The organism is Aeromonas sp. 102P, assembly GCF_051920345.1.
Lineage (GTDB): Bacteria > Pseudomonadota > Gammaproteobacteria > Enterobacterales > Aeromonadaceae > Aeromonas > Aeromonas veronii.
Genome location: NZ_JBQBCZ010000001.1, coordinates 3,163,035 through 3,277,668, shown reverse-complemented (window position 1 = coordinate 3,277,668; position 114,634 = coordinate 3,163,035). Strand labels below are relative to the sequence as shown.

Sequence of the window (114,634 nt, the reverse complement as noted above, 5' to 3'; positions counted from 1 at the left end):
CCCTTTTCATTGCTCGCTGATTTGCCCTGCTCGGTACTTAAAAGGCATTCCGTGGTGATACCGGTTAATGCTCCACAGTCAGCGGATCCGGGGCAGGTTCAGATGCTTGGTGATGGCCTGATAGAGCTGGGGGTAGTTATCGTCAAAATGGTGTCCTCCCGGCAGGGTGACGCTGGTGATGTTGGGTTGGTTGAGACGGGGGCAGAGGCGGTCGCCGTCATCGTCATCGGCTCCTTGCAGGCAGAGCATCGGTAGATCCCGGATGGTCTTCACCTGCGGCTCGGTCGGGTAGCTGCGGGCCTTGTGGGCCAGCATGTCGCTGACGTGGATCTCGAAATCCGAGCTGGTAGAGGGGGAGAGCATCACGGCCCCGACTAGTCCCTGACGATAGTGCTCCGGCAACCGGTTGATGACGAAGGGGGCAATCTCTGCACCAAACGAGAAGCCGACCAGCAGCCAGCGGGGGCGCTGCCAGCGAGTCTGGTAATCATCGAGGATCCGCTCCAGATCGGCGGTCACCTGCTCCGGGGTTTTCTTCTTCCAGTAGTAGGTGAGGGAGCTCCAGCCCACGACCGGCATGCCGTGCAGCTGAAACTGGGCGCTCAACCCCTTGTCGAGGGCCGCCCAGCCACCATCCCCGCTGAGAAAGATCACCATGGGGGCGTCGGATGGCTGCTTGACCGGCAGCTCAATCAGGCTCAGGTCATCCTTGACCGGGGCGGCGTGCGCCGCAAATGACGAGATGGGCAGTACGAGACTGAGTAACAGCAAAATCAAGGCTCTCATGGGCCATGCTCCTATTTTTTGATCAGCCCCAGCGGACCGCGGCTAATCAGGGTGATCAGGTGAGTCAGGGTTCTTGGCAGAGCCAGCTTGCTGCTGCAGAGCAGGTAGCGGGGTTCCCAGCGGGGCGAAAATTTCTCCTTGTAGCGTCTGAGCCCCTGGAAGTTGTAAAAGCGGCTGCCACGGACGAACAGGGTATTGCCAAGGCGGGCCCAGTAGCTGTTGAGCGGATGATCGTTGAAGCCGGACATGGGGGCCATCCCCAGATTGAAGCTGGCGTACCCTTGCGCCTTGCCCCACAGCAGCAGTTCGACAAAGAGAAAATCCATGATGGGGGCGGTGCCGGTATCCAGGCTGTAGCGCATCAGATCGATGGAGAGGGTCTCCTTGTTGTCGCTCACCCAGAGGTTGGCAAAGCCGACGATTTGCCCCTCGTGCCACACCAGCGCAGCTGGGCTCAAGGTCAGGTAGTCAGGCTCGAAGCGGCCGACCGAGAAGCCCTTCTCCTTGCCCATCTTGCTCTGCAGCCAGGTATCGGAGACGGTCTGCAATCTGGGCCGCAGGGGGGCCACGGCACCTGCCTCGACCACCTCGAAGGTCAACCCTTCCCGCTTGCCCTTGGCGTGGCTCTGGCGCAGGTTGCGCAGGCGGCTGCCCGCCAGATCGAAGGTAGCCAGATCGACCATCGCCTCTTCACCGAGCTTGAAGGGGATCAGCCCCAACTCCAGATAGAGCGGCAGATAGCGGGCCGAGACCTGATAGAAAACCGGATTGGCGTCGTGCTCGTCGCACCGCTCGCGAAATTGCCAGAGCAGCTCTTCGATCTGCTCGGGGCGACCGACCGGATCCCCCATCACAATCCAGCTGTTGCCCTCGATGCCATACATCAGGAAGGCGTCGCCGGCGGGGTGGAACAGCAGGGACTTGTCCTGCAGTTGGGCCAGATAGCCGTGGATCCCCCCTTCGCGCACCACCAGATCGTGGGCGCGCGCAAGCGTCTCCTTGTCCGGCTTTTCACCGACTACGCGCAGCGGTGCAAGTAATTGGGCAACCCCGGCCACGGCCAGCACGGCCACCACGCTCCCCATGGCGCGCAGGCCGCGGGCAGCCCCGCCGTGGGGGGAGAAGTGGAACCAGAGGGCGTGGTCATACTCCACCTGACGGTAGGAGAAGAGCAGCAGCCACAGCGCTCCCAGCAGCACGGCGCCGACCGAGATGAGCCAGCCTGGGGTGTACTGGGGATAGAGCAGCGACCCCTTGCGATAGAAAAGAGAGCGGCAGGGAGTCATGATGAGCAGGAAGCTGCCGAGCAGCAGGGCTGACTCCCAGTCCCCCCCCTTGAGCAGGGAGAAGGCGATACCCAGAGCCAGCAGCAGCTGGGTGATGCGAAACGCGGCGTCGTGACGGCGATAGAGGCTGCGAGCCAGCAGGATCAGGAGGATACCGCTCACGCTGCCGAGCACGTGGGAGAGCTCGAGCAGGTGGAGCGGCAGCACTTGCAGCCACACCTCGATGTGGCTGCGCATGGTCGGGATCATCCCCGAGCAGAGCAGCAGGCTACCGGCGGCGAAGGTGCCCATGCTGATAAGGGCAGGCAGAAATTCGCGCACTGCGCTCATCAGCCCCTGTAGCCGCTGCCAGCGCGCTTTTTGTTGCAGCATCTCCTGACTCGCAAAGAGCAGCAGGGCACAGAGAAAGGGAAGCAGGTAATAGATGCAGCGATAGAGCAGCAGCGAGGCGAGCAGCTTGTCGGTTGGCAGATAGTTAGCCAGCAACAGGCTCATGCTCGCTTCGAACACCCCAATCCCGCCCGGCACGTGGGCCAGCACCCCGAGGAAGCTGGCCAGCACGAAGGCACTGAGCAGCACGGGGTAGGGGACGCTATCTGCAGGCAACAGCACAAACAGCACGGCAGCGGCGGCCATCCAGTCAGCCAGCGCGACCAACAGTTGCAACAGACGAACCTTGAAGCCGGGCAGGGTCAGCGTGTGTTTCCGCCAGGAGAGACGTGGGGCGGGCCAGCAGAGGTAGCAGGCCACCAACAGCAGAGCCATGACGCCCGCCAGCCTGAGTAGAGTATCTGCCCATTGCGGCCAGTCAGGCAGCAGCTGTGATACATCGCAGGTCAGTAGGGCACCACCTCCCCACGCCAACAGGCCGAGGAAGAAGGTGATGGAGCAGAACAGCACCACGCGGGCCACTTCCCCGGTGGCGAGCCCCAGTGCGGAGTAGAGGCGATAGCGTACCGAGGTGCCGGTCAGCAGGGCAAATCCCAGGGTGTTGGAGAAGGTGTAGGCGATAAAGGAGGTGATGCTGACCTGTTGCCAGGGAAGGCGCTTGCCCAGCGCATGGAGCGCCAGTATGTCATAGCTGCAGAGGCAACCATAACTGAGCAGGGTCAGTAACAGGGCGCCCGCTAGTCGCGGCAGGGGTTGGGACCAGATGGCCACACGAATATCGTGCCAGTGCCATGCCTGAGTCAGGTGATACAGCACGGTCAGTGCGGTGCCGAGCAGCAGCAAGCTGCACAAGGGGCCGAGCCATTTAAGCAGATGACGCCACATGCCATGTTCCTGTGGTCATTGACCGTTTCCCGCAAAGGGGCTGGGTCGTGGATCCGGTTTGGACGAGGGAGGCGCTCGTCAGGATAATTTCGGGAAGAGATGGAAAGGGAGGCGTCAGCCTCCCTCTGTGTTATCCAGTGACCGGTTGGATCACTTGGTTTTCGGCGCGACTTTGACGGTAGGGGTCTTGGCGTGGGTGGCTTTATGGTGTTTTTTCACCACCTTGGTCTGGGTAGTCTGCGGTGTGGCTGTCTTGGTCGGGGTGGCCGCCATGGTGAAACCGGAAGTGAGGGCGAAGACGGCTGCCAGGGTCAGAGGAATGATCTTTTTCATGTTCAATTTCCTTATTCGGGTTGATGGTATGGAGCGTTCTCCATGACAGTCATCCTATGACGGTTGCTACGGCCCTTCAGTGAGCGGTTGGTGACGGTTTGTATCCAAATGTACAGGCAGGGTGAGGCAGAAGCGGGCGCCGTGGTCACTGGCCAGCAGCGCCACATCCCCCCCGTGATGACGGGCAATGCTGCGCACGATGGCCAGCCCCAGTCCGGTGCCGCCGGTGCGACGATCCCGGCTCTGATCAAGGCGCACGAATGGTTCGAAGATCTGGGGCGCCAGCGCCGGATCGATCCCCGGCCCATTGTCGCTCACCTCCAGCAGATAGTTCTCCTGCAGCCGCGAGATGGAGAGGGTAACCTCGCTCTCGGCGTAGCGCAGGGCATTACCGATGAGGTTCTCCACCGCGCGCGTCAGCAGACGCTGATCACCGCACCAGGGCATGTGGCATGGCGGCAGATCGAGGGTGAGCCTCTTTTCGGGTGCCAGCGCTTGCCAGTCGCCGAGATGCGTTTGTGCCCAGTGGCTGAGCTCAAGCTCGTCCTGCTGCAACGGCAGCTCGGGTCTATCCAGCCTGGCATAGGTGAGCATCTCTTCGATCAGGGCGTCCAGCGCCCCCAGATCTCGCTCCAGCGCCTGCTGCTCCTGCTCGGCAGGGGCAGGATCGAGCGTGGCAAGCCGATAGCGCAACCGGACCAGCGGGGTGCGCAACTCGTGGGCGATGGCATCGGTCAGTTGCTTGCGGCTGGCAATCATGGCCTGCAATTGGGTCGCCATTTGATCGAAGGTGCGTCCCACCCGGGCCAGACTGCTGCCCGGTGGCAGATTGGTTCGGCAGGAGAGATCCCCATCGCCTACGCGACGTGCGGTTTGCTCCAACTGCTGCAAGCCGCGCCAGTGGGGACGCAGCCACAGAAGGATGGGCAGGCCGAGAGAGAGGCCTATCACTAGCAGCAGCCCCACATCGACCCAGTGCAGCTCGTGCAGGTAGGAGAGGTAGGGTACAGGGCCGACAATCAGCACCTGATCGGTATCGGGGATGCGCTGCAGGAAGGTGTCATCCTCCTCGACGATGACAATGTTGCCGGCGGCCAGAAAGGCTTGATCCTCGCTGGTCAGGGGCTGGCGCACCAGCTCGCCGATCTTGAGGGGGAGGGTAAACTGACTGCTCTGCTCGGCCAGTCGATCGGGCCAGCGCTCTGGCGGGGTTCTTGCCAACTCGCCGGTCAACAGGCCAAGAGAGCCCTGCATCATGCGTTCGAGATAGCGATCACCCGCCCGTTCGGCGGTCACCTGATAGACCACGCCCACCAGCAGGATGGCCAGGGTGAAGCAGCCGATCAGCAACAGATAGAACTGGATAAAGAGACGGCGCATGGCGGTGCTCCCGAAAGAGGGTTATTCCCAGGCGTGGGGGACGAAGAGGTAGCCTTTCTGGCGCACCGTCTTGATCCGGGTCGGGTTGTCGGGGTTATCACCCAGTTTGCGGCGCAGGCGGGAGATGGCCACATCCATGCTGCGATCCTGACCGTCGTACTCCCGGCCGCGCAAGCTGCGAAAGAGGGCTTCCCGACTCAAGATTTGGCCCGCGTGGCAGGCGAGCTCCCACAGCAGATCAAAGTCGGCGGTCGAGAGAGCAATGCTCTCGCCATCGAGCCGCACATCTCGCCCCGGGCCATCCACCCGCAGCAGACCAAATTGCAGCTGCTGGGGAACGCTGCTGGTGGCTGCCGGTTGGGTTGATGCTTGCTGGTGCTGGCGAAACTGTACCCTCAGTCTGGCCAGTAGCACGGGGGGCGGGGTGGTTTTAAGAATGTAGTCGTTGGCGCCCAGCTCCAGACTCAGGATCTGGTTCATGTCGCTATCCAGCGAGGTGAGCATTACGATGGGGCCGTCGAAGCGTGGCCGAAGATCCCGACAGAGGGACATGCCATCCTGCCCCGGCAACATGATATCGAGCAGCACCAGATCGGGCTGTTCGGCCTCTATTCGGGCCAGCGCCATGTCCCCTCTGGGCTCGAGGAGCACATCCATATCGTGGCGACCGAGCCAACTGCTGATGAGCTGGCCAATCTCGGGATCATCTTCGACAAAAAGAATGCGTTGCATAGAAAAGCTCCAACGGAAAGCAGGAGAGAAGAAGAGCGATCAGCATATCAATGGCGCTTGGGAAATACAGAAAAAGAACCGGGCAGGCTGGTGTGTGGGGGAGTGTGGTTGTGTCATCGATGGGGAGGCGCACATCGTGACAAATGGGCAGAGCCGCGTTTATCGATCTGGAGGATGATGGCCTTGCAGACAAGGCATGGCCCAGTCGAGCGCAAAACAAAAAACCGGCCAAGGCCGGTTTTTCGCGGAGCAGACCAGAAGGTCACTGCACCAAGTCGATGGACATCACCTTACGGCGATTATCGACAGAATAATGGGGTGGCTGATGGGGCTCGAACCCACGACAACCGGAATCACAATCCGGGACTCTACCAACTGAGCTACAGCCACCACTGAAATTTTCATCAACGCTCGCCAATCCAGAAGGATTGGGGAACATCAATGGCGCGCCCTGCAGGATTCGAACCTGCGACCCACGGCTTAGAAGGCCGTTGCTCTATCCAACTGAGCTAAGGGCGCTTTGTATCAACACGTCTTGACGACGAGTCGATGAACATGGTCGGTGATAAAGGATTCGAACCTTTGACCCTCTGGTCCCAAACCAGATGCGCTACCGGACTGCGCTAATCACCGAAAATCCCTGACCAGCATATCGACAAGAGTCGTACTGGGCAACGGGCGGGCATCATAGCCAAGCGTAAGGGCCAGCGTCAACGACTTTTTCCCCCAGTAAATTCAAGTGCCTACTTATTGCCCGCTACAGGTCTGGCGTGCGTCTGCCGCTAACATCCCGGCTAAAAAAATGCGACAATGCGCGGCAGTTGAACACATGGTGAGTGGAGAACGATGTCTGCCAAAATCATAGATGGAAAACAGGTTGCGCAAACGATTCGCAGCCAGGTCGCGGCGCAAGTCCAACAGCGGTTGGCGGCAGGGAAACGGGCTCCAGGGCTGGCAGTCATTCTGGTGGGGGCGGATCCCGCCTCTCAGGTCTATGTCGGCAGCAAACGCCGGGCATGTGAGGAGGTGGGGTTTCTCTCCCGCTCCTATGATCTGAGTGCCACTGCCAGTCAGGAAGAGCTGCTGGCGCTGATCGACCAGTTGAATGCGGATAGCCACGTAGATGGCATTCTGGTTCAGCTGCCGTTGCCGGATCACTTTGATACCACTCAGGTGCTGGAGCGGATCCAGCCTGACAAGGATGTAGATGGATTTCATCCGTATAACGTCGGCCGTCTGGCCCAACGTATTCCGGCGCTGCGCCCCTGCACTCCGAAAGGGATCATGACGCTGATTGAGACCACCGGCGTGAAGACGCATGGTCTGCATGCGGTCGTGGTGGGCGCGTCCAACATAGTGGGGCGTCCCATGACTCTCGAATTGCTGCTGGCGGGCTGCACAACTACGACCTGTCACCGCTTTACCCGGGATCTGGAAGATCAGGTACGCCGTGCCGATCTGCTGGTTGTCGCAGTCGGCAAGCCAAACTTCATCCCTGGCGAGTGGATCAAACCGGGGGCACTGGTGATCGATGTGGGCATCAATCGCCTGGCTGATGGCTCGCTGGTCGGGGATGTGGAGTTTGAGACGGCGCGCAGCCATGCCTCCTTCATTACTCCGGTACCCGGTGGCGTGGGCCCGATGACGGTCGCCAGCCTGATGGAAAATACCCTGATCGCCTGCAGTGAATATCACGACTGATCATCGTTGGTGATAACCTGTGATCCCATGAGGAGGCAGGATTCGCCAGAAATCTGACAATAAAAAACCGGTTGCTCAGAGAGGAACCGGTTTTTTATTTATCCAACGGGTGTTATTTACATATTTTGTGCTTCGTTTGGCACAATCACAGAGGCGTGATTTCCTTTCGGCCCCTGTTGCAGTTCAAAATTGACAGCCTGACCCGCTTTCAGGGTCTTGTAGCCCTCCATTTGAATCGTGGAGTAGTGAGCGAAGATATCCTCACCGCCCCCTTCCGGACAGATAAACCCAAATCCTTTTGCGTTGTTAAACCACTTAACTGTGCCGGTTGCCATACTTCTACATCCTTTTATTGATTACCCAGAAGTCGTTGAGTAACCTGCGCCAGCCCTTTATAACTAGGGACATGGGCCCATAGCAGACGGGCACAGATTAGCAAGTAACCAATCTAGTCTAACTTTTGAGCGAGTCAAGGAGTTGTTAACAACTGATGTGATCTGGTTAACAAGTCTATTGACAAGCTTGTGTGAGACGGTAGTAATCTAGAGGTACCAAAGCGCGATTATGAGCAAGCAGAAAGAACTCTTTGCTAATGAAGAGATTGCAGAAGCAGAGAAAACAAAGCTGCAGCCGCCACCCATGTATAAAGTTGTGTTGAACAACGATGACTACACCCCGATGGAGTTCGTGGTGGAGGTGCTGCAAAAGTTCTTTGGTATGGATTTGGACAAGGCGACTCAGGTCATGCTGAGTGTGCATTATAGTGGTAAGGGTGTCTGCGGCATGTTTACCGCAGAGATCGCCGAAACTAAGGTTGTCCAGGTCAACACCTATGCACGTAACAACGAACATCCACTGCTCTGTACTATGGAAAAGGCTTGAATCTGATGACTTGATGGCGAGTGTGACACCACATTGTAGCTGTACTAGGGGAGGTGCCTATGTTGAATAAAGATCTAGAAAAGACGCTGAACGAGGCTTTCAAACTGGCCCGTGACGAGCGTCATGAATTCATGACCGTCGAGCACCTGTTGTTAGCCCTTCTGGATAACAGTTCAGCCCATGAGGCGCTGAGCTCTTGTGGTGCCGATGTTGAGCAGATGCGCAAGGAGATCCGCGCATTCATCACCCAAACTACTCCGCTCATACCGCGCGATGATGAAGATCGTGAAACCCAGCCGACACTGGGCTTCCAGCGCGTGTTGCAGCGTGCCGTCTTCCATGTGCAATCCTCTGGCAATACCGAAGTAAGCGGCGCCAACGTGCTGGTCGCTATCTTCAGTGAGCAGGAGTCACAAGCTGCCTATTTCCTGAAAAAAGCCGAGATCAGCCGTCTCGACGTCGTCAATTTCCTCTCCCACGGGGTGCGCAAGGACAGCAAGCCGGATCTCGGCAGCAATAACAATCCCGAGTCTGATGATGATGTTTCGGCCGCACAGATCGAGAGCTTTGCCACCAACCTGAACCAGCTGGTGCTGGAAGGGCGCATCGATCCGCTGATTGGCCGTAATCAGGAGCTCAATCGTACCATTCAGGTGCTCTGCCGCCGTCGCAAGAACAACCCGCTGCTGGTGGGTGAAGCCGGCGTGGGGAAAACCGCCATTGCCGAAGGGTTGGCCTATCGCATCGTCAAGGGGGATGTGCCCGAGGTGATTGCGGGCAGTACCATCTATTCGCTGGATATGGGTTCTCTTCTGGCGGGCACCAAATACCGTGGTGATTTCGAGAAGCGCCTCAAAGTACTGCTCAAGCAGATTGAGCGTCAGGAAGGGGCCATCCTCTTTATCGACGAGATCCATACCATCATTGGTGCCGGTGCTGCTTCCGGTGGTCAGCTGGATGCGGCCAACCTGATCAAGCCGCTGCTCTCCAATGGTTTGCTCCGCTGTGTGGGATCCACCACTTATCAGGAGTACGCCCAGATCTTCGAGAAAGACCGTGCGTTGGCCCGTCGCTTCCAGAAGATCGATATTGTTGAGCCGACTATCGATGACACCACGCGCATCCTGATGGGGCTCAAGAGTCGCTACGAAGCCCACCACGGCGTGCGCTATACCGCCAAGGCGATCCGTGCAGCTGCCGAGCTCTCTGCCAAGTACATCAATGATCGTCATTTACCCGACAAGGCGATCGACGTGATCGACGAAGCGGGTGCCGGTCAGCGGTTGCTGCCGGCGAGCAAGCGCAAGAAAGTGATCAATGTGCAAGAAATTGAGTCCATCGTAGCCAAGATCGCCCGCATTCCTGAGAAATCAGTTTCTTCCTCGGATAAAGAGGTGCTAAAGAACCTGGAGCGCAATCTCAAGATGGTGGTTTTTGGTCAGGATAAAGCCATCGAGGTGCTGACCGATGCGATTCGCCTCTCTCGTTCAGGTTTGGGTAACGAGCGTCGCCCGGTAGGGTGCTTCCTCTTCGCTGGTCCGACCGGGGTGGGCAAGACCGAGGTCACCCAGCAGCTTGGTAAGGCGCTGGGTGTCGAGATGCTGCGCTTTGATATGTCCGAGTACATGGAACGCCATACCGTATCTCGTCTGATTGGTGCGCCTCCCGGCTATGTCGGTTTTGAGCAGGGTGGTCTGCTGACTGATGCGGTGATCAAGCATCCTCATTCCGTCGTGTTGCTTGACGAAATTGAGAAAGCTCACCCGGACGTATTCAATCTGCTGTTGCAGGTGATGGACAACGGCACCCTGACCGACAACAACGGGCGCAAGGCGGATTTCCGTAACGTGATTTTGGTCATGACTACCAACGCCGGTGTGCAGGAGACTCAGCGTAAATCGATTGGCTTCCAGCAACAGGATTTGAGCCACGATGCCATGGCGGTGATCAACAAGACCTTCAGTCCGGAGTTTCGCAACCGGCTTGATCACACCATCTGGTTCAACCATCTGGATATGACGGTGATCCATCAGGTGGTCGACAAGTTCATTGTCGAATTGCAGGTTCAACTGGATGCGAAGGGAGTTTCTCTCGAGGTGTCCGAGCGTGCCCGCCACTGGTTGGCGGAGAAGGGGTATGACAGAGCCATGGGCGCCAGACCGATGGGTCGGGTAATCCAGGAGCACCTCAAGAAACCCCTGGCCAACGAGATCCTGTTCGGTTCACTGGTTGACGGGGGAATAGTGAAGGTTGAGTTGGTAAATGACAGCCTCAGCTTTGATTTTCAGGTCAATGTTGAAGCTGTTTCCCACTAAGCGTCAGTGATCAGAAAACGACAAAAAACCCCAACCGAAAGGTTGGGGTTTTTTGCTGAATTCCTGGCTTAGCGAGAGCGGAAAACAATACGTCCCTTGGAGAGATCGTAGGGAGTCAGTGCTACCGTTACTTTGTCTCCAGTCAGGATACGAATGTAGTTTTTGCGCATCTTGCCTGAAATATGAGCGATAACCACGTGACCATTCTCCAGTTCCACACGGAACATGGTATTGGGCAGGGTTTCGAGAATAGTGCCCTGCATCTCAATACTGTCTTCTTTAGCCATTGAATCCTCTTGATAAGCCACAACAAAAAACCGCTGGATCATGCCGGATTTAAGGCTATGTGTAAAGTTTACTCGGGCTTGGTGTCGATATTTTTCCATTCCCCCTGAATTAACCGCTCGTGAGGGAGATAATTGCGCTTGTAATTCATCTTGCGACACGCCTCTACCAGATAGCCAAGATAGAGCCAGCTTCGCCCGGTTCGCTTGGCCAGATCGAGCTGGCAGAGGATGGCAAAGGTGCCCAGGGAGCGATCGGCATAATCCGGATCGAAGAAGGTGTACATGGCGCTCAAGGCGTGGGGCAGCAGGTCTGTGGTGGCGACACCGATCAGGCGGCCCTCTTTGCGCATCTCCAGGTAGAGCGGCGGCATCCAGTCACAATGGAGAAACCCGCGATACTGGCTACGGTTGGGGGGATACATGCTGCCATCGTGATGGCGTTCGCGGATATAACGTTCGTAGAGCAGGTAATACTCGGGCTTGTCGTCGTAGCTCAGGACGATCTCGATATCTCTGTTGAGCTGGCGGATCCGCTTCTGGCCGCGGCTGGGGCGAAAGCGCTCGCTGTGAATTCGAAGGGATTGGCAGGCATGGCACGCCGGGCAGTGGGGGCGATAGATGTCGTTGCCACTGCGGCGAAAACCGGCAGTCAACAATCGCTCGTAACCGTTGGCGTTGAGCAGATTGTGATCCATCAGCACCAGCAACTGCTCCTGTTCATGGTCCAGATAACTGCAGGGATGCTTGGGAGTCAGCCCTACTTTGAGGATCACTTCTTCAGTCATAGGCTGATCTCCCCCTCTTGCCAGCAGGAAGCCAACAGTGGTTGATGGCCAAGGCGCGCCAGCTCGGCCAGAAAACGGGCCCTTGGCCACTCCTCGATACCCAGGGTCGCCAGAAACGGGTTCTGCATCTGGCAATCGATGAGAGCGCCGCGATGGCGGGCGAAGTGGCGACAGAGTGCCACCATGGCAAGTTTGGCGCCGTTATCAATCCGGCTGAACATGGATTCACCGCAAAACAGTCGGCCGATAGAGAGGCCATACAGTCCCGCTTGCAGCTCTCCCTCTTGCCAGATCTCGATAGAGTGGGCATGACCCAGCCGGTGCAACTGCTGGTAGGCCTCGATCATGGGTTGGCTGATCCAGGTGCCATCGGCAGTGCGACGAGGGGCGGCGCAGGCGGTAATGACTTCATTAAAGGCGCGATTGACGGAAATATCGAATGGGGTACGGCGGATAATCTTCTGCAGTGTCCGTCCCACATGGAGTTGGTCTGGGCGGATCACTCCGCGGGGATCCGGTGACCACCACAGGGTCGGTTGGTGGGGTTCATTCCACGGGAAGATCCCCTTGTGGTAAGCTGCCAGCAATCTGGCAGGGGAGAGATCCCCGCCGATCGCCAGCAAGCCGTTGGGCTCTTCCAGCGCATGGCTGGGGTCGGGAAACCAGCAAAGCTCATCATCCAGTTGGGTAAGATAGCGAGACATAAGGCAACGAGGTTCATAGATGAAGGCCATTATCCTGATAGTATCCAGCTTGCTCTGCTTTGTCACGGCGCCCGCCGGGGCGGAGGTCTACCAGCGCAATACCGCGCGGCCGGTCAATCAGGTGGTGTTTGGCCAGGTCGAAACGGTGCGCAATATTACCCAGCGCCAGATCCTGGAGTCCGAGCACTCTGGCTGGAAGACGCTGGGTGGTGCCGTGTTGGGCGGTCTGCTGGGCAACCAGTTTGGTGGCGGTCATGGTCGTGAAATCGCCACCGCCGTCGGGGCGCTGGCGGGAGCTGCGGCTGCGCAGCAATACCAGTCCGGGGGAACCGTGGTGGAAAACAAGCTGGTGGAGCTGCTGATCCGCAACGAACAAAATGCCCTTATCAATGTGATCCAGGATTATGATCCCGCCATGGTCTTTGCCAATGGGGACAAGGTGCGCATTCTCTACTTCGATGATGGGGTGCGGGTCGACAAGACTTACTGACTTTCGATAGTCTCGGTGATGGGGAGACTGTGGCAGGAAAGGAACCCGCAGACTCTCCTGCTGGAAAGTCTGTCGGGCGGTAATACACGGGACTGATGCCCTGAGGATTCAGATAGTTATCTCTTGAGAGACTATCTTGTCGCGACCGGTGTTCTTTGCCTGATAGAGCAGCCGATCCGCTACGCTCAGCGCCTCGTCCATGGATATCCGCCCGACACTGATCACGCCGTAACTGGCGCGAACAAAGAGCGGGGTTTCCGGTGACAAGGGTTGCTGGCGCAGCTGCTGACGCAGCCCTTCAAGACGCTTGATCAACACGGGGACGGTACAGTGAGGCACCATCATGGCAAACTCCTCTCCGCCAAAGCGGGCGATCATGGCATCGGGGAAGAACTGGGTCAGTAGCCGGGTCAGATGGCAGAGCAGTTGATCGCCGATGGCATGGCCCCAGTGATCGTTGACCTGCTTGAAGTGATCCACATCGAGCACACAGAGTGCGAGAGGCGTCTGCTGGCGCTGATGTTCTTCAAACCATTTTTGCCCTTCGTTGAACCAGTAGCGCCGGTTGTAGAGACCGGTCAGGTAATCACGATTGGCTGACTCCTGAATGCTGTTGAACTGCTCGAGGGCTTCCAGATTGTGGCTGACCCGACACTGCAGCTCTTCCGGCTCGAACGGCTGGTTGAGAAAGTCGTTGGCGCCTTGCTTCAGGTAGCGAGCAGAGAGACCGCGCTTGTCCGAGACCGAGATCCCGATAATCGCGAGCTGCTGCTTGCTGTAACGCTCTCTCAGCATCCGCACCAGACTGATGCCATCGATATCCGGCATATAGTAGTCGACCAGTGCCAGCCGGATGTCCGGGTGTTGCTCCAGCATCGCCATCGCTTCACGGGCATGACTGGCCTCATGCACCTGCAACAACTGCTTGCGCAACTGTGCCATGGTGCGGTGACGGGAGGTGCGTGAGTCGTCGACCACCAGCACTTCGATGGACTGGTTAAGATAGAGGCGGTGCACCAGACTAACGGCATATTGCAGCGAGTGGCGCGAATCCTTCATCACATAGTCCAGCACGCCGGTTTCCAGCCAGGCGGCACGTTTATCCTCGCTGATGTCGGCAGTGAGGATCACCACCGGCAAACCTCGAGCCAGCAGCTCGTTGACCGCTTCGCCACGGGGCGCATCCGGCAAGGTCAAGTCCACCAGCGCGACCACATACTCCTCGCCCCGGCAGTGACGGGCGCCTTCTAGGGTATCGAAGGCGTCAATCTCGAGGCCTGTCTGCTGGGCAATGGCCTGAGTCAGCATACGGCGGATGGTCAGGCTATCTTCGACAATCAATATCTTCTGTTTCATTAGACTCCTTTAAATAAAAAAGGCATACCGACTGGTATGCCTTATATCACAACTACGCTTGTTTATTGCGCGTCGAGGTAGCGTTCGGCATCGAGGGCTGCCATGCAGCCGGTACCGGCAGAGGTGATCGCCTGACGGTAGTTGTGGTCGGCCACGTCGCCGGCAGCGAAGACACCTTCAATGCTGGTCTGGGTGGCAAAACCGTCGAGGCCGCCACGTACCTTCAGATAGCCGTTTTGCATCTCCAGCTGGCCATCGAAGATCTGGGTATTGGGCTGATGGCCGATGGCGATGAAGACGCCCATCAGCGCCAGCTCGCTGGTGCTGTTGTCCTGAGTGTTGCGCAGGCGCACACCGGTGACCCCCATCTGATCCCCCAGCACTTCGTCCAGGGTCTGGTGGGTGTGCAACACGATATTGCCGCTTTCGACCTTGTCGTGCAGACGCTTGATCAGGATCTTCTCGGCACGGAACTCGTCGCGGCGGTGGATCAGATGCACCTTCTTGGCGATGTTGGCCAGATACAAGGCCTCTTCCACAGCGGTGTTGCCGCCGCCGATCACGGCCACTTCCTGATTACGGTAGAAGAAACCGTCACAGGTGGCACAGGCGGAGACGCCGCGGCCCTTGAAGGCCTCTTCGGAGGGCAGACCCAGATACTTGGCGGAGGCACCGGTCGCGATGATCAGGGCATCGCAGGTGTATTCGCCGTTGTCCCCTTTGAGGCGGAACGGGCGCTGAGTCAGTTCGACACTGTTGATGTGATCAAACAGGATCCGGGTATCGAACTTCTCTGCATGCTCTTTCATGCGCTCCATCAGGGCAGGGCCGGTCAGGCCTTCCGGATCACCTGGCCAGTTTTCCACTTCGGTGGTGGTGGTCAGCTGACCCCCTTGCTGCATGCCGGTGATGAGCAGGGGATTGAGGTTGGCGCGGGCGGCGTAGACGGCCGCGGTGTAACCGGCCGGGCCTGACCCTAAGATCAGCAATTTGCTGTGAGTGACTTGGCTCATGATGTCATTTCCGGGATGTGATGAGTTTGCGCGATTGTAGGTAATTCGTGATCCGGGGTCAAAGGCTGGTGGGTCGATTGCACTAATCGTGTTCACAAGGGGTGACATGGAAAATAAAAGAATAAAAAAACCGCCCATCGCGGGCGGATTTTCACTCATCTCCAACTGGCGCAGGCCAGCGCAGATCAGTTCAGCAGGGTCAGGGGATCCGTGTAGGCAAGGCCATGTGCCACGGCCACTTCCTTGCAGGTGAGTTTGCCCTCCATCACGTTGAGCCCGTGCAACAGGTTGGGGTCGCTCAGCAGTGCCTGACGATACCCTTGCTGGGCCAGCTTGATGATAAAGGGGAGGGTGGCATTGTTGAGCGCCACGGTCGAGGTGCGGGCCACCGCCCCCGGCATGTTGGCGACACAGTAGTGCACCACCTCATCGACAATATAGGTCGGATCCTGGTGGGTGGTGGCGTGGGAGGTTTCCACACAGCCGCCCTGATCGATGGCCACATCGACGATGGCAGAACCCGGCTTCATGCGCGCAATGTGGTCACGGCGGACAAGTTTTGGCGCAGTGGCACCCGGTACCAGCACGCCGCCGATGACCAGATCGGCCGCCAGCAGATGGCGCTCCAGCGTCTCGCTGTTGGAGTAGACCACCTTGGCCGCTCCCTGGAACTCGTTATCGAGACGACGCAGGGTATCGACGTTGTTGTCGAGGATGGTGACATCCGCGCGCAGGCCAATGGCCATGCGGGCTGCATTGGAGCCGACCACGCCGCCGCCGATGATCACCACCTTGGCCGGTTCGACACCGGGTACGCCGCCGAGCAGCACACCGCTCCCACCGCGCGATTTTTCCAGCGCCTGGGCACCCGCCTGAATAGACATGCGTCCGGCAACTTCCGACATGGGGGCCAGCAGGGGCAGGCCGCCACGGCCGTCGGTGACGGTTTCATAGGCGATACAGATGGCGCCGCTTTTCAGCAGGGCTTCGGTCTGGGGCAAGTCTGGCGCCAGATGCAGATAGGTGAACAGGGTCTGACCCGGACGCAGCATGGCACATTCGACAGGCTGAGGTTCCTTGACCTTGACGATCATCTCGGCTTTGGCGAAAACCTCTGCTGCAGAGGCCAAAATTTCGGCTCCAACAGCGATATAATCTGCATCGCTGAAGCCAATGCCGTTTCCGGCACCGCTTTGGACGAAAACAGTATGGTTTCGTGCTGTCAGTTCACGTACACTGGCCGGAACCATGCCTACGCGGTATTCATGGTTTTTTATCTCTTTAGGTACACCGATAATCATGCTATCCCTCGTCTATAGATTGGTGTTTCATGTTGCCAAAATGTTAACCAACATTTGCGCCTAGTATATTCAGGTATTGACAGGATTTGTGACCATAATTATAAAATGACTGGTGATTCTTACCAAAAAATAGCCAAAGGATGGAATAAAATGATGGAAGCTAAGAGTCGGCTAAAGGATTTGGACAGGATTGACCGCAACATTCTTAATGAACTGCAAAAGGATGGCAGGATTTCGAATGTTGAGTTGTCCAAGCGAGTTGGCCTGAGTCCTACACCGTGTCTGGAACGGGTTCGTCGCCTCGAGCGACAAGGTTATATCGAAGGATATGCCGCTATTCTGAACCCTCATTATCTGGACGCATCTCTGCTGGTGTTTGTAGAGATAACCCTCAATCGCGGGGCGCCTGATGTGTTTGAACAGTTCAACAAGGCTGTTCAGGTGCTCGAAGAGATCCAGGAGTGTCATCTGGTTTCCGGTGACTTCGACTATCTGCTCAAGACCCGAGTCAGCGACATGTCGGCTTACCGCCGTCTGTTGGGGGAAACCCTGCTGCGTCTGCCCGGTGTCAATGACACCCGCACCTACGTGGTGATGGAAGAGGTCAAGCAGAGCAGTCGTCTGGTGATCAGCACCCGATAAAGCAGGTTGTGCCGTGGTATCTTTTCCATATGAGACACCATGACAGTCAGAAACGAGCGGCCGGTCCGCTCGTTTCTTCTTGTAAAGATAATTGCAAATATGGCCCCGTCCCATCAGGCTCTGGCTGACAATCGATGGGCTTTTCGGGGATACTAGGCCCCCTTATTTCCTGCATTACATGTTTTCAGAAAGGAGCCGGAGTTTGGCCGATAAAAAGCTGTTTACTCCTTTATCAGGTACACAACGGATCTTCGAAGCCGTCTTGATCGCCATCACCCTGATGGCTGCTTATCTTCTGCTTGCCCTGTTGTCCTATCATCCCGCTGATCCCGGCTGGTCCCAGACCTCCTGGCAAGGGGAGGTAAAGAACCTCGCCGGTAGTGCCGGTGCCTGGCTCGCCGATATCACCATGTTTACCTTTGGTGCCTTCTCCTATCTGGTGCCGCCGCTGGTGGTGCTGCTGGGCTGGAGTCTGTTCTGGCGCCCGAGCCGTCTGCTCGATGTGGATTACCTCACCCTGGGGGTGCGGATCATCGGCTTTATCCTGACCGTGCTCGGCATGTCGGCCATTGCCAGCATGAACTTCAACGATATGCAAAACTTCTCCGCCGGTGGTCTGGTGGGGGATGTGATCGCTTCTGCAGTGGTGCCGCTGTTTGGCGGCGTCGGGGCCAACCTGATGCTGCTCTGCTTCGTGGCAACCGGCATCACCCTGTTTACCGGCTGGTCCTGGCTCACCATCGTCGAGCAGATCGGTGCGGCCTGTACCGGTTCGGTCAGCGCTGTTTACCACTTCCCGACCACCCTCGGCCGCTGGCTGACCGGTGGCTGGCGTCAACCCCGCAACGAGGGGCCGGATCCCTTGCTGGAAGGCGGGGTAGGGGCCATCGCGTTTGATGATGAGGAAGATGAGCCGCACACCAGCTGGACTCGCAAGCCCAAGGCCAAGAACCAGAAGGCTGCCGCCGAAGAGTGGCTGCCGGAACTCGACGACGATACCTTCGAGTTCGATCCCCAATTTGATGATGAAGAGGACGAGCCGGCTCCGGCTGCCAAGCCTAAACGTGCGGTGGCGGCTGCCAATGGTCGCCGCCAGCCGGTACTGGCTGTGGCCGATGACGATGATGAGGACGATCTGGATCTGCCCTGGGCCGAAGGGGACGACGAGGTCGCTGCGCCGGTAGCCGTCGCACCAACCAAGCCCAAGCGTCGTCCGCAATCTACGCTGCCGCCGTTGCCGAGTATCGAACTGCTCGACCGTCCACCCGCCAAGACCCAGATGATGAGCAAGGATGAGCTGGATCGCATGGGCCGTCTGGTGGAGGCCAAGCTTGCCGACTACAACGTGCAGGCCAAGGTGGTCGGTGTCTATCCGGGCCCGGTTATTACCCGTTTCGAGCTGGATCTGGCGCCGGGTATGAAGGCGAGCAAGATCACCAACCTGTCGCGCGATCTGGCCCGCTCCTTGTCTGCCAGCAGCGTGCGGGTGGTGGAAGTGATCCCGGGTAAAACCTATGTCGGTATCGAGCTGCCCAACCGGGTGCGCCAGACCGTTTACCTGCGCGAAACCCTCGACTGCGATGCTTTCCGCGATAGCCGCAACCCGCTCACCATGGGCCTGGGTCAGGACATCGCAGGGGAGCCGGTGGTGGTGAACCTGGCCAAGATGCCGCACCTGCTGGTGGCCGGTACCACAGGTTCCGGTAAGTCGGTGGGGGTCAACACCATGATCATCTCGATGCTCTACAAGTCCTCCCCCGATGATCTGCGCTTTATCATGATCGACCCCAAGATGCTGGAACTCTCGGTCTACGAAGGGATCCCGCATCTGCTGACCGAGGTGGTGACCGACATGAAGGATGCCGCCAACGCCCTGCGCTGGTGTGTGGGCGAGATGGAACGCCGTTACAAGCTGATGTCGGCGGTCGGGGTGCGCAACCTCAAGGGCTACAACGACAAGGTGCTGGCCGCCATCGAGGAGGGGGAACCCTTGCTGGATCCGTTGTGGCGCCCGGGTGACTCCATGGATCAGATGCCGCCGGAGCTGGAGAAGCTGCCTCATATCGTGGTGGTGGTGGACGAGTTTGCCGACATGATGATGATCGTCGGCAAGAAGGTGGAAGAGCTGATTGCCCGTATCGCCCAAAAAGCGCGTGCGGCTGGTATTCACCTTATCCTTGCGACCCAGCGTCCGTCGGTGGATGTCATCACCGGTCTTATCAAGGCCAACATCCCGACCCGTATCTCGTTCCAGGTGTCGAGCAAGATCGACTCGCGCACCATCATCGATCAGGGTGGCGCCGAATCTCTGCTCGGCATGGGCGACATGCTCTACATGCCGGCCGGTACCTCCAACCCGACCCGGGTACACGGTGCCTTTGTCGATGACCACGAAGTGCACAAGGTAGTGGCGGACTGGAAACTGCGCGGCGAGCCGAACTACATCGAGGAGATCCTCTCCGGTGAGTCGGGTGGCGAAGGTGGCAGCGGCGAATATGGCGGTGGTGGCGATGAAGAGCTCGACCCCCTGTTCGACGAAGCGGTCGCTTTCGTGGTGGAGTCCCGCCGTGGCTCAACCTCCAGCGTCCAGCGCAAGTTCAAGATTGGTTACAACCGGGCAGCCCGTCTCATCGAGCAGATGGAGAATCAGGGCATCGTCAGCTCACCGGGTGGCAATGGTCAGCGCGACGTGCTGGCACCGCCGCCGGTGCGGGACTAAACCTCACCGTTTCATACTATCCCTGGCCATGCCCTCCGCGGGCGTGGCCTTTTATCGAGAGCGTCTTTATGAAGAGCGTGATGAAAAAACAACTGTTGATGGGTACCGTGCTGCTGATGGCCAGCAGCCAGGTGTGGGCCGATGCGGCCAGCGATCTCAAACAGAAGCTGGCGGGGGTGAGCCTCTTCTCCGCCAAGTTTGCCCAGACCGTCTATGACAGCAAGGGCAAGGAGCTGCAAAAGGCCAGCGGCGATCTGCTGGTGCAGCGGCCAAACCGTTTCAACTGGCACACCACCTCGCCGGACGAGAGCCTGATCGTGGCCGATGGTCAGGATGTCTGGGTCTATGATCCCTTCGTCGAGCAGGTGACCGCCCTCAAGCTGAAAGATGCGGTGCTCAACACCCCCTTTATTCTGATCGCTGGCAATGACGACAAGTTCTGGAAGAACTATGACGTGACCCAGCAGGGGGATGTCTATACCGTCACCAGCCGTAACAAGGATGAGCTGATCGCCTCCTTCCGTGTCACCTTCGACAGACAAGACAACATCAGTCGTTTCGATGTGAAAGAGGCGCAAGGGCAGTGGAGTGAATTCACCCTTAGCAACTTCAACCGCAAGCCGGTGCTCAAGGGCAACGAATTTGTTTTCAAGATCCCGAAGGGGGTCGAGCTGGACGATCAGCGCTAATGAGCAAGCGGTCGTTGGATTGCTCGCCACAGCGCCAGTCAAAGGCGAGTGGCGTGACGCTGGGTGGTCAATACAGATGAGCAACTTGTCGCTGGATTTCTCATCGGACTTTCGTCCGCTTGCGGCCCGGATGCGGCCGCAAAACCTCGACCAGTATATCGGTCAGCAACATATCCTGGGGGCTGACAAGCCCCTGCGCAAAGCGATTCTGGCGGGTCACTGCCACTCGATGATCCTGTGGGGGCCGCCCGGTACCGGCAAGACTACGCTGGCGGAGCTGATGGCTCACTACTGCCAGGCGGAAGTGGAGCGACTCTCTGCGGTCACCTCCGGTATCAAGGAGATCCGCGCCGCCATCGACAAGGCGAAGGAGAACAGCTGGCGCGGGGTTCGTACCATCCTGTTTGTGGATGAGGTGCACCGCTTCAACAAGAGCCAGCAGGATGTGTTCCTGCCTCACATCGAGGATGGCACCATCACCTTTATCGGTGCCACCACTGAAAACCCCTCGTTCGAACTCAACAACGCACTGCTCTCACGAGCCAGGGTCTATCTGCTCAAGCGACTGGAGGAGAGCGATATTCTCGCCATGCTCGATCAGGCGATGACCGATCCCCGTGGTCTCAATGATCCGGCACTCACCTTTGCCCCCGGCGTCAAAGAGGCGTTGGCTAAGGCAGTTGATGGGGACGGGCGAAAATCCCTCAACTATCTGGAGCTGTTGGCCGACATGGTCGAAACCGACAGCACAGGGGCGCGGGTGATCGACAGTGCCCTGCTCGCTGCCGTGGTGGGGGAGCACGTGGCCCGCTTCGACAAGGGGGGCGATCACTTCTACGACCTCATCTCGGCGGTGCACAAATCCATTCGCGGCTCGGCGCCGGATGCGGCGCTCTACTGGTATGCCCGTATGGTGAGCGCCGGTTGCGATCCGCTCTATATTGCCCGCCGCTTGCTGGCGATTGCCTCGGAAGATGTGGGCAATGCCGATCCGCGCGCCATGCAGGTCGCCCTGTCGGCCTGGGATTGTTTCCATCGGATCGGGCCGGCGGAAGGGGAGCGGGCCATCGCCCAGGCGATCGTCTATCTCGCCTGTGCCCCGAAAAGCAATGCGGTCTATACCGCCTGGAAGGCAGCCCTCCATGATGCCAAAAACCTGCCTGACTTCGAGGTGCCGGTGCACCTGCGCAATGCGCCGACCAAACTGATGAGCGACTTGGGCTATGGCGCAGAGTACCGTTACGCCCATGACGAGCCGGGCGCCTATGCTGCGGGCGAGCAGTATTTCCCGCCCGAGCTGGCGGGCAAGCAGTACTACCAGCCCACCGATCGCGGCCTTGAAAAGCAGATTGGCCAGAAGCTCGATTACCTCCATGAACTGGACAGGCAAAGTCCGCAGCAACGGGGCAAATAGCCCCTTTGTTACCCCGCGTGGCTGAAAATTGGTCAGGCGTTTGAATATGCAGGACGGTTTGCGTGCCAAAGTCGGTAAAAACGACACAAATAGTCCCTGTTCGGGCGGGGGGGCGGTCTGCTACACTGCCCGTCTGACCCCGCTTGTCTTGGCCTTGCGCCATCTTCTTGATCTCAAAGGCCTGTGATAGTTAAGGCCCGATTCTGAAGACGATTGGGGTGCGCCAACCGATGTTAACTTCCGGATCTGTTTCCCAGCCCGTCATGACGACTCAGGCCCAGATCCCATTTTAAAAAAGTAGGTAAACCATGCTGGATCCCAAATATCTGCGCAGCGATATCGAAGAGGCTGCCGCTCGTCTGGCGACACGTGGCTACGTTCTGGACGTAGCGGCTGTCAACGCTCTGGAAGAGAAACGCAAGGATCTGCAGTCCCGTACCCAGGAGCTGCAGGCCGAGCGCAACGCCCGCTCCAAATCCATCGGTGAAGCTGCCCGTCGTGGTGAAGATGTTGCCCCGCTCAAGGCCGAAGTGACCAAGATCAACGACGAGCTGGAGACCAGCAAGGTCGAGCTGGATGCCCTGCTGGCCCAGCTGAAAGCCATTGCCGACGCCATCCCCAACCTGCCGAGCGAGACCACTCCGGTGGGCCGTGACGAGAACGACAACGTGGAAGTGCGCCGCTGGGGTACCCCGCGCGAGTTCAGCTTCCCGGTACGCGATCACATCGATCTGGGCGAAGCGGCCAAGGGCGTTGACTTCAAGAATGGCGTCAAACTCTCCGGTACCCGTTTCGTGGTGATGAAGGGTCAGATTGCCCGTCTGCACCGTGCCCTGGCTCAGTTCATGCTGGATTTGCACACCCAGCAGCACGGTTACACCGAGTGCTACGTGCCCTATCTGGTGAACCCGGACAGCCTCTATGGCACCGGCCAGTTGCCGAAATTTGCCCAGGACCTGTTCAATACCGGTATCGAAGGTGAAGGGGAAGAAGAGGGCAAGCTGCGCAAGTTCTCCCTGATCCCGACCTCCGAAGTGCCGCTCACCAACATGGCCCGTGACGAGATCTTTGACGCGCAAGAGCTGCCAATCAAGATGACCGCTCACAGCCCCTGCTTCCGCTCTGAAGCCGGTTCCTACGGTCGTGATACCCGTGGCCTCATCCGTATGCACCAGTTCGACAAAGTCGAAATGGTTCAGCTGGTTCACCCGGAGAAATCCTGGGATGCACTGGAAGAGATGGTCGGTCACGCCGAGAAGGTGCTGCAACTGCTGGAGCTGCCGTATCGCGTGATGGCGCTCTCTACCGGTGACATGGGCTTCTGCGCCTCCAAGACCTACGATCTGGAAGTGTGGCTGCCGGCCCAGAACACTTACCGCGAGATCTCCTCTGTCTCCAACTGCACCGACTTCCAGGCGCGCCGCATGCAGGCTCGCGTGCGTATCGACGGCAAGCCGCAGCTGCTGCACACCCTGAACGGCTCCGGTCTGGCAGTGGGTCGTACCCTGGTTGCCGTGATGGAGAACTACCAGCAGGAAGATGGGCGCATCGCCATCCCGGCTGCGCTGCAATCCTACATGGGTGGCCTGACCCACATCGGGTAAGTTCACGCCGCAGACCACAACGCCATGGCATTGCCATGGCGTTGTGCATTCTGGCGCCGATCAACCGTTTTAGTGCTGAAAAAATGCGGCTTTTCGGCGTCGCTTTGAACAGTTAACACATTTTTATCAAGCAATGCGCAATCGTTTTTGTTAGACTGCGCCGCAATTTCGCAGGACATCTTTTTCTATGGTCTGGATTGATTACGCCATCATCGGCATCGTCGGTTTCTCTGCTCTCATCAGCCTGGTGCGCGGCTTCGTCAAGGAGGCCATGTCTCTTGTCACCTGGTTCGTCGCCTTCTTTATTGCCAGCCATTTCTATCCCGATCTCGCCGTCTATTTCACCTCCTTCTCCGACGCGCTGGTTCGCAACGGTCTGGCCATCGCGGCGCTGTTTGTGGCGACCCTGATCCTCGGCAGCGTGGTCAACTATGTGGTGGGCCTGTTGGTGGACAAGACGGGTCTCTCCGGTACCGATCGGGTGCTGGGGGTCTGCTTCGGTGCAATTCGCGGGGTGCTGATCGTCAGTGCCCTGCTTTTTTTCATGGATACCTTCACCAGCCTCTCCCAGAGCGACTGGTGGGTGGCGTCCAAGCTGGTGCCGGAGTTCAAGCCGGTGATCCAGTGGTTTTTCGGGTTCATGTTGAACTCATCCAGTTTTCTTAAACAGGTATAGTGACTTCGAGGTAGCAAAGACATGTGTGGTATTGTCGGTATAGTTGGCACCACCCCCGTCAATCAGGCCCTCTACGACGCCTTGACGGTGTTGCAGCACAGGGGACAGGATGCCGCCGGGATCGTGACCATTGATAGTGGAAACTTCCGGCAACGCAAGGCCAATGGCCTGGTGAAGGACGTGTTTGAAGTGCGCCACATGCAGCGTTTGCAAGGGAACATCGGCATAGGTCATGTCAGATACCCCACCGCAGGTAGCTCAAGTGCCGCTGAAGCCCAACCTTTTTATGTGAACTCGCCCTACGGCATGGTGCTGGCCCATAACGGCAACCTCACCAACGCCAAGGAGCTCAAGGAGCAGCAGTTCAAGGTCGCCCGTCGTCACATCAACACCACCTCCGATTCGGAAGTGTTGCTGAACGTGCTGGCCCACGAGCTGGATCGTTGTGACAAGATGGCCCTGCGCCCCGAAGATATCTTCGCCGCGGTGCGCAGAACCCATCAGCAGATCCGCGGCGCTTATGCGGTGGTTTCGCTGGTGATTGGTCATGGTCTCATCGGTTTTCGCGATCCCAACGGCATTCGCCCGCTGATCCTCGGTCGTCGTCAGGACGAGCAGGGCCAGGTGGAGTACATGCTTGCCTCCGAGAGCGTGGCACTCGACGCCATCGGTTTCGAGACGGTGCGGGATATTGCGCCGGGTGAAGCCATCTACATCACCGAGCAGGGCCAGCTCTTCTCCGAGCAGTGTGCGGAGAACCCGCAGATGAGCTCCTGCATCTTCGAATACGTCTACTTCGCTCGTCCCGATTCGTGCATCGACAAGGTCTCGGTCTACGCCGCCCGCCTCAACATGGGTCGCAAGCTGGGTCAGAAGATTGCCCGCGAGTGGGAAGATCTCGACGTCGATGTGGTCATTCCCATCCCCGAGACCTCCTGTGACGTGGCGCTGGAGATTGCTCACACCCTCGACCTGCCATACCGTCAGGGCTTCGTGAAGAACCGCTACATCGGTCGTACCTTCATCATGCCGGGCCAGACCCAGCGCAAGAAGTCGGTGCGTCGCAAACTCAACGCCATCAGTTCCGAATTCAAGGGCAAGAAGGTGTTGCTGGTGGACGATTCCATCGTGCGTGGTACCACGTCCGAGCAGATCATCCAAATGGCCCGTGAAGCGGGGGCAGCCAAGGTCTACTTCGCCTCGGCGGCGCCGGAAATTCGCTTCCCCAACGTCTATGGCATCGACATGCCCACCGCCAACGAGCTGATCGCCCACGGTCGCGAAGTGGAAGAAGTGTGCAAGCTGATTGGCGCTGACGGCCTGATTTTCCAGGATCTGGAAGATCTGGAAGCCGCCGTGCGGGAGATCAACCCGGATCTGCGTCACTTCGAGACCTCGGTCTTCAATGGCCACTACGTCACCTCCGACGTGGACCAGTCCTATCTGGATCACCTCAACGCCCTGCGCAACGATGACACCAAAGCGGTGCGTGAATGGCAGGAAGGCACCAGCAATCTGGAAATTTTTAACGAAGGCAGTTAAACGTTTGCGGTTTTGCCGGATGGGATAGCGAGATGGGGGCCAGTGGCCCCCATTGTCGTTTCTATCTTGCACGGGCAGAAGGGGTAGGGGGTATCTGTTTGAAAAACATCCGTTTATCTTGCCGGATATGGGCATGGCCAGCGGGATCCGCTAGCATAGGCGGCAACATATATGATCGATACGCTTTTAAGAGACGAGAGTTCAGATGGATGATCTGCTAGCCCCAGTGCGCCAGTTTTTGCAGTGCGAGACCCCGGATGAGTGGGTAGAGATGGCGCGGGATCCGGCCCGTTTACCGACCCTGCTCATCGATCACGCCAACTGCGAGACCAAGGCCGCACTCACTGCCCACAGTCTGGTGCGCCGCTACTGCCTGCCCAAGGGCAAGCGCCATCTGCTGCCCAAGCTGGAGTTCTATCGCGAGCTGGATGCCATCCCGGAGAAGGCCGAGATCCTGGGCAAACGCAGCATGGGGGAGTCTGATCGCACCGTCTTTGCCGAGCTGGAACGCAATCCGCTGCTGTTTCCCATGGTGCGGCTCATTCAGGAGGAGCTGCATCACTTCGAGCTGGTGCTGGAGATCATGCAGGCCCGCGGCATCGAATACGGGCCGGTGACGGCCTCCCGCTATGCCCGTCAGTTGATGCAGCATGTGCGCACCCATGAGCCGGCCACCATAGTAGACAAGATGATCATCGGCGCCTATATCGAGGCCCGCTCCTGCGAGCGCTTTGCCAAGCTGGCGCCCCATCTGGACGAAGAGCTGAGCCGCTTCTATGTCTCTTTGCTGCGCTCCGAAGCGCGCCACTATCAGGATTACCTGAGCCTGGCCGAACAGTACGCAGGGGAGGATATCAGCGAGCGGGTGGCCTTCTTTGGCAAGCTGGAAGCCGAGCTAATCTGCTCGCCGGATCCGCAGTTCCGGTTTCATAGCGGCCTGCCTGTCACATCTGACAGTTGTTGACGCACAGGGGGCAAACTACTATTGCCCTGTTCCTACTACGAGCGACAAGTAGTTACTTTTGAGCGCAATTCCCGGCCCTGAGCCGGGATCTTTTTTTCTGCCGTACCTCCTTCCTGCTTTTGGCGCTCTATGCTGAATCCCTGGCTATTTTTGCGTCTTCACCTTGCGATGAAATCCTGTTCGATCAGCCGGTTGTTGTGGTGATAAAGTGCTCATTCAAGTGGCTCACCCTTGTAGAAACGGGCGAAACCGTGTACTTTTTTGCCTTCGCAAGATTTGAATAACCAATCAATAGGAGCGTGTATGCGCATTGTTCTGTTGGGGGCTCCGGGCGCCGGCAAAGGTACCCAGGCTCAGTTCATCATGGAAAAACACGGTATTCCCCAGATCTCCACCGGCGACATGCTGCGTGCGGCGATCAAAGCGGGCACCGAGCTCGGTCTGAAAGCCAAAGCTGTGATGGACGCAGGTCAGCTGGTCTCTGACGACATCATCATCGGTCTGGTGAAAGAGCGCATCGCTCAGCCGGACTGCGCCAAAGGCTTCCTGTTGGACGGTTTCCCGCGCACCATTCCCCAGGCGCAAGCCATGAAGGACGCCGGTGTCGTGGTTGATTTCGTGCTGGAGTTCGATGTGCCGGACGAAGAGATCGTCAAGCGCATGAGCGGCCGTCGCGTTCACTCCGGCTCCGGCCGTACCTACCACGTGGTGTTCAACCCGCCGAAAGTGGAAGGCAAGGATGACGTGACCGGTGAAGATCTGGTGATCCGCGCCGACGACGAAGAGACCACAGTACGCAAGCGTCTGGATGTATATCATCAGCAGACCGCGCCGCTGATCGGTTTCTACGGCAAAGAGGCGGAAGCGGGCCACACCCGTTACGTCAAGATCGACGGCACCCAGCCGGTTGATCTGGTCAGCAAGCAGCTTGCCACCATTCTGGGCTGATCTTTGCTGCCGGCACTGTTTCCCGTGCCATCAGATAAATAAAGAGAAGGGCCCTGTCGGGCCCTTTTTGCATAATGACAGATAGACAGGAAGCCAACGTGACCACGAAAACCGGAATATTGCTGGTCAATCTGGGTACCCCAGCCGCACCGACCACCGCTGCCGTCAAAGCGTTCCTCAGCCAGTTCCTGCACGATCCCCGTGTGGTGGACCTGCCCCGCTACCTCTGGTGCCCGCTGCTCCACTTCATCATCTTGCCGACGCGCTCGCCCAAAGTGGCCAAGCTCTATCAGCAGGTGTGGACCGAGCAGGGCTCGCCGCTGATGGTGATAAGCAAGCAGCAGCGCGCCGCACTGGAGCAGGAGCTCAAGCGGGAGGGGGTCGAGGTGCCGGTGGAGCTGGCGATGACCTATGGTTCCCCGTCAGTGAATGATGGCTGGCAGGCGCTCAAGGCCAAAGGGGTCAACCGGGTGATCCTGTTGCCGCTTTATCCGCAATATTCGGTCAGTACCACCGCCTCGGTCTTCGATGCCTGGGGCAAGGCAATGAAGAAAGAGCGCAATCTGCCGGTGGTACGGCTCATTCGTGATTATCACGCCCATCCCGAATACATACAGGCGCTGGCCATGAGTGTGCGCCGTCACTGGGAGCAGCACGGTCAGGGTGATCACCTGCTGATGTCGTTCCACGGCATTCCCGAGCGCTACGAGAACGAAGGGGACCCCTATGGTCACCAGTGTCGCCATACCGCCAGCTTGCTGGCCGAGGCGCTCGGGCTGGAGGCCGGGCAGTGGACGGCCAGCTTCCAGTCCCGCTTCGGCAAGGAGGAGTGGCTCAAGCCCTACACTGACGTGACCATCGCCGGTATGCCTGCTGCGGGCATCAAGCGGCTCGATGTAATTTGCCCCGCCTTTGCCGCCGACTGCCTCGAAACCCTTGAGGAAATTCAGGTACAGAACCGGGAGATCTTCATGGAGGCCGGTGGCGAGCGGTTTGAATATATTCCGGCCCTCAACAGCGATCAGGCCCACATCAGGATGATGGTCTCGCTCATCTGCCGCGAATTGGCATGAGTGACCGGCAGTCAGTCAAACAAGGAGTCGAGTCATGGTACATATCACGCTGATTTATGCAGGTCTGCTGGGGCTGCTGTTTCTGGGGCTCTCCTTCTGGGTGGTCAGACGCCGCGCCCAGTTCGGGGTGATGATAGGGCAGGGGGAAGCCCCCGAACTGCTGGCGGCGATCCGGGCCCACGGCAATTTTGCCGAGTATGTGCCGCTGACCCTGCTGCTGATGGCGCTGTGCGAGCTCTCCGGCGCCGGTGCGCTCTGGCTGCATGCCGGTGGCGCCATGCTGCTGGTCGGCCGCATCCTGCATGCCATCGGCATCCAGATCCCCAAAGCCCCCAATGTGCCCCGTTTTCTGGGTACCTTGCTGTTCTGGCTCGCCCTCGGCCTCTTCTCGGTGCTGGCTCTGTTGCAGGGCATGGCGGCCGCCTGAAAACAGGTGCTTTTTTATGCTATGGAACCACCCCGGGTTGGGTGGTTTTTTTATGGTGAAAAGGCAAACGTTTTTCCTTGCAAGCCTTGTCTATACTGACTCCATTATTTAAACAGGGCGACTTTTCGGGGCGGCGGATTGTGTTAAAATCCCGCCCCTCTTTCCCCCAGAGCACAGAACATTGCCATGAAATTTCCCGGTCAGCGCAAGTCCAAACACTACTTCCCTGTCGACAGACGCGATCCCCTGGTTCCGCAAAATCCCCTGTTAACCGAGCTGGGCAAAGCCTACGTGGTCGGGATTGATCAGACCCTGGTTGATATTGAAGCCCATGTGGATGAAGACTTTCTGACCCGTTATGGTCTGAGCAAGGGGCACTCCGTCGTCATCAACGACGACGTGGCCGAACGGATTTATAACGAGCTCAAGGCCAACAACATGGTAGTGAGCGAGTTTGCCGGTGGCACTATTGGCAACACGGTACACAACTACTCGGTACTGGCCGACTCCCACTCCATCCTGCTGGGAGTGATGAGTCAGGACATTCGCATTGGCTGCTACGCCTACCGTTATCTGTGCAACACCTCTTCCCGCGTCAATCTGGACTACCTGCAGCCGGTTGATGGTCCCATCGGCCGTTGCTTCACCTTCATCACCGAGTGCGGCGAGCGCAGCTTCGGCATCAACGCCGGCAAGATGAACCAGCTGGATGTGCAGCACATTCCGGAGGATGTGATCAAAGGGGCATCTGCCCTGGTGATCACCGCCTATCTGGTGCGTGGTGACGATGGTGATCCGATGAAAGAGGCGGCCATGACCGCGGTGCGTTATGCCCGCGAGGCCGATATTCCCGTGGTGCTGACTCTGGGCACCCGTTTCGTCATCGACGAAAATCCCCAGTGGTGGCGCGACTTCATTGCCGAGAACGTGACTGTGCTGGCGATGAACGAAGACGAAGGTGAAGCCCTGACCGGCATCGCAGATCCGCTCGGTGCGGCCGACAAAGCGCTCGACTGGGCCGACATGGTGCTCTGTACTGCAGGCCCCATCGGCCTCTATATGGCGAGCTACACCGACGAGGACTACAAGCGCGAGACCACTCATACCCTGTTGCCGGGTGTTATCCCCGAGTTCAACATGTATGAGTTCAGCCGCCCGATGGCCCGCGCCAAGTGCCGTAAACCGGCCCGCATCTACTCCCACATCTCCCCGTACATGGGTGGCCCGGAGAAGATCAAGAACACCAACGGGGCAGGGGATGGCGCGCTTTCCGCCGTGCTGCACGACATGGTGGCCAACTCCTATCACCGGATGAATGTGCCCAACTCCGCCAAGCACATCTCCGAGTTCCTGACCTACTCCTCACTGGCCCAGGTGTGCAAATACGCCAACCGCGTCAGCTACGAGGTGTTGGCCCAGAGCAGCCCACGTCTCTCCCGCGGTTTGCCGGAGAAAGAGGACAGCCTGGAAGAGGTTTACTGGGAGCGTTGATCTCCTGAATCTGCAAGACGCCTCCATCGGGAGGCGTTTTTGCAGGCAAATGGGGGTTATCCCGGCTTTTTTCCCAGAATAACCCCAATATGCTTGAGTCCATGTCACTTTTGCGACACCATTTGGCCATCGTATTGTCGCCCGACAATGCCGCAGCACCCGAAAGAAAGAGAGAACCCCATGAGCATGCTTAACGACAACCTTGACGCCAATTTCCAACTGTTTATCGAACAAGTCCGCGAGTCGGGTCAGGTATGGGGTCTGCGCTATGGGGAAGACTGGGTCGTCTGCCGCTCCGCCGAATTTGAAGATGCCGACGTGATGCCGCTCTGGTCTGCCGAAGAGGACGCCCGTCTGCACTGTGTTGACGAGTGGGCCGATTACGAGCCGGAAGTGATCGATCTGGAAGAGTTTCTCGATATCTGGATCAACGATCTGGATGAAGACGATGTACTGGTCGGCCCGAACTGGAACGCCGACTTGGAAGGCCAGGAGCTAGAACCCATCGAGCTGGCCAAGGCACTGGTTGAACTGGACGCCTGAAAGCGCCTCCATTGATGGCCTGAACGCACAGGCCATCGGGACACAGACCGGCATCCGTGAGGGTGCCGGTCTTTTTTATGGTCGAATGGCCCGATTGATGAGTTAAAAGCCGATTTGCCTTTGCACCTGTCAGGGGGATGGTCCATCATCAACCTTTTGCCAAGGGAGGAGCGCCATGTTTGTATTCGACGTAACGGGAGCTGCGGGTGAGAAGGCCAGCATTCGGGTGCAGGCGCTGGATTGGGCGCAAGCCGGGCCTGTGACCTTCCAGTGTGATGATGATCAGCTGGCGGTCGTACTCCTGAGTGGTTGTCGTTGCGATGCGGTGGGCTTTTTCAACCTGTTGGCGGGGTGTAAACCGCTCTATATCGAGCAGTGGCTCAGCTATCTGCAAGAGAGCGGTCGCATTGGCAAGTGGAGTCACCAGACCGAGAGTCCCGCCGATGGGGACTATCTGGCCAGAGCCGGTCTGGAGCACGATGAGCTCAATACCCTGCTTGGCCAGGTCTATCAGGTGGCGGGGTTCAACCGGTTGCAGATCAACCGTTACCTCAAAAACCGCCACAATCCTACTACACTGGCGACCCGTTACGATCAGAAGGAGCTGGAGCGCTATCGCCAGCTCAATGACATCATTCTGACCCTTTTGAAGCTGAAGCATCCTCAGTAAAGAGCCCCAGCTGGCTGATATCCGGTCGCAACGGTTGCGGCCGGGCGATCAGATAGCCCTGCAAGCCATCCACGTACATCCCCTGCAGCAGCTGTTTCTGGCCAAGCTGTTCGACCCCCTCTGCAATCACCTGACACCCCATCCGATGCGATACATCGACGATCATCCGCACGAACTGCTGATTGGTCTGATCCTGCTCCAGCCCGGTGATCAGGGCAGGATCGAGCTTGATGTAGTCGGGCTTGAGCTCGCGAAACAGGGTAAAGGAGCCGATCCCCTTGCCGAAATTGGCGATGGCCGAGCGGCTGCCGTTGCGGCGCAGCAATTCAAACACCCGCTTGGCGCCGGTCAGGTTGCGCTCCAGATGCTCTTCATCCAGTTCGAACACCAGATTGGCGCTGGTATTGGGGTCTTTGAGCAGCTGGCGGTCAAGCCAGATCAGGAAGGCGCTGTTTTGCAGCAGGTTGGGGGAGAGGTTGATCCCCCAGCGACTTTGGTTGGCACCAAAGGCCCGGTACTGGCGCATGATGTGGGTAATGACCAGCTGCTCCAGCCGCATCACCATATCCAGCCGCTGGGCCATGGCAAACAGGGTGTCGGTGGGTAGGGCAGTGCCATCATTGCCGCTGAAGCGGGTGTAGATCTCGTTGTAGGCCAGCATGCTGCGGTGCAGGGGCTGGATCGGCTGGTAGGTAAAGCTGAGCCGCTCCTGCGCCAGCACTTCTGTCAGCACGTCGCGCCAGTGGTGTTGGCCCTGCAGATCGGAGGCGCTGTCATCCTGCTGGATGGCCCAGCCGTTGATGGTTTCGGTCTGGGCGCGAGCCAGCGCCAGATCCGCTCTGGCCAGCACGGCTTCAATTTTCTGGCCGCTGCTGAGCTTGGTCAGCCCCGAGTAACCGGTGCTCTCCAGCTCGTGCTGATCCTGATAGTGATCGAAGGCCACCTTCAAATCCTGCCCCAGCAGATGGGGAGGAATATTGGCCACCGGTTGCACCAGCACGGCGAAATCAGCCCCCGAAATGCGGTAGACCTGATTGCCCGGGAAGCGGCTTACCACCCGCTTGATGAGAGCGGCCATGTCCTTGATGTAGGCATCACCAGACTGGAAGCCGCGTTGGGCGTTGATCTTGCCAAGCTCGGTGGCACGGATCAGCACCAGGGTCGCGGTCTGGGTGTCCTGATCCCGCTGCAGCAACTCGGTCATGTCGCGGCGAAACGCGTGGCGGTTGAGTAGCTGGGTCAGCTCGTCGGTGGTGGCCAGGTTGCTGAGCTCGGTCAGCTGGCGATGGGCGCTCTGCTCGGCGCTTTCGAACTGCTCCAGCAGCTGTTGCAGCACCTCCTGGGAGGCGGGTTCATCGAGTTGTGAGGGATCCCGCCCCCTGATCGCCTTGACCCAGGTGAGCTCCTGATGCTGGAGCATGCCATCCATGGTGCGGATGGCCAGCATCAACAGCAGGATCATGCCAAGCAGTGTGGTGGCCAGAATAATGGTCAAAGTGAGCGGTGTGCTCTGAAGGGCCAACCAAACTGCTTGCAGGAGCAGCAGGGGTATGGTCACTATGGTGGCGATCAGAAAGAGGGTACGTCCGAGCTTGTGAACCATCTTGTCATCCTTGAAGTGGCTGCTTTGTGGGGGAATTTTAACCAAGCTGGTGGAGCAAAGCATGCTATTCCTCGCAACTCGGTGAAAAGGGTCAATTGAGATCGGTTAAATGTGAGTGAAACCACTTTCACAGGTGCCGAAACAGGCGAAGATGAGTTGAAAATAGATCAAACAAGGCAGAGGTAAATCATGTTGTTAGAGCCCGAAAATAGTGCCAAAGCACGACAATTATTGAACCAGAGTATGGCACTGGTGCTGGCGGGTGGACGTGGTAGTCGCCTGAAGCAGTTGACTGACAACCGCGCCAAGCCTGCCGTCCATTTCGGTGGCAAATTCCGGATCATTGATTTTGTGCTCTCCAACTGTATCAACTCGGGGATCCGCCGCGTTGGTGTAGTCACCCAATACAAATCCCACAGCCTGCTGCGTCACCTGCAATCGGGCTGGTCCTTCCTGCGTTACCAGATGAACGAATTCATCGACCTGCTCCCTGCCCAGCAACGGGTGGACGAGGTGCACTGGTATCGCGGCACCGCCGATGCCATCTATCAGAACGTCGATATCATCCGTGACTACGGCCCCAAATACCTGGTGGTGCTGGCGGGGGATCACATCTACAAGATGGATTATGCCGCCATGCTGCTCGACCATGTGCGCCTTGGTGCCAAGGTGACGGTCGCCTGTATCGAGGTGCCGCGGGCCGAGGCATCCGCCTTCGGGATCATGGATATCGACGAGCAGCGCAAGATCCGCGCCTTCGTCGAAAAACCGGCCAATCCGCCCGCCATGCCGGGTTGTGAAGATCGCTCGCTGGCCTCCATGGGGATCTATATCTTCGAGGCGGAGTACCTCTACCAACTGCTGGAGGAGGATATTCACAATCAGGACTCCAAACACGACTTCGGGATGGACGTGATCCCCCGCATCGTGGAGGAGGGGATGGCATTTGCTCACCCCTTCAACATGTCCTGTGTCGGAGCGCGCGAGGGGCAAAAGCCCTACTGGCGTGACGTTGGTACGCTGGACTCCTTCTGGGAAGCGAACATGGATCTCGCCTCCGTGCTGCCCGAGCTCGACATCTACGATCAGAACTGGCCCATCTGGACCAGCCAGACCCTGACGCCACCGGCCAAGTTCGTGCAGGATCGCAATGGTCAGCATGGCATGACCATCAACTCCATGTTCTCGGGCGGTACCATTGTCAGCGGGTCGTTTGTGCTCAACTCGGTGCTCTTTACCAATGTGCGGGTGCACTCCTTCTGCACCCTGGACCAGGCCATCATCTTCCCCGGGGTAGAGATCGGCGCCGGTTGCCGTCTGCGCCGGGTGGTGGTGGACAAGGGATGTGTGCTGCCCGATGGGCTGGTGGTGGGCGAGAATGCCGATGAGGATAGCCGCCGCTTCTACCGCTCCGAGCAGGGGATTGTGCTGGTGACCAAGGAGATGCTGGACAAGCTGGTTTGAGGAAAGCCCTTGAACATGTGTCAGACGCTGTAATGCAAAGGGAGCCAAACTGGCTCCCTTTTTCATGCTGGTGAATGGCGAGGATTATTCGCTAACCACCGCTTTGGCGGCCATCACCATGGCGGTGCCGTGCTTGCCACCGGCGGCGGTCACTTGCGGTACGCCATCTTCGTCGGTGTCGCTGCCGGCACCTTCGATGATGTTCTCGCCGGAGTCACCGATCCACTCGGCCATCTGCATGCCACCGTTGACGGTGCCACGGAACCAGCTGACGTACTGACCGGTCAGCTTGGCCAGCTCCAGCTCGGGCGCCTTCTCGGCCCCTTCGTTGCGCAGGTTCAGCATGGCAGAGCGCAGGGCGCCGGAAATGGCAGCCTGGGTCCAGGGGGTGTATTCACCCTGTTTACCCGCCAGCCAGGTGCCCGCCTTGGCATTGAAGTAGGCCTTGTCGGTGGCGATGAACAGCTCGCGGGCGGCAGTGCGGTACTTGGCATCGGAGGTGGCGAGGAACGCCGCGGTCAGACCACGGATGGCTGCGAACTGTGCATCGATGGAGTGGCCGGCATCGAGCTTGCCACCCAGGGTGATGCCGTCATGCATCAGACCATTTTTGCCCTTGAGGTTGGCAAGGATGAAATCGGCCTGTTTGCGGATCAAGTCGAGCGCCTCTTGACCCTGCTTGGTCTTGAGGTTCAGCTCGCCATTGTCACCGGCGGCGTAACCGACCGGCAGCGCGTCCTGAGCGCGCTGGAAGATCTGCAGGGCGACCAGTGTGTAAGCGGCGTCAAAGGTGGTGACGTGCTTACCCTGTTTGCCTGCCTGCCAGCTGTCGACCAGGGTGCTAGCCTTGGTATCAAAGTGCAGGGCAGCCAGGTTCTTGAAGGTGAGGTTGGAGAGATTGATCGCCAGCGAGAAGGCATCGCTGCCCGCAACGGCTTTGCCCAGGTCATTGGTCTTGTTGGCAGCCGGTGTGGCGGCAAACGGCGCGCCGTCAAACACGGCGTGGAAGGCCGGGTTCTGGTTGGTGTTGGCGCTGCGCTGATCGCTGAAGGCATAGAACTCGGAGAGCGGCCACAGCATCATCCAGGCATCGCGCAGTTGGGCGGAGCCATCCACCACCTCCAGCTTGCCAATGGCACCGGCATCGTTGTTGCTGGTTTCGGTCACTTTCACCTGATGGGGGAAGTAGACAACGCCCTTGGCCGGATCGTACTGCGGGGTGATCTTGGCGCCCAGTTGCTTGCCATCGAAGCCAAGCTGGTTCTGCATGATGGCCAGCTTGTCGATGGACTGCTCGGTCAGCATCATGCCGTTGAAGCCATCGGCGGCAGAGACGCCCAGCTTGTGCTTGCCATCCTGATCCATGCTGGCGGAGGCGGCTTCTACCTCTTCATCGGTCTCGGCCACGTGCATGCCGCCGAGGAAGTCCTGGGACCACATCACCTCTTTGAGCAGGATACCGCCCACCGCTGCGGGCACCAGCAGGTTGTCGCTGCCGCTCCAGCGCAGGGTGCTGTAGTCGCGGAAGTAGGCGGGCACCTGGGTCTTGACGGTTTTCTCGGTCCCTTTGGCGGTCTTGATGGTGATCTGGTCGCCATTGACCGGGGTGGCGTTGACGGCCTGGGCAAACTCCGGATTGGCGGAGGCGTAGGGCAGGGAGAGGGGATACATGCCCTGCGGCACTTCATCAGCCGGGAAGCCAACGGCATCGGCCATGGCCAACACCCGTTGTCCCAGAGAGGCCATGGTGCCACCACGAGCCAGGTTTTGCGGCCCGTTCACCAGATGAGGGCCCATGCCGGATTGGTAGTTGAGGGCGTACATCGCCTCTTCGGAGTATTCGTAGGATTCGATGCCAGCGGCGAAGTCGAACGGGGTCGGCTCATCGGCACGGTTGGCATCCAGCACGTCCAGATCCAGCCCCAGCGCTTCGGCCAGCGGCTCACCGGAGAGCTCGAATTCGGTATAGGCCAGCATGTTGGCGGCGGTATTGAATGTCTTGTCTTCGACTTTGACGGCAGCGTATGCGGCGCCGCTGATCAGTGCGCAGGCGATCGCCTGAACCAGTACGGTTTTTCTCATGTCCCTTCTCACCATTGGTTTTATTATTGACGCTTCTCATAACGAATCTAAATGAGAATGGTCTGCATTATGCTGTGTTGGCGGGGACTTGAGAAGTAAAAAACCGCCCTGAGCGGCAGCACGTTAAACCGGATGTGCGCTGTCGAAGAGGACGGTTATCTGTTTATTGCGCTGAAAGTGCCAGTGCGGTGGGGATCAGAGCAGTTTGAACGGGATGACCAGACGGCCAGGCTCCACCTTGAGGGCTTCGACCTTCTCCTTGATCCTGGCTTCGTTCTTGCGGCTGCTGTCAAGGCGGTAGACCGGCGTCTGCGACAGGAACAGGGAGAGCGACTGATTGAAGGTGGGCAGCAGCGGGGTGAGGGCGGCCCCGATATCGGCCGGCTCGGTTTTGACCGAGACCAGCTCAAGGTCGCGCAGATAGATGGCGCCCTGATCGGCCACATAGTCCGGGCGTGCGCTCAGGGCAAAGCGGATCTTCATCTGCTGGCTGCCAAGGGGGCTGCTCACCTGCAGGTCGCCAGCGGCGTCCAGCTCGATGCGATCTGCTTGTTTGCGGCCGATACGGCTCTGCATCTCATCCAGACGGATCTTGCTCGACATGATGCCGGGGATCCCCAGCTGTTTTTCAAAAGAGACCTGATCCTTGAGGTACTGATTGATTTCGGCCTCGCTGACGTTGTATTGGGTCAGGGAGCAGGCTCCCAGCAACAGGCAGAAGGGGAGTAAAAACAGGTGCTTTAACATGATTGGTTCCGTGGTTGGGACTAGGGTCATCAAGATGGCGCCATCTTAGGAGGAAACGGCGAGCGCTGCCAGCGTGAACATCCTCATCCCTTTCTTGTCACAGCCCCGTCTGGGGCCAGATCAATGTCTCCAGACAAGCAATCTTGCGTAGAGAGGCAGGAAGGGCGGGGTCGATTTCCCATAGGCCATCACCACAGCAAGAGCCCCATGTCTGGTGTCATGAAAATCCCATTGACCGAGGGATGAGGTGTCCTGACAAGATCGGACTGTCCCGGATCAAGCAGCCTGAGCAGTTCTCCAATACCTCTTGTTAAACTCCGCCGGGCTGACATTGCCAAGTCGTGAATACCGACGTTGGCGGTTGTAAAAAATCTCTATGTATTCCTGGATCGCTGCCTTGGCCTCTGCTCTCGTCTTGAATCTATGGTGGTGAACCAGTTCATTTTTAAGAGACCCCCAGAAGCTTTCTATCAGGGCATTGTCGAAGCAGTTCCCCTTGCGTGACATGGAGGTCTGCATGCCAAATTGTACCTGGAGAGCCCGGTAAGCCTTGGCACAGTACTGACTGCCCCAGTCTGTGTGATGGATAAGCCCAACGGGCGGCCTCTTCTGCTGCACAGCCCGAATGGCGACCTTGAGGCGTTTATCTTCTTGTTGGCGCTGTGACGGTGAACGCTGGCGCCGGTGGTAGAAGCCCGCACGAGAGACCTCCAGCACACGACAGATAACGGAAATGGGATAGAAGTCCTGCTGCTTGGCTATCCACGCGTACTTGGCAGTGACTCCTGAGCAAAGTACGCGGCGGCCATTTTATGATGTCGCGCTCCATGTTGGCTTGTGCGAGAGCGTTGCGTAGCCGAGCCACTTCAGCCTCCAGCTCGGCGACAGAACGCGCTCCGGGAATGACCGATGTATCCTTTCCTCCTTTGGCTGCGACCACCCAGTTGCTCAGTGTGCCCTTGGCAATACCCAACCTTCTGGCGGCTTCAGCTTGGCCAAGGCCTTGCTCCAACAGCAGTCGAATCGCCTCTGCCCGAAACTCTGGTGAATCGTGTTCTCTCGATTTCATTCAACACCCCCGATCGTCTCATCGTAACAATCGGAACTGTCTGTGAAAATCAGGATACCTCACTCAGCAACCGCCCCAAAGACCGGATATGCCCCAGAGTTGCTCCGGTCTTGCCCACTAACCATTCCTCTTCCCTTGCCCTTCCTGAGCGTCTCCATCTTTCAATCTGTGTTATCTCCACGCCAGTGCAACCAGCTCCGGTCTGAGCATCTCCATGGTCTCCCAGCAGAAAGACCGGAAGCTGTTACCGGAGAGGGGTTCTGGGGGGATTTACGTCAGGGGAGGGGATGACGTCTGGTTTGGGCTAAATAACTGTTCCCAATAGTGCTACACCTTCGCTATGCCATAGCCATTCCCCGGGAAAGGAGACACGGTATACATGAAGTGTTTCACTCGAGCCAGCAGGTTGGCCATTCCTCTGCATTGATGATTGCGTGTGATGGTTTCATGTAACTTGTGCCACAGCCGTTCGATGTGATTAACCCAAGGACTGTAAACTGGCTGGAATACCAGGCAGAACTTGGGATTCTTCTTCAACCATCGCTCGGTCTGTTTGCTTTTGTGAATGATGTAGTTATCGAGGATCAGCGTGATGGTTTTGGCTCGTCGGTAGTGGTGACGCAGCTTTTCCAGCATGGCGATAAACAGCGATGAGTTTTTCTTTATCCCGCTGACGTAAAGCACTCTTCCGTTGCCTGCATGGAGAACGCCTGCCAGGTAATGTTTCGCGTTCTGTCCCGGTGTGACAACCCGCTTTTGCTGCGCTCTGAACATCCAGTCGGCCCCTAATTTGGGATTGAGGTCTATATCGACTTCATCCTCATAAAACACCGGATTATCGGCATCACAGCGGGCCAGCGCAGCGTCGATATTCGCCATTTTCTCCTGATAAGCTGGGTCTTTTATCCGCAAGGTAGGCACGGGCCTGCGCCAGACAATGCCCATACGAGGTAACCATCGGCGGAGCGTGGAGGCTGCCATATTGAGGCCTGCTAACCGATTGATTTTGATGGCCAATAGCTCAGAACACCAACGGCTGCGCTGATAACCAAAATCTTGCGGAGAAAACTGCATGAGCAGCACCAGTAAGGTGACCATCTTGGCGATAGGTAAGACCGGGGCACGGCCAGCCGGTAAGGCTTCTAGCGCATCTATGCCGTCATCTCGATACCACCGAAGCCAACGGCCGATGGTCGAGCGAGCAGCGCCGGTAAGGTGATGAACATCAGTGACCGTGCGTCCTTCATGTAACAGCAAGATGGCCATCAAGCGACGAGCATGCCCTTTATCACGGGTGGCATGGATGATTTTGTGAATACGGCGCCGTTGTGGTCGTGGCAGGGGGGGATAGGATAGGCATCAACTCAGTCCTTTGGGTGTGGCTTGTTTTGTTTGGCGACTAATGAGATCGCACAAACTGGACTGAGTTCCCTTCCTCCAGTGATCTACTATTCGGAACAGCTATTTAGATCGTGACCCATTTGCCAGCTGAGCTGGCCGGATAGGGACCGGAGTAATCGTCAGTCGAATTTGAGTTGAGAGAAAACAGGGAGAGTGGATCGTTCACTGCGAGGGGAATGTGGCAGAGCAAGCGGTGAGGGGGAGCTGGCTCAGCTTGAAACAATGGAGAGATGGATATGAAAAAGCCCAGTTCGAAAAATGGGCTTCAAATGTGGCTCCCTCGACAGGACTTGAACCTGTGACATACGGATTAACAGTCCGCCGTTCTACCGACTGAACTACGAGGGAAAAGTGGCTCCTCCTACTGGACTTGAACCAGTGACATACGGATTAACAGTCCGCCGTTCTACCGACTGAACTAAGGAGGAATTGCCTGTCTCGTTAAGACGGGGCGAATATTAATGATCAGGGCGGCGGGTGTCAACCCGCGAATTTCCCGAAAACCGGATTTTCGGATTGTTTGCCCAAAAGTTGCGCTTTGCGGTTTATTTTCAGCACAATCAGTCCCTTGCCATCGCTCCCCCCAACCGGCGCAGGGGGCATTGGTTCGGTTCGCATCAACCTGATGATGACAGCATGATGTCGCGAACGTGCTGGTAACTAGATGAGGCTCAAATGGTAATCTTTGTGGCAAAAAGGGGGAGAGCAGGAGCCAAGATCGGCGATTTGGCGGCAAATAGGCCAAATAATGGGTGAGCGCGCGTTTCATTGATCCTGCCCATCGAAAAAATGGCCCGTCTGGAGTAAGGTTACGCAGGATACCATCGCCGCGTCGACAGCCCTGCCGGCCCTTGATGATGATCGGGCGCCGGATCTCTCCGGCCTTTATCTCCCTCTTCTGGTATTACGATATACATGCACAAGCAAGCCTCTTTAAATAGCGTGAAGCTCGCCATAGCCTTACGCCAGTCCTGTATTGATGAACCCTATAGCATGGCCCGCTTCGGCCGTGATCTTATTGCCGGTGTGACGGTGGGCATCATCGCCATCCCGCTCGCCATGGCGCTGGCCATTGCCAGCGGTGTACCGCCGCAACACGGTCTCTATACCGCCATCATCGCCGGTATCGTGATCGCCGTGACCGGTGGTTCCCGTTACTCCATCTCCGGCCCGACCGCTGCCTTTGTAGTGATCCTCTATCCGGTCGCCCAGCAGTTCGGGGTCGGTGGTCTGTTGATGGCAACGCTCATCTCCGGCCTCTTTCTGGTGGCGATGGGGATGGCCCGTCTTGGCCGCCTTATCGAGTACATTCCCCCGTCAGTGACGCTGGGCTTTACCGGTGGTATCGCCATCGTGATCGCCACCTTGCAGATCAAGGACTTCTTCGGCCTGAGCGTGCCCGAGATGCCGGAAACCTATCTGGGCAAGGTCGAGGCGCTGGCCGCCGCCCTGCCAAGCTGGCAGTGGGGCGATACCCTGGTGGGGGTCGCAACGCTGGCCGTGCTGCTGCTCTGGCCGCGCCTGCGTCTGCCTGTGCCCGGCCACTTGCCCGCGGTGCTGGTCGGGGTAGGTCTGGGTTTTGGCCTCCATTACTTCGGGGTGGATGTGGCCACCATCGGCAGCAAGTTCAGCTATACCCTGGCCGATGGCACCCAGGGGATGGGGATCCCGCCCATCGCGCCTACCCTGGTGATGCCTTGGGCCTTGCCCGGACCTGATGGCTTGCCAGTTGAATGGAACCTGGCGGCTGTTGAGCGGCTGCTGCCTGCCGCCTTCTCCATGGCAATGCTGGGGGCGATCGAGTCGCTGCTCTGCGCCGTGGTGCTCGATGGCATGACCGGTCGCAAACACAGCTCCAACGCCGAGCTGGTGGGGCAGGGGCTTGGCAACATCTTCGCCCCCTTCTTTGGCGGCATTACCGCTACCGCCGCCATCGCCCGCTCTGCCGCCAACGTGCGTGCCGGCGCTACGTCCCCCATCTCGGGGATCGTTCATGCGCTGGTGGTGCTGGCCGCCATTCTGGTGTTGGCCCCCTGGCTCTCCTGGTTGCCGCTCTCGGCCATGGCTGCCTTGCTGCTCATCGTGGCCTGGAACATGAGTGAAGCGCACAAGGTGGTGGAGCTGATCCGTCGCGCGCCCAAATCCGATGTGCTGGTGCTGCTGGTCTGCCTGTCGCTCACCGTTATCTTCGACATGGTCATCGCCATCACCTTCGGGGTGATTCTGGCGTCCCTGCTCTTTATGCGCGAAATTGCCAAGATGACCAAACTGCACGATTTGGCCGAGCACAAGCGCTATGCCCATGAGGTGCCGGACAACGGCCTGCTCTACAAGATCAACGGCCCGCTTTTCTTCGCCGCAGCCGAACGGGTCTTTGCCGAGCTGGAAGCTCAAGTGAAAGGGCACCAGGTGCTGGTGTTGCAGATGGAGGCGGTTTCCATCCTCGATGCGGGCGGCCTGTCTGCCTTCCTCCACTTTGGCAAGCAGATGGCTAAAGCCGGTGTCGAGTTGCGGGTGGCCGAGTTGCAGTTCCAACCGCTCAAGACCCTGGCCCGTGCCAAGGTGCGGCCGCAGCCCGGCAAGCTGGAATTTTACGGCTCGCTGGAAGAGGCGCTCAAAGGTGAACATTTGCACGAAGCGGCAGTAAATTGATTGAAAGGGATACGAAACGGCATATTTTTGGTCACTTGGTTCGGATATTGAGCAAACGAACGCAAAAAGTAAAAAATTGCATTGACCAAAAGCCATCGTATCCCTTACATTACGCCCCGTTCCAGCGCAACAGCGCAGCGAATGCCGTGTTGGCTGAACACGTTAAACCACAGACCAAAATTTGGTGAGGTGTCCGAGTGGCTGAAGGAGCACGCCTGGAAAGTGTGTATACGGCAACGTATCGAGGGTTCGAATCCCTCCCTCACCGCCAAATTGCAAAAACCGACCTAATGGTCGGTTTTTTTTGTTTTTAAGCGCCATCCTGATGTGGTGCAACCAGTGCGGAGCGAAAAATCTCGCTTGGTTTGTCCGGTGTCGCGGCTCGTCTTAAAAAGTGGCAATGCAGAATAGTCGATGATTTGCTGCTGCGAATTTGACGCTCACAGCACATGCACTGCCAGATTGAAAAGCCCTGATGGAAACATCGGGGCTTTTTGCTATCCGCGTTTTTGCGAGCGCTGTGGGCAAGCCGATGGCGATGGGCGGCGGGCTCGGGTATAGTCCTGCGCCAATGGCGTTATCCTGTTTTGCTGACCCGTCGTGGCCCTGGTGGTGGCGAGGGGCAGGCCCGTGTAAGGAGTGTTATGAAGTTCAGTCCCCTGCTCGATGAGATGATGAAAGCCCTGCAGGTATTGCCGGGGGTGGGGCCCAAGTCTGCCCAGCGGATGGCCTTTACCCTGCTTGAGCGTGAGCGCAGCGGCGGCTTGCGGTTGGCCCAGCTGCTCTCTCGCGCCCTGACCGAGATTGGCCACTGCAGCCACTGCCGCACCTTTACCGAGAACGACCGCTGCGATATCTGCGCCAATCCCAAGCGGGAAGAGAATGGCCTGCTCTGCGTGGTGGAGAGCCCGGCGGACGTGGCGGCCATCGAGCAGACCGGTCAGTTTTCCGGTCGTTACTTTGTGCTGATGGGCCATCTGTCGCCGCTGGACGGCATAGGCCCGGAGGAGCTGGGTCTCGATATTCTCGAGCGTCGGTTGAAAGAAGAGCACATCAACGAGCTGATCCTCGCCACCAATCCCACTATCGAGGGGGATGCTACGGCCTGGTATATCGCCGACATGGCCCGTCATGCCGGGGTAGAGGTGAGCCGCATCGCCCACGGTGTGCCGGTAGGGGGCGAGCTGGAGCTGGTGGATGGCACCACGCTCTCCCACTCCCTAATGGGGCGCCAACGCTTGAAATAGCAAGGCGAAAGCCAGTTTCCCCGCATTAATAGCGGTCGCGCTGGGTAAGAAATAGCCGTTTGAGCGGATTTAAAGGGGCGAGTGAGCGGGATTGCACACTCGCCCCTTGATATTTGATTGGCCGTCCCCATCTAGGTTGGGCATATGTTCAACCCGATGTTTCTGAGGATTGGTCCATGACCCAAAGTGTTCATGCCGAAACCCACGGCTTTCAGACTGAAGTCAAACAACTGCTGAGCCTGATGGCTCACAGCCTCTACTCCAACAAAGAAGTATTCCTGCGCGAGCTGATCTCCAACGCCTCCGATGCGGCGGACAAGCTGCGCTTCAAGGCGCTTTCCGATGCCTCTTTGTTCGAAAACGACGGCCAGTTGCGTGTGCGTCTGGTGGTGGACAAAGAGAAGCGTACCCTGACCATCTCCGATAACGGGATCGGTATGACCCGTGATCAGGTGATTGAGCACCTGGGTACCATCGCCAAGTCCGGCACCGCAGAATTCTTCAAAAACCTCTCCGGCGATCAGGGCAAGGATTCCCAGCTGATCGGCCAGTTCGGGGTCGGTTTCTACTCCGCCTTTATCGTGGCCGACAAGGTGACCGTGGTCTCCCGCGCCGCCGGTACTGCTCCGGAGCAGGGCGTACAATGGGAATCGGAAGGGGAAGGCTCCTTCACCGTCGCTGACGTAACCAAAGCTGGTCGCGGTACCGACGTCATCCTGCACCTGCGTGCCGAAGAGGACGAGTTCCTCGACGACTGGCGTCTGCGCTCCGTGGTGGGCAAATATTCCGACCACATCAGCGTACCGGTCGAGATGTTCAAAGAGGGTACCCCGGATCGGGAAGAGGATGGTGAGACCATCGTCGGCACCCCGGGCGAGTGGGAGCAGGTCAACCGCGCCACGGCACTGTGGACCCGCAACCCGAAAGATATCAAGGACGAGGAGTATCAGGAGTTCTACAAGCACGTCGCCCACGACTTTGAAGATCCGCTGCTGTGGGGTCACAACCGGGTGGAAGGGGCGCAAGAGTACACCAGCCTGCTCTACGTACCGGCCCGCGCACCGTTCGACCTCTACAACCGCGAGCAGAAGCACGGTCTGAAGCTCTACGTGCAGCGCGTCTTCATCATGGACGACGCCGAGCAGTTTATGCCGACCTACCTGCGTTTCGTCAAAGGGGTGCTGGACTCAAACGATCTGCCGCTCAACGTCAGCCGCGAGATCCTGCAGGACAACAAGGTGACCGCCTCCCTGCGCAAGGCTTGCTCCAAGCGGGTTCTGACCATGCTCTCCAAGCTGGCGAAAGACGATGCCGAGAAGTACGCCAAGTTCTGGAGCGAGTTCGGCAATGTGCTCAAAGAGGGCCCGGCCGAGGATTACGCCAACCGCGAAGAGATCGCCAAGCTCCTGCGCTTTGCCAGCACCGCTGGTGAGGGCGAAGCCCAGACCGTCTCTCTCGAGGATTACGTTGGCCGCATGAAGGAAGGTCAGCAGAAGATTTACTACATCACCGCCGACTCTTATGCCGCTGCCAAGAACAGCCCGCATCTCGAGATCTTCCGCAAGAAGGGTGTCGAAGTGCTGCTGATGTGGGAGCGCGTGGACGAGTGGCTGATGAGCCACCTGACCGAGTTCGATGGCAAGCAGCTCATCTCCGTCACCCGTGGCGAACTGGATCTCGGCGATCTGGAAGATGAAGCCTCCAAGCAGGCGCAAGAAGAGGCCGAAAAAGCCAACGCCGGTCTGGTTGAGCGGGTCAAGAAGAGCCTGGGCGATGCAGTGAAAGAGGTGCGTGTCACTCACCGTCTGACCGACTCCCCCTCTTGCATCGTCACCGACGCCTACGGTATGAGCACCCAGATGATCAAGCTGATGCGCGCGGCCGGCCAGCCGGTACCGGAGCAGAAGTACATTCTGGAGCTCAACCCTGACCATGCGCTGGTGAAGAAACTCGACACCATTGAAGACGAGGCACTGTTCGGTGAGTGGGTCACCCTGCTGCACGAACAGGCCCAGCTGGCCGAGCAGGGCGGGCTGAACGATCCGGCGAGCTTCGTCTCCCGCATCAACCGTCTGCTGCTGCAAGCCTAAGCAGCAACGCCGGTAACAGAAAGCCCACTGCATGCAGTGGGCTTTTTTGATCCCGCCGTGTGAGCTCGGCGAAACACAGCGGCAGGGGAGGTGGCCAGCGCCTCTCTATTTGCGGTATTCGTTGTTGTAGTTCTGGATGAGACGGCGAGTCACCTCATGTTGGGGATCGGCAAACACTTTGAGGGTCTTGCCGCGCTCCACCACCCGACCTTCGTGCATTACCAGCACCTCGTCACTGATATGGCTGACGATACCCAAATCGTTGGCTACCAGCACATAACTCAGTCCCATGGTCTCCTGCATCTCCAGCAGCAGGTTTATGATCTGGGAGCGCACCGAGATATCCAGCGTGGAGAGCGCCTCATCGGCCACCACGATCTTGGGGTTGAGGATCAGCGCCCGCGCCAGCGCAACCCGCTGCTGCTGACCGGAGGAGAGCATCTGCGGGTAGAAGAGGGCGTGATCCGGCAGCATCCCCACCATGCGCAGGGTCTGCACCACCTTCTCGCGGCGCTCCTCCTCGGTCATCTCGGTATTGAGGCGCAGTGGGGTTTCCAGGATCTGGCCGACCCGGATCTTGCGGTTCAGCGAGGTGTTGGGATCCTGAAAAATCATCCGCAGCAGTTTGCAGCGAGTCTGGTAATCGCCATGCACCATCAGCTGGCCGTCGATGGCGATGTCGCCGCTGGTGGGTTCGATCATGCCAGCCAGAATGCGGGCGAGGGTACTCTTGCCGGAGCCAGCTTCGCCGACGATGGCGAGGGTCTGACCCACTTCGAGATCGAACGAGAGGGGCTTGATCGCCTCCACCGCCTGACGACGGAATAGACCGGTGCGGTTCTGGTAGGTTTTGCTAAGGCCTCTGACCTGCAACAGGGATGGCTCGATCACAAGCGGGGCTCCTTCATGGGGGCATTAACGGTCATCATTTTTTCGGCTCCTCCATGTTCAGCGGGAAGTGACAGCTGAACTGATGGCCCTTGATCTTGTTCATCAACGGAGTTTGCACGCACTGCTTCTGGGCATAGGGGCAGCGCGGCCCCAGACGGCAGCCGATGGGCAGGTGTTGCAGCGGCGGGATGACGCCGGGCAGGGTCTCTAGGCGCGACTTGTGGCGCACCAGCTTGTCAAAGTCGGGGATCGATTTGAGCAGGGCATCGGTATAGGGGTGATGCGGGGTCTCGAGGATCTGCTCCCGGGTGCCTACCTCCACCATCTGGCCGCAGTACATCACGTTGATGGTATCGGTCAGGTTGGCGATGGCGGCGATATCGTTACTGATGATCAGGATGGTGGTATTGCCCAGCTTGTTCATCTTGTCCAGCAGTCGCAGGATCTGGGAGTGGGTGGTGGACTCCATGGCGCTGGTGGGCTCGTCGGCTACCAGCAGACGCGGCTGGTTGGCAATGGCCATGGCGATCATCACCTTCTGGCACATGCCATCCGACAGCTCGTGGGGATAGGCGCGCATCACCTTGCGGTGATCCTTGACGCCTACCCGGTGCAGCAGGGCGATGGCTTTCTTCTTGCGCCACTGGAAGCGCTGCCAGAATTGTCCCTCGAACGAATCGGTCGGGATCGCCTCTTCCAGCTGGGTGCCGATCTCCTCGGAGGGGTCGAGACAGCTGATGGGGTCCTGGAAGATCATGGCGATCTCGCGGCCCATGATGCGACGGCGCTCCTTGGGGGCCATGGTCAGCAGATCCATGTCGTTGAAACGCATCCGGTCGGCACGTACCGTCCAGTTGTCCTTCTCGATGCCGACGATCACTTTGGCGATCAGACTTTTACCGGAGCCGGATTCACCCACCAGACCGCGGATCTCCCCCTCGGTCAGGGTCAGGCTCACCTTGTCCACCGCCTTGACCTTGCCTTGCGGGGTGTCGATCTCGATGGTGAGATTGCGAATGTCGAGCAGCGGCATCAGTCATTCCCCTCTTTGAGTGCTTCGCGAATGCCTTCACCAACTAAATTGGTCACCAGCACGCTGAACAGGATGGCGATGCCTGGCAGGGTGACGGTCCAGGGGGCGAGATAGATAAGGTCGCTCGAATCGGCCAGCATGGTGCCCCACTCCGGTTGGGGAGATTGGGCGCCGAGGCCAAGAAAACCGACCGCCGAGATATCGAGAATGGCCGCCGACAAGGTGCGGGTGGTCTGGGCCACCAGGGTTTCGACAATGTTGGGCAAAATAGCCAGCCGCATGATCCGGAAGGGAGGCGAGCCATCGAGGCGGCTGGCGGTGATGTACTCCTTCTGCATCTCGGCATGCACTGCGTTATAGGTGGCCCGGATAAAGGGCGGGATCAAAGCGAGCGTAATGGCAATCAGGGTATTGCCAAAACCCGGCCCCATGATGGCGACCATGATGATGGCCATCAGCAGGGAGGGGATGGAGAGCAGGGTATCGAGCAGGTGGTGCAGCACGCTCGATTTAAGCCCCTTGCTCATCCCGCCGAGGATACCGATGGCGGAGCCAACCACCATGGCGATCACCACCACGACCAGCGCATAGCCGAAGGTGAGGCGCGCCCCCACCACCAGCCGGGAGAGCATGTCGCGCCCCAGATCGTCGGTGCCGAGGAAGTAGTCGATGTTGCCGGTTGCCGCCCAGGAGGGGGCGAGCAGCAGCTTGTCGGTGTGCTGTTCATCGATGCCGTAGGGGACGACCAGCGGCCCCACCAGCGTGATGAGCAGCAACAGCAAAAAGCACCAAAGCCCTGCCATCGCCAGCGGATTGCGGCTGTAGGAGGCCCACGTCTGCTCAAGGGGCGAGAGGATCTTGAGCTCGGGATAGATGTTCGATTTATCTTGCATAGGATACCTGGCTCCTGGTCACGCCATGAGCGCGTTCAATCTTGTTTGGCATACAACTCTTTGCGCCGTGCCGGATAGATAAGGGTGGTCAGCAACTCGGTGCTAACGCTGGTCAGGATCACGAAACTGGCGACCACCAGGGTCGCGCCGCGAATGGCGGCGTAATCCTGCAGGGCGATGCTGCTGATGAGCCAGCGGCCGATCCCGTGCCACTCGAACACCACCTCGGTGATCATGGCGGAGGTGAGCACGCTACCCAGTTGCAGACCCAGCAGCGGCAGTACCGGCGGCAGGGCGTTCTTCAGACCATGGCGCCAAACGATCTGCGCCTTGGAAAGGCCCCGGCTCGCTGCCGCCTTGATGTAGTTCTGCTTCATCACGTCGATGAGGGAGCTGCGTACATGGCGGATCACCTCGGTGGTAGGCACTACCGCCAGCACCAGTGACGGAAGGATCAGGTGGCGCAGGGCATCATGCAGCGCCGCTTGCCGCCAAGGCTCGTTGCTGAGCAGCACATCGATCACCGCGATGCCGGTAATGGGGGGCACGTCGTAGAGCAGGCTGATCTGGCCCGATGCCGGCAACCAGCCGAGATCCAGCGAAAAGAGCATCACCACCAGCAGCGCCAGCCAGAACACCGGAACCGCATAGCCGATAAGACCGGCAGTCATGATGGAGAGATCCAGCGTCTTGCCCTGTGACAGGGCAGCCAGGGTGCCGAGGGGAATGCCCACCAGCAGCGAGATGGCGAACGCCGCCAGACAGAGGATCAGGGTCGCCGGGAAGTAGTGGCGGATCTCGTCCAGCACCGGTAGCCCGGAGACGCTGGAGAGCCCCAGGTCGCCTGCAAAAATGCGGCGCAGGAAATCGGGATAGCCGCTCCAGAAGCTGAGCTGATTGCCGATCAGCCGATAGTCCAGCAGATAGGCGACAAAGGTCAGCGCCAGCAGGGTGATAAGCAGCAGGTTGATGCGGCGCAAGGTGTATAGAAGCATGCTTACTCCCTGTGAGCCTGGTTGAAGGAGGTGCCGCCAAAGGGCATCAGCGTCAGCCCCTCGATGTCGCTGCGGCTGACCTGGGTACGCAAGGCGTGCGCCAGCGGGATCAGCGGCAGCTGTTCGTTAAGCAGGGTCTGGGCATAGTAGTAGTTACGCAGCCGGAACGAGAGCTGGGGCGTGGTGACCGCATCATCCAGCAACTGATCGAAGGCCGGGCTACACCAGCGGCTGTAGTTGTTGCCGCGCTCCACTGCCGAGCAGCTCAGCAGCTGGCGGAAGAAGTTGTCCGGGTCGGCGTTGTCGGCAATCCAGCCGGAGAGCAGGCTGTCGTACTGCCCCTTGGTGAGACGGCCTTCGATCACCGGCCACTCCCGTTGCACGATCTTGAGCTTGATCCCGACCTTGGCCAGATCGCTGCGGATCAGCTGGGCGGTCTTGACCGCATCCGGGTTGTAGGGGCGGGCGTCCGGTTGCACCAGCACCTGCATCTCGAATCCTTTCTCCAGCCCCGCCTCCTTGAGCAGCTGGCGCGCCCGTTTCAGGTCGGGTTTGCGCTCGGGCAGGCTGGGGTTGTACCCCCATGAGAGGGTCGGCAGCAGGCTGTTGGCGGGCAGACCAGTATCGAAATAGACCGCCTGCAACAGGTTGTCGATATTGATGGCGCTGGCAATGGCCTGCCGCACCTTGACGTTGTTGAACGGCGGCTTGCGGGTATTGAGGGCCAAAAAGGCCACGTTCATCCCCGACTGGACCGAGAGACTGAGCGCCGGATTTTGCTTGATCACCGAGAGCTGGCTAGCGGAAGGGGTGCTCATAACGTCGCACTCGCCGGTCAGCAGCTTGGCCAGCCGTTTGGCGGATTTGGGGGTAATGTCGTAGACCAGCTGTTCAATCTTGGCATCTCCACCCCAATAGCCGGGGTGGCGCAGATAGCGAATGAACTCGTTGTGGCGATACTCCTTGAAGCTGAACGGCCCGGTGCCGATGGGGCGGCTATCCAGCAGGGCCGGGGTGCCTGCCTGCAACATCTGCTCGGCGTATTCGGCGGAGAGGATCACCGCATAGTCGCTGGCCAGAGTGGCGAGGAAGGAGGCGTTCGGCTGGTTCAGCTCGAACACTACCGTCTGCGGCCCCTTCTTGCTCACCCGCTTGATCAGCAGATCTTGCCCCAGGCTGTAGAAGTAGGGGTAATCGCCGCCGGAGACATTGTGATAGGGGTGCTGCTCGTCAAGCTGGCGGGCATAGGTGAAGACCACGTCATCGGCATTGAAAGTGCGGGTGGGCTTGAACCAGGGGGTATGGTGAAACGTCACCCCCTTGCGCAGGGTCAGGGTATAGGTGAGGCCATCCTCGCTGACATGCCAGTTGGTGGCGAGCGCTGGTTCCAGCGCCAGGGTGTTGGGGTTCACCTCCAGCAGGCGGTCGTAGAGCGGACGGGCACTGGCATCCAGTGTCACCCCGGAGTTGGAAACATGGGGATTGAAGGAGAGGGGGGATCCCTCAGCACAATAGATGAGTCCGGTTTTGGAGGCCTCGGGTTGCTTCTGGCAGCCGGTGACCAGCACCAGCAGACCCAGCAGCAAGGGTGTGAGCATTCTCATTGTTGAACCATGTTCTTATAGGGGTTTTGTACGCACGTTTTGATACAAATGTGCCAGCGCGAAGGCTGGCGTGTTGCTGGAGTCGGCATCAACCGCGCTCCTTCATTCTTGTTCTGCATCGTTATCGCCATCCAGCAGCTGATATTTGCGTAGCATGCCACGGAACTGGTGATAGCTTAAGGCCAGCAGTTGAGCGGCTTTGCGCTGATTATACTGGGATTGCTGCATCGCTTGCTTGAGTAAATTAATCTCGTACTCCGCCACAGCCTGCTTGAGATCGAGCGGCAAGGCGAGGGGGGATGCATATTGTACCTCGCTTCGGGCCTCTTGCGCAGGTTGCGTGACCTGTGGTCGCCAGGGGGAATCAAACGGGTTGAGCACCAGGGTCGAGAGCGGCAGCTGGGGATTGCCCTGACGATAGATGCTGCGCTCCACCACGTTCTTCAGCTCTCTCACATTGCCCGGCCAGTGGTAATCCAGCAGCAACTGGGTCGCCTTGCGCGAGAAACCGGCAAACAGCGGATAGCCCAGCTCCCGGGTCATGCTGTGGGCGAAGTGCTCCGCCAGCATCAGGATATCTTCCCGCCGCTCCCGCAAGGGGGGTAGGGTGATCACATCAAACGCGAGCCGATCGAGCAGATCGTGGCGAAACTGCCCCTTGTCGGCCAGCGCAGGGAGATCTTCGTTGGTGGCGCAGACCAGCCGCACATCCACCTTGAGGGGCTTGGCCCCGCCCACCCGCTCGAACTCGCCATACTCGATGACCCGCAGCAACTTCTCCTGCACCCGGGCGCTGGTGGTGGCCAGCTCGTCGAGGAAGAGGGTGCCGCCATCGGCCCGCTCGAAGCGGCCTTGGTGGCGCTTGGCTGCGCCGGTAAACGATCCCGCTTCGTGACCGAACAGCTCGGTCTCCAGCAGGCTCTCGCTCAGGGTGGCGCAGTTGATGGTGACAAAGCTTTGATCCCAGCGCGCCGAGAGATAATGTAGGCGGTGGGCGATCAGCTCCTTGCCCGTCCCCCGCTCACCGATGATCAGCACGGGTTTGCGCAGCGGGGCGAGCCGTGAGGCCTGCTCAATGATCTCGAGAAATGCGTTGGATTCCCCCAGCAGGCTTTCCGTGGCCGTGGTCATAGTGATCCCTGTCAGTTGTAAAAGCTGGTCAATCTTACCAAAAGTTGGTGATTTTAATCATCACTTGCGCGAGGCATCTTGCAATCCGGCTATTCTGCCCCATATAAATCAACAAGTTAAATTTTGTTCCAGATTGGCACACAAGTTGCCATTGTCAATGGAGAAACAACGCCATGCCAATAACAGGAGTGCAATCATGAGTATTTTTTCCCGTCTGGCCGACATCATCAATTCCAACCTGACGGCCCTGCTCGACAAGGCAGAAGATCCCCAGAAGATGGTGCGCCTGATCATCCAGGAGATGGAGGACGAGCTGGTCAAGGAACGTTCCAATCTGGCCCGCTTCCTCGCCAGCCAGAAAGAGATTGGTCGTCAGGTCGCCCGTCATCAGGAGCGGGTCGACGAGTGGCAAGCCAAGGCCGAGCTGGCCCTGACCAAGGGACGTGAAGATCTGGCCCGCGCCGCCCTTATCGAGAAGAAGAAACAGACCGAGTTGTCGGAGACCCTCTACCGCGAGCAGCAGGCGGTCGACAGTGGCATCGAGAAGTTGGGTGAGGAGATCCGCCAGCTCGAAGCCAAGCTGGAAGATGCCCGCGCCCGTCAAAAGGCGATGGCCATTCGCACCGAAGCGGCCAGCAGCCGTCTCAATGTGCAGAGCCAGGTAGCCCGTGGCGAGAGCCAGGCGGTGGTGAGCAAGTTTGAGCGGATGGAGCGTCGCATCGACGAAATGGAAGCGCGCGCCGATCTGGGTCAGTCCGACAAGGCGCTGGCGCAGCAGTTTGCCGAGCTGGAAGTGGACGATCAGATAAGCCGCGAGCTGGAAGCGATGCGCCAGAAGCTGGGCCAGGGCGACAGCAAAAGCGAAGGCAAACAGGGGGAGTAACAGATGGAAGATCTGCTGGGCGTATTGATGGTTCCCATGGTGGTCTTCATGGTGGTGGTAGCCCCCATCTGGCTGGTGCTGCACTATCGTGCCAAGGGGCGCATTGGCGCCGGTCTTGCCGATAGCGAGCGGGAACAGCTGCAAGGGCTGCTAGCTCGCACCGAGAAGATGCAGGAGCGAGTGGGCGCGCTCGAATCGATTCTGGATGCGGAAGTACCCGGTTGGAGGAACAAGGTATGAGCAGTGTCAGTCGTGAAGGGCGTAACCTCTATCGTGATCCCCAGCGTGGCAAGATAGCCGGGATCTGTGCCGGTTTGGCTGAGTATTTCGGGGTGGAGACCTGGATCGTGCGGCTGCTCGCCATCAGTGGCCTTATCTTCGCCGGTTTCATTACCTTCACCGCCTATATCGCTGCCTGGTTCTTGCTCGACAAAAAGCCGGTCACCCTCTATTCACAAGAGGATGCCGACTTTGCCGAGGTGCGGATGAAAGCGCGCAGCTGGCAGGCGGGGATCACCCCTCATCAGGCGCTGGGCCGCATCGCGCAGGAACTTGACGCGCTGGAGCCCAGAGTTCAGCGGATCGAGAAGCTGGTAACCTCCAGGGAGTTCACCCTGCAGCGGGAATTTCGCAAGCTGTAGTGCTTGCTGAAGCCCCCATGTCGATGGCGGCGCCTCCCGTGATGCGCCACTATCGACACCAGCTATCCAGATGCAACCACCAAGGGAGAACGGGTCAAGCCTTGATACTCAATAAACTGGAACAGAAGTTGACTCGCCTGCAACACAAGGCGAACGACGTGGTGAACCGGGTGCGGGATCGCCATATCCGGCTGGCGGTGACCGGCCTCTCTCGCAGCGGTAAAACCGCCTTTATCACGGCGCTGGTCAACCAGCTGGAACACGCGGCCATCGATGGCCGTTTGCCGTTGTGGGATGCCCTGCGTCAAGGGCGCATCCTCGGCGCCCGCCGGGTGCCGCAGCTCAATGCCCACATCCCCACCTTTGCCTACGAGCGTGGCCTCGACTCCCTGTTTGGCGATCCACCTGCCTGGCCCGAGCCCACCCGCGGGGTGGCCGAAGTGCGCCTCGAAATCCGCTATCGCACCCGTCACCCTCTGCGCAAGCATCTGGGGGAGATCTCCACCCTCTACGTGGATCTGGTGGACTACCCCGGGGAGTGGCTGCTCGACTTGCCGCTCCTTGAGATGAGCTACGCGCAGTGGAGCGAACAGGTGCGCGAGCAGCTTCGTCGCCCAGAGCTGCAGGCACTTGCCGCCAGCTGGCTGACACCCGGGTGGCAGGTCGATCAGCGCTTCGAAGAGCGGCCGGTGGCTGAGCTTGCCGAGCGCTACACCGCCTATCTGCATGCCTGCAAACAGGAGCTGGGATTGCACCTTATTCAACCCGGTCGCTTCGTGTTGCCGGGGGAGTATGCCGGTGCCCCCATGCTGCAATTTGTCCCCTGGGTGTGGGAGATGCCTGACAGCGAGCCCGCCGATGGTACCCTCTACGCCACTCTCAGGCAGCGCTTCGAGCAGTACAAACAGCATCTGGTGCAGGGTTTTTATGAGCAGCACTTTGCCGGCTTTGATCGCCAGATCGTGCTGGTGGATTGCCTGCAGCCTCTCAACGCCGGGGCGGCCAGCTTTGGCGACATGCAGCAGGCCATCGCCCGCATCATGGAGAGCTTTGCCTACGGCAAGAGCAACTGGTGGCGGCGACTCTTCTCGCCCCGTATCGACAAGCTGCTGTTTGTGGCGAGCAAGGCCGATCACGTCACCCCCGAACAGCATGCGCCCATGGTCTCCCTGCTGCAGCATCTGGTACGCAGCGGTCGCGGTCAGGCCCGTTTTGAGGGGATCACCACCGAGTGTCTGGCGCTCGCCGCCATCAAGGCGACGGAAGTTGGCAAGGGGGTGGCCAATGGCCGCGAGTTCCCCGCCATCCGTGGCACCAGCCTGAACGGTGAGCCGCTGCTGCTCTTCCCCGGGGAGGTGCCGCCTCATATTCCCCCCGCACAGTGGTGGAACAGTCAGGGTTTTGATTTTCAGGCGTTTCGCCCCATGCCCATGAGCCCCCATCAGGCGCTGCCCCATATCCGGCTCGATGCAGCGCTGGAGTTTCTGCTCGGGGATCACCTCGAATAACGGTGTGCGGCCCGGGTTTGTTTCCTGCGCCGCCCGCAGGAGACTGTTTTCAGGAGAATAAGGCGATGAACGATCAGATAAAAGAGCGGCCACCGCTGCAGGGCAAGGTGATCCTTGAGCCAGCCTTGACGGTGGCCAGTGACGAGCGACCGCCCGCACCAGCCCAGCGGCTGGAGGAGGCGAGTTTCGAGCGCCTCGACGAGCTGGACGAGTTCACCGAGGTGGAGAGCGCCCTCGTCATCAAACCGCGTCGCCGTCATCGGCTGCTGGCGTGGGGGCTGGGAGCGGTCGGTTTACTCTCGTTGGGCCAGTATGGCGCCTTTCTTTACGATCAATTCCTCACCACCCCGCTCTGGGGCAGCGCCTGGCTGGCAGCCTCGGCGTTGGTGGCGGCGGGAACCGCCAGCGTGGTGGGGCGCGAGTGGCTGCGGCTGCGCACCCTCAAGCGGCGTCAGGATGTGCGCTCGCGAGCAGAAGATCTGCTTGCTCATCAGGGAGTCGGGCAGGGGCAGGCCTTTTGCGAAGGGTTGGCGGTCAAAAGTGGCGACAAGGGGCGCGAGGGGTATCAAACCTGGCTGGCCCAGCTCGATGAGAGCCACAGCGATCGGGAAGTGCTGACCCTCTATAGCCAGCTGGTACTCGGCGAGCGTGACAAGCTGGCCCAGGCGCGGGTGGCCAAATGGTCGGGGGAGGCCGCGGTGCTGGTGGCGCTAAGCCCGCTTGCCACCGTCGACATGATGCTGATGCTGTGGCGCAACCTGCGGATGATCGAGGATATCGCCGATGTCTACGCCATCGAGCTCGGCTACTGGAGCCGCATCCGCCTCATCCGTCAGGTGTTTCGCAACATGCTCTACGCCGGTGCCACCGAGCTGGTGACCGAGGTGGGGATGGACTTGCTGGGCGCCGAGTTTGCCGCCAAGCTCTCTGCCCGCGCGGCGCAAGGGGTGGGGGCCGGGCTTCTCACCGCTCGCCTTGGCCTGCGTACTATAGAGGTGTGCCGCCCGCTGCCCTGGTGTGCGGACGAAAAACCGAAACTCGGCGAGCTGCGCAAGCGGCTGATCGGCCAGCTGGCGGGGTATCTCAACAAATCCTGATAGCCCTGTCTGCACCTTGCTGCGATGACCCATGCCCCTGTTGTGCTCGCCAAGCCGCAGGGGCATGGTTTTAATCGGCAGATCATTGAGTTGGCAGCAGTGTCCGGTTTTGGCGAGGCGCCCGTTTACGGTTAAGCTGGCAGTCAATCTTACCAATCACACTCATCGTACCAATCGGCAAGGATGCCCGATGAACTTTACCTTTCGCCAGATCCGTTATTTTGTTGCCGTGGCCGACAGCTTTTCAGTGAGTCGTGCCGCAGCCGAGCTTCATATCTCCCAGTCTGCGGTCACCAGCGCCATTCGCGAGCTGGAGACCGAGCTCGGCGCCCCGCTATTCGAGCGCAATCCGCGCGGCGTCACCCTCACCACCCAGGGCCACCAGTTTTTGCTCCACGCCCGCCGCATTCTCGGCGCCATGACCGAGGCGAGCCACTCCCTCAAAGCGGTGGCCCAGCAGGATCAGGGGCGACTCACCATCGGCGTGACCACCTTGGTGGCGGGTTACTACCTCTCAGAGGCGCTTGGCCGCTTTCGCCGTGCCTTTCCGGCGGTACAGATCGAGGTGAAGGAGGATGAACAGCCTTTTCTGGAGCACCAGATCGTCAATGGCGAGGTGGATGTGGGGATCCTGATGACCAACCGCACCATCCGGCAAGAGGCGTTTGATACCGAATTGCTGACCCGTTCGCCGCTGCGCCTCTGGCTGGCCGCCAACCACCCGCTCTGCGCCGAGTCGACCCTCTCGCTCACCGCGCTGGGGGAGGAGCCGATGATCTCGCTGACCGCCGATCAGCTGGATCAGATCATCGGTGGCGGCCTGCGTCGCTACGGCATCTCCCCCCGTATCGTGCTGCGCACCGCGTCGGTGGAGGCGGTGCGCAGTCTGGTGGCAAGCCAGCTCGGGGTCGCCCTGTTGCCCGACTTTGCCTATCGCCCCTGGTCGCTGGAGCAGGAGCGGGTCGAGGCGCGCCCCATCAAGGAGCCCATTCCCGCCATCGATATCGGGCTGGTGTGGCGCCGTGGTTCTCGGCTGGATTGGACGGCGCGGGAATTTATCGATATTGCGCGGGATCAGAGCCGGTTGCGGGCCCGTCAGGCGCTCCCTCGCTAGCCATCTCTTGCGGGGTAGCCACCAAAAATCAGATTCATCTGCACTCGATATCGATTTAGCTGATACCTGAGCCACCAAAAATTGAAATATTCATCGTATTGCCACTCCCCTAAGCTCATTGCTGGTTAACAGGATGTTAACGCCCATGGTGGCGTTCCTTCACCTGATGCAAGTCAACACAATGCAAGGAGTGCATGATGAAATTGACCCCTCTGATGCTGGCTCTTGTGCCGGCGCTACTGGCAGGCCAGACCCAGGCTGCCCCGACCGAGCTCGGCAAGGGTGAAGGCCAGCTCAATATCGTGGCCTGGGCTGGCTACGTTGAGCGTGGCGAGACCGACAAGAACTACGACTGGGTGACCGGATTCGAGAAAGAGACCGGTTGCAAGGTGAGCGTCAAGACGGCGGCCACCTCGGACGAGATGGTGGCGTTGATGAACGAGGGGGGCTTCGATCTGGTGACCGCCTCCGGCGATGCCAGTCTGCGTCTGATTGCCGGTGGCAAGGTGCAGGCGCTCAATCTGGCGCTCATCCCGAGCTACAGCAAGATTGATCCCCGGCTGCAAAATGCCCCCTGGCACACTGTGGATGGCAAGCACTACGGCGTGCCCTACCAGTGGGGCGGCAATATCCTGATGTACAACACCAAGGTGTTCCCCAAGGCACCGGACTCCTGGAACGTGGTGTTCGAGGAGCAGACCCTGGCGGATGGCAAGTCCAACAAGGGGCGGGTGCAGGCCTTTGACGGCCCGATCCACATCGCCGATGCCGCCCTCTATCTGATGACCCATCAGCCCGCCCTGGGCATCAAGGATCCTTACGAGCTGAACGAGGATCAGTACAAGGCCTCCCTCGATCTGCTGCGCAAGCAGCGCCAGCTGGTGGGACGCTACTGGCATGATGCCTTCGTCCAGATCGATGACTTCAAGAACGAAGGGGTGGTTGCGTCAGGCTCCTGGCCGTTCCAGGCCAATGCCCTGATCGCCGACAAGCAGCCCATCGCCACCACTGTGCCGAAAGAGGGAGTGACCGGTTGGGCCGATACCAGCATGGTGCACAGCGATGCCAAGAACCTCACCTGCGCTTACAAGTGGCTGGAACACTCCCTGAGCAACAAGCTGCAGGGGGATCTCGCCGCCTGGTTTGGCTCGGTGCCTGTGGTGCCTGCCGCCTGTGAGGGCAATGCCCTGCTGGGCCCGACCGGGTGCAAAACCAACGGTATCGACAACTTCGATCGGGTTCGCTTCTGGCGCACTCCGGTCTCCCAGTGCAAGAGCCAGGGAACTTGCGTGCCCTATTACCGCTGGGTTTCCGACTATATCGCCATTCTGGGCGGCCGCTAAGGCGGGGTGAGCAAGGTGGTCGGAACCGCTGCCACCTTGCCAACGGCAGGGGAGCTGCGCCTCCTCTGCACGACTGCCGAAAGCGGATAATCAAGTGGGCCGGACAGGAGTCCGGCCCATCCCAGTACAGACAAGGACGCCCCATGAACGCCGTACAATTTGACCGGGTCAGTCGCCACTATGGCGAGGTGAAGGCGGTCGATGACATCTCTTTCCAGATCCCCTCAGGGGAATTCTTTACCCTGCTGGGGCCGAGCGGTTCCGGCAAGACCACCTGCCTGCGGATGATCGCGGGCTTCGAGTACCCGAGCGACGGGGAGATCCGCCTGTTCGGCGAGCCCTGCTCCAGCGTGCCCCCCTACGATCGCAACCTGAACACCGTGTTTCAGGACTATGCCCTGTTTCCCAACATGGATGTGCGCGACAACATCGGCTATGGCCTGATGCTCAAGGGGGTCGCCAAGGCGGAGCGTTACCGCAAGGTGGACGAGATGCTGGAGCTGGTGCGACTACCCGGGGTCGGCAAGCGCCGCCCAAGCCAGCTCTCCGGCGGCCAGCGCCAGCGCATCGCCATCGCCCGGGCGCTTATCAACCAGCCACGCATCCTGCTGCTGGATGAGCCGCTGGGGGCCCTCGATCTCAAACTGCGCGAGCAGATGCAGCTTGAGCTCAAGGCGCTGCAACGCCAGCTGGGCATCACCTTTATCTTCGTCACCCACGATCAGCAGGAGGCGCTCTCCATGAGCGACCGGATCTGCATCTTCAGTCAGGGCAAGATCGAGCAGATCGCTGCGCCAGATACCATCTACGATGCTCCGGCGACGCCGTTTGTGGCCCGCTTCGTCGGTACCGTCAATCTGTTCGAAGGGGAGCAGGCCAGACGGCTGTGCGGCGACGGCAGCCAGATGATGGTGCGCCCGGAGCGGATCCGGCTCGCTGAGGCGGGCACGCCGGGCTGGTCGGGGGAGATCCGCGAGGTGGAGTATCTGGGTCCCTTCGTCCGTTATCGGGTTGATCTCGGGGAGCAGCTCGAGATCATCGTCAACCACCCCAATGAGGGGCAGGCCCGTCTGGCCCGTGGCAGCAGGGTCAGCCTCAGCTGGCCGGAGCAGGCCATCCATCGCCTGAGCGGCGCTCATCAAGGGGCGCAGCCATGAGTGCCCCTCACAGTGCGAGTCTTGCCATGAACCATCAGCCCGAACCTGCCCGTTTCAGGCCGCTGCGGCGCCTCTCGACCCTGCTCTATGGGCGGCCCGGCCTGCTGCTGGCGATCCTGCTGGGGCCGCCGCTGCTGTGGCTCGGCATCATCTATGTCGGCTCCTTGCTGATGTTGCTCTCCAACTCCTTGTTCGGGCTGGACGAGTTCAGCGGTCAGGTGCGCCACGAGCTGGGGCTGCAAAACTTCGTTGCCCTGCTACGGCCGGAGAATCTGGATGTGATCGGCCGCACCGTCGGCATGTCGCTGCTGGTGACCCTGGCCTGCGCCCTGCTCGGTTTTCCGGTTGCCTACTACATGGCACGCTACACCAGTGGCAAGACCCGGGCGCTGTTCTATGTGGGGATCATGCTGCCGCTCTGGTCCAGCTATCTGGTGCGGGTCTACGCCTGGAAGCTGATCTTGGCCAAGGAGGGGGTAGTAAGCTGGCTGGCAGACAGCATGGGGCTGGAGTGGCTGCTCGATGCCATCCTCTCCTTGCCGGTGATAGGTGGCCCGTCGCTCTCTTTTTCGCGGCTCGGCACCTTTATCGTGTTCGTCTATGTCTGGCTGCCCTTCATGATCCTGCCCATTCAGGCAGCGGTGGAGCGTATACCGCGATCCTTGCTGGAGGCGAGCAGCGATCTGGGGGCGACACCCGCCCAGACCTTTCGCAACCTGATCCTGCCGCTGGCGTTGCCCGGTGTGGTGGCGGGCTCCATTTTCACCTTCTCGCTGACCCTCGGTGATTACATCATCCCCGGCATCATCGGCAACTCGACCATGTATATCGGTCAGGTGGTCTACATGCAGCAGGGAACGGCGGGCAATCTGCCCTTTGCCGCCGCCTTCTCGCTGGTGCCGATCCTTATCATCGCCATCTATCTGGCGATTGCGAAACGGTTAGGAGCCTTTGATGCGCTTTGACCCTATCGATTTGAACCGGCAGCAAGGAGGCCGTCATGTCAGCTAGCTCAATGAGCCGTCAGGGAGAGCGCCCTTCGGGCCTGCTCAAGTACGCAGCCATCGGCGGGCTTCTATTCCTGCACTTTCCCATTCTGTTTATCTTCCTCTACGCCTTCACCAGCGAGAGCAAGAGTTACCAGTTTCCGCCCCCCGGGCTCACCCTCAAATGGTTCGAGGTGACCCTCAATCGCCCCGATGTGTGGCGTGCCATCCAGCTGTCGCTGGAGGTCGCGGGGCTGGCGACGTTGGCAGCCATGATCCTCGGCACCTTGGCGGCAGGGGCCATTGCCCGCAGCCGCTTCTTCGGTCAGGAGGTGGTGTCGCTCTTGCTGGTGCTGCCCATCGCGCTACCCGGTATTGTCACCGGTATCGCGCTGCGCTCGGCCTACGGCCTGATGGAGATCCCGTTCAGCTTCTGGACCATCGTTATCGGCCACGCCACCTTTTGTGTGGTGGTGGTCTACAACAATGCGCTGGCCCGTTTTCGCCGCACCAACCAGAGCCTCATCGAGGCGTCGATGGATCTCGGGGCCGACGGCTTCCAGACCCTGCGCTACGTGATCCTGCCCAATCTGGCCACGGCGCTGCTGGCGGGGGGCATGCTGGCCTTTGCCCTGAGTTTTGACGAAGTGATCGTCACTACCTTTACGGCGGGCCAGCAGACCACCCTGCCCATCTGGATGTATCAGGAGCTGATCCGTCCCCGTGACAGGCCGGTCACCAACGTGGTGGCCCTCATCATAGTGGCCTTCACCACTATCCCTATTTTGCTTGCCTACTACCTTACTCGCGACACCCACGATGTCGCTGGCAGTGGTAAATGATGACTCAACGCGTGCGCAAGGATGCAACCATGAAACTCTCTACCCAACTCTTGATTGATGGCCAGTTTGTGACCGGCGAGGGGCAGGCCGAACCCATTCTCAACCCGGCCAACGGCGAACAGATCGCCGCCGTGCCCGAAGCCTCGTTCGAACAGGTGAACCGGGCGGTGAACGGTGCCCAGCGCGCCTTCGCCCAGTGGAGCCGCACCACCCCGGCAAGCCGCAGCAACCTGCTGCTGCGTCTGGCGGATCTCGTCGAGCGCCACGCCGAGGAGTTCGCGGCGCTCGAATCCCTCAACTGCGGCAAACCCTATCTGGCAGTGTTCAACGACGAGCTGCCCGCGGTGGTGGACTGCTTCCGCTTCTTTGCCGGGGCGGCCCGCTGCCTGCAAGGGCCGCTGGCGGGGGAGTATCTCGAGGGGCACACCAGCATGATCCGCCGCGACCCCATAGGTGTTGTGGGCAGTATCGCCCCCTGGAACTACCCGCTGATGATGGCGGCCTGGAAGATGGCGCCGGTGCTGGCGGCGGGCAATACGGTGGTGCTCAAACCCTCCGAGCAGACCCCGCTCACCGCTTTGCGGCTTGCCGAACTGGCCAGCGAGATCTTCCCCCGCGGCGTCATCAACGTCATCTGCGGGCGGGGGGAAAGCGTGGGGGCGCCGCTGGTGGAGCACCCGCTGGTGCGGATGGTGTCGCTCACCGGCGATATCGCCACCGGCCAGAAGATCCTGCAGAGCGCCGCCCGCACCATGAAGCGCACCCACCTTGAGCTGGGAGGCAAGGCGCCGGTCATCATTTTCGACGATGCGGATCTGGAGGCGGTGGTGGCGGGCATTCGCACCTTCGGTTTCTACAACGCAGGCCAGGATTGCACCGCCGCCTGCCGTATCTATGCCCAGGGCAAGATCTACGACAAGTTCGTCGCCGCCATGACCGATGCGGTAGCCTCCATCAAGGTGGGAAGCCAGTACGAGGAGGGGGTGGAGATGGGGCCGCTTATTTCGGACAGACAGCGCAACCGGGTTGCCAGCTTTGTCGAGCGGGCCCAGAGCAGCGGTCATGTGGAGGTGACGGCGGGGGGCAAGATCCGCCCAGGCAACGGCTTCTTCTTCGAGCCGACCCTGATTGTCGGGGCCCGTCAGGAGGATGAGATCGTGCGCCGCGAGGTGTTTGGCCCTGTGGTGTCGGTGACCCGTTTCAACGATGCCGAGCAGGTGGTGCAGTGGGCCAACGACTCGGACTATGGCCTCGCCTCGTCGGTCTGGACCAAGGATCTGAGCCTCGCCAGCAAGGTGGCCAGCCACCTGCAATATGGCTGCACCTGGATCAACACCCACTTTATGCTCACCTCCGAGATGCCCCACGGCGGCATGAAGATGTCGGGCTACGGCAAGGATCTCTCCCTCTATGCGCTGGAGGATTACACGGTGCCGCGCCATATCATGGTCAAGCTGTAGTGGGGATTGGTGAGCTGGTTGTCACAATTTATTTACAACTGTTTCCGGCAGCCGACTCATGGGTTGGCTGCTTTTTTTGTTGCCATTTCGTTACAGTGAAGCCGTGATGAAATGGCAAGGCGCCTGATGTGGCGCCAGAGGATGGAACCGCTATGGCAACCTTCTACACCGCACACCAGCCGGATGCTGACGGGGTGATCCACTACAGCAACGAAGAGCACGGCACCTGGCAGATCTTGATCGAACGTCAGTTCGCCGCTCTTGCTGGCAAGGGGTGTAACGAGTATCTGGCCGGTCTCGACAGGCTGGGGCTGCCCTGTGATCGCATCCCCCAGCTGGCCGAGATCAACGCCGTCTTGCAGCCTGCGACCGGCTGGTTGGTGGCGGCAGTACCTGCACTTATCTCGTTCGATCGCTTCTTCGCCCTGCTGGCCAATCGCCAGTTTCCGGTAGCGACCTTTATCCGGCGCCGCGACGAGCTCGACTACCTGCAAGAGCCCGATATCTTTCACGAGATCTTCGGCCACTGCGCCATGCTGACCAATCCGGCCTTTGCCCACTTCACCCACCTATACGGTCAGTTGGGGCAGCAGGCGAGCAAGGAGCAGCGGGTTTTTCTGGCGCGGCTCTACTGGTTCACTGTGGAGTTTGGCCTCTTGGCAACGCCGGACGGGCTGCGTATCTACGGTGGCGGAATTCTCTCCTCCATCGGCGAGACCGCTTATGCCCTCTGTGGCAAACCGCTGCTGCAACCCTTCGATCTACTGACTGTGCTGCGCACCCCGTATCGCATCGACATCATGCAGCCCACCTATTTTGTGCTACCGAGTCTCGATCATCTCTACCAGCTGACCGGGGAGGAGATCATGGCTGCTCTGGCCGAGGCCAGTCGGCTTGGCCTCTATCCGCCGCGCTTTGAGGTTCCCGTTGGCAAACAGGCGAGCTGACCAAAAGCAAACAACCCTATTTCATTTTCATTAATTCAAGCAGGAGTAACCCATGTCCGAACTGGCCAGCCAGCAGTGTGAAGCGTGCCGCGCCGATGCCCCCAAGGTGAGCGATGAGGAGCTGCGCGAGCTGATGCAGCTTATTCCCGACTGGCAGCCGCTGGTGGTGGAGGGGGCGCTGCAACTGCGGCGGGAATTTACGTTTCGCAACTTCAAGGATGCGCTGGCGTTTACCAACCGCCTGGGGGAGCTGGCGGAAGCGGAGTTCCATCATCCGGCCATCCTGACCGAGTGGGGGAAGGTGACCGTCAGCTGGTGGACCCACAAGATCGGCGGATTACACCGCAACGACTTCATCATGGCTGCGCGTACAGACCAATTGCCCAGATAATCTGAGAACAGGTTGAGGCGGAGTATCCCCCTTCCTGCATTTCTGACCGAATGGGGGAAGGTGACCGTCAGCTGGTGGATGCATAAGATCGGCGGTTTGCATCGCAACGACTTCATCATGGCGGCGCGCACCGATCAGTTGCTCCGGTAATCGCACCCCACACCAGCGTCATCGGTTGACCCGGGCCTGCCTGCGAAAGCGGGGCAGGCCCGCATTTTTATGGGCTGGCGCTCGCACTGGGGGGATCGAGACTGTATTATCCGCTCATTCATAGAGTTAGCTAGGAAGTGTGTCCCGAATGCGTCTTGAAGTCAGCTGTGAAGACCGCCTGGGCCTGACCCGGGAACTGCTCGACCGCTTGGTGGAGCACAATATCGATCTGCGCGGCATCGAAATCGATACCTCAGGCATCATCTATCTCAACTTTCCCGAGCTGGAGTTCAGTGATTTTCAGCACCTGATGCCGGAGATCCGCCGCATTCCCGGCGTCTACGACGTCAAGACCATCCCCTACATGCCTTCCGAGCGAGAGCACCACGAAATCGAGGCGCTGCTCAAGGCGCTGCCGGATCTGGTCTTCTCTCTCGACAGCAAGGGCAAGGTGACCCAGGCCAACCAGTCGGCACTCACCACCCTCGGCTTGCCGGTGGAGGAGGTGCGCGGCGTGGCGCTCGGTTCGCTGGTGAAGGGTTTCTCCTTCACCCGCTGGCTTGAGGCGAGCGAGATCAAGCCGCAGACCTGCAAGCTCAGTTTCAATGGCGAAGAGTATTTGGCGGATCTGATGCCGCTGTTCGTGGCAGAAGCCCGCGGCAAGCAGGCGCTGGCCGGGGCCGTGGTGGTGCTTAAATCTGCCCGTCGGGTCGGCCTGCACTTCAGCGCGCTTCATGCGGTGGAAGTGGGAGGCTTCGAGCATCTGCAGGCCGAGAGCCCCAAGATGAAAGAGGTGCTGTCGCAAGCGCGCAAACTGGCGATGCAGGACGCGCCGCTGCTGATTGTCGGTGAGACCGGTACCGGCAAGGAGCTGCTGGCCCGTGCCTGTCACGGGGCCAGCCTGCGCTCCAGCCACCCCTTTATGGCCCTCAACTGCGCTGCCATGCCCGATAACGTGGCCGAGAGCGAGCTGTTTGGTTATGCCCCCGGCGCCTTTGGCAACAACACCGAGGGCAAGCGCGGAGTGCTGGAGCTGGCGAGCGGCGGCACCCTAATGCTGGACGAGATCGGCGACATGTCTCCCCATCTGCAGACCAAGTTTTTACGGGTGCTTCAGGATGGGGTATTCCGCCGAGTCGGTGACGAGCAGGAGGTGAAGGTCAACGTGCGTTTCATCTGCACCACCCAGAAGCAGTTGCTGGATCTGGTGCACGAAGGAACCTTCCGCGAGGATCTCTACTATCGCCTCAACGTGCTCAGTCTGGCGCTGCCGCCCCTACGCGAGCGCAAGGCAGACATCATGGTGCTGGCCCAGCAGTTTGTCTCCCGCTTTGCCAGCGAGTTGCAGCGACCCCGTCCGCGCTTTACCCGCAACATGGCCGACTACCTGACCGCCTATCGCTGGCCGGGCAACGTGCGCCAGCTGCGCAACTGTCTCTACCGCGCCATGACCCTGCTGGAAGGGGATGAGCTGGGGCCCGAGCAGATCGATCTGCCGGTGGCGGCCGATACCATGCCGCTGATCGACGAGTGGTTTGAGGGGAATCTCGACGATGCGGTGAAGCGCTTCGAGAGCCAGCTGCTGGCCCGGCTCTATCCCGCCTTCCCGTCGACGCGCCAGCTGGCCAAACGCCTGGGCGTGTCGCATACCGCCATCGCCAACAAGCTGCGAGAATACGGCATCAGCAAGAAGTGATTTCCGTCTTGTTGCCTGCCACCAGAGAGCCCGTTACCAGACGGGCTCTCCGTTTTCTTTACACGAGCTCGGTAGATGATGGCGGGGTCAGACTTGTCAGGCCAGTGTCAGCCAACTTACTATCTGGGTTCATCTACCCGAACCGCAATGCCATAACAGCGGTATTGTCAAGGCGACTACCTCCCGATCATGCTGTTACTCTTTTCCCCCCGTTTAACTGCCCGTCTGGCGCTCCTGTTGGTTGCGTTTGGCCTGCTGTTGCCCCGCGCGCTGGCGGAAACGGCCGCAGAGAGCCGGGCGACGGCGGTCAGGGAGCTGGTGCTCGATATCATGAGTTACACCCGCTGGCCCACCGAGCCTGCGGTGCTGCGTATGTGCGTGGCGGCGCCGACTGAATATGCCGGCGCCCTCTTTACCATCGATCGTCAGGGCAATGGCCGTACCGTGCAGGTCCATCGTTACGAGGCGAGCGATCCGGCCATCAGCGATCACTGCGATGTGCTCTATCTGGGAGTGCTCGACGAGCCGACCCGGATTGCGCTGTTTGCCCGCCTGCAGGGACACCCAGTGCTCAGCATCAGCGAATACAACTACGACTGCTCCACCAGCTCGGTGTTCTGCCTGCAGACCTCGCCGGACAGCGTGCGGGTGCGGTTTAAAGTGAACCTCGATGCCCTGGCCCTGAGCGGCGTGCGGGTGCATCCCGCCGTGCTCAAGCTGGCCCATGCCGACAAGGGGGTTCCATGAGACGACAGGTGAGCGCGGCTCCCCGCCGTCTGACCCTGCGTCAGAGCCTGGGGCGAACCCATCTGGTGGCCGCCATCACAGCCGTCAGCGTGGCAGGACTCTTTTTTACTCTGGTGGCCCTGCTGGTAGTGCGTTTTTACGCCGACCACAATCTGGAGCTGGTAGCCCGCGCCATCAGCTACAGCGCCGAGGCGGCGGTGGTGTTCCACGATGAGGAGGCGGCGAGCGAGGCGCTCAGTGGCATCGTTGCCAAGGAAGAGGTGGCCGAAGCCACTATCGTGCTGACCAATGGCCAGCTGCTCGCCAGTTGGGAGCGCCCCAGAAGCAACCCGCTGGTGACGCTCGAAGACTATCTGGCCCAACTGCTGATGCCAGGGCCTGTCAAACTCCCCATGCTGCGGGGTGGTGAGCTGATTGCCACCATAGAGCTGCGCGGTCATGGCGCGTATCTGTTGCTGTTCTTGCTCTCGGCGCTGCTGGTGATGGTAGTTTGCCTGATGCTGAGCGCCATGGTGGCACTCTATGTGGCCGACCGGATGCAGGTCTCCATCACCGCACCGCTGCGCAAACTGGCACTTGTCGCCCACTCGGTACGTCGACAACGCACCCTGGGGATGCGGGCGCCACCGGCCGATATCGTCGAGATTAACGAGCTGGGGGATGACTTCAACTCCCTGCTGGACGAGCTGCAAGCCTGGCAGGCCCAGCAGGCCCGCGAAAATGCCAGCCTGCTCCATCAGGCGACTCACGATGCCCTTACCGGACTGCCCAATCGCGCCCTGTTTGAAGCGCGGCTCGCGCAGGCCATCTCCCTCGGCGAGCAAGAGGGGTTTGCGCTGCTCTATCTCGACTGCGATCGTTTCAAGCAAATTAATGACACGCTGGGGCACAACGCCGGTGACGATGTGCTGATCGCGCTCTCAAGACGGGTGCAGCATCAGCTGCGTCCGGATGATCTGGTGTTTCGCCTCGGTGGTGACGAGTTTGCGGTGCTGGTTGGTCCACTCCAGCGACAGCATGAGGTGGAAGAGGTGATTGGCCGCATCCAGCAGGCGATGAGCGAACCGGTGGCGCTGCGTGACGGTCGTCAGCTGGTGGCCGAGGTGAGTGTCGGCTTCGCCGTCTATCAGGCGGGTATGAGAGCCAGCGTGCTGTGTGATCAGGCCGATGCAGCCATGTATCTGGCGAAACGGGCGCGCCGCAGCGAACAGCAAACCATCGCCTGACTGGCAAGAATAACAACATAAACAAGGAGCAAACCATGAAGATCACCCACCTGTTGAAAGTGACCCTGCTGGGGTTGATGTTGTCGCTGCTGGCCGGTTGCCAGAGCGCGCCCAAAGGGTTGACCCCGGAGCAAATCGCCGTGCTCAAGGAGCAGGGCTTTTATCTGACCGATGAGGGGTGGACGCTGGATCTGGCCAACCGGGTGCTGTTTGCCAACAACGTGGGGGCGCTCAATCCCCAGACTCGTCAATCCGTTGAAAAACTGGGTAAAACACTGCTTGGCGTAGGGTTGGACAAGGCGCGGGTGGATGGGCACACCGATAATACCGGCGAGAGCAGCTACAACCAGCAACTCTCCCTGAAGCGGGCCCAGTCGGTGGCCGATGTGCTGGTCTCGGTCGGCATGAAGCCAGCCAATCTGGAGATCCATGGCCGTGGCGAGACCATGCCGCTGGCGGATAACAAGACCAGAGAGGGCCGGGCCGCCAACCGCCGGGTTGCCATCGTCATCAGCGATCAATAACCCTTCTCATCATTTCATTACCCATAAAAAAGAGCGCCCGATCGGCGCTCTTTTTGATCGCGACAACTGGGGTCGCGAGGGCATGTGGGGCAGGGTTACTGCGCGCTATTTTGCCCGTTATTGTCGTGATGGCTGCGCAGGCGGATGTTGATCATCTCCACCACCAGCGAGAAGGCCATTGCGAAGTAGATGTAGCCCTTCGGAATATGCAGGTCCATCCCCTCGGCCATCAGGGCGAAGCCCACCAGGGTGAGGAAGGAGAGGGCCAGCATCTTGATGGTGGGGTGGGCATCGACGAAATCACCGATGGATTTGGCGGCAAACATCATGATGAAGACGGCGATCATGATGGCCAGCACCATCACCGGCACGTGATCGGCCATGCCGACCGCGGTGATCACCGAGTCGAGGCTGAACACGATATCGAGGATGGCGATCTGGATCAGGGTGCTGATAAAGCCCGAGGCCGCTTTGCTGACGCTCTCCGGCTCGGCCGCCCCTTCCAGGGTGACGTGGATCTCGTGAGCACTCTTGCCGATGAGGAACAGGCCCCCCAGCAGCAGGATCAGATCACGGCCGGAGATGGCTTCACCCAGCACGGTGAAGAGCGGATCGGTGAGGCGCATCACCCAGGCCAGTGAGAGCAGCAGCAGGATCCGGGTACCCATGGCGAGCCCCAGACCCAGAATACGCGCTTTTTGACGCTGCGCCTCCGGCAGGCGACCTACCAGGATGGAGATAAAGATGATGTTGTCGATGCCCAGCACGATCTCGAGCAGGGTAAGGGTGGCGAGTGCGACCCAGGCAGAGGGATCAAGAACCCATTCCAGCATGATTGAACCTTGGTTGAAAATTGGTTGGAAAATTGAAGCAGCGCATTCTAGCAGGGGCGCCACTGCTTGTCCCAGAGGGGGGAAAAGATAAAAATGGTGGCCATCGCAAGGGAGGGTGGCATGTTTCGATTAGGGTTCATTATTAATCCGGTCGCCGGGATTGGTGGCGCAGTGGGGCTCAAGGGCAGTGACGGCGTGGTGGATGAGGCGCTTGCTCGTGGTGCCGTGCCCAAGGCGCAGGAGCGGGCGCGGCAAGCCTTGTTGCCACTGTGCGAGCTGAGCGTCCCGTTCGAACTGCTGACGGTGGCGGGAGAGATGGGGGAGGCGGTGGCCCGAGAGCTGGGATTGCCCTGTCGGGTCATCTATCAACCGGTCGGGGAGAGCACCTCGGCCGATGATACCCGCCACGCCGCTGAGTTGATGCGCGAAGCCGGGGTCGATCTGCTGCTGTTTGCCGGTGGCGATGGCACGGCGCGGGATATCTGCGCCGCGGTGGGGGAGTCTTGCCATGTGCTCGGCATTCCCGCGGGGTGCAAGATCCACTCCGGCGTCTACGGGGTGACGCCTGCCGCCAGCGGGCGGGTGGTGGCGCGGATGATCGCAGGGGAACTGCTCAGCCTGATCGATGCCGAGGTGCGCGACATCGACGAGGAGGCGTTTCGCGCGGGCAAGGTGCGGGCCCGCCACTACGGCCAGCTGAAGGTGCCCGGCGATCTGCGTTACGTACAGGCGGTAAAACAGGGGGGCAAGGAGTCCGAAGAGCTGGTCTTGGCGGATCTCGCCGCCGGTGTGGTGGAGCAGATGGAGCCCGATACCCTCTATCTGATGGGCTCCGGCAGCACGGTGGCAGCCTGTATGGCAGAGCTCGGTCTGGAAAATACTTTGCTCGGTGTGGATCTGGTGGAAAATGGCCGACTTATCGGGCAGGATCTCAGCGCCGCCGAGATCCTGACCCGGATCCGCGGCCGTCGCTGCCGACTGATCATTACCCTGATCGGCGGACAGGGACATCTGTTCGGGCGCGGAAATCAGCAATTGAGTCCTGAGGTGATTCGGTGTGTCGGGCTGGAGAATATCCAGGTGCTGGCAACCAAAGCCAAGCTTGCCGCCCTTGCGGGCAGGCCGCTGCTGGTGGACACCGATGATCCCGAATTAAACCGGGCGTTGCGTGGTTATCTGCGAATAACCACGGGATACAAGGATCAGGTCATCTACCCGGTGGCCAACCCGGAATAGGACGCCAAGGACGCTGCTGGCCTGGCGCCAGAGAGCTGCAATCAACCGGATTGCGGTTCCATACCCCCGAATTTTTTGCCGCAAATGAGGCTGCGTTACATGACGATTCACGATTTTGAGCACAAGTTGTTGGGACTGATCGACAGCATGGTTGCTACCGCGACCGACGATGAGCTGTTTGCGGGGGGTTACCTGCGAGGTCATATCTCATTGGCCGTTGCCCGGGCCGAGTTGGAAGGCAAGACCCTGGTGCGGGACGTCAAGAGCTATGTGCTGCGCAGCCTCAACGAGGCGATCTTGCAAGGTGAGCTTTCTGAAGAGGATGAAAAACTGGTGCAGGCGATGTGGAGTCGTTTGCAACAAGACGCAGAAGCTTGATCGGATACACAATTCAAACTGAAGTTTGAGTTTATCCTTCCCCTGAAGTTAGTGAAAGGTTAATAATAAGTTTCGCCTTTTGTTTCAGGGATTAAACTATGGCCTCCTCCTCACGCATTGCCAATAAACTGCCGCTCGAGATGCTCTATCACTGGGAGCGGCAGTGTCCTGATCGAACCTACCTGCGTCAAACCATCAACCGCGAATATGTCGATTTCACCTGGGGTGAAGTGGCCGATGAAGCGCGGCGGATGGTGACGGCCTTGCGTCACCTCGGTCTGGTGGCCGGTGACAAGGTGGCGCTGCTCTCCAAGAACTGCGCCCAGTGGTTTATCGCCGATCTGGCGATGCAGATGGGGCAGTATGTGAGCGTGCCCATCTACCCGACTGCCAACGTCGATACCATCGAATATGTGCTGCGCCATAGCGAGGCCAAAGCGATCTTCGTCGGCAAGCTGGATGACTGGAAGAGTCAGGAGGCGGGCGTACCCGCCGATCTGCTGCGCATCGCCTTCCCCTATGACACCATGCCAGCCAGCCACCAGTGGGACGATCTGCTGGAGGCGCATGAGCCGATCCCTGACAGCCCGGTGCAGGCCCCTGACTCCCTGCTGAGTCTGGTCTACACCTCCGGCAGTACCGGCAAGCCGAAAGGGGCCATGCTGAGCGTCGAGCGTTACGCCTGGTCGTGCGAGAAGCTGGTGGAGACGGTGAGCCTGAGCCAGGCCGATCGGGGTTTCTCCTATCTGCCGCTGGCCCACATTACCGAGCGGGTCTACATCTACGGCGGCAGCCTCTATGGCGGCGCTACCATCGCGTTCCCTGAATCCCTCGACACCTTTATCGAAGATGTCAAACGCTGCCGTCCCACCGTCTTTATCTCGGTGCCGCGGCTGTGGGCCATGTTCCGCATCAAGATCCACGAGAAGCTGCCCCAGAACAAACTGGCGTTGCTGCTCAAGATCCCGCTTATCTCCGGCCTTATCAAACGCAAGCTGCAAAAGGGGCTTGGGCTGGATCAGGCCCGGGTACTCGGCTGCGGCTCTGCGCCTGTCTCTCCTGCGCTGCTTGAGTGGTATCTGAGCATCGGCCTCAAGGTGACGGAAGCCTGGGGTATGACCGAGAACCACGCCTACTCAACCATCAACTACCCGTTCCGCGCCGACAAGATCGGCACCGTCGGCAAGGCGGGGATCGGGGTGACCATCAAGATCTCCGAGGAGGGGGAGATCCTCTGCCGCTGCGAAGGGATGATGCTGGGTTACTACAAGGATCCCGAGCACAGCGCCGAGGCCATCGATGCCGAGGGGTGGCTCCACACCGGCGACATGGGCAAGCTGGACCGGGAGGGTTACCTCACCATCACCGGCCGGATGAAGGATGTGTTCAAGACCGCCAAGGGCAAGTATGTGGCGCCGGTGCCCATCGAGGGACTGCTGGGGCAGGAGCCCATTATCGAACAGCTCTGCGTGATTGGTTACGGCATGCCCCAGCCTATTGCGCTGGTGCAGCTGGCCGAGAGTGCCATGAAGGGCAATCGGGAGGAGGTCAACGCCAGACTGGAAGCGGCGCGGGTTCGGGTCAACGATCAGCTGGAATCTCATGCCAAAATTCGCGGCATTCTGGTAGTGAAGACTCCCTGGAATATCGAGAACGGCGTGCTGACTCCCACCATGAAGATCAAGCGTCACCTGCTGGAGCAAAAGTACGCCCAGGTCGGGGATCGCTGGCCCTCATCCCAAGTGGTGGTGTGGGAGGAGTAAATTCCGTCTTTCCATAGCGCAACAAACAACAACGGCCCTTGATGGGCCGTTGTTGTGTTTGGGGCATCTCACTCGCCGCCATTTGGCGGGCAAGTGAGATGCGTACTCCCGGTTAGATCTGCGCCAGCGCGGCGGCCAGATCGGCGATCAGATCGTCCGCATCTTCTACCCCGATGCTGAAGCGGATGAGGTCGTCGTTGACCCCGGCGGCGAGGCGGCTCGCCTCGTCCATGGCGGCGTGGGTGGTACTGGCCGGATGGCAGGCCAGACTCTCGAGATCCCCCAGACTCACCGCCTGCACGAATAGCTGCAGGTTGTCGAGCAGGGTAGCGCAGCGCTCAAACCCGCCTTCCAGCTCAATGCTCACCATGCCGCCAAAGCCGCTGGCGAAGGCGCTGAGAGCATCGTGGCCCGGATGGTTGGCAAGCCCCGGGTAGATCACCTTCTTCACCGCCGGATGTGCCGCCAGAAACTCGGCCACTTTCTGCGCATTGTGCAGGTGGGCATCCATCCGCAGTGGCAGGGTCTTGACCCCACGCTGCAGCAGGTAGGCCTCCTGCGGGCCGATGGGGGAGCCGATATGCTTGAGGGCCACGGTGCGGATCGACTTCATCAGGGCGTGAGAGCCCGCCACCACCCCGGCGATGATGTCGCCGTGGCCGCCCAGATATTTGGTGCCGCTGTGCATCACTACATCGACCCCGAGCTCCAGCGGACGCAGCAGGTAGGGGGTGAGGAAGGTGTTGTCACACACTGTGATGGCGCCCACCTTGCGGGCCGCTTCCACCACCAGCCGCGGATCCACCACCTTGAGGGTGGGGTTGGTCAGGGTTTCGAACAGTACCACCTTGGTAGCAGGGCGGATGTTGGCCAGCAGATCCCGGTCGCTCTCGTAAGCGGTGACCTTGATACCGGCGCGGCTGAAGGTCTGCTTGAGGAACGCATCGGTGCCGCCGTAGAGCGGGCCGATATAGCCCACCTCATCGCCGCTGTCGGCCAGGGCATACATGATGGCGCTCACCGCCGCCATGCCGCTCGCCACCACCAGCGCTTCGTCAGCCCCTTCCAGCGCCGCCAGTTTCTGCTCCAGCTCGGCGGTGGTGGGGTTGCCAAAGCGGCTGTAGATAAAGCCGGGGGCCTGACCTGCGAAACGATCCTTGCCCGCTTGAGCGTTGAAGTAGCTGAAGGTGCTGCTCTGGTAGAGCGGGGTGGTGAGGGCACCGGTCTGGGGGTCGATCCGCTGGCCGCTGTGCACGCTCATGGTTTTGAATTTCATCGTGTTGCTCCGTGATGGCCAGGCTCTGGCCATGACTTGTTTTGTTGCTTGTTGTTTTTGTCAGGGCGGGTATATCCATGCTGCTTGTGGCTTATGCATATACCCGCCGGCGGATCTCTGCGCTGCTCAGACCGGTATCGCTTCGCTTTCAGTGCGTGGGAGGCGAGCGGGTTCCCCATAGTGGCGGGCCGCCACATCCGGGTGGGAGCGCAGCCGCCCTTTCAGCACGTTCTCCCCCACCTGATTAAAGAGCGGGTTGGTCGGGTCACTCTCCGGCCCTTGCGCCTGCGCTGCCAGCGCGGGGGAGAGGCTGAGCAGGGGCACGGTGGCATAGAGCCGCGCCGCCATAAAGAAGGCGCAGGAGAGGCGCGATACGCCGGGCGGCGGGCTCACCACCCGATGCAGGGTCGCCTTGAGATAGCCGTTGGAGGCCAGCTCAAGCAGCTCGCCGATATTGACCACCAGCGCACCCGGCAGGGGGGGCGCGGAGATCCAGCCGTTGGCCGTCTCGACCTCAAGCCCCGAATGATTGTCCTGCATCACCAGCGTCAGGTAGCCGGGATCCTTGTGGGCGCCGACCCCTTGACTGCTGCCACCCGCCTCTTGCCCCGGGTAGTGAATCAGCTTCATGTGCTGGTAGGGGGCGCCGCGAATACTGTCGTCAAACACGTTGGCCGGTTGCTCCAGCACCTCGGCGAAGGCCGCGAGCAGGGTGAGGGTGATATCGCTCAGCCGCTCCTGCCATGCCAGCAGATGGCCTTTCATCTCTGGCAGTGCGGCCGGCCACTGGTTGGGGCCGATCAGCCGCTGCCAGGGTTCACGGATCTGCGCCGCAGGCAGGGCTTGCGCCTCATTCATGATATCGAACTGCTCTCGCAGATCCGGCCGCTGGCGGGTCAGCTCTGCACCGACCCGGTTGTAGCCGCGAAAGTGGGGGCTGTTGACCATCTGCACCGCCAGCTTCTCCTGCTCCGGCAGGGCAAAGAAGCGCTCTGCCAGCGCCAGGGTCTCTAGCATCTCAACCTTGCTCAAGCCGTGGCCGACCAGATAGAAAAAGCCCACATCGCGGGCGGTCGCGGCCAGCCTGGCCAGCATAGGGCGACGCACCTCGGGCGCCCCCTTGAGGGCAGCCAGATCGATGATCGGCAGTGGTGAATGTTCCATGTGCACCTCCTCACTCTTTCGTTATCTCTGGCGCCATCTCTTGCACTGCCTCCGCTGTTGGCAGACCTGATAAGCGGCAAACGGGATGGCGCGACAGTGTGGCGCCATCTGGGATAAAGGGGATGCTACTGTTCGGTGTTATAAGACGGAAACAACAAATTATTCTTAGTTATATACAAAATCCGAAATGGAATTCGGAAACTGATGGGCTGAAGGTTTTTTGCGCAGCCATTGCGGGGTAAAGAGGCAATGATGAGGGGGAGAGTGATAACCAGAGGTAAGTTACCAGCGGCAAAAATGACCAAAACAGAAAATGGCCAAAACAGAAGGGAGGCGGATGCCTCCCTTCTGGTTGAGCGGGTGTTCACCTGACCGGATGGACAGGCGAGTGACCGCGCATTCTGGCCTTAACCGATTGCTGGCTCTCAGTAACCCAGGGTAAAGCGTTGGCGCTGGTGAGCCGGTTTTTCCACCTCGTTCAGCACACCGTCAGCCAGATCACCGGCGGTGATCCCGGCAGGCTGTTCGCCGCTAAAGAGCACCTGATCGCCACCAATCCGATAGCCGCCGCGTTTCTCGCCCGGTTCGAGGAACACCGGGGGAGAGACAAAGCGCCAGTCGAGGGTGGTTTCACGACGCAGGGCGGTGAGACCGTCGCGGGCCGCCAGCGCCCCCTGTTTCCACTCGGCCGGGAACTCAGGGGTATCCACCAGTTGCACGCCGGGGGCAACCTCCAGACTGCCGGCGCCACCTACTACCAGCAGCCAGCTGTTGGCCGCTTTGGCTGCTGCGACGATCGCGTTGGCGCCCTTGAGGTACTGGTCGTAGATATCCGGTGTGGTCCAGCCCGGGTTGTAGGCGCTGATCACCCGATCGTGCCCCTTGAGCACCTCGGCCAATGCCTGCGGGTTTTGGGCATCTACCGCCACGGCGGTGACCTGCGGATGGGCGGCCACCTTGCTGATATCGCGGACGATGGCGGTGACGTGATGGCCGCGGCTGATGGCCTCGTTCAGGATGGCTGAACCGACAAAACCACTGGCACCGATCAGGGCAATCTTCATGGGGAACTCTCCTTCACTGTTGGAATGGGGCTATCCTACGCCGCCATTTATGATTTAATAATCACCTCAAAAATGCATTCACTTATAAGCTGGATTTAATAATGGAACAGCTCAGACGTTACGCCATCTTCGCCGCTGTTGTGGAAGCGGGCAGCATGACAGGGGCGGCCAAATCCCTTGGCATGACCCCCTCCGCCGTCAGTCAGCATATCAGTCAGCTGGAGAGCCTGCTCGGACTGCCCCTGCTCCATCGCTCCACCCGTCGTCTCAGTCTGACCGAGGCGGGAGAGGTGGTGTGGCAAGGGTGCCGGGCGTTGCAGCAGACTCTGAGCGAGACCGAGCTGCGCCTCTCGGAGGTGCGTGATGCCCTGCTCGGGGAAGTGCGGATCACCGCCCCGGTGGGGATGGCGGGCCAGCCGCTGGCACTGGCCCTCTCACCGCTGCTGCAGGCCCACCCCGGCCTCACCATCCAGATCATCGCCGACGACGAGAAACGGGATCTCATTGCCGAGCGGATCGACGTGGCATTGCGGGTCGGCACCTTGCCCGACTCAACCCTGGTGGCCCGCAAGCTGGGCCAGACCCGGATGTTGCTCTGCGCCGCCCCCGCCTATCTGGCGCGCAAGGGAACACCACGCACCCCCACCGATCTGGCCACTCACGACTGGCTCTGTGGCGACATGCTGGGCAACGGTTTGCTGCTGCAGGATGAGAAGGGGGGCGAGCACAGGGTGAGGTTCAAGGCCAAGGTGCTCTGCAATAACGTGTTGCCCTTGCGCCAGTTTGCGCTGGCGGGGCAGGGGATCTCGCTGCAACCGGAGGGGGAGATTGGCGAGGATCTGGCGCAGGGGCGTCTGCTCGAACTGCTGCCCGGTTTTCGGGTGGCACCGATGGAGATCCACGCCATCACGCCGCAGCGGGAGATCCCGGAGAAGGTGCGACGGGTGGTGGAGGCGCTGCGCAGCTATTTCGGCACGACGATGTCGTCATGAGCTGCGCCTTAATGGTTGAGAAAAGGCCCCCGATTATCCTGAAGGGGAATTATCCATAAGGCGGTTTGTCGAGAAGAGCGATAGCCCGGATGAGGAGATGGGCATACTTGACTGTTAAGTGTACTTAAAACGAACTGACGGCCCGCACCTGATCTTTGAGCCAATTAAGCCCGGTATCCTGACCGGAGCTCTTGTGCCAACTCATGTAGACGGGGCAATCCTCCGAGAGCCAGGGGAGGGGATAGCTGGCCAGATCCAGCGCTTGCCCCAGCTTCTCCATATGCCACTGGCTGGCGACGCAGAGCCAGTCGGTACGACTCACCAGATGAAGGGCGGTGAGCAGGGAGTCGCTCTCGTAGGCAATCTGGCGCGGCGGCAGCGGCGCCTTGGTCAGGGTGTTGAGCAGCAAGCTGTCGAGCCGCCTGGTTTGCAATACCACGTGCTTTTCGTTGAAGAAGGTGGCCATGTCGGGGGCCTGGCGGATCCTGGGGTGATCCTTGCGGCAGGCGATGCGCAGGGCCTGGGACATGACCTGCTCGTTTTCGATCCCCTGCTCCGCCATAGGTTTGGTGGCCAGCACCAGATCCACGCTGTGCAGATAGAGGCTGTTCTGGCGCAGGGCTTCGTCCTGCACCTGGGTGTTCCACTCCAGCTGACAGTTGGGGGCTTGGGTCTGCAGCAGGTTGTTGAGCTCCGGCAGGAAGAAGATATCGATATCGGGCACCCCCGCGATGCGAAAAGTGCGCCGACTGGTCTGGGGATCAAAGAGATCGGTGCGCTGCAGGCTGCGCTCCATGTCGTGCAGCGGCACCATGATCTCGTGGTGCAGACTGAGCGCTCGCGCCGTGGGGGTGATGCCCCGTCCCTGGCGGACAAACAGCGGCTCGCCCACCAGGTTGGTCAGGCGGCTGATGGCCTGGCTGATGGCCGAGGGTGTCATCTCCATCATCTCGGCGGCCGTGGTGACACCACCATAGCGGATCACCGCATCGAGGACGCGAAAGAGATTGAGATCGACTTGAGACATGGTGGCTACCGTTAAGCATGATTAAACAGTTAACATACTGAACAGCCTCTTGTCCGGCCAGCATTCCCTGCGATAACTGTGATGTTTCCCTCTCTATTCGTCACCTTTCATCTTGCCGCGAATGCGATCGAGCCTGTTTTGCAGCCATGCTTGAGCCCGGCAGGTGGCCCGCGGCATAGAGTAGCGCGACCAGCAGCAAGCCGCCCAGAAAGAGCCAGCGAGCGCTTCCCCAATGGCCGCTGTCCGTCATCAGGGCCGCCAGCAACAGGGGGCCAAGCAGCTGACCGAAGTTGGCGAGCTGGACAAAAAAGCCCTGCACGATGGCCAGTTGCACCGGCCCCTGACTCACTCCCTGCGCAGACGAGAGGATGGCTGGCGGCGCCATACCGCCCGCCAGGGAGAGGGCGAGGCAGAGTCCATAGGCCCACCACGGCGACAGGCCGGGCCAGAAGGCAAGCATGCCGCACAGCGCCATCAGGCCCAGTGCCCAGCTGATGAGCCGATCTCGCGCTACGCCCCTGCGCAGCAGCCATGCCCCCATCAGGTTGCCGGGAATATTGGCGACCACCGCCAGCGCCGAAAGCAGGGCAATCTGGCTTTGGCCAATCCCGGGAGTGCCTTGCAACATGGTTGGCAGCCAGACAAAGAGCGCCCAGAGCATCAGGCTGTAGAGCGTGAACGCCAACCCGTAGCGCCAGAGTGTCAGTTGTCGGAGCACCGTGAGCTGGCGCAGTGGGCGGCCTGCGTTAGCCGCGCTTTGGGGCCCCCCGACCCGCAGCCCATCTGCCGAGCGACTGGCGAGCAGAAGCAGCAGGGCAGAGAGTTGCGGGATCATCAGGCTCAGCCAGGCCAGTCGCCAGCCACCTTGCGCCGTGAGCCAGGGGGTGAGCAGCATACCCGCCGCCGCCCCGAGGGGCAGGTTGACTGCCCACAGGCTTATGGCCAGCCGTTTATCCTCCTCCCGGGTCACCGCCACGATAAAGGCGGGCATGGCCACCGAGACCAGCAAAAAGCCAATCCCCTCGACAATGCGCGACAGCAGCATCATGGCCAGCCCGGTGGCGGGCAGCGCCAACGCACCGCCTGTGACGATAACCAAAAGCCCGACAACCCCGGTTTGCCGCCCACTCCAGCGGGTCAGCAACAGGCCGAGAAAGAGGCTGAAGAGGATCGCCAGCGTATTGAAAGCTGAGGCGAGATAGCTGGCTTCGACCAGTGTCAGCCCCAGCTCGCTGCGCAGTATGCCGAGTACGGCGGGCACTTTGCCAAGGCAGAGGGCGCCGCTGGCACCGGCAAAAATGGCGAGGAAGACCAGAGGCCAGCGCGTGCTTTGTGGCTGGTGGCCAGCGAGCGTGCTCATGGCCGATATTGGCCGTTGCGCAGCCACTCATCGTTGAGCTGACCAAATTCGCCGCGCTGATAGGCATGCAGCCGATCTGCAATGGCGTCGTGGCTGTTCATGACGAAGGGGCCATGTTTGACCAGGGGTTCATTGAGCGCCTGGCCTGAGAGCAGCACGAAGTGGCAGGGCTCGGTGGCCTCAAGCTGCAGAGCCACCGCCTCGCCGCCCTCGGCAGAGAGGCTGACACCCATCCCGTGACCTGCCGGGATGAGGTGCCGCTCTCCCTCCGCCTGCAGGGTCAGCGATCCGGTCAGGGGATAGATCATGGCATTCCAGCCTGCCGCCAGCAGATGGGTGAAGCGGCTGCCGGGCGCGCAATGGCCATCGAGCAGGGTAAAGGGTTGGGGCAGCTCTGCCGAGTGTGGCGCCGTTATCCCGTTGCTGTGGCCTGCGACCGCCCGTACTCGCACCCCTTCGCCATGAAACTCGGGGATGGTGGCAGCGGCTGCGTGGACGGCAAAAGGCGACATCATCTTTTGACGGGCAGGCAGGTTGACGAAGATCTGCAGGGCGTGGACATAGGGCGATGTCCCTTCCGGCTGCTCGGTATGTACAGCCCCGCGCCCGGCCGCCAGCCAGTGGAGCGCGCCCGGTTCGATGGGGCCCTGATTGCCGAGGGAGTCGTAGTTGACGTGGGGGCTCTTCGAATCCTCGAACAGATAGGTGACGGCAGAGATCCCGGCGTGGGGATGGGGCTCGAAGGTGGGGGCGGTCATCTGGAAGTGATCCACCATCACCACGGGGTCTATCAGACCGTTGAAAAAGTGTTCGCCAAAATGGCTGGCTTCAAAGCCGCTGCCAATGCGCAGCGGTTGGCCCTTGACGGGGGCGGAGAGAGTCAGGCGTCTGGTCATCGATATAACCTCTTGAAGACAAAAGAAGCCTTCGGTCATCTGACCGAAGGCGGGGCGAGTTACGACTTCTTGGCACCTTCTTGCATCTGCCACACCAGGGTAGCGAAAGGCATGTCGAGGGCGCTGTAGACATCGTGCGCCTTGGGATCGACGTTGCTGCGCAGCATCTCGACCGCGGCAGAGGCGTAGTCGGTGACCGGGATACCGGCCCCCAGCAAGCGTTGCAGCCCAGTGGTGCGCTTGGCTTCGTTGAAGGTGCCGGAGGCATCGAGCACCACCCGGGCATCATAGCCGGCAGCCTTGGCAGAGAGGGCCGGGAAACTGGCGCAGATCTCGAGGGATACCCCGGCGATGATCAGCTGTTTGCGGCCGGTCTTCTCAATGGCGGCGCGCACGGCAGGATCGTCCCAAGCGTTGATGACGGTGCGGTTGATCACCTTCACATCCGGCAGGGCACTGGTCAGTTCAGGCATGGTGGGGCCCCACATGCCATCGGGCATGGTAGCGGTCACGATCACCGGCACGCCGAGGGCGCGGGCGGCGTTGGCCAGCGCCACCACGTTGTGCTTGAGCTCGCCCACCGTGGTGTCGCGCACGCCGCTCAGCAAGCCGACCTGATGGTCGACCAGCAGCAGTACCGCATTGTCTCGGGAGAGCATCTCCAGATAGCGGTTGGGTGATACGGTCGGATGGCTGGCAGCCTCGGCGGCCATGGCCGGTGTCGCTGTGGTGGCCAGCGTGGCGGTCAGGGTCGCCAGACCGAGCAGGGTGGCAGAGCAGATTTGTCGCAGTTTCATGGTGAACTCCTTGTGATATTGGAACAGTCAAACGGCCCTTGCTGGTGGGGCGGATTGCCGCGCAGCAACCGTCTGATGGGGACAGGGCCATTATGATGGCTGCAAAAATAGCGACAATCTGGTGAAATAGGTTCTTATCGTTCCACAAATGGAACGATAAGAATGCTCCTCACCCTGACCAAGGCTGCCCGATGACACCACTGGAACTTGATTTGAATGATCTCTATCTCTTCACCCATGTGGTGCAGCGACAGGGATTCACTGCTGCCGCGCGGGCGCTTGGCGTGCCCAAGTCGCGGATCTCGCGCCGGATCCGGCTGCTGGAGGAGCGGCTGGATACCCGGCTGCTGCAACGTACCTCACGCCAGCTCAGCCTGACCGATGCCGGTGAGGTGCTCTATCGCCACTGTCAGGCGATGCTGGCCGAGGCGCAGGCGGGAGAGGCGGCTGTGCGGCAACGGCAGCAGGAGCCGAGCGGTCTGGTGCGCATCAGCGTGCCCATTACCATTGCCGATGCGCTGCTCGCCCGCTTGCTGCCCGCTTTTATGGTGCAATACCCCAAGGTGAGGCTCGCCGTGCAAGCCAGCAATCGGCAGGTGGATCTGCTGGAGGAGGGGCTGGATGTGGTGATCCGCGGGGTGGCCTTCGAGCAGGCCCCCTCCAGTCTGGTGCAGGTGCCGCTCTGCACGGTGCAGTGGGGCGTGCTGGCGACCCCGGCGTGGCTCTCCCGCCACAATGCGCTGGCGCATCCACGCCAGCTGGAAGGAGAGGATGCCCTGCTTTTCAGCTCGTTGGAGCGTCAGGCCGATCTGTTGCGGCTGCGGCACGATAGCGGGGAGAGTGAGGAGGTGGCGGTCAATGTGCTGCTGCGCAGCGACAATGTGCAAACCCTCAAACAGGCGGCGCTGGCGGGGCTCGGGATGGTGGGCTTGCCACTTTACGCTTGCGTGAATGAGCTGGCGGATGGGCGGCTGCAACAACTGCTGCCCGAGTGGCGTCCCAAAGATGGCAAGCTGGTGATGCTCTATCCCGCGCGGCGCGGTCTGTCACCGGCGGTCAGGGCCCTCATCGACTTTATCAAGGCGCAGTTGCCTGCACTGCTGGCAGAGGTCGGCCAGCCCCGCTGAAGGGGTTATCCCTCCATCTTGGTGCGAATGCGCTCGAACAGGCTCTGCAGGCAGGCTTGATCCCTATCGGCGGCCCGCACCGCGCCGTACATATGGCGACGAATACCGCTGCCTAGGGGGCGGGCGCAGAGCATCCCCTGTCTGACAAACTCGTCGCTGGCCCAGCGCGGCAAGGCGGCAACGCCGAGCCCGGCGGCGGCCATCTGCAGCATCACCGAGGTGTTGTCTACCGGCTTGCAGCGGGCGGGCTCCACCCCGGCGGGTTGCAAAAAGCGGCTGAAGATATCCATGCGGCTGCGCTCCACCGGATAGACCAGCAGCACCTCCGCCCCCAGATCGCCCGGCTCGATGTGGCTCCGGTGGCAGAGGGGATGATCCGGCGCCATCACCAGAGTCAGATCGAAGGCAAACAGCGGCTCGAAGTGGAGATCGCCGCGGGCCTGCACGTCCGAGGTGAGCAGCAGGTCGAGCTGGCCGCCTAGCAGGGCATTGATGGCATCAAAGCCCGGCACCGACTCCACCTCCAGATCCACCCCGGGCCACTGGCGGCGAAAATCGGGCAACAGCGGCAGCAGCCACTGGATGCAGCTGTGGCAATCGAGCGCCAGATGCAGCCTGCCCGCATCGCCGCTCTGCAGGGCTTGCAACTGTTTCTCGGTCTGGGCCAGAGCGGGCAGTACCTGACGGGCGAGGGCGAGCAGCTGGCTGCCGGCTGCGGTCAGTACCAGCGGGCGGCTTTTGCGCAGGTAGAGCTCCAGATTGAGGCGGGTCTCCAGCTCTTTGAGCTGGTGGGAGAGGGCGGACTGGGTAAGGTTGAGGGTCAGCGCCGCACCGGCCAGCGAGCCCTGCTCGGCCAGCGCGGTCAATGTTTTCAAGTGTTTGATCTCTATCCCTGCATTGCTTGGCGCTGCCATAAGATGGCTCCTTGTGAGATTGCGTATGGCGCTGAGGTTACGGTCGGCGGTGGCCTGCTGCGCTTCTTGACTCCGGCACCTCTTGCACCTGTAAAAATCGGCCTCTGTATCCTCGCGGTGAACCTGATTTGCGGTCAGTTGAGGATTATTTGAGAGCCACTTGAAGAGGATTCAATAGCCAGCGTCACCTTATCTTGTCATTTTGGATGTGTAAACATCTGGATGGCTAAATCATCCAGTTTCCCATCAGATGAATGAGCATAAGGAAATGAACCTATGACACGAGCACACACCCTGGGCTTCCCCCGTATCGGCGCCAAGCGCGAGCTGAAATTTGCCCTCGAATCCTACTGGCGTGGCGAGACCACTCAGGCCGAACTCGTTGCCGTGGGCAAGACGCTGCGTGAGCGCCACTGGCAGGCCCAGCACGGCGCCGGGGTCAATCTGCTGCCGGTGGGCGACTTCGCCTGGTACGATCAGGTGCTCGGTACCAGCCTGCTGGTGGATGCGGTGCCTGCCCGTCACCGTCATGGCGAGACCGATCTCGACACCCTGTTCCGGGTGGCCCGCGGCCGTGCGCCGACCGGCCCGGCGGCCGCCGCCGCCGAGATGACCAAATGGTTCAACACCAACTATCACTATCTGGTGCCGGAATTCAGCCGTGATCAGCGCTTCAAGCTGGGCTGGAGCCAGCTGTTTGACGAGGTCGAAGAGGCCAAAGCGCTGGGGCTGCCGGTCAAGGCGGTGCTGCTGGGGCCGGTCTCCTACCTGTGGCTCGGCAAGGAGAAAGAGAGCGGCTTCTCCCGCCTTGAACTGCTCGATCGCCTGCTGATTGTCTATCAGGAGATCCTGGCCAAGTTGGCCGCCCAGGGAGTGGAGTGGGTACAGATCGATGAACCTGCGCTGACGCTGGACCTGCCGGACGAGTGGCGGCTGGCCTACCTCAACGCCTACGAGCGCCTCGCGGGCCCCTGCAAGCTGCTGCTCACCACCTATTTCGGTTCGGTGGCCCATCAGCGCGACATCATCACCAGCCTCAAGGTAGATGGCCTGCATCTGGATCTGGTGGCCGCCCCCGAGCAGCTGGAGACCCTGGTGCCGCATTTGCCTGCCCAGTGGGTCATCTCCGCCGGGGTGATCAACGGCCGCAACGTCTGGCGTGCCAATCTGGCCAAGCTGGCGCCGACTCTGAAGGCACTGAAAGCCAAACTCGGCGAGCGGCTCTGGGTGGCCTCATCCTGCTCATTGCTGCATAGCCCGGTGGATTTGACTCTGGAGCAGGAGCTGGATCCCCAGACCCGCAGCTGGTTCGCCTTCGCCTTGCAAAAATGTTTCGAGCTGGGACTGCTCAGAGAGTATCTGGATGGGGGCGAGCTCGACAAAATCACCGCCTACAGCCAGCCCATCGTGGATCGGGAGTCCGACAGCCGGGTGCACAAAAAAGCGGTGCAGTCACGGCTCGCCAGCCTCACCAACAGCGATTTTGATCGCCACAGCCCCTATCCGGTCAGGGCCGAGCTGCAGCGCTCGGATCTCAAGCTGCCGCTGCTGCCCACCACCACCATCGGCTCCTTCCCGCAGACCTCCCAGATCCGGGTGTTGCGGCAGGATTGGCGCGCCGGTCGCATCGATGACAGCGCCTACGAGGCGGGCATTAAGGCCGAGATCCGCGATGCCATCGCGCGTCAGGAGGCCATCGGGCTGGACGTGCTGGTTCATGGTGAGGCCGAGCGAAACGACATGGTGGAGTATTTCGGTGAGCTGCTGGATGGCTTTGCCATCACCCGCTTCGGCTGGGTACAGAGCTATGGCTCACGCTGCGTCAAGCCGCCGGTGATCACCCGCGATATTGACCGCCCGACTCCCATGACGCTCGAATGGACCCGATTTGCCCAGAGCCTGACCGACAAGCCGGTCAAGGGGATGCTGACTGGCCCTGTGACCATCCTCTGCTGGTCCTTCCCGCGCGAAGACGTGAGCCGCGAGCAGTCCGCCCTGCAAATCGGGCTGGCCATTCGCGACGAGGTGGCAGATCTGGAAGCCGCCGGCATCAAGATCATCCAGATCGACGAACCGGCGATCCGCGAAGGCTTGCCCCTGCGCAAGCAGGATCATCAGGCCTATCTCGACTGGGCGGTGTGCGCCTTCCGTCTGAGCGCAAGCCCGGTGGCGGACCGCACCCAGATCCACACCCACATGTGTTACAGCGATTTCAACCTCATCATCGAGGCGGTGGCGGCGCTGGATGCGGATGTGATCACCATCGAGACCAGCCGCAGCCAGATGCAGCTGCTCGAAGCGTTCGAGCGCTTCAACTACCCCAACGAGATTGGCCCGGGCGTCTACGACATCCACTCGCCGAACGTGCCGAGCCAGAGCTGGATTGAGGGGTTGCTGCGCAAGGCGGCCAAGCAGATCCCGGCCGAGCGGCTCTGGGTCAACCCGGATTGCGGCCTCAAGACCCGCGGCTGGGAAGAGACGGAAGCCGCCCTCAAGGTGATGGTCGATGCCACCAGGGCGCTGCGGGCCGAGCTGGCGTAACCGGCAAGCCGTGACTGCCATCGGTAAGGTGGCGTGCTGACAAACGAACGAGAGAGGGGAAGCCACTGCTTCCTCTCTCTTTTTCGTTGGCCACTTTTTCCACTGGCTTCTGAGCCTTGCCGCAGCCCGCTTTGCACTAGGCTCAGAGTTGGCAGAAGTGGATGGAGTCGCGGCCATGAGAGTCAGTCTGGGGAGCGCAATCCTGTGGGGATTGCTGGTGTGGCAGAGTGCATGGGCGGCGCCAGCGGCCGAGTTGAAGCTGGTCTACTTTGACGACTTTGCCCCATATTCGTGGCGTGACGAACAGGGCAGGATGCGCGGGCTGATGATCGACGTGATGGATCGGGTGGTTGCGCAGATGGGGCTGCGGGTGCGCCATGAAGGTTATCCGTGGCAACGGGCGCAAAAACTGGTGCGGATGGCGCAGGCCGATGGCTTTGTCACCATCGCTACCCGGGAGCGGCGCAGCTATACCCTGGTTGTGGAAGAGCCGGTCACCACCACTGTGCTAACCATTTTTACCCAGCGTGCCCATCCCCGCATGGCGGAATTTCAGCGTGCCAACCGCTTGAGCGACTTCAAATCGCTTACCTTTCTCGACTATTTCGGTAACGGCTGGGGCAAGGAGAACCTGGCGGGCTTCACCGTTCATCACACCATCAATGTTGATAACGTTTTCAAAATGCTGGCGGCGGGTCGGGGGGATCTGATGGTGACCGACCCACTGGTGGCACGTTTCAAACTCAACCAGCTGGGTCTCTCCGGGCAGGTGGTCGAGGTGCCGCTGCAGCTTGCCTCTACCCCGTTCAATCTCTGCATCGGCAAGCACTCCCGCTTCAATACCCGGATAACCGAGTTCAACCGTGCCCTGCAACAGCTGCGACAAAGCGGCGAGTTGGCGCGTATCGTCGAACGCTATCGTTGATGCGCGGCCGCCATCTGCGGTTTGCCAAGGGCGTGTCTATCTTGGCGCCATATCGGCGATGGTTGCCCAGAAGGCATCGATCAAGGGCCCCTTGCTGTGGGGCGGACGGATAAGGCCAATGGTCCAGCAGGCTTCCCCATCTCTAAGGGATAGGGTGAGCACATCCGGGTGCTCTATGGTGGTGGAGGAGGGGACCAGGGTCCAGGCGATCTCTGCCGCCGCGGTGGCGACGCCAGCGGCGAAGTCGTTGACGTACTGGATATCGCGAAAACGCAGCCCGCTCTGGGCCAGATAGTTCATCAGGTGATCGTAAAACGACGGCGCCTTGTCCCGACGCAGGATCGCCAGCGGCTTGTCCACCAGATCCGCCAACTCCCTCACATCGCGGTAGCTGGCGGGTAGTACGGCGATAAAGTGGGCTTCGACCACCGGCAGGGCGTGCCACCCCTTGGGGGCGGGCAGGCGGCAAAAACCGAGATCCAGCTTGCCTTCACTGAGCGCCAGCAGCTGGTGGTGGGTGGAGAGATCGTTGAGCTCGATAGTCACCGGCGGCCGCTCGGCGCGAAAGCGGGCGATGGCGGCGGGCACCAGGATCTTGGTGGCCACGCCAAAGCCGATGCGCAGGGTGCCGACATTGCCCGCCAGCACGTCGCGGGCGGTGCGCGAGAGCTGCTCGCTCTGGATGACTACAGCGCGGGCATCCTCATACAGCGCCCTGCCCAGTCCGGTGAGGCGAGTGGTATTGGCGTTGCGCTCGAACAGCTCGCCGCCCAGCTCCTCCTCCAGCCGCCTGATCTGTTTGCTCAGGGCCGACTGGGTAACGTGTTGACGTACCGCCGCCTGGCCGAAGTGCAGTACCTCCCCCAGAGTGACGAAGGCTTTCAGATCCCGTAGCTCCATCAGGGCTCCTTTCATTCCTGTTGGGAATGCTGAGTGGTCAAATTTGTCATTGGACGGAATTTTAGAAGTGATGGATGCTTATGCCAATTCATTTCGGGCGCCCCGACAGGGGGCGCCGAGTTATCAGAGATGGCTGACACCATCAGCGCAGAAGGAGCAACACCAGATGCATCACCACAAGTTCAACGACTTCCCGAGCGATTTTCTGTGGGGCGCCGCCTCCGCTGCCTATCAGGTGGAGGGAGGCTGGAATGCCGATGGCAAGGGGCCCTCGGTGTGGGATCTCTTCACCAAGCTGCCGGGCAAGACCTTTGAGGGGAGCAACGGCGATGTGGCGGTGGATCACTACCACCGTATGGAAGAGGACGTGGCGCTGATGGCCGAGATGGGGCTCAAGGCTTACCGCTTCTCGGTGAGCTGGCCACGCATCTATCCCACCGGTCGCGGTGAGGTGAACGAGGCGGGGCTGGCCTTCTACGAGAAGCTGATCGACACCCTCTTGGCCCACCAGATCGAACCGGTGCTGACCCTTTATCACTGGGATCTGCCGCAGGCGCTGCAAGATGAGTACGGCGGCTGGGAAGACCGACGGATCATCGACGACTTCGAGCGCTACTGCGTGACCCTCTATCAGCGCTTTGCCGGCAAGGTGAAGTACTGGGTGTCGCTTAACGAGCAGAACTACAACCTGACTAACGCCTATCAGCTCGGCACCCATCCGCCCGCTGTGCAGGATCGCAAGCGCTTCTTTGCCGCCAACCACATCGCGTTTCTGGCCAATGCCCGAGTGATCAAGGCGTTTCGCCAGCATGTGCCAAATGGCCTCATCGGCCCGAGTTTTGCCTACTCCCCTGCCTATCCGGCGTCGTGCGACCCGAAAGATATGCTGGCCTATGAGAACGCCGAGGAGTTCAACAACCTCTGGTGGCTGGATGCCTACTGCTTTGGCCGCTATCCCCAGGCGGCGCTCGCTTACCTGCGAGAAAACGGCGAGGCGCCGGAGATCCTGCCGGGCGATATGGAGCTGCTGCGCGAGGGGACGCCCGACTACATCGGCGTCAACTACTACTACACCCTGACCTACACAGATAACCCCTTGGGCGGTCAGACCCTGCAGCGCATCAACACCACCGGCAAGAAGGGTACTACGCCATCCAGCGGCATCCCCGGCCTCTACAAGACGGCGCCCAATCCGCACCTTGAGACCAGCAACTGGGACTGGGCCATCGACCCGACCGGGATGCGCATCGCGCTGCGTCGCCTCTCTTCCCGCTATGGCCTGCCGCTGATGATCACCGAGAACGGCCTTGGCGAGTTCGACAAGCTGGAGGCGGGCGACAAGGTGAACGATGTGTACCGCATCGATTACCTGCGTAGCCACGTCAAGGCGTGCCAGGAGGCGATGCAGGATGGGGTGGAATTGCTCGGCTACTGCGCCTGGTCGTTCACCGACATCCTGAGCTGGCTCAACGGCTATCAGAAGCGCTACGGCTTTGTCTATGTGGAGCGTGACGAGCAGGGGGGCTCCCTTCGCCGGATCAAGAAAGCGAGCTTCCACTGGTACAGCCAGGTGATTGCGAGCCAGGGCAAGCAGCTCTGACGATGTATCGCGTCGCGTAACCAGCGGGCCCGGGCAATCCCCGGGCCCGCGCTGTTTTTGGCGGGGGAGCGGGGAGAAGCCGGTTTCTCACCGTGCGACTCATGCCTGTTTGCTGATTTTTGTCCTGCCAAAGCCGCCGACCCCTGCTATTATCTGCGGCCGAACATGAGCCAATAAAAATCAGGATATCGTGATGACTGACCACACTTTTATTCCCGGCAAGGACGCGGCGCTGGAAGACTCCATCGAACGCTTCCAGACCAAGCTGCAAGCCTTGGGCTTTGATATTGAAGAGGCCTCCTGGCTCAACCCCGTGCCGAACGTCTGGTCGGTGCATATTCGGGACAAAGAGTGCGCCCTCTGCTTCACCAACGGCAAGGGTGCCAGCAAGAAGGCGGCCCTCGCGTCTGCCCTTGGCGAATATTTCGAGCGTCTCTCCACCAACTACTTCTTCGCCGACTTCTATCTGGGCGAGCAGGTCGCCAACGGCGATTTCGTTCACTACCCGAACGAGAAGTGGTTCCCCATCGAGGGTGACCAGTTCCCGGCCGGTCTGCTCGACAGCTTCACCCGCAAGTTCTACAACCCGGACGGTGAAGTGACCGCCGACATGCTGGTGGATCTGCAGTCAAACAACGAAGAGCGCGGTATCGTCGCGCTGCCGTTCGAACGTCAGTCCGATCACGAGACCGTCTACATCCCGATGAACATCATCGGCAACCTCTATGTCTCCAACGGCATGAGCGCTGGCAACACCAAGACCGAAGCGCGCACCCAGGCGCTCTCCGAGGTGTTCGAGCGCCACGTGAAGAACAAGATCATCGCCGAGGCCATCAGCTTGCCGCTGATCCCGGACGAGGTGATTGCCCGTTATCCGGGGATTGCCGCCTCCATCGCGGCGCTCGAAGCGGAAGGCTTCCCCATTTACAGCTTCGATGCTTCCCTGGGTGGCCGCTATCCGGTCATCTGTGTGGTGCTGCTCAACCCGAGCAACGGTACCTGCTTTGCCTCCTTCGGCGCCCACCCGCGCTTCGAAGTGGCCTTCGAGCGGACCGTCACCGAGCTGCTGCAGGGCCGTGGTCTCAAGGATCTCGACGTATTCGTGCCACCGTCATTCGATAACGAGCAGGTGGCGGATCACCACAACCTCGAGACCCACTTCATCGACTCTTCTGGTCTCATCAGCTGGGATCTGTTCAAGCAGGATACGGACTTCGAGTTTGCCGATTGGGACTTCCGTGGCACCTCACAGGAGGAGTTCGATCACCTGATCGGCATCTTCCACGAGCTGGAGCAGCCGGTCTATATCGCCGACTACGAGCATCTGGGTGTCTACGCCTGCCGCATTCTGGTGCCCGGCATGTCCGACATCTATCCGGCCGAAGATCTGCTGCTGGCCAACAACAACATGGGCGCCAACCTGCGCGAAGTGATCCTGGCGCTGCCATCACTGGATTGGGATGCCGAGCAGTACATGGCGTTGTTTGATCAACTGGATGAAGAGGGGCACGACGAGCGTACCCGTGTACGCGAGCTGCTGGGCATCGCCGCTGTCAAGGGGACCGCGCTGCACACCCTGCGCGTTGGCGAGTTGAAAGCCATGCTGGCGCTGGCCGCCGGTGAGCTGGAGACCGCACTGGATCTCATCGACTGGACCATGGAGTTCAACCAGTCGGTGTTCACTGCCGAGCGTGCCAGCTACTACCGCGCCCTGCGTGCCTGCGTCGAGTTGTTCCTCGACGAGGAGCGGGATCCGGAGCAGTATCGCGCCGTCTTCACTCGCATGTATGGCGAAGAGACGCTGGCACAGGCATGGGCCAACGCCACTGGCGAAGCACGCTTCCACGGGCTGGAAGCGGCCGACCTGTCGCTCTCCCAGTTCCCGCTGCACCAGAAGCTGCTGGCGGCTTACGAGAAGCTGCAAAAGGCCAAGCGAGCCCATCACTGGGCGTGATTGTTGCTGTAAAGGAAGGGGCCGAGTGGCCCCTTCTGTTTATCGTGCGGCAAGGCACGGGATAGTTATTCAAAGATGAAATAAAAAACAAAAAATACCCCTAAGGGGGTTGATGACAGGGCAGGGGATGTGCTGGCGATCTGCAAAGATATCTTGCCAATACCATATTTCCATGCTCTGGAATAAATTCTTTAAAATCATTGCATTAAAAATGTGATATTTCTGTTTCAGCTGATACCTGGTGTAAAGTGGCGTAGCCATCGCACTAAAATATTTGTAGTAAAATTACATTCGCACTCTGATAAACTTGATCAATGTCAATTTTGGCTATTTGGCCCTTTGTTATGATTTCAACAGGCAAAACATTCAGGTAGAAAATAATTGAAAGCTGAATCTCCATTCGATTGTCTCAAGCCCGAAGCCATCGCTGCACTGGCTGAAGACATCACCTATGCCAAGGCTACCAAGCCGGCATACAAGGTCATTCCACTGGCCATCACCGCAGGCGCTTTCATCGCCATCGCATTTATCTTCTACATCACAGTGACGACCGGAACCGGCTCCATGCCTTGGGGTATGGCCAAGCTGGTGGGCGGTCTCTGCTTCTCTCTCGGACTTATTCTCTGTGTGCTGCTCGGTGCCGAGCTGTTCACCTCCACCACCCTGACGCTGGTGGCCAAGGCTGCCAATCGCATCAGCTGGGCTCAGCTGCTCAAGAACTGGGGGCTGGTCTACTTCGGCAACCTGATTGGTGGTCTGTTGATGGTGGCGCTGATCATCGTTTCTGCCGAGTACACGGCAGCAGACGGTCAGTGGGGCCTTAACGCCCTCAAAGTGGCCCAACACAAAATTCACCACACCTTCTTTGAAGCGGTGGCGCTGGGTATCCTCTGTAACCTGATGGTATGTCTTGCTGCCTGGATGGCTTTTGGTGCCCGCAGCGCGACTGACAAGGTAGTGGTTATGCTGCTGCCGGTTGCCATGTTCGTTGCATCAGGTTTCGAGCACAGCATCGCAAACATGTTTATGATTCCGGTTGGTATCGCTATCCACAGCGTGGCTAGTCCGGAATTTTGGCAGGCCATCGGCCAGGATCCGGCAACCTTTGCTGACCTGACCGTATCCAACTTCGTCCTACACAACCTCATCCCCGTGACCATCGGCAATATCATCGGTGGTGGCGTGATGGTTGGTCTGACTTACTGGTTTATCTTCCGTCGTCATCATTAAGGATGATTGCGGGATACTACATCAATACCGTGTGAGGTAATGAAAAATGGCAGAACTTAACGAACAGTTCCAAAAAGCATGGGAAGGCTTCGCGGCCGGTGAATGGCAGACCTCTGTCAACACCCGTGACTTCATCCAGAAGAACTACACCCCGTATGAAGGTGACGAGTCCTTCCTGGCTGGCGCGACCGAAGCGACCACCAAGCTGTGGGACAAGGTCATGGAAGGGATCAAAATCGAGAACCGCACTCATGCGCCGGTTGATTTTGATACTGACCTGCCCTCCACCATTACCGCACACGATGCCGGTTATATCGATCAGAGCCTGGAGCAGATCGTTGGTCTGCAGACTGACAAGCCGCTGAAGCGCGCCATCATCGCCAACGGCGGTATCAAGATGGTTAAAACTTCTTGCGAAGTGTACGGTCGTCAACTGGACCCGATGGTCGAGAAGATCTTCACCGAATACCGCAAGACTCACAACCAGGGCGTGTTTGACGTTTACACCAAAGACATCCTGAACTGCCGTAAGTCTGGTGTTATCACCGGTCTGCCGGATGCCTACGGCCGTGGCCGTATCATCGGTGACTACCGTCGTGTTGCTCTGTACGGTGTTGACTTCCTGATGGCCGACAAACTGGCCCAGTTCAAGTCCCTGCAAGCTGACCTGGAAAACGGCGTCAACCTGGAAGCCACCATCCGTCTGCGCGAAGAGATCTCCGAGCAGCACCGTGCCCTGGCACAGATGAAGGTGATGGCTGCCAAGTACGGTTGCGATATCTCCGTACCGGCCAAGAACGCCAAAGAAGCCGTACAGTGGACCTACTTCGCCTACCTGGCGGCAGTCAAGTCCCAGAACGGTGCAGCCATGTCCTTCGGTCGTACCTCCAGCTTCCTGGATATCTACATCGAGCGTGACCTGCAAAAAGGCCTGATCACCGAGCAAGAAGCCCAGGAGCTGATGGACCACATGGTCATGAAGCTGCGTATGGTTCGCTTCCTGCGTACTCCGGAATACGACTCACTGTTCTCCGGCGACCCGATGTGGGCGACCGAGACCCTGGCTGGTATGGGCGTTGACGGCCGTACTCTGGTCACCAAGAACAGCTTCCGTATGCTGAACACCCTGTACACCATGGGCCCGTCCCCTGAGCCGAACCTGACCATCCTGTGGTCCGAGAAGCTGCCGGTCGGTTTCAAAAAGTACTGTGCCAAGGTATCCATCGAGACCTCTTCCGTTCAGTACGAGAACGACGATCTGATGCGTCCGGATTTCAACAACGATGACTACGCCATCGCTTGCTGTGTATCCCCGATGATCGTTGGTAAGCAGATGCAGTTCTTCGGTGCTCGTGCCAACCTGGCCAAGACCATGCTGTATGCAATCAACGGTGGTATGGACGAGAAGCTCAAGATCCAGGTCGGTCCGAAAACCGAGATGGTCAAGTCCGAGTACCTCGACTACAACGACGTAATGGATCGTCTGGACCACTTCATGGATTGGCTGGCCAAGCAATACGTTGCTGCGCTGAACATCATCCACTACATGCACGACAAGTACAGCTACGAAGCCTCTCTGATGGCGCTGCACGACCGTGACGTATATCGCACCATGGCGTGTGGTATCGCTGGTCTGTCTGTAGCCGCTGACTCCCTGTCTGCCATCAAGTACGCCAAGGTCAAGCCGATTCGTGACGAAGATGGCGTTGCCATCGATTTCGAAATCGAAGGCGAATACCCGCAGTTCGGTAACAACGACGCTCGCGTCGATGATATCGCCTGTGACCTGGTTGAGCGCTTCATGAAGAAGATTCAGAAGCTGAACACCTACCGTGGTGCTGTTGCTACCCAGTCTGTTCTGACCATTACCTCCAACGTGGTATATGGCAAGAAGACCGGTAACACCCCGGATGGCCGTCGTGCCGGTGCTCCGTTCGGCCCGGGTGCAAACCCGATGCACGGTCGTGACCAGAAGGGGGCTGTTGCTTCCCTGACTTCCGTAGCCAAGCTGCCGTTCGCTTACGCTAAAGATGGTATCTCCTATACCTTCTCCATCGTTCCGAACGCACTGGGTAAAGATATGGAAGCCCAGAAAGCCAACCTGGCTGGCCTGATGGACGGTTACTTCCACCACGAATCTAACGTAGAGGGTGGTCAGCACCTGAACGTTAACGTGATGAACCGTGAAATGCTGCTGGACGCCATGGAAAACCCGGAGAAATATCCGCAGTTGACCATCCGCGTATCCGGTTATGCCGTTCGCTTCAACTCTTTGACCAAAGAGCAACAGCAAGACGTCATCACTCGTACCTTCACCGCTTCTCTGTAATCGAGACGTAGTGAGCAAAAACCGGCGCCAAGGCGCCGGTTTTTTTATGCGTGCGATTCAGGGGGAGTAATCATCCCCTGTGAATCGCCTCCAGTTCCATCGCAACCACAACAGTTGTTACTGGGTATTCGAAGAGGATTAAGGGGAGGGGCTCACCAGGATTGACCTAGGCCCCGTCTGTAATGCGATTGTGCTTTATTCGCGCTCTAAGGGGATAGGCGGTTGCTTTGCCTGCCATTGCATCAGTGTTGCTATGGCTCGTGGAACAGCTGATCAGGTTTAAGGGGTGAACAGAGGCGCCATCGCGGGTATAAAGCAATATCCGTAAGCCTGTGACTATGGAATCATTCTCTGCCTCTGCCTCTGCCTCTGCCTCTGCCTCTGCCTCTGCCTCTGCCTCTGCCTCTGCCTCTGCCTCTGCCTCTGCCTCTATCTCTCTCAATGCGCAGCTGGGAGGGGGTCTGGTTTAGCCAGCCAGATATGTGTGAAGCTACAAACCCTGCTTACAGAAACAACAAGGGCTGCACATTGTGCAGCCCTTGCCTCTGGAGAATAGCGGGTTGAGCGTGTCAGCTGGCCCAGGTGATGATGTGATCGATCCATTCACCCGCCTGATCCTCGTGAATGACTTTGCCACGGACGGATTGACCAGCCTGATGCATCGCGGAACGACTGCCGGTCAGCAGAGGATGCCACTCTGGAAGAGCGTCACCTTCAGACAGCAGGCGATATGCGCAGGTTGAGGGGAGCCAGTCATATTCGGTGATCTTGTCATGGGTGATCTGCAGACAGTCAGGCTCTTTTTTGAAACGATTGGCGTAATCAGAGCACTGACAGGTCTTGGTGTTAAGCAAATTGCAGGCGACATTGGTGAAAACCAGTTCGTCGGTATCTTCATCGATCAGCTTGTTGAGGCAGCATTTTCCGCAACCATCGCAGAGGGATTCCCATTCGGATTCAGTCATCTGCTGCAGACTCTTGGTCTGCCAAAAAGGGGCTTGCATCATACCGCTCACTTATTACACCTGATAAAACGCGTGGTTATACCCCTTGTTACCCGGTATTTCAAGGAGAGGGTCACTCCGGTGGGCAAATTGTCGTGATCAGCTCAAATGAATGCAATGACTTTCAGCCTCATCATATTGCTCAAACGGGTTCGCTGGTGGGCAGGAAGTCCCGCAGGTTTGAATACTTGGGCTGCATGATTGTCCAGTTCAGGTTTTATTTTCTGCTTCTTTATCCGTTACATCTTTTGATGTTTGTCTGCTTGCAGCAAGCAGGGTCAAATGATCTCCGATGCCTACCGTCAGGCTGTTGCAAGCTTGTCTTTCAAATAAAGCCGCTGGTCACATATTGTTTGCGCCCTTCTGTCACTGCGACCCGCGGGAGAGCCTGCGTAGGCGTTCGTTTTTTGTCTTAATGGTTGAGATAGATATCTTGCTCTGAATAGGCCAGCAGAGGTGTGCCGAGGTTAGCCCGTTTCGCGCCAAAGAAGCGGGTGAGTACGCCAGATTGCTGTCCCAGTCGCTGCAGCTTGACGTGATCCAGCTCGATCTGCTCGGGTAGCCAGGTAAATACGGCGGCGCAGTGACCATTGCCCAGACTGCGCTCCAGGGTTTGCTGCCAGTTCTTGATTTTGGGGCTATGTACCACCAGCACTCTCTTGGGATCGATACCTCGCTCTTCCAGACGGCTGACTGTGGGGCGTCCCGGCGGGGCGATCAACAAGATCCAGCCGGTATGAGCCTCCCCAAGCTTGGTCAGCTCGCTCAGAAACTGATCATCAGACTGAATAGTCACACCATAATGAGCCAACTCCGCTTTGCAGGCGGTTCTGGTTGGCCAGGGCTTGCTCATGACACGATTCATCGCAAAGGGCAGTGAGTGCAGGGGCTGGTTCATATATGGGCTTCCTGTATGAATATCCAAGCTGTATGCGCATACAGTAGTTCTATCCTGTGGCAGTGACAAGGTGTTTTTGCTGAAAAATGTGATGGTGTTGGCATGTATCGTTAGTAAGGTTATGTTTTTAAACACTATTTAATATAAAGCTAGTTGGGTGTTTTTCGTACTATGGACAAACCTTGCGTAACCGCCCATGGTTATACAGGTCATTTACAGGAGGTGCCGCCATGGATATCAGTACCTTGCAACGTCTTGATGCCAACATCTTGCTGGGCATCATCAATGAGAAGCTAAGGCTTGAGTGTGACGGGTTGGAGGAGCTGCTGGCCTATTACGATATGAGTGAAGAGCAGTTGGCAGGACGTCTGGATCAGATTGGGTACCATTACGATCCATTGAGTAATCAGTTCAAGGCACATCTTTAAGGGTGCAATGATTGCTTCATATTTATACGGTAATTTTTCAGGCACATTGAAACCGGTTTCAATGTGCCGTCTTGCTGCCTATTTTCAGGGATTTTCAAGGCTTGGCAATCTCTGAAAACCTATTCATGCCAGAATATTTTTATTGTTTCATTAAGCTTATGATAATAAAGGGAATGTTTGTTTTTGTGCGATCAATTAAAGGAAAGGGTTTTCAAGCTTTTCAGGCTGTTTTTATCGGTTAAAGTGTGACTTGCGTTAACTTTTAATTCTGCCGCTTTAGTTAGTATTCTCACGCCGGTACATATTTTGAGATAACAACAGCGCCGGTCCCGCAAGCGGGATAACAATTTTATTTGTAACGAAGGAATATGGTTTATGGCTACCAAGAAGAAGACAGACCAGGATCTCCAACTGGATAAAGATCAGCTCAAGGCGAGTATCGTGCGTCACCTGCGTTCTACCTTGGGAACAAGCGAACAGAAAGCCTCTCCCGAAGCGTGGTGGAAAGCCACTGCGGCGGCCGTCAATGAACAGGTGTACGAGCGCCTGACCCGCACTCAGCAGACTCATTTCAAGAAAGATACTCGTGCGATTCACTATCTCTCTGCTGAATTCCTGATGGGACGATTGACTTCCAACAACCTGCACAACCTCTCCCTCTACAAGATTTGCGAAGAGGCGCTGGGCGAACTCGGTCTGGAACTGACCGACCTGTGCGAACAAGAGCCGGATATGGCACTTGGCAACGGCGGCCTGGGTCGTCTGGCTGCCTGCTTTATCGACTCGCTGGCCACCCTGAACTATCCGGCGGTTGGCTATGGTATCCACTACGAACACGGTCTGTTCCGTCAGGAAATCCAGGATGGCCGCCAGATCGAGCGTCCGGACTCCTGGCGTGAATATGGCAACCCCTGGGAGATCTGCCGTCCCGAGTCGGTGCAAGAAGTGCCGCTCTATGGCTACGTCGAGACCGTGTTTGGTGACAATGGCGGCCTGAAGAAGGTATGGCACGCCGGTCGCAAGATTAAAGGGGTACCTTGGGATATTCCGGTGGTCGGTTTTGGCGGTCACACCGTCAACATCCTGCGTTTGTGGGAATCCCGCGCCTCCGAGTTTTTCGACTGGGACGTGTTCAACGCCGGTGGTTACATCGACTCCCAGGCTGAGAAAGCCCAGGCCGAGACCATCTCCAAGGTGCTGTATCCGAACGATGAGACCGATGCAGGTAAAGAGCTGCGTCTGATCCAGCAGTACTTCTTCTGTGCTTGCTCCATCAAGGACATCATGCGCCGCTACAAGCGGGTCCATGGCAGTGACTTCAGCAACTTTGCCGCGCAAATTGCCATTCAGCTCAACGATACTCACCCGACTGTCGCCATCCCGGAACTGATGCGGGTGCTGGTTGACGAGGAAGATCTTAACTGGGATGCCGCTTGGGCTATCTGCTATCAGGTATTCTCTTATACCAACCACACTCTGCTGCCGGAAGCGCTGGAGAAGTGGTCGGTCAGCCTGTTCGAGAAAGTACTGCCTCGCCATCTGGAGGTGATTTACGAGATCAACGCCCGTTTCCTGAACGAGTTGGTGGAGCCCAAGTGGCCGGGCAACGATGCCATCAAGGCCAAGCTCTCCATCATCGAAGAGGGAGATGTGCGCAAGGTTCGCATGGGCAACCTGTGCGTGATCGGTTCGTCCAAAGTGAACGGTGTGGCCGAGATCCACTCCAAGCTGGTTAAGGAAGATCTCTTCCCCGAGTATGCCGAGCTGTGGCCGGAAAAAATGTGCAACGTGACCAACGGGGTGACCCCGCGTCGCTGGCTGCTGGCGTGCAACCCGGAACTGGCTGGCCTCTACAACGAAGTAGTGGGCAAGGAGTGGCCGCTGCAACTGGACAAACTGCGTGGGGTGGTGAAGTTTGCCGATGACAAGGCGTTCCAGCAGCAGTTCATGACCATCAAGCGTCACAACAAAGAGAAGCTGGTCAAGGTCATCAAAGACGAAACCGGTATCGATGTCAGTGCCGAGGCGATCTTTGACGTTCAGATCAAGCGTCTGCACGAGTACAAGCGCCAGCAGCTGAACCTTATTCACATCATGGCGCTCTATCGTCGTCTGCTGGCCAACCCGGACTATGACATGCATCCGCGTGTGTTTATCTTCGGCTCCAAAGCGGCGCCCGGTTACAAGCTGGCCAAAGACATTATCTATGCCATCAACAAGCTGGCGGATCGGGTCAATAACGATGCTCGTATCCAGGGCAAGCTGAAAGTAGTGTTCATGCCGAACTACCGCGTGAGTCTGGCCGAGAAGCTGATCCCGGCAGCAGATGTCTCCGAGCAGATCTCTACTGCAGGTTATGAAGCATCCGGTACCGGCAACATGAAGATGGCACTCAACGGTGCAATCACCATCGGGACGCTGGATGGAGCCAACATCGAGATCGCGGAAGAGGCAGGTGCCGAAAACTGTGCCATCTTCGGTCTGAACGTGGACGAAGTGAAGTCGCTGAAGGCGCGCGGTTACAACCCGTACGACTTCTACTATGCCAACTCCGAGCTCAAAGCCGTGCTGGACTGGTTTGATACCGACTACTTCACGCCGGGTCGTCCGGGTGAGCTGGCCTCCATCAAGCGCTCTTTGCTGGAAGGGGGAGACCCTTACCTGACCCTGGCGGACTTCCAGTCCTACTCGGATGCACACAAGCTGATCGATACCTGGTATCGGGATCCGGCACTGTGGGCGAAGAAGGCCATCATCAACTCGGCCACCATGGGCAAGTTCAACTCCGACCGCTCCATTCAGGACTATGTGGATCGGATCTGGGCGCTGAAGCCCTGCAACATCGGCTAATTAGATGCAGAGATGAAAAAAACGCAATAAAGTGCATCCCACGTTAGCTGGCGAATGACATGGCCTGAGTTCGGTACTCTACCCGGCTCAGGCCGTATAGTTTGAACTGTAGTGACCAACTAAATCCGGACACTTGGTTAGGCCGTTCTTCGGCTTTTGCTGGTGGCATCCCGTCATTGTGGCAATGTGGACGACGCCAGTTGTAGTAATCCATCAGGTAGTAACTGATATCCCGCTTCGCCTCTCGCAAGCTCATATATCCCATAGCCGGGAGCCACTCTGACTTCAGGCTTCTGAACAACCGTTCCATCGGGGCGTTATCCCAGCAGTTGCCACGCCGACTCATACTCTGGGTCATGCGATAGCGCCACAGTCGTTGCCGAAATGCCCGGCTACCATATTGGCAGCCCTAGTCAGAGTGAAATAGCACACCGGATGGGCAACCCCGCTGCTGATAGGCCATCTCCAGTGTTTTGATTGCCAATTCTGCATCAGGCTTATCAGACATCGCCCAGCCCACGACCCGCCGGGTGTGCAGGTCAAGAACCGCTGCCAGGTAATGCCAACGGCCACCTGCCCAGACGTAGGTGATATCGCCACACCACACCTGATTGGGTTGCTGGACATCAAATTCGCGGGCCAGCAGATTGGGAATGTCCGGTCGTTCAGACCGAGCGACCTGATAGCGATGAGCGCCCGGTTGCTTGGATACCAGCCCGGCTTCCTTCATCAGGTTACGTACTTTGAATCGACCAATCTGATATCCCAACTCCCGCATCATCGACATCAAGGCGCGGCTGCATGCGCTCACGGTTAATCGCCCGCCTGCGGGCCAGATAGTCGTAAAAACAGGATGTTGGAACATCGAAAGCGCAGCAGACCAGGGTGATGGGGGCTTGCTCCCTTAATCGGTCTATCAGTACGTACGTGTGAAGTCGTCCGCCATCAAGAGAGCAGTAGCCTTTTTTAGAATGTCCTTTTCACGTTCGAGTCGATTGATACGGGCTTCCAGCTCCTGGATTTTTTGCTGCTCCGGAGTCAGCGCTTTACTCGTTGGGGTTGTGCCAGTTCGTTCGGATTGCCGTTGCTGAACCCAGCGACGGAGTACGGTTTCACCGACATCCAGTGAACGGCTGGCTTCAGGGACAGAATATCCCTGGTCGAGCACCAGGGATGCGGCTTCGAGTTTGAATTCGGCAGTAAATGAGCGACGTAATCTTGTCATTGAACACCTCAGGTCATGGTGGCGACTGTACCACCTAAAATGGTGTCCGGGATGATTAGACCACTACATCTGTCGCCGAGCTGGAGGCTGAAGTGGCCCGCTTAACCATCCCCTCATATGAGCGAGGCGTGGCGCGGCTTCTGAGGTATGATCGCCATCCTTGACCAGCTAATACCCAACAGACTATCCCCATGTTTAACCACGAACTAATCCTCAACCACATCGACGATATATTTGGACAGGACATGCATGCTAAGCGTGTTCTTTCCCTCGCCAATGCTACCCTCGGGGTTATCGAGTCAGGTTCACTGGCCATCCACGCCATCGGTAGTGGCCTCTCCTTGGCCAACGGTCTCGAACGTAAACATGCGGTTAAACAGGTGGATCGCCTGCTCACTAACACCAAGCTCAATGTCTGGAGCCTCTTTGACGATTGGGTGCCCTATGTGGTCGGTGAACGTACCGAGATCGTAGTCTCCATGGACTGGACCGAATTCGATGCCGATGATCACAGTACCTTGGTTATCAGCCTGCAAACCAACCACGGTCGCAGTACTCCGCTGCTGTGGAAAACCCATCGGAAATCGTTGCTCAAAGGGCAACGCAATGCCCATGAGAAAGAGCTGCTCACCAAGCTCAAGCAGACGTTGCCAGAGGGTATCTTCGTGACGGTAGTAGCTGACCGCGGCTTTGGTTACATGGAGCTGTTCGAACGCCTGGAGCAAGAGCTAGGCTTTGCTTATCTCATTAGATTTAAAGGAAATGTTTTGGTTGGTTACCCTGGTGTAGAGCAGGTTCCAGCTCGGGACTGGCTAACGCCGACCGGGCGCACCCGAACCCTCAAAGCGGTGGAGCTAACTGGGCAGCGACAGCCTGTCGAACGGGTCTATTGTTGTCATAAGAGTGGCATGAAAGACGCGTGGTTTCTGGCCAGTAACCGGACCGACCTGAGCGCCGCCAAGGCGTTGCAACTATACGGCCAGCGCTGGGGTATCGAGACCAGTTTTCGTGATATCAAAGATTACAAATTCGGCATGGGTATGGGAGATGTGCACATCAGTAATCCGGTCCGGCGCGACCGACTGTTTTTATTCAGTGCCCTGGCCATCGTCTTGCTGACGCTGCTGGGTAAGGCTGGAGACAGTGTCGGTCTAGAGAGAACGATCAAGGTCAATACCAGCAAGAGCCGAACCTATTCGTTCTTTCGGCAAGGGGTCATCTATTACCAGTTGCTACCTAAAATGAAAGAAGCCAATGCGGTCTTGTTGATGGATAAATTTATCTACTACCTGAAGCAACACCGCTTATATACCCGCACACTTGGAATTATTTGAGTCTCTAAAAATGAGGGGATCTCTGAGGTGGCCCGGCTACGCAACGCTCTCGCACAAGCCAACATGGAGCGCGACATCATAAAGAATGTATGGTCTGCTCCTTATCTGCAAGCTTGAGCTGATTTCCAGAAGTCGTTTGCGTCAATGTATCCGGCCTGTCTGTGAGCCGTTTTCCGGCTCTGGCCTTGATGGGATCCGCACGTCGCCGTCCTAATAAAGCTACCAGTCATGAGAGACTGCTTTTTTAGCCAGGCTGCAACGTCGTGGGGTGAACGCATCTGTCATCTGTTTTTGGCTCGCAAAACCGGGTATGAGTTATATCTGTTAAACGGCTGCGCTTGCGTTGGGATAGGGTTGGTAATCCCTGCCGGATGTCAGTACTTTCCAGCAAATTCGCATTATCTTGTTGGCCAAGGCGATAAGGACCACATGATGGTGAGGCCGGCCTCCAGCCTAGCGATCCATTCGCCTAACGATGATTTGTCACGCTTCATGTGAATTTTTAGCGCTTTGGCGCCTTGAATAACCATTTGCCTTAAATAGCTATTGCCACGCTTACTGATCCCGCCGAGCGAAGATTTGCCGCCCGTTGAATATTGCCTGGGGACCAGCCCCAACCAGGCTGACAGGTCGCGGGCTTTCTTGAATTGTGAGCCATTGCCAATCGCGGCAATCAACGCGGTTGAGACAATTGGTCCAATGCCGGGGACGGTACTGATTTTTTGGCACAAACCTGATGCGCTTAAGGCTTGTCCGAGCATGAGGCTCATGTCATCAATCTGAATATCCAGCTGTTGCCACCGTTCTCTCAGGCGTAATACCAGGGCACGGATAAAGTCAGGCAAGCCATTCTCGGCATCTTCAAGGATCGCCGGTAGGGCGCGCTCGAAGACTTTTCTGCCGACTGGCACGGTGAGCCCATATTCCAGCAGCAACGCTCGCATCTGATTGACAGTGGCGGTACGTTCGACGATGAAACGCTGACGGACGCGATGAGTCGCCTGCAATGCCAGTTGCTCATGAGATTTCAACGGGACACAGCGCATAGTGCCTCTGCTACCAGCCTCGGCAATGGCGGTAGCATCGTTGAAGTCATTCTTGTTTGATTTGAGGTAGGGCTTAACAAATTGAGCGGGAATAATCTTGGGCTCGAACCCCGCCTGTTAGAACAGGCGTCCCCAGTATTGCGAACCAGGACATGCCTCGAAGGCAACCCGACAGGGTGGAGTCGTACTGATGAACTGTTTCAGTTGTGAACGAGTGAGCTTTTGCTTGGTCAATACATGCCCGATGCGATTCATCGCCACCAGGTGAAACCAGTTTTTGCCTAAATCGATCCCGTAAATGTAAATCTGCGCTTGCGTCATGATGAGCCTCCTTGATGCTGGCTACAGCATAGCGGGGTGGATGGAGCAGACCATCCCATTAGGCCGCCGCGTACTTCGCTCAGGAGTCACTGCCAAGTACGCGTGGATAGCCAAGCAGCAGGACCGCTATCCTATTTCCGTTATCTGTCGTGTGCTGGAGGTCGCTCGTGCGGGCTTCTACCACTGGTGCCAGCGTCCACCGTCACAGCGCCAACAAGGAAATGAACGACTCAAGGTCGCCATTCGGGCTGCTCACAGCAAGACGCGCCAGACCTATGGCGCAGCGCGTTTACAAGCTGAGTTGGCCGCCGAAGGATTTTACGCCGGACGGGACCGGATTGGGCGATTGCGCCGTGAAATGGGGTTGTCTTGCAAACAAAAGCGCAAATTCAAGGCGACAACCCATTCTGCTCATTCCCTGCCGGTGGCGGATAGATTGGCCCCTTGAAGATCCAGACACTTCGCCCCTCTTAACTTAAGAGGTAGTCTTGGAACTATGTTCAGTACTAGTCGCAACGAGAAGATGGTCGAAGTGTTAACAGGGGCTGAGCGCCGTCGACGCCGGACTCCGCAGGAAAAGATCTCCATCGTGCAGCAGACCTTTGAGCCCGGAATGACCGTCTCTCATGTCGCTCGCTTGCACGACGTCAACGCCAACCAGCTTTTCAAATGGCGTAAGCAATTCCAGGAAGGGTCTCTCACGGCGATCACCGCCGGTGAGGATGTTGTTCCAGCCTCCGAGTTGGCTGCTGCCATCAAGCAGATCCGAGAGCTCCAGCGTCTGCTCGGGAAGAAGACCATGGAGAACGAGATCCTCAAAGAAGCCGTGGAGTATGGTCGAGCAAAAAAATGGATTGCGCATGCGCCCTTGTTGCCGGGGGACGACGATTAAGTGCTGTGAGCCAGGCCCTTAATGTATCGCGTGCGCAGCTATCCGTTCGTGTTCATCGAAAACCAGGTTGGCAAGATGGTCGTCATCATCGCCAGCATGATGATGCTGCCTTACTTGGCCGGATCATGGAAGCGATGGCTGAGCTTCCCTCCTATGGGTATCGCCGAGTCTGGGCGCTGTTACGGCGTCAGTCAGAGGCAACACGACAGCCTGTGGTAAACGCCAAACGGGTATATCGCGTTATGCGCGATCATGGCCTGCTGCTGGAAAGAAAACCGGCGGCACCATTGGCCCAGCAGGCACATAAGGGGCGTGTTGCCGTCAAAGAGAGCAATCGACGTTGGTGCTCAGATGGCTTCGAGTTTCGCTGCGATAACGGTGAAAAACTACGAGTCACGTTCGCCATGGACTGCTGTGACAGGGAAACCTTGGACTGGGCTGCCAGTACCGGGGGTTACGACAGTGACACAGTGCAAGATGTCATGCTGAGGTCTGTCGAACGACGCTTCGGGGATGCGTTGCCGGCATCACCGGTGGAGTGGCTGACTGATAATGGCTCGGCGTATCGCGCCCATGAGACCCGCGCGTTTGCACGAGAAATCGGGTTGGAGCCCAGAACGACTGCGGTGAGAAGCCCACAGAGCAACGGTATAGCGGAGAGCTTCGTCAAGACGATGAAGCGAGACTATATCGAGATGATGCCGAAACCAGATAGCCGAACAGCGGTAGGCAACTTGGCCATCGCGTTTGAGCATTATAACGAACACCACCCGCACAGCGCCTTGGGATACCGTTCACCTCGGGAATTTCTGCGCAGTCGGGTATCACAACCCTAAGCGGGAAAAAGTGTCTGGATCTATGGGGTCAAATCCAGCGGAGAATCTCCTTGGTCAGGTCTTTGCGCCGACGAAGCCCAACGAAGTCTGGACCGGTGATATGACCTATATCGCCACTGACGAAGGCTGGCTTTATCTGGCTGGTCTCAAAAGGATGTGTTTACCTGTGAGATAGTGGGTTATGCGATGGTAGAGCGAATGACCACCGGGTTGGTCAGTCAGGCGCTGTTTCGGGCTGTGCAGCAGAAGAGGCAGCCTGTTGGGCTTATCCATCAAACAGACCGGGGTGTGCCAAGGCTTACCGGGCTCTCCAGGTACAATTTGGTATGCAGACCTCCATGTCACGCAAGGGGAACTGCTTCGACAATGCCCCGATAGAAAGCTTCTGGGGGTCTCTTAAAAATGAACTGGTTCACCACCATAGATTCAAAACGAGAGCGGAGGCCAAGACAGCGATCCAGGAATGCATAGAGATTTTTTACAACCGCCACGTCGGCATTCACGACTTGGCAATGTCAGCCCGGCGGAGTTTAACAAGAGGTATTGGAGAACTGCTCAGGCTGCTTGATCCGGGACTGTCCGGTCTTGTCAGGACACCTCAACCCAAGTTGAACCCGATTGCCAAGCATCGCGATTGTATTTTCCAACCATCAGACTTCTAAAGAGTTTATCGTCGACCAAGGCACCACTGAGGTAGCCGCTACCATTGTAGAGGTCTCCCCCTTTGCCAGAGGGGATGTTGCGATAGTCATAGCCAAGGCTGCCCTCTGTCTTGTTTCCAGGTGTGCGAGTGATGACGTTAATGACACCGGCCATGGCATCAGAACCATACAGAGAGGAGGCCGGGCCACGCAAAATTTCGATCCGCTCGATGGCGGCCACTGGGATGGAGGCGATATCGAAGTCATTGCCATCGTTGTCTTACATCACTTCCCGGGCATTCAGACGGTAGCTGTTGAGCAGGATCAACGCATATTTACCTCCCATGCCCCGCAATTTGATCTCATAGCGACCATTCGGCGTGGACGGGATGAAAGATACCCCTGGCACTGTCTTCAGTGCATCGGTCAGATCCATGACCGAATGTTTATCCAGATCGGCACGGGTGATCACAGAGACACTAGCTGGGGCCGAGAGCTCGGTATGCTTGGTCTGTGTCGCCGTGATAACCATGGTTTCGTTGGCTTTGGGGGCCTCGGCTTGTGCCAGGCCTGGCAGGGCACACAGACCAAGTGAGAGTAGGGTGGGGTTCAATCGAGGAACTGTATAGTCAAAACTCCATGAATAAAACAGAGGTTATGGGGTCCGGCTCTGGGGCCGGTGGCTCGCTGACTTCCTTGTCTGGTGGGGCCAGACTCGGGATTATTGTTGTTTCTTGTCTGTGCCAGCCCCTTGAGCAGGAATCAGACACCGCCGCAGGCTAGCAGACCGCAGCCGATATTGATCCAGGCCAGCTGGTCAAATCCGTGCAGAACGCCGCACTGACCCGATACCAGCAGCCTGGCCGCCACATTGGTGACCGTCCCCTGAAAAGACATGAAGGCGGCGCGCTGATGGGGCGCAGGAATGGCTGCCGTGATGGCGAGGGTGGTACTGGAACGGGCCGAGCTCAGGGCCATTAACAGGGTGAACAGCAGTTAGACGGGCATGCCGACCGGCAGGGCGAAACCGAGCAGGGTGATCAGCGCCAGCAGCAGGAATGGCGCTCTGCGCCTGGTCCTGATCAGTCCAGCTGCCACACAGTCGCATGGTGGCCATGCTGGCGAGGCCGCCGCACAGATAGAGTGCGGCGATCTGCTCGCGGGGGAAAGCCAGGTTGAACTGGAAGTACTTGGCAAAATGCGGGATCAGCAAGAAGTGACCGAATATCTGCAGGCAGAGGATGAACAGGGCGCCCTGGCAGAGCGGGGAGCCCAGCAGCTGGCGTAACCCGCTGCCGTGAGGGGCACGACTGACCGGCAGCGAAGGGAACAGCATGGTGCAGAGCAGGGTCAGCAGCAGGCCGCAGAGCCCAAACCGCAGGAAGGGGCTCTGCCAGCCGAACCACTGGACCAGGATAAGGGCAAGGGGTACCACTAGGATGGCTGCAAGCGGTCCGGCCACACAGCCCCAGCAGCTGCTGGCTGTTTTGTACCAGGGCACTGGCCATCAACAGCAGAAAATGCAAGATCAGCAGCACCAGCAACGCGGGCTTGCGATTAACCCGATCGAGCCAGGGAGCGGCGATAAGCCCCATCAGGGCGGTTCCCAGGGTGGCGCCACCGCTGAAATAGCCGGTCTGTTCTGGTGCCATGCTGAGGCTGACCACCAGGTCCGGCCCGAGGGGCATCACCATCATCATGGTGCCCATGGAGAGCATGTTGACAAGCATTGCAAGGTGAATGGTGGCTGGGGTAGTGGCTACAGGCTTCATCGACGGCAAGCTCGAAGAATGAGACCGGATTGCATCCGAGCGATTACTGCGTTATGGCAAATGATAATTATTGTTGATTGTATTTGCTATCTTGCCCTGCTTTTTGACTCAAGCGGACGGTGCCATGGATTGAAAAGCGCAAGGAATAGCTCATGATGACGAGGCATTAGAGCGCGGTGTACGGCGACGGATCTGAGAGGGAGACAAGGATGGGGAAGTGGCGCTGGAGAGGATACTGGCTGTTGCTTTGGTTGTGGTGTTGGCCGCTGTGGGCCGAGGTGAAGGTGATCCCGGTCTTCGAGGCGCAGGCGGCGGTGCAGACCCTCAAGGAGATCTATCCCCAGCTTGGGGTCAGCGCCATGGGGAATCAGCTGGTGCTGAGCGGGACGCCAGCCCAGCTGCAGGAGGCCGAAGCCACGCTGGCGCAGATCAACCAGCCACCGCAAAGCCTGCTTATCGAGTGGCGGGTCGATGGTGCCGCCAGCGGTCAGCAACTGGGGGGCTCAATCAGTCGCGACGAGGCCAAGCGGCAGTGGCTGGTCGATGGCAACGCCCGGCAGTACCAGCGCAGCCAGAACGACAGCTGGCAGGTGCGCGGGCTGTCGGGCCGTCCCGTGCTGCTGCAGATGGGCTCCTATCAGCCGGTCACCTTCTATCAGTGGAACGGGGGGGCCGTGGTGGGGATGATGCCGCTGGTGAACGGCCTCTATGCCACGGCCACCTTGATTGGCGATCGGGTGCAGATTGCGCTGAGCAGCGAACAGGCGCGGCTGGATCAGGGCACCATCAATCGTGGGCAGAGTGCCACCGAAGTGAGCGGGGCCCCGGGCCAGTGGCTGACGGTGGGAGAGCTTTCGACCAGCTCAGCGGATCAGGGGAGTAGCCTCGGCACCCAGCTACAGGGCGGGCGAGGCAGCCAGAGCGAGCGCCAGACCCTGCAGATCCGGGTCACTCGTCAATAGGTGTCAGCCCCGTCAGTGGGGCTGATCTGCGGCATATTCCTGTAGCTGGCGGCTGCGCAGCAGATACCAGAGCGCCCAGAGGCTGGCGACCAGCACCAGTGCGGTGGGCCAGCTGAATGACCACTTCTGCAGATTGAGGCTGTGCAACTGCATCAGCAGGCCGCTGACGGCAGAGCAGAGCAGCAGCAGCGGGCTGTGGCGCCGGAGTCTGGCGCGAATGCTCCGGGTCTGCTGATAGGTGCCGCCGCAGGCGAGCAACGCCAGCATGGCGGGTACGTCGGTCAGCAGGCTGATGTAGAGGGTGATCTTGTCCGGATAAAAGAGGGTCAGGATCTCGCTGCCGCTCTCGCGGGTCACTCCCGCCATCAGAAAGAGCCAGACCGAGCGGGTCAACAACAGGGCGATGGGCCAGAACCAGAGGGGTGGGCGCAACTGGCCGTGATCGTCATATCGGTGTTCGGGGTAGAGGGTCATGGTTGCCCGTTATCCACTTGAATTGAGTGATGAAGGGGATATGGGGCGACGAAGCGCCCTTTGCAAGGCGTTGGGCGTGGCGCAAATTAATCGGGGGGCCATGCCCCCCAATCCGTTTCTTCAGATATCGCAGCGCGCGTCGGCGGCGTTACAGCCAGCCTTTGCGCTTGAAGAAGAGACCGGTGCCGAGCGAGGACATCACCATCAACACCAGCGAGAGGGGATAACCATACTCCCAGGCGAGCTCCGGCATACGGCCAAAGTTCATGCCATAGATACTGGCGATCAGGGTCGGCGGCAGGAAGATCACGGCGGCTACCGAGAAGATCTTGATCACCTTGTTCTGCTCCAGATTGGTCACCCCCATAGAGGCCTCCAGCTGGAAGTTGATCTTGTCGAACAGGAACTGGGTGTGGGGCAACAAGGATTCCACGTCGTGCAGCATCTCGTCGATCCACTTGTTCTGCTCAAGGCTCATGCGCTGGCGCAGGCTGCGTTTGAGGAAACGCAGGGCGCGGCGGGTATCGTGCAGAGAGAGACGGATCTGGCCGTTGGCCTCTTCCTGTGCCATCAACTCTTTCAGCATGGGGTTGATCTGATCCGGCTCGAAGATCTGATCGGCGGTGTTTTCCAAGGTCTTGTAACCATCCTCGATAAGGTCGGAGAGGTACTCCACCTTGAGGTTCTGCACTTCCAGCAGGATGTCGAGGGCATCCTCCACCTCCAGCCGATCCTGGCGCATATAGTGGCGCAGCAGGCGCACCAGCCCGATGTCATCTTCACGAATGCTGATCAGCAGGTTGTTGCGCAGGGTAAAGGAGACGTGGACACCCTTGGTGTCACGACCGATCCGCTGGGGAAACAGGGAGTGAATGTGCAGACCATCGGTATCCCAGTAAAAACGGGCGGATGCTTCGATGTCGTCGAGCTCTTCCTTGTCGGGGACCTCTTCCAGGAACAGGCCCGTCAACCATTCTCGCTCTGCCGTATCCGGCTTGTAGGCATCCAGCCAGACCGTGTTGTCAGGTACTATGTCGTCAGGCCCGAGCGTGACTATATCCAGCACCTTGTTGTTGAGAATGTAGGCGGTGATCATCTGTCCCCCCTTAAAAAGTCATGGGTAATCAGGGATGGTTGCACAGGTCATGCGGCCTTAGATCGCTGCAGAAGGCGATCCCGTGGATAAGCAGATCGGGCCGATGGAAAACCTGAATGCGGCGAACTATACAGGGGCGGGCCGCGCTTGTCAGGGGCTATTCATCAGGGATTCAGCTTGTTTGTTCAAAAAAACAGCGAGGTCGGATCACCTGAGCGGCTATGCGGGGTAGAACCCAGCCTTTGGCTGGGGGAGGGCTAGCTGGGGCTGCTTGTTGCCGCTGCCCCGCTTCATCACATATTCGGATAATTGGGCCCGGAGCCCCCCTGTGGCGGCGTCCAGATAATGTTTTGACTGGGGTCCTTGATATCGCAGGTTTTGCAGTGGATGCAGTTGGCTGCGTTGATCTGCAGTTTGGCCGCGCCTTCCATTTCAAGCACTTCAAACACCCCGGCCGGGCAGTAGCGTTGGGCGGGTTCGGCCCAGGTGGGCAGATTGACCTCGACCGGAATGCGCTCGTCCTGCAGCTTGAGGTGGCAAGGTTGATCCTCGTCGTGACTGGTGTTGGCCAGATACACAGACGAGAGCTTGTCAAAGCTCAGCTTGCCATCGGGTTTGGGATAATGGATGGGCTTGCAGCGGCTGGCCACGCGCAACTGACGGTAGTCGTGAGCCTTATCGAGCAGCTTGAAGGGCGAGTTTGCGCCAAACAGCCGTTGTTCCAGCCAGTTGAAGGCACCGCCCAACCAGGGACCATAGCGGTGAAGCGCCGCGCCGAAGTTGCGCGCCGCCTTGAGTTCGCGGGCCAGCCAGCTCTGGTGCAGCTCGTCGCCATACTGGGCCAGATCTCGGCCTCCCTCATCGCCCCCCCGCAGGGCCATCGCGACGGTTTTTGCCGCCAGCATGCCGGACTTCATGGCGGTGTGGATCCCCTTGATGCGGGAAAAGTCGAGAGTGCCCGCATTACAACCGATCAGCAGGCCGCCCGGGAAGTGCATGCGGGGCAAGGCGTGCCAGCCCCCCTTGGTGATGGCGCGGGCGCCATAGCTGATGCGCTCCCCATCTTGCAACACGCCGGCGATAAGCGGGTGATGCTTGAGGCGCTGGAATTCGTCGTACGGGCTGAGCCAGGGATTCTGGTAGTTGAGATCGACAATCAGCCCGATCGCCACCTGATCCCCCTCCATGTGATAGAGATAGAAACCGCCGTGACTATTGCCGCCCCCCTGCTTGCCAAGGGGCCAGCCACTGCCGTGCAGCACCTGTCCTGCTTTGCCTTGACCTGCTGGCAGTTGCCACAGCTCCTTGAAGCCGATGGCATAGTGCTGGGGCTGGGCAGGGCTTGCCAGATTGAAGTCGGCGATCAGCTGCTTGCCGAGATGGCCGCGGGCACCCTCGGCAAAGAGGGTGTAGCGGCCGAGCAGCGCCATGCCGGGCACATGATCTGCTTTCGGATTGCCCGCGCGATCCAGCCCCAGATCGCCGGTGATGACCCCCTTGACCCGGCCCGCGTCCATGATAAGTTCGCTGGCGGTAAATCCCGGGTATATTTCGACTCCCAGTTTTTCCGCCTGTTGGCCGAGCCAGCGGCAGAGATTGCCCAGACTGACCACATGGCAACCCTCATTGTGCATCCGGGGTGGCACCGCCCAGGCGGGGAGTTGCAGGGAACGATGCTCGCTTTGCAGCAGATGCACCTGATCGTCGCTGACCGGCACGCCGAGCGGCGCTTGCTGCCAGCAATCCGGCAGCAGCTCTTGCAAGGCGACGGGATCAAACAGGGCGCCGGAGAGCAGATGGGCGCCAATTTCCGCCCCTTTCTCCAGCAGACAGACGGAGAGAGTGGCATCCTGCTGTTTCAGGGCGATGGCTGCACTGAGCCCCGCCGGACCGCCGCCGACGATGACGACATCAAATTCCATTGCTTCCCGTTCCATCTTGCCTCTGCGCTCTGGTTGGCCTAGGGTAATGCTGGTAGTTTACGTAAACGTAAAGCAGTTGTAAGCAAAACTGAGCAAGAAAAAGCAAAAAATCAGGGAAGAGCGTACTGCAACAAACGCAGAGGCACACTAATGAATTCAATCCAAAGAGACGAGGCATGACCCCATGAAGCTGCTGGTCGCGATCAAACGGGTAGTCGACTACAACGTCAAGATCCGGGTGAAGGGAGACGGCTCCGACGTGGAGCTGGCCAATGTGAAGATGGGGATCAACCCCTTTTGTGAAATTGCGGTGGAGGAGGGGGGCAGGCTGCGGGAAGCCGGGGTTGCCAGCGAACTGGTGGTGGTGACCTTCGGCCCTGACGCTGCCGCCGAGCAACTGCGGCATGGGCTGGCGCTGGGGGCGGATCGGGCGCTGCATTATGTCACCGATGAGACGCTCACCCCGCTGACTGTCGCCCGCGCCTTGCACAAGGTGTGTGAGCAGGAGCAGCCGGATCTGGTGCTGCTCGGCAAGCAGTCCATCGATTCAGACAACAATCAGGTGGCCCAGATGCTGGCTGCCCTCAATGATTGGCCGCTGGCGACCTGCGCGTCCGCCCTCAAGGTGGAAGCGGGAGAACTGCTGGTGACTCGCGAAATCGACGGTGGCCTCGAGACCCTGGGCATGCCGTTGCCTGCGGTGGTAAGCGCCGATCTGCGTTTGAATGAACCGCGCTTTGCTTCGCTGCCCAACATCATGAAGGCCAAGCGCAAGCCGCTTGATAGCGCTCCGTTCTCGACACTCGCCGTTGAGGTGGCCAACCAGACCCGTTTGCTCGGGGTGATGGCGCCGCCAGCCCGCAGCGCCGGGATCAAGGTGGGCTCGGTGGACGAGCTGGTGGACAAACTCAAACACGAAGCGAAGGTGCTGCCATGAGCGTGCTGATCATTGCCGAACATCATCAGGGCCATCTGGCCGACAACG

General features: G+C 59.1%; 94 protein-coding genes, 6 tRNA genes and 9 pseudogenes (1 of these 109 running past the window's edge). 61 read left to right on the top strand and 48 right to left on the bottom strand.

Annotated elements, in window-relative coordinates; all coding sequences use genetic code 11:
• Positions 1-78 precede the first annotated feature (78 nt).
• From ACTG1K_RS15270 to ACTG1K_RS15235, 8 genes are all read right to left on the bottom strand, one after another.
• Positions 79-786 (bottom strand): AcvB/VirJ family lysyl-phosphatidylglycerol hydrolase, encoded by a 708-nt coding sequence (locus ACTG1K_RS15270; protein ID WP_440005922.1) that lies wholly within the window; start codon positions 784-786, stop codon positions 79-81.
• An 11-nt stretch (positions 787-797) separates the two neighbouring features.
• Complete coding sequence (gene mprF, locus ACTG1K_RS15265; protein WP_440005920.1) at positions 798-3,347, bottom strand: bifunctional lysylphosphatidylglycerol flippase/synthetase MprF; 2,550 nt, start codon at positions 3,345-3,347, stop codon at positions 798-800.
• A 150-nt stretch (positions 3,348-3,497) separates the two neighbouring features.
• Positions 3,498-3,680: a hypothetical protein gene (locus ACTG1K_RS15260; protein WP_058057432.1), complete on the bottom strand. Its 183-nt coding sequence runs from the start codon at positions 3,678-3,680 to the stop codon at positions 3,498-3,500.
• A 66-nt stretch (positions 3,681-3,746) separates the two neighbouring features.
• Entirely contained in the window at positions 3,747-5,060 is a 1,314-nt protein-coding gene (gene rstB, locus ACTG1K_RS15255) for a two-component system sensor histidine kinase RstB (RefSeq protein WP_440005918.1), read from the bottom strand.
• 21 nt (positions 5,061-5,081) lie between these two features.
• A complete protein-coding gene (gene rstA / locus ACTG1K_RS15250) occupies positions 5,082-5,792 on the bottom strand; it encodes a two-component system response regulator RstA (protein WP_236349275.1) in 711 nt (236 codons plus the stop codon).
• 314 nt (positions 5,793-6,106) lie between these two features.
• A tRNA-His gene (locus ACTG1K_RS15245) sits at positions 6,107-6,182 on the bottom strand.
• A 52-nt stretch (positions 6,183-6,234) separates the two neighbouring features.
• Positions 6,235-6,311, bottom strand: a tRNA-Arg gene (locus tag ACTG1K_RS15240).
• 37 nt (positions 6,312-6,348) lie between these two features.
• Positions 6,349-6,425 (bottom strand) — tRNA-Pro (locus ACTG1K_RS15235).
• Positions 6,426-6,638: 213 nt separating this feature from the next.
• On the opposite strand from ACTG1K_RS15235, the gene folD reads away from it, so the two are divergent.
• Positions 6,639-7,493, top strand: a complete 855-nt coding sequence (folD, locus tag ACTG1K_RS15230; RefSeq protein WP_005346435.1) for a bifunctional methylenetetrahydrofolate dehydrogenase/methenyltetrahydrofolate cyclohydrolase FolD — start codon at positions 6,639-6,641, stop codon at positions 7,491-7,493.
• Between the two features lie 116 nt (positions 7,494-7,609).
• On the opposite strand, the gene cspD is transcribed toward folD, so the two are convergent.
• The gene (cspD, locus tag ACTG1K_RS15225; protein WP_005300025.1) at positions 7,610-7,828 is read right to left on the bottom strand and encodes a cold shock-like protein CspD; all 219 of its coding nucleotides are present in this window, start codon (positions 7,826-7,828) and stop codon (positions 7,610-7,612) included.
• A 229-nt stretch (positions 7,829-8,057) separates the two neighbouring features.
• Here cspD and clpS point away from each other — a divergent pair, with 229 nt between their 5' ends.
• Positions 8,058-8,375: an ATP-dependent Clp protease adapter ClpS gene (clpS, locus tag ACTG1K_RS15220; RefSeq protein WP_005337111.1), complete on the top strand. Its 318-nt coding sequence runs from the start codon at positions 8,058-8,060 to the stop codon at positions 8,373-8,375.
• Positions 8,376-8,434: 59 nt separating this feature from the next.
• Positions 8,435-10,690: an ATP-dependent Clp protease ATP-binding subunit ClpA gene (gene clpA, locus ACTG1K_RS15215; protein ID WP_440005916.1), complete on the top strand. Its 2,256-nt coding sequence runs from the start codon at positions 8,435-8,437 to the stop codon at positions 10,688-10,690.
• A 68-nt stretch (positions 10,691-10,758) separates the two neighbouring features.
• Here the strand turns inward: clpA and infA are convergent, their stop codons facing one another.
• The 3 genes from infA to aat all read right to left on the bottom strand — a co-directional run bounded on the left by infA (position 10,759) and on the right by aat (position 12,466).
• Positions 10,759-10,977: a translation initiation factor IF-1 gene (gene infA, locus ACTG1K_RS15210; protein ID WP_005300033.1), complete on the bottom strand. Its 219-nt coding sequence runs from the start codon at positions 10,975-10,977 to the stop codon at positions 10,759-10,761.
• Between the two features lie 68 nt (positions 10,978-11,045).
• Positions 11,046-11,762, bottom strand: coding sequence for an arginyltransferase (locus ACTG1K_RS15205; protein WP_236322369.1), 717 nt, complete (start codon positions 11,760-11,762; stop codon positions 11,046-11,048).
• A complete protein-coding gene (aat, locus tag ACTG1K_RS15200) occupies positions 11,759-12,466 on the bottom strand; it encodes a leucyl/phenylalanyl-tRNA--protein transferase (protein WP_019445527.1) in 708 nt (235 codons plus the stop codon). Before aat ends, ACTG1K_RS15205 begins: the two co-directional genes overlap by 4 nt.
• A gap of 19 nt (positions 12,467-12,485) precedes the next feature.
• On the opposite strand from aat, the gene ACTG1K_RS15195 reads away from it, so the two are divergent.
• Complete coding sequence (locus ACTG1K_RS15195; RefSeq protein ID WP_005337104.1) at positions 12,486-12,956, top strand: glycine zipper 2TM domain-containing protein; 471 nt, start codon at positions 12,486-12,488, stop codon at positions 12,954-12,956.
• Between the two features lie 108 nt (positions 12,957-13,064).
• On the opposite strand, the gene ACTG1K_RS15190 is transcribed toward ACTG1K_RS15195, so the two are convergent.
• The 3 genes from ACTG1K_RS15190 to ald form a co-directional block, all read right to left on the bottom strand.
• Positions 13,065-14,312: a diguanylate cyclase gene (locus ACTG1K_RS15190; RefSeq protein WP_019445529.1), complete on the bottom strand. Its 1,248-nt coding sequence runs from the start codon at positions 14,310-14,312 to the stop codon at positions 13,065-13,067.
• Between the two features lie 62 nt (positions 14,313-14,374).
• Complete coding sequence (gene trxB, locus ACTG1K_RS15185) at positions 14,375-15,325, bottom strand: thioredoxin-disulfide reductase (RefSeq protein WP_236340364.1); 951 nt, start codon at positions 15,323-15,325, stop codon at positions 14,375-14,377.
• 185 nt (positions 15,326-15,510) lie between these two features.
• Positions 15,511-16,626, bottom strand: coding sequence for an alanine dehydrogenase (gene ald / locus ACTG1K_RS15180; protein ID WP_005337098.1), 1,116 nt, complete (start codon positions 16,624-16,626; stop codon positions 15,511-15,513).
• 150 nt (positions 16,627-16,776) lie between these two features.
• Between ald and lrp the strand changes: the two genes are divergently transcribed.
• From lrp to serS, 5 genes are all read left to right on the top strand, one after another.
• On the top strand, positions 16,777-17,268 hold the full coding sequence (gene lrp / locus ACTG1K_RS15175) for a leucine-responsive transcriptional regulator Lrp (RefSeq protein WP_005300047.1): 492 nt from the start codon (positions 16,777-16,779) through the stop codon (positions 17,266-17,268).
• Between the two features lie 202 nt (positions 17,269-17,470).
• Positions 17,471-19,987: a DNA translocase FtsK gene (locus ACTG1K_RS15170; RefSeq protein ID WP_322112391.1), complete on the top strand. Its 2,517-nt coding sequence runs from the start codon at positions 17,471-17,473 to the stop codon at positions 19,985-19,987.
• Positions 19,988-20,067: 80 nt separating this feature from the next.
• Positions 20,068-20,676: an outer membrane lipoprotein chaperone LolA gene (gene lolA / locus ACTG1K_RS15165; protein WP_040066545.1), complete on the top strand. Its 609-nt coding sequence runs from the start codon at positions 20,068-20,070 to the stop codon at positions 20,674-20,676.
• Between the two features lie 76 nt (positions 20,677-20,752).
• Positions 20,753-22,090, top strand: coding sequence for a replication-associated recombination protein A (locus tag ACTG1K_RS15160; RefSeq protein ID WP_425856875.1), 1,338 nt, complete (start codon positions 20,753-20,755; stop codon positions 22,088-22,090).
• A gap of 308 nt (positions 22,091-22,398) precedes the next feature.
• Complete coding sequence (serS, locus tag ACTG1K_RS15155; protein WP_005351225.1) at positions 22,399-23,694, top strand: serine--tRNA ligase; 1,296 nt, start codon at positions 22,399-22,401, stop codon at positions 23,692-23,694.
• Positions 23,695-23,696: 2 nt separating this feature from the next.
• Here serS and ACTG1K_RS15150 read toward each other — a convergent pair whose 3' ends face one another.
• Positions 23,697-23,873, bottom strand: coding sequence for a hypothetical protein (locus tag ACTG1K_RS15150; protein ID WP_155395816.1), 177 nt, complete (start codon positions 23,871-23,873; stop codon positions 23,697-23,699).
• Between the two features lie 8 nt (positions 23,874-23,881).
• On the opposite strand from ACTG1K_RS15150, the gene ACTG1K_RS15145 reads away from it, so the two are divergent.
• The 9 genes from ACTG1K_RS15145 to ACTG1K_RS15105 all read left to right on the top strand — a co-directional run bounded on the left by ACTG1K_RS15145 (position 23,882) and on the right by ACTG1K_RS15105 (position 32,028).
• Positions 23,882-24,370, top strand: coding sequence for a CvpA family protein (locus ACTG1K_RS15145; RefSeq protein WP_005337086.1), 489 nt, complete (start codon positions 23,882-23,884; stop codon positions 24,368-24,370).
• A 21-nt stretch (positions 24,371-24,391) separates the two neighbouring features.
• Positions 24,392-25,912, top strand: coding sequence for an amidophosphoribosyltransferase (purF, locus tag ACTG1K_RS15140; RefSeq protein ID WP_005351229.1), 1,521 nt, complete (start codon positions 24,392-24,394; stop codon positions 25,910-25,912).
• Positions 25,913-26,117: 205 nt separating this feature from the next.
• Positions 26,118-26,876, top strand: a complete 759-nt coding sequence (gene miaE, locus ACTG1K_RS15135; protein WP_440005911.1) for a tRNA isopentenyl-2-thiomethyl-A-37 hydroxylase MiaE — start codon at positions 26,118-26,120, stop codon at positions 26,874-26,876.
• Positions 26,877-27,179: 303 nt separating this feature from the next.
• Positions 27,180-27,824 carry an adenylate kinase gene (gene adk / locus ACTG1K_RS15130; RefSeq protein WP_005337083.1) on the top strand — a complete coding sequence of 215 codons (645 nt, stop codon included), beginning with the start codon at positions 27,180-27,182 and terminating at the stop codon, positions 27,822-27,824.
• Between the two features lie 98 nt (positions 27,825-27,922).
• Positions 27,923-28,897, top strand: a complete 975-nt coding sequence (hemH, locus tag ACTG1K_RS15125) for a ferrochelatase (RefSeq protein WP_005359991.1) — start codon at positions 27,923-27,925, stop codon at positions 28,895-28,897.
• 34 nt (positions 28,898-28,931) lie between these two features.
• Positions 28,932-29,324, top strand: a complete 393-nt coding sequence (locus ACTG1K_RS15120) for an MAPEG family protein (RefSeq protein WP_005346381.1) — start codon at positions 28,932-28,934, stop codon at positions 29,322-29,324.
• Positions 29,325-29,510: 186 nt separating this feature from the next.
• A complete protein-coding gene (locus ACTG1K_RS15115; RefSeq protein ID WP_440005909.1) occupies positions 29,511-30,815 on the top strand; it encodes an inosine/guanosine kinase in 1,305 nt (434 codons plus the stop codon).
• 180 nt (positions 30,816-30,995) lie between these two features.
• Positions 30,996-31,358, top strand: a complete 363-nt coding sequence (locus ACTG1K_RS15110) for a DUF2750 domain-containing protein (protein WP_005337077.1) — start codon at positions 30,996-30,998, stop codon at positions 31,356-31,358.
• Between the two features lie 175 nt (positions 31,359-31,533).
• Entirely contained in the window at positions 31,534-32,028 is a 495-nt protein-coding gene (locus ACTG1K_RS15105; RefSeq protein ID WP_042055706.1) for a hypothetical protein, read from the top strand.
• Here ACTG1K_RS15105 and ACTG1K_RS15100 read toward each other — a convergent pair.
• Positions 31,991-33,631, bottom strand: coding sequence for an EAL domain-containing protein (locus ACTG1K_RS15100; protein WP_440005907.1), 1,641 nt, complete (start codon positions 33,629-33,631; stop codon positions 31,991-31,993). The two genes, ACTG1K_RS15105 and ACTG1K_RS15100, sit on opposite strands and share 38 nt — an antisense overlap.
• Positions 33,632-33,820: 189 nt before the next feature.
• On the opposite strand from ACTG1K_RS15100, the gene glgC reads away from it, so the two are divergent.
• On the top strand, positions 33,821-35,095 hold the full coding sequence (glgC, locus tag ACTG1K_RS15095) for a glucose-1-phosphate adenylyltransferase (protein WP_005337070.1): 1,275 nt from the start codon (positions 33,821-33,823) through the stop codon (positions 35,093-35,095).
• A gap of 84 nt (positions 35,096-35,179) precedes the next feature.
• On the opposite strand, the gene ACTG1K_RS15090 is transcribed toward glgC, so the two are convergent.
• The 6 genes and pseudogenes from ACTG1K_RS15090 to ACTG1K_RS15065 all read right to left on the bottom strand — a co-directional run bounded on the left by ACTG1K_RS15090 (position 35,180) and on the right by ACTG1K_RS15065 (position 40,822).
• Positions 35,180-37,177, bottom strand: coding sequence for a hypothetical protein (locus ACTG1K_RS15090; RefSeq protein WP_440005905.1), 1,998 nt, complete (start codon positions 37,175-37,177; stop codon positions 35,180-35,182).
• Positions 37,178-37,372: 195 nt separating this feature from the next.
• Positions 37,373-37,924 carry a lipoprotein gene (locus tag ACTG1K_RS15085; RefSeq protein WP_376890380.1) on the bottom strand — a complete coding sequence of 184 codons (552 nt, stop codon included), beginning with the start codon at positions 37,922-37,924 and terminating at the stop codon, positions 37,373-37,375.
• Positions 37,925-38,200: 276 nt separating this feature from the next.
• Positions 38,201-38,993 (bottom strand): annotated as a pseudogene (locus ACTG1K_RS15080) (IS3 family transposase).
• Between the two features lie 327 nt (positions 38,994-39,320).
• Positions 39,321-40,353 (bottom strand): annotated as a pseudogene (locus tag ACTG1K_RS15075) (IS630 family transposase).
• Positions 40,354-40,666: 313 nt separating this feature from the next.
• Positions 40,667-40,742, bottom strand: a tRNA-Asn gene (locus ACTG1K_RS15070).
• A gap of 4 nt (positions 40,743-40,746) precedes the next feature.
• Positions 40,747-40,822, bottom strand: a tRNA-Asn gene (locus ACTG1K_RS15065).
• A gap of 487 nt (positions 40,823-41,309) precedes the next feature.
• Between ACTG1K_RS15065 and dauA the strand changes: the two genes are divergently transcribed.
• The 4 genes from dauA (at position 41,310) to htpG (ending at position 46,383) form a co-directional block, all read left to right on the top strand.
• The gene (dauA, locus tag ACTG1K_RS15060; RefSeq protein WP_069528347.1) at positions 41,310-43,046 is read left to right on the top strand and encodes a C4-dicarboxylic acid transporter DauA; all 1,737 of its coding nucleotides are present in this window, start codon (positions 41,310-41,312) and stop codon (positions 43,044-43,046) included.
• A 183-nt stretch (positions 43,047-43,229) separates the two neighbouring features.
• Positions 43,230-43,317 (top strand) — tRNA-Ser (locus tag ACTG1K_RS15055).
• Positions 43,318-43,690: 373 nt separating this feature from the next.
• Complete coding sequence (gene recR / locus ACTG1K_RS15050) at positions 43,691-44,293, top strand: recombination mediator RecR (RefSeq protein WP_440005903.1); 603 nt, start codon at positions 43,691-43,693, stop codon at positions 44,291-44,293.
• 176 nt (positions 44,294-44,469) lie between these two features.
• Positions 44,470-46,383 carry a molecular chaperone HtpG gene (gene htpG / locus ACTG1K_RS15045; protein WP_440005901.1) on the top strand — a complete coding sequence of 638 codons (1,914 nt, stop codon included), beginning with the start codon at positions 44,470-44,472 and terminating at the stop codon, positions 46,381-46,383.
• Between the two features lie 105 nt (positions 46,384-46,488).
• On the opposite strand, the gene ACTG1K_RS15040 is transcribed toward htpG, so the two are convergent.
• From ACTG1K_RS15040 to pspF, 6 genes are all read right to left on the bottom strand, one after another.
• Positions 46,489-47,274, bottom strand: coding sequence for a peptide ABC transporter ATP-binding protein (locus tag ACTG1K_RS15040; RefSeq protein ID WP_005333681.1), 786 nt, complete (start codon positions 47,272-47,274; stop codon positions 46,489-46,491).
• A gap of 34 nt (positions 47,275-47,308) precedes the next feature.
• Positions 47,309-48,307, bottom strand: a complete 999-nt coding sequence (locus tag ACTG1K_RS15035; RefSeq protein ID WP_005333679.1) for a peptide ABC transporter ATP-binding protein — start codon at positions 48,305-48,307, stop codon at positions 47,309-47,311.
• Complete coding sequence (locus ACTG1K_RS15030; RefSeq protein WP_005333677.1) at positions 48,307-49,200, bottom strand: ABC transporter permease subunit; 894 nt, start codon at positions 49,198-49,200, stop codon at positions 48,307-48,309. The genes ACTG1K_RS15035 and ACTG1K_RS15030 overlap by 1 nt, the downstream gene beginning before the upstream one ends.
• A 35-nt stretch (positions 49,201-49,235) precedes the next feature.
• A complete protein-coding gene (locus ACTG1K_RS15025) occupies positions 49,236-50,195 on the bottom strand; it encodes an ABC transporter permease (RefSeq protein WP_021231386.1) in 960 nt (319 codons plus the stop codon).
• Positions 50,196-50,197: 2 nt separating this feature from the next.
• Positions 50,198-51,793 carry an ABC transporter substrate-binding protein SapA gene (gene sapA, locus ACTG1K_RS15020; RefSeq protein ID WP_041202111.1) on the bottom strand — a complete coding sequence of 532 codons (1,596 nt, stop codon included), beginning with the start codon at positions 51,791-51,793 and terminating at the stop codon, positions 50,198-50,200.
• Between the two features lie 108 nt (positions 51,794-51,901).
• A complete protein-coding gene (gene pspF, locus ACTG1K_RS15015) occupies positions 51,902-52,930 on the bottom strand; it encodes a phage shock protein operon transcriptional activator (protein WP_429151133.1) in 1,029 nt (342 codons plus the stop codon).
• 196 nt (positions 52,931-53,126) lie between these two features.
• Here pspF and pspA point away from each other — a divergent pair, with 196 nt between their 5' ends.
• From pspA to ACTG1K_RS14925, 18 genes and pseudogenes are all read left to right on the top strand, one after another.
• Positions 53,127-53,813: a phage shock protein PspA gene (pspA, locus tag ACTG1K_RS15010; RefSeq protein ID WP_005361184.1), complete on the top strand. Its 687-nt coding sequence runs from the start codon at positions 53,127-53,129 to the stop codon at positions 53,811-53,813.
• 3 nt (positions 53,814-53,816) lie between these two features.
• Complete coding sequence (gene pspB / locus ACTG1K_RS15005) at positions 53,817-54,053, top strand: envelope stress response membrane protein PspB (protein WP_005333672.1); 237 nt, start codon at positions 53,817-53,819, stop codon at positions 54,051-54,053.
• Positions 54,050-54,454, top strand: a complete 405-nt coding sequence (gene pspC, locus ACTG1K_RS15000) for an envelope stress response membrane protein PspC (RefSeq protein WP_005333670.1) — start codon at positions 54,050-54,052, stop codon at positions 54,452-54,454. Before pspB ends, pspC begins: the two co-directional genes overlap by 4 nt.
• Before the next feature lie 101 nt (positions 54,455-54,555).
• Positions 54,556-55,962 (top strand): YcjX family protein, encoded by a 1,407-nt coding sequence (locus tag ACTG1K_RS14995; protein WP_240533570.1) that lies wholly within the window; start codon positions 54,556-54,558, stop codon positions 55,960-55,962.
• 65 nt (positions 55,963-56,027) lie between these two features.
• Entirely contained in the window at positions 56,028-57,059 is a 1,032-nt protein-coding gene (locus ACTG1K_RS14990; protein WP_101530707.1) for a YcjF family protein, read from the top strand.
• Between the two features lie 190 nt (positions 57,060-57,249).
• The gene (locus tag ACTG1K_RS14985) at positions 57,250-58,173 is read left to right on the top strand and encodes a LysR family transcriptional regulator (protein ID WP_005346246.1); all 924 of its coding nucleotides are present in this window, start codon (positions 57,250-57,252) and stop codon (positions 58,171-58,173) included.
• A gap of 197 nt (positions 58,174-58,370) precedes the next feature.
• A complete protein-coding gene (locus ACTG1K_RS14980) occupies positions 58,371-59,516 on the top strand; it encodes an ABC transporter substrate-binding protein (protein WP_019444922.1) in 1,146 nt (381 codons plus the stop codon).
• 143 nt (positions 59,517-59,659) lie between these two features.
• Entirely contained in the window at positions 59,660-60,673 is a 1,014-nt protein-coding gene (locus ACTG1K_RS14975) for an ABC transporter ATP-binding protein (protein ID WP_421346226.1), read from the top strand.
• On the top strand, positions 60,670-61,638 hold the full coding sequence (locus ACTG1K_RS14970) for an ABC transporter permease (RefSeq protein ID WP_005346227.1): 969 nt from the start codon (positions 60,670-60,672) through the stop codon (positions 61,636-61,638). The genes ACTG1K_RS14975 and ACTG1K_RS14970 overlap by 4 nt, the downstream gene beginning before the upstream one ends.
• Positions 61,639-61,673: 35 nt before the next feature.
• Complete coding sequence (locus ACTG1K_RS14965) at positions 61,674-62,501, top strand: ABC transporter permease (RefSeq protein ID WP_019444920.1); 828 nt, start codon at positions 61,674-61,676, stop codon at positions 62,499-62,501.
• 29 nt (positions 62,502-62,530) lie between these two features.
• Positions 62,531-63,961, top strand: coding sequence for a gamma-aminobutyraldehyde dehydrogenase (locus ACTG1K_RS14960; RefSeq protein ID WP_440005897.1), 1,431 nt, complete (start codon positions 62,531-62,533; stop codon positions 63,959-63,961).
• 152 nt (positions 63,962-64,113) lie between these two features.
• On the top strand, positions 64,114-64,908 hold the full coding sequence (phhA, locus tag ACTG1K_RS14955; RefSeq protein WP_429151134.1) for a phenylalanine 4-monooxygenase: 795 nt from the start codon (positions 64,114-64,116) through the stop codon (positions 64,906-64,908).
• A 52-nt stretch (positions 64,909-64,960) separates the two neighbouring features.
• Positions 64,961-65,299: a 4a-hydroxytetrahydrobiopterin dehydratase gene (locus ACTG1K_RS14950; protein WP_123172900.1), complete on the top strand. Its 339-nt coding sequence runs from the start codon at positions 64,961-64,963 to the stop codon at positions 65,297-65,299.
• 33 nt (positions 65,300-65,332) lie between these two features.
• Positions 65,333-65,449, top strand: a pseudogene (locus tag ACTG1K_RS14945) (4a-hydroxytetrahydrobiopterin dehydratase); the annotation flags it as partial.
• A 148-nt stretch (positions 65,450-65,597) separates the two neighbouring features.
• Positions 65,598-67,145: a transcriptional regulator TyrR gene (tyrR, locus tag ACTG1K_RS14940; protein WP_005333656.1), complete on the top strand. Its 1,548-nt coding sequence runs from the start codon at positions 65,598-65,600 to the stop codon at positions 67,143-67,145.
• A gap of 189 nt (positions 67,146-67,334) precedes the next feature.
• Complete coding sequence (locus tag ACTG1K_RS14935) at positions 67,335-67,892, top strand: YfiR family protein (RefSeq protein WP_101530713.1); 558 nt, start codon at positions 67,335-67,337, stop codon at positions 67,890-67,892.
• On the top strand, positions 67,889-69,118 hold the full coding sequence (locus ACTG1K_RS14930) for a diguanylate cyclase domain-containing protein (RefSeq protein ID WP_440005894.1): 1,230 nt from the start codon (positions 67,889-67,891) through the stop codon (positions 69,116-69,118). Before ACTG1K_RS14935 ends, ACTG1K_RS14930 begins: the two co-directional genes overlap by 4 nt.
• 35 nt (positions 69,119-69,153) lie before the next feature.
• Positions 69,154-69,642 carry an OmpA family protein gene (locus ACTG1K_RS14925; protein ID WP_005333642.1) on the top strand — a complete coding sequence of 163 codons (489 nt, stop codon included), beginning with the start codon at positions 69,154-69,156 and terminating at the stop codon, positions 69,640-69,642.
• A gap of 95 nt (positions 69,643-69,737) precedes the next feature.
• On the opposite strand, the gene ACTG1K_RS14920 is transcribed toward ACTG1K_RS14925, so the two are convergent.
• Complete coding sequence (locus tag ACTG1K_RS14920; RefSeq protein WP_005352619.1) at positions 69,738-70,475, bottom strand: TerC family protein; 738 nt, start codon at positions 70,473-70,475, stop codon at positions 69,738-69,740.
• Positions 70,476-70,595: 120 nt separating this feature from the next.
• Here ACTG1K_RS14920 and ACTG1K_RS14915 point away from each other — a divergent pair, with 120 nt between their 5' ends.
• The 3 genes from ACTG1K_RS14915 to ACTG1K_RS14905 all read left to right on the top strand — a co-directional run bounded on the left by ACTG1K_RS14915 (position 70,596) and on the right by ACTG1K_RS14905 (position 73,852).
• A complete protein-coding gene (locus ACTG1K_RS14915; RefSeq protein ID WP_216955417.1) occupies positions 70,596-71,711 on the top strand; it encodes an ATP-NAD kinase family protein in 1,116 nt (371 codons plus the stop codon).
• Between the two features lie 99 nt (positions 71,712-71,810).
• Positions 71,811-72,089 (top strand): YfcL family protein, encoded by a 279-nt coding sequence (locus tag ACTG1K_RS14910; protein ID WP_005333639.1) that lies wholly within the window; start codon positions 71,811-71,813, stop codon positions 72,087-72,089.
• Between the two features lie 98 nt (positions 72,090-72,187).
• On the top strand, positions 72,188-73,852 hold the full coding sequence (locus tag ACTG1K_RS14905) for an AMP-binding protein (RefSeq protein ID WP_440005891.1): 1,665 nt from the start codon (positions 72,188-72,190) through the stop codon (positions 73,850-73,852).
• A 112-nt stretch (positions 73,853-73,964) separates the two neighbouring features.
• Here ACTG1K_RS14905 and ACTG1K_RS14900 read toward each other — a convergent pair whose 3' ends face one another.
• The 3 genes from ACTG1K_RS14900 to ACTG1K_RS14890 all read right to left on the bottom strand — a co-directional run bounded on the left by ACTG1K_RS14900 (position 73,965) and on the right by ACTG1K_RS14890 (position 77,356).
• Positions 73,965-75,128: a trans-sulfuration enzyme family protein gene (locus tag ACTG1K_RS14900; RefSeq protein WP_101530717.1), complete on the bottom strand. Its 1,164-nt coding sequence runs from the start codon at positions 75,126-75,128 to the stop codon at positions 73,965-73,967.
• 126 nt (positions 75,129-75,254) lie between these two features.
• A complete protein-coding gene (locus tag ACTG1K_RS14895; RefSeq protein ID WP_429151135.1) occupies positions 75,255-76,292 on the bottom strand; it encodes an isopenicillin N synthase family dioxygenase in 1,038 nt (345 codons plus the stop codon).
• A 425-nt stretch (positions 76,293-76,717) separates the two neighbouring features.
• Positions 76,718-77,356, bottom strand: coding sequence for an NAD(P)-dependent oxidoreductase (locus ACTG1K_RS14890; protein WP_139478079.1), 639 nt, complete (start codon positions 77,354-77,356; stop codon positions 76,718-76,720).
• Between the two features lie 101 nt (positions 77,357-77,457).
• Between ACTG1K_RS14890 and ACTG1K_RS14885 the strand changes: the two genes are divergently transcribed.
• Positions 77,458-78,348, top strand: a complete 891-nt coding sequence (locus ACTG1K_RS14885) for a LysR family transcriptional regulator (protein WP_064337765.1) — start codon at positions 77,458-77,460, stop codon at positions 78,346-78,348.
• Positions 78,349-78,472: 124 nt separating this feature from the next.
• Here the strand turns inward: ACTG1K_RS14885 and ACTG1K_RS14880 are convergent, their stop codons facing one another.
• From ACTG1K_RS14880 to ACTG1K_RS14865, 4 genes are all read right to left on the bottom strand, one after another.
• Positions 78,473-79,375 carry a LysR family transcriptional regulator gene (locus tag ACTG1K_RS14880; protein ID WP_440005888.1) on the bottom strand — a complete coding sequence of 301 codons (903 nt, stop codon included), beginning with the start codon at positions 79,373-79,375 and terminating at the stop codon, positions 78,473-78,475.
• A gap of 100 nt (positions 79,376-79,475) precedes the next feature.
• Positions 79,476-80,735 (bottom strand): MFS transporter, encoded by a 1,260-nt coding sequence (locus ACTG1K_RS14875; protein ID WP_335817980.1) that lies wholly within the window; start codon positions 80,733-80,735, stop codon positions 79,476-79,478.
• Positions 80,732-81,631, bottom strand: coding sequence for a pirin family protein (locus ACTG1K_RS14870; RefSeq protein ID WP_101530721.1), 900 nt, complete (start codon positions 81,629-81,631; stop codon positions 80,732-80,734). Before ACTG1K_RS14870 ends, ACTG1K_RS14875 begins: the two co-directional genes overlap by 4 nt.
• A 59-nt stretch (positions 81,632-81,690) precedes the next feature.
• Positions 81,691-82,428, bottom strand: coding sequence for an isochorismatase family protein (locus ACTG1K_RS14865; protein ID WP_041210334.1), 738 nt, complete (start codon positions 82,426-82,428; stop codon positions 81,691-81,693).
• A 191-nt stretch (positions 82,429-82,619) separates the two neighbouring features.
• On the opposite strand from ACTG1K_RS14865, the gene ACTG1K_RS14860 reads away from it, so the two are divergent.
• On the top strand, positions 82,620-83,555 hold the full coding sequence (locus ACTG1K_RS14860; RefSeq protein WP_101530722.1) for a LysR substrate-binding domain-containing protein: 936 nt from the start codon (positions 82,620-82,622) through the stop codon (positions 83,553-83,555).
• Between the two features lie 5 nt (positions 83,556-83,560).
• Here the strand turns inward: ACTG1K_RS14860 and ACTG1K_RS14855 are convergent, their stop codons facing one another.
• Complete coding sequence (locus tag ACTG1K_RS14855; protein WP_101530723.1) at positions 83,561-84,469, bottom strand: LysR substrate-binding domain-containing protein; 909 nt, start codon at positions 84,467-84,469, stop codon at positions 83,561-83,563.
• A 276-nt stretch (positions 84,470-84,745) separates the two neighbouring features.
• On the opposite strand from ACTG1K_RS14855, the gene metE reads away from it, so the two are divergent.
• Together metE and ACTG1K_RS14845 are read left to right on the top strand one after the other, a co-directional pair.
• Positions 84,746-87,010 carry a 5-methyltetrahydropteroyltriglutamate--homocysteine S-methyltransferase gene (gene metE / locus ACTG1K_RS14850; protein WP_439997421.1) on the top strand — a complete coding sequence of 755 codons (2,265 nt, stop codon included), beginning with the start codon at positions 84,746-84,748 and terminating at the stop codon, positions 87,008-87,010.
• A 175-nt stretch (positions 87,011-87,185) separates the two neighbouring features.
• A complete protein-coding gene (locus tag ACTG1K_RS14845; RefSeq protein WP_440005884.1) occupies positions 87,186-87,935 on the top strand; it encodes a substrate-binding periplasmic protein in 750 nt (249 codons plus the stop codon).
• A 36-nt stretch (positions 87,936-87,971) separates the two neighbouring features.
• On the opposite strand, the gene ACTG1K_RS14840 is transcribed toward ACTG1K_RS14845, so the two are convergent.
• Positions 87,972-88,835 (bottom strand): LysR family transcriptional regulator, encoded by an 864-nt coding sequence (locus ACTG1K_RS14840; RefSeq protein WP_201953220.1) that lies wholly within the window; start codon positions 88,833-88,835, stop codon positions 87,972-87,974.
• A 166-nt stretch (positions 88,836-89,001) separates the two neighbouring features.
• Here ACTG1K_RS14840 and ACTG1K_RS14835 point away from each other — a divergent pair, with 166 nt between their 5' ends.
• The 4 genes from ACTG1K_RS14835 to pflB all read left to right on the top strand — a co-directional run bounded on the left by ACTG1K_RS14835 (position 89,002) and on the right by pflB (position 95,948).
• Positions 89,002-90,435: a glycoside hydrolase family 1 protein gene (locus ACTG1K_RS14835; protein WP_429151138.1), complete on the top strand. Its 1,434-nt coding sequence runs from the start codon at positions 89,002-89,004 to the stop codon at positions 90,433-90,435.
• 193 nt (positions 90,436-90,628) lie between these two features.
• Entirely contained in the window at positions 90,629-92,389 is a 1,761-nt protein-coding gene (gene ycaO / locus ACTG1K_RS14830; RefSeq protein WP_101530728.1) for a 30S ribosomal protein S12 methylthiotransferase accessory factor YcaO, read from the top strand.
• Between the two features lie 381 nt (positions 92,390-92,770).
• Positions 92,771-93,619 carry a formate transporter FocA gene (gene focA / locus ACTG1K_RS14825; RefSeq protein ID WP_005333620.1) on the top strand — a complete coding sequence of 283 codons (849 nt, stop codon included), beginning with the start codon at positions 92,771-92,773 and terminating at the stop codon, positions 93,617-93,619.
• A 46-nt stretch (positions 93,620-93,665) separates the two neighbouring features.
• A complete protein-coding gene (gene pflB / locus ACTG1K_RS14820) occupies positions 93,666-95,948 on the top strand; it encodes a formate C-acetyltransferase (RefSeq protein ID WP_005352571.1) in 2,283 nt (760 codons plus the stop codon).
• A gap of 569 nt (positions 95,949-96,517) precedes the next feature.
• On the opposite strand, the gene ACTG1K_RS14815 is transcribed toward pflB, so the two are convergent.
• Positions 96,518-96,952, bottom strand: coding sequence for a YcgN family cysteine cluster protein (locus ACTG1K_RS14815; RefSeq protein ID WP_005361134.1), 435 nt, complete (start codon positions 96,950-96,952; stop codon positions 96,518-96,520).
• 412 nt (positions 96,953-97,364) lie between these two features.
• Positions 97,365-97,850 (bottom strand): cell division inhibitor, encoded by a 486-nt coding sequence (locus tag ACTG1K_RS14810; RefSeq protein WP_019446120.1) that lies wholly within the window; start codon positions 97,848-97,850, stop codon positions 97,365-97,367.
• Positions 97,851-98,080: 230 nt separating this feature from the next.
• On the opposite strand from ACTG1K_RS14810, the gene ACTG1K_RS14805 reads away from it, so the two are divergent.
• Both ACTG1K_RS14805 and ACTG1K_RS14800 read left to right on the top strand, forming a co-directional pair.
• The gene (locus ACTG1K_RS14805) at positions 98,081-98,278 is read left to right on the top strand and encodes a DUF4250 domain-containing protein (protein WP_005333612.1); all 198 of its coding nucleotides are present in this window, start codon (positions 98,081-98,083) and stop codon (positions 98,276-98,278) included.
• Between the two features lie 375 nt (positions 98,279-98,653).
• Complete coding sequence (locus ACTG1K_RS14800; RefSeq protein WP_425856952.1) at positions 98,654-101,128, top strand: glycogen/starch/alpha-glucan phosphorylase; 2,475 nt, start codon at positions 98,654-98,656, stop codon at positions 101,126-101,128.
• A 118-nt stretch (positions 101,129-101,246) separates the two neighbouring features.
• Here the strand turns inward: ACTG1K_RS14800 and ACTG1K_RS14795 are convergent.
• Positions 101,247-102,353 (bottom strand): annotated as a pseudogene (locus tag ACTG1K_RS14795) (IS3 family transposase); the annotation flags it as partial.
• 191 nt (positions 102,354-102,544) lie between these two features.
• On the opposite strand from ACTG1K_RS14795, the gene ACTG1K_RS14790 reads away from it, so the two are divergent.
• Positions 102,545-103,687 (top strand): IS4-like element ISAs18 family transposase, encoded by a 1,143-nt coding sequence (locus tag ACTG1K_RS14790; protein WP_041204923.1) that lies wholly within the window; start codon positions 102,545-102,547, stop codon positions 103,685-103,687.
• A gap of 324 nt (positions 103,688-104,011) precedes the next feature.
• Here ACTG1K_RS14790 and ACTG1K_RS14785 read toward each other — a convergent pair.
• Positions 104,012-105,054, bottom strand: a pseudogene (locus ACTG1K_RS14785) (IS110 family transposase).
• Positions 105,055-105,106: 52 nt separating this feature from the next.
• Here ACTG1K_RS14785 and ACTG1K_RS14780 point away from each other — a divergent pair.
• The 3 genes and pseudogenes from ACTG1K_RS14780 to ACTG1K_RS14770 form a co-directional block, all read left to right on the top strand.
• Positions 105,107-105,493, top strand: a pseudogene (locus ACTG1K_RS14780) (IS3 family transposase); the annotation flags it as partial.
• 84 nt (positions 105,494-105,577) lie between these two features.
• A protein-coding gene (locus ACTG1K_RS14775; protein ID WP_139731354.1) for an IS3 family transposase occupies positions 105,578-106,782 on the top strand; the annotation gives its coding sequence in 2 pieces (ribosomal slippage) (positions 105,578-105,896 and positions 105,896-106,782; 1,206 coding nt in all).
• Between the two features lie 37 nt (positions 106,783-106,819).
• Positions 106,820-107,350 (top strand): annotated as a pseudogene (locus tag ACTG1K_RS14770) (IS3 family transposase); the annotation flags it as partial.
• A 20-nt stretch (positions 107,351-107,370) separates the two neighbouring features.
• Here ACTG1K_RS14770 and ACTG1K_RS14765 read toward each other — a convergent pair.
• Together ACTG1K_RS14765 and ACTG1K_RS14760 are read right to left on the bottom strand one after the other, a co-directional pair.
• A pseudogene (locus ACTG1K_RS14765) lies at positions 107,371-107,955 on the bottom strand (TonB-dependent receptor plug domain-containing protein).
• A 155-nt stretch (positions 107,956-108,110) separates the two neighbouring features.
• Positions 108,111-109,195: pseudogene (locus ACTG1K_RS14760) on the bottom strand (MFS transporter); the annotation flags it as partial.
• 209 nt (positions 109,196-109,404) lie between these two features.
• Between ACTG1K_RS14760 and ACTG1K_RS14755 the strand changes: the two are divergent.
• On the top strand, positions 109,405-110,157 hold the full coding sequence (locus tag ACTG1K_RS14755; RefSeq protein WP_259587636.1) for a hypothetical protein: 753 nt from the start codon (positions 109,405-109,407) through the stop codon (positions 110,155-110,157).
• A gap of 12 nt (positions 110,158-110,169) precedes the next feature.
• Here ACTG1K_RS14755 and ACTG1K_RS14750 read toward each other — a convergent pair whose 3' ends face one another.
• The 3 genes from ACTG1K_RS14750 to ACTG1K_RS14740 form a co-directional block, all read right to left on the bottom strand.
• A complete protein-coding gene (locus ACTG1K_RS14750) occupies positions 110,170-110,631 on the bottom strand; it encodes a DUF2919 domain-containing protein (protein ID WP_440005881.1) in 462 nt (153 codons plus the stop codon).
• 148 nt (positions 110,632-110,779) lie between these two features.
• Positions 110,780-111,727, bottom strand: a complete 948-nt coding sequence (gene corA / locus ACTG1K_RS14745; RefSeq protein ID WP_026456618.1) for a magnesium/cobalt transporter CorA — start codon at positions 111,725-111,727, stop codon at positions 110,780-110,782.
• Between the two features lie 293 nt (positions 111,728-112,020).
• On the bottom strand, positions 112,021-113,664 hold the full coding sequence (locus ACTG1K_RS14740; RefSeq protein ID WP_407959459.1) for an electron transfer flavoprotein-ubiquinone oxidoreductase: 1,644 nt from the start codon (positions 113,662-113,664) through the stop codon (positions 112,021-112,023).
• A gap of 169 nt (positions 113,665-113,833) precedes the next feature.
• Between ACTG1K_RS14740 and ACTG1K_RS14735 the strand changes: the two genes are divergently transcribed.
• Together ACTG1K_RS14735 and ACTG1K_RS14730 are read left to right on the top strand one after the other, a co-directional pair.
• Positions 113,834-114,586, top strand: coding sequence for an electron transfer flavoprotein subunit beta/FixA family protein (locus ACTG1K_RS14735; RefSeq protein ID WP_440005879.1), 753 nt, complete (start codon positions 113,834-113,836; stop codon positions 114,584-114,586).
• Positions 114,583-114,634, top strand: the start of a protein-coding gene (locus ACTG1K_RS14730; RefSeq protein WP_069527231.1) for an electron transfer flavoprotein subunit alpha/FixB family protein. Its footprint extends 875 nt past the window's final position; the window shows 52 of its 927 coding nt (coding positions 1-52); the start codon lies at positions 114,583-114,585; its stop codon lies off the right edge, out of view. Before ACTG1K_RS14735 ends, ACTG1K_RS14730 begins: the two co-directional genes overlap by 4 nt.

Excerpts from the sequence above, each read along its gene's own strand:
- ACTG1K_RS14845 (WP_440005884.1), top strand. The coding sequence starts at position 87,186 with ATGAGAGTCAGTCTGGGGAGCGCAATCCTGTGGGGATTGCTGGTGTGG.
- lolA (WP_040066545.1), top strand. The coding sequence starts at position 20,068 with ATGAAAAAACAACTGTTGATGGGTACCGTGCTGCTGATGGCCAGCAGC.
- ACTG1K_RS14740 (WP_407959459.1), bottom strand. The coding sequence starts at position 113,664 with ATGGAACGGGAAGCAATGGAATTTGATGTCGTCATCGTCGGCGGCGGT.
- ACTG1K_RS14810 (WP_019446120.1), bottom strand. The coding sequence starts at position 97,850 with ATGAACCAGCCCCTGCACTCACTGCCCTTTGCGATGAATCGTGTCATG.
- rstA (WP_236349275.1), bottom strand. The coding sequence starts at position 5,792 with ATGCAACGCATTCTTTTTGTCGAAGATGATCCCGAGATTGGCCAGCTC.
- ACTG1K_RS15110 (WP_005337077.1), top strand. The coding sequence starts at position 30,996 with ATGAGCATGCTTAACGACAACCTTGACGCCAATTTCCAACTGTTTATC.
- phhA (WP_429151134.1), top strand. The coding sequence starts at position 64,114 with ATGGCAACCTTCTACACCGCACACCAGCCGGATGCTGACGGGGTGATC.
- ACTG1K_RS14750 (WP_440005881.1), bottom strand. The coding sequence starts at position 110,631 with ATGACCCTCTACCCCGAACACCGATATGACGATCACGGCCAGTTGCGC.
- ACTG1K_RS14805 (WP_005333612.1), top strand. The coding sequence starts at position 98,081 with ATGGATATCAGTACCTTGCAACGTCTTGATGCCAACATCTTGCTGGGC.
- ACTG1K_RS15190 (WP_019445529.1), bottom strand. The coding sequence starts at position 14,312 with ATGAAACAGAAGATATTGATTGTCGAAGATAGCCTGACCATCCGCCGT.
- htpG (WP_440005901.1), top strand. The coding sequence starts at position 44,470 with ATGACCCAAAGTGTTCATGCCGAAACCCACGGCTTTCAGACTGAAGTC.
- ycaO (WP_101530728.1), top strand. The coding sequence starts at position 90,629 with ATGACTGACCACACTTTTATTCCCGGCAAGGACGCGGCGCTGGAAGAC.
- aat (WP_019445527.1), bottom strand. The coding sequence starts at position 12,466 with ATGTCTCGCTATCTTACCCAACTGGATGATGAGCTTTGCTGGTTTCCC.
- ACTG1K_RS15160 (WP_425856875.1), top strand. The coding sequence starts at position 20,753 with ATGAGCAACTTGTCGCTGGATTTCTCATCGGACTTTCGTCCGCTTGCG.
- ACTG1K_RS15115 (WP_440005909.1), top strand. The coding sequence starts at position 29,511 with ATGAAATTTCCCGGTCAGCGCAAGTCCAAACACTACTTCCCTGTCGAC.
- sapA (WP_041202111.1), bottom strand. The coding sequence starts at position 51,793 with ATGCTCACACCCTTGCTGCTGGGTCTGCTGGTGCTGGTCACCGGCTGC.
- ACTG1K_RS14870 (WP_101530721.1), bottom strand. The coding sequence starts at position 81,631 with ATGACCAGACGCCTGACTCTCTCCGCCCCCGTCAAGGGCCAACCGCTG.
- corA (WP_026456618.1), bottom strand. The coding sequence starts at position 111,727 with ATGATCACCGCCTACATTCTCAACAACAAGGTGCTGGATATAGTCACG.
- ACTG1K_RS14865 (WP_041210334.1), bottom strand. The coding sequence starts at position 82,428 with ATGAAACTGCGACAAATCTGCTCTGCCACCCTGCTCGGTCTGGCGACC.
- ACTG1K_RS14950 (WP_123172900.1), top strand. The coding sequence starts at position 64,961 with ATGTCCGAACTGGCCAGCCAGCAGTGTGAAGCGTGCCGCGCCGATGCC.
- ACTG1K_RS14990 (WP_101530707.1), top strand. The coding sequence starts at position 56,028 with ATGAACGATCAGATAAAAGAGCGGCCACCGCTGCAGGGCAAGGTGATC.
- ACTG1K_RS15030 (WP_005333677.1), bottom strand. The coding sequence starts at position 49,200 with ATGCAAGATAAATCGAACATCTATCCCGAGCTCAAGATCCTCTCGCCC.
- ACTG1K_RS14925 (WP_005333642.1), top strand. The coding sequence starts at position 69,154 with ATGAAGATCACCCACCTGTTGAAAGTGACCCTGCTGGGGTTGATGTTG.
- ACTG1K_RS14965 (WP_019444920.1), top strand. The coding sequence starts at position 61,674 with ATGTCAGCTAGCTCAATGAGCCGTCAGGGAGAGCGCCCTTCGGGCCTG.
- miaE (WP_440005911.1), top strand. The coding sequence starts at position 26,118 with ATGGATGATCTGCTAGCCCCAGTGCGCCAGTTTTTGCAGTGCGAGACC.
- clpA (WP_440005916.1), top strand. The coding sequence starts at position 8,435 with ATGTTGAATAAAGATCTAGAAAAGACGCTGAACGAGGCTTTCAAACTG.
- purF (WP_005351229.1), top strand. The coding sequence starts at position 24,392 with ATGTGTGGTATTGTCGGTATAGTTGGCACCACCCCCGTCAATCAGGCC.
- ACTG1K_RS15085 (WP_376890380.1), bottom strand. The coding sequence starts at position 37,924 with ATGTTAAAGCACCTGTTTTTACTCCCCTTCTGCCTGTTGCTGGGAGCC.
- ACTG1K_RS14935 (WP_101530713.1), top strand. The coding sequence starts at position 67,335 with ATGCTGTTACTCTTTTCCCCCCGTTTAACTGCCCGTCTGGCGCTCCTG.
- lrp (WP_005300047.1), top strand. The coding sequence starts at position 16,777 with ATGATGGAAGCTAAGAGTCGGCTAAAGGATTTGGACAGGATTGACCGC.
- ACTG1K_RS14860 (WP_101530722.1), top strand. The coding sequence starts at position 82,620 with ATGACACCACTGGAACTTGATTTGAATGATCTCTATCTCTTCACCCAT.
- pspC (WP_005333670.1), top strand. The coding sequence starts at position 54,050 with ATGAGCAGTGTCAGTCGTGAAGGGCGTAACCTCTATCGTGATCCCCAG.
- dauA (WP_069528347.1), top strand. The coding sequence starts at position 41,310 with ATGCACAAGCAAGCCTCTTTAAATAGCGTGAAGCTCGCCATAGCCTTA.
- tyrR (WP_005333656.1), top strand. The coding sequence starts at position 65,598 with ATGCGTCTTGAAGTCAGCTGTGAAGACCGCCTGGGCCTGACCCGGGAA.
- ACTG1K_RS15145 (WP_005337086.1), top strand. The coding sequence starts at position 23,882 with ATGGTCTGGATTGATTACGCCATCATCGGCATCGTCGGTTTCTCTGCT.
- ACTG1K_RS15025 (WP_021231386.1), bottom strand. The coding sequence starts at position 50,195 with ATGCTTCTATACACCTTGCGCCGCATCAACCTGCTGCTTATCACCCTG.
- ald (WP_005337098.1), bottom strand. The coding sequence starts at position 16,626 with ATGATTATCGGTGTACCTAAAGAGATAAAAAACCATGAATACCGCGTA.
- ACTG1K_RS15205 (WP_236322369.1), bottom strand. The coding sequence starts at position 11,762 with ATGACTGAAGAAGTGATCCTCAAAGTAGGGCTGACTCCCAAGCATCCC.
- ACTG1K_RS14755 (WP_259587636.1), top strand. The coding sequence starts at position 109,405 with ATGGGGAAGTGGCGCTGGAGAGGATACTGGCTGTTGCTTTGGTTGTGG.
- mprF (WP_440005920.1), bottom strand. The coding sequence starts at position 3,347 with ATGTGGCGTCATCTGCTTAAATGGCTCGGCCCCTTGTGCAGCTTGCTG.
- infA (WP_005300033.1), bottom strand. The coding sequence starts at position 10,977 with ATGGCTAAAGAAGACAGTATTGAGATGCAGGGCACTATTCTCGAAACC.
- ACTG1K_RS14915 (WP_216955417.1), top strand. The coding sequence starts at position 70,596 with ATGTTTCGATTAGGGTTCATTATTAATCCGGTCGCCGGGATTGGTGGC.
- ACTG1K_RS14855 (WP_101530723.1), bottom strand. The coding sequence starts at position 84,469 with ATGGCAGCGCCAAGCAATGCAGGGATAGAGATCAAACACTTGAAAACA.
- ACTG1K_RS14930 (WP_440005894.1), top strand. The coding sequence starts at position 67,889 with ATGAGACGACAGGTGAGCGCGGCTCCCCGCCGTCTGACCCTGCGTCAG.
- ACTG1K_RS14960 (WP_440005897.1), top strand. The coding sequence starts at position 62,531 with ATGAAACTCTCTACCCAACTCTTGATTGATGGCCAGTTTGTGACCGGC.
- ACTG1K_RS14895 (WP_429151135.1), bottom strand. The coding sequence starts at position 76,292 with ATGGAACATTCACCACTGCCGATCATCGATCTGGCTGCCCTCAAGGGG.
- ACTG1K_RS15035 (WP_005333679.1), bottom strand. The coding sequence starts at position 48,307 with ATGCCGCTGCTCGACATTCGCAATCTCACCATCGAGATCGACACCCCG.
- ACTG1K_RS14790 (WP_041204923.1), top strand. The coding sequence starts at position 102,545 with ATGTTTAACCACGAACTAATCCTCAACCACATCGACGATATATTTGGA.
- ACTG1K_RS14900 (WP_101530717.1), bottom strand. The coding sequence starts at position 75,128 with ATGAAATTCAAAACCATGAGCGTGCACAGCGGCCAGCGGATCGACCCC.
- trxB (WP_236340364.1), bottom strand. The coding sequence starts at position 15,325 with ATGAGCCAAGTCACTCACAGCAAATTGCTGATCTTAGGGTCAGGCCCG.
- ACTG1K_RS14975 (WP_421346226.1), top strand. The coding sequence starts at position 59,660 with ATGAACGCCGTACAATTTGACCGGGTCAGTCGCCACTATGGCGAGGTG.
- ACTG1K_RS15270 (WP_440005922.1), bottom strand. The coding sequence starts at position 786 with ATGAGAGCCTTGATTTTGCTGTTACTCAGTCTCGTACTGCCCATCTCG.
- ACTG1K_RS14980 (WP_019444922.1), top strand. The coding sequence starts at position 58,371 with ATGAAATTGACCCCTCTGATGCTGGCTCTTGTGCCGGCGCTACTGGCA.
- ACTG1K_RS15105 (WP_042055706.1), top strand. The coding sequence starts at position 31,534 with ATGTTTGTATTCGACGTAACGGGAGCTGCGGGTGAGAAGGCCAGCATT.
- ACTG1K_RS14800 (WP_425856952.1), top strand. The coding sequence starts at position 98,654 with ATGGCTACCAAGAAGAAGACAGACCAGGATCTCCAACTGGATAAAGAT.
- ACTG1K_RS15260 (WP_058057432.1), bottom strand. The coding sequence starts at position 3,680 with ATGAAAAAGATCATTCCTCTGACCCTGGCAGCCGTCTTCGCCCTCACT.
- ACTG1K_RS14735 (WP_440005879.1), top strand. The coding sequence starts at position 113,834 with ATGAAGCTGCTGGTCGCGATCAAACGGGTAGTCGACTACAACGTCAAG.
- ACTG1K_RS15150 (WP_155395816.1), bottom strand. The coding sequence starts at position 23,873 with ATGTCCTGCGAAATTGCGGCGCAGTCTAACAAAAACGATTGCGCATTG.
- metE (WP_439997421.1), top strand. The coding sequence starts at position 84,746 with ATGACACGAGCACACACCCTGGGCTTCCCCCGTATCGGCGCCAAGCGC.
- rstB (WP_440005918.1), bottom strand. The coding sequence starts at position 5,060 with ATGCGCCGTCTCTTTATCCAGTTCTATCTGTTGCTGATCGGCTGCTTC.
- ACTG1K_RS14815 (WP_005361134.1), bottom strand. The coding sequence starts at position 96,952 with ATGCAAGCCCCTTTTTGGCAGACCAAGAGTCTGCAGCAGATGACTGAA.
- recR (WP_440005903.1), top strand. The coding sequence starts at position 43,691 with ATGAAGTTCAGTCCCCTGCTCGATGAGATGATGAAAGCCCTGCAGGTA.
- pspA (WP_005361184.1), top strand. The coding sequence starts at position 53,127 with ATGAGTATTTTTTCCCGTCTGGCCGACATCATCAATTCCAACCTGACG.
- adk (WP_005337083.1), top strand. The coding sequence starts at position 27,180 with ATGCGCATTGTTCTGTTGGGGGCTCCGGGCGCCGGCAAAGGTACCCAG.
- ACTG1K_RS14910 (WP_005333639.1), top strand. The coding sequence starts at position 71,811 with ATGACGATTCACGATTTTGAGCACAAGTTGTTGGGACTGATCGACAGC.
- glgC (WP_005337070.1), top strand. The coding sequence starts at position 33,821 with ATGTTGTTAGAGCCCGAAAATAGTGCCAAAGCACGACAATTATTGAAC.
- ACTG1K_RS14880 (WP_440005888.1), bottom strand. The coding sequence starts at position 79,375 with ATGTCTCAAGTCGATCTCAATCTCTTTCGCGTCCTCGATGCGGTGATC.
- ACTG1K_RS15120 (WP_005346381.1), top strand. The coding sequence starts at position 28,932 with ATGGTACATATCACGCTGATTTATGCAGGTCTGCTGGGGCTGCTGTTT.
- ACTG1K_RS14885 (WP_064337765.1), top strand. The coding sequence starts at position 77,458 with ATGGAACAGCTCAGACGTTACGCCATCTTCGCCGCTGTTGTGGAAGCG.
- folD (WP_005346435.1), top strand. The coding sequence starts at position 6,639 with ATGTCTGCCAAAATCATAGATGGAAAACAGGTTGCGCAAACGATTCGC.
- ACTG1K_RS14985 (WP_005346246.1), top strand. The coding sequence starts at position 57,250 with ATGAACTTTACCTTTCGCCAGATCCGTTATTTTGTTGCCGTGGCCGAC.
- ACTG1K_RS14890 (WP_139478079.1), bottom strand. The coding sequence starts at position 77,356 with ATGAAGATTGCCCTGATCGGTGCCAGTGGTTTTGTCGGTTCAGCCATC.
- ACTG1K_RS14920 (WP_005352619.1), bottom strand. The coding sequence starts at position 70,475 with ATGCTGGAATGGGTTCTTGATCCCTCTGCCTGGGTCGCACTCGCCACC.
- cspD (WP_005300025.1), bottom strand. The coding sequence starts at position 7,828 with ATGGCAACCGGCACAGTTAAGTGGTTTAACAACGCAAAAGGATTTGGG.
- clpS (WP_005337111.1), top strand. The coding sequence starts at position 8,058 with ATGAGCAAGCAGAAAGAACTCTTTGCTAATGAAGAGATTGCAGAAGCA.
- ACTG1K_RS14835 (WP_429151138.1), top strand. The coding sequence starts at position 89,002 with ATGCATCACCACAAGTTCAACGACTTCCCGAGCGATTTTCTGTGGGGC.
- ACTG1K_RS14970 (WP_005346227.1), top strand. The coding sequence starts at position 60,670 with ATGAGTGCCCCTCACAGTGCGAGTCTTGCCATGAACCATCAGCCCGAA.
- ACTG1K_RS15090 (WP_440005905.1), bottom strand. The coding sequence starts at position 37,177 with ATGAGAAAAACCGTACTGGTTCAGGCGATCGCCTGCGCACTGATCAGC.
- ACTG1K_RS14840 (WP_201953220.1), bottom strand. The coding sequence starts at position 88,835 with ATGGAGCTACGGGATCTGAAAGCCTTCGTCACTCTGGGGGAGGTACTG.
- pflB (WP_005352571.1), top strand. The coding sequence starts at position 93,666 with ATGGCAGAACTTAACGAACAGTTCCAAAAAGCATGGGAAGGCTTCGCG.
- ACTG1K_RS14875 (WP_335817980.1), bottom strand. The coding sequence starts at position 80,735 with ATGAGCACGCTCGCTGGCCACCAGCCACAAAGCACGCGCTGGCCTCTG.
- pspF (WP_429151133.1), bottom strand. The coding sequence starts at position 52,930 with ATGACCACGGCCACGGAAAGCCTGCTGGGGGAATCCAACGCATTTCTC.
- ACTG1K_RS15100 (WP_440005907.1), bottom strand. The coding sequence starts at position 33,631 with ATGGTTCACAAGCTCGGACGTACCCTCTTTCTGATCGCCACCATAGTG.
- serS (WP_005351225.1), top strand. The coding sequence starts at position 22,399 with ATGCTGGATCCCAAATATCTGCGCAGCGATATCGAAGAGGCTGCCGCT.
- pspB (WP_005333672.1), top strand. The coding sequence starts at position 53,817 with ATGGAAGATCTGCTGGGCGTATTGATGGTTCCCATGGTGGTCTTCATG.
- ACTG1K_RS14905 (WP_440005891.1), top strand. The coding sequence starts at position 72,188 with ATGGCCTCCTCCTCACGCATTGCCAATAAACTGCCGCTCGAGATGCTC.
- ACTG1K_RS15195 (WP_005337104.1), top strand. The coding sequence starts at position 12,486 with ATGAAGGCCATTATCCTGATAGTATCCAGCTTGCTCTGCTTTGTCACG.